General features: G+C 72.3%; 87 protein-coding genes, 3 pseudogenes and 1 riboswitch (1 of these 91 running past the window's edge). Of the genes and pseudogenes, 46 read left to right on the forward strand and 44 right to left on the reverse strand.

Annotated features, from left to right (window positions below; translation table 11 throughout):
* Positions 1–91 precede the first annotated feature (91 nt).
* The 4 genes and pseudogenes from ACIQVL_RS37090 to ACIQVL_RS37105 all read right to left on the reverse strand — a co-directional run bounded on the left by ACIQVL_RS37090 (position 92) and on the right by ACIQVL_RS37105 (position 4,918).
* Positions 92–2,376 (reverse strand): annotated as a pseudogene (locus ACIQVL_RS37090) (SpoIIE family protein phosphatase).
* Positions 2,377–2,418: 42 nt separating this feature from the next.
* A complete protein-coding gene (locus tag ACIQVL_RS37095) occupies positions 2,419–3,084 on the reverse strand; it encodes a nitroreductase (protein WP_403426252.1) in 666 nt (221 codons plus the stop codon).
* 134 nt (positions 3,085–3,218) lie between these two features.
* On the reverse strand, positions 3,219–3,620 hold the full coding sequence (locus ACIQVL_RS37100; protein WP_403477535.1) for a winged helix-turn-helix transcriptional regulator: 402 nt from the start codon (positions 3,618–3,620) through the stop codon (positions 3,219–3,221).
* Positions 3,621–3,691: 71 nt separating this feature from the next.
* A complete protein-coding gene (locus ACIQVL_RS37105) occupies positions 3,692–4,918 on the reverse strand; it encodes an ABC transporter permease (protein ID WP_403477536.1) in 1,227 nt (408 codons plus the stop codon).
* Between the two features lie 122 nt (positions 4,919–5,040).
* Here ACIQVL_RS37105 and ACIQVL_RS37110 point away from each other — a divergent pair, with 122 nt between their 5' ends.
* Both ACIQVL_RS37110 and ACIQVL_RS37115 read left to right on the forward strand, forming a co-directional pair.
* Positions 5,041–5,655: a TetR/AcrR family transcriptional regulator gene (locus ACIQVL_RS37110; RefSeq protein WP_403477537.1), complete on the forward strand. Its 615-nt coding sequence runs from the start codon at positions 5,041–5,043 to the stop codon at positions 5,653–5,655.
* A 166-nt stretch (positions 5,656–5,821) separates the two neighbouring features.
* Positions 5,822–6,550: an SDR family oxidoreductase gene (locus ACIQVL_RS37115; protein ID WP_403425641.1), complete on the forward strand. Its 729-nt coding sequence runs from the start codon at positions 5,822–5,824 to the stop codon at positions 6,548–6,550.
* A 126-nt stretch (positions 6,551–6,676) separates the two neighbouring features.
* Here the strand turns inward: ACIQVL_RS37115 and ACIQVL_RS37120 are convergent, their stop codons facing one another.
* Together ACIQVL_RS37120 and ACIQVL_RS37125 are read right to left on the reverse strand one after the other, a co-directional pair.
* Positions 6,677–7,087 carry a cupin domain-containing protein gene (locus ACIQVL_RS37120; RefSeq protein WP_403477538.1) on the reverse strand — a complete coding sequence of 137 codons (411 nt, stop codon included), beginning with the start codon at positions 7,085–7,087 and terminating at the stop codon, positions 6,677–6,679.
* Positions 7,088–7,231: 144 nt separating this feature from the next.
* Positions 7,232–7,705: a carboxymuconolactone decarboxylase family protein gene (locus tag ACIQVL_RS37125; protein WP_403477539.1), complete on the reverse strand. Its 474-nt coding sequence runs from the start codon at positions 7,703–7,705 to the stop codon at positions 7,232–7,234.
* A 192-nt stretch (positions 7,706–7,897) separates the two neighbouring features.
* Between ACIQVL_RS37125 and ACIQVL_RS37130 the strand changes: the two genes are divergently transcribed.
* Together ACIQVL_RS37130 and ACIQVL_RS37135 are read left to right on the forward strand one after the other, a co-directional pair.
* Entirely contained in the window at positions 7,898–8,386 is a 489-nt protein-coding gene (locus ACIQVL_RS37130) for a MarR family winged helix-turn-helix transcriptional regulator (RefSeq protein WP_403425635.1), read from the forward strand.
* A 218-nt stretch (positions 8,387–8,604) separates the two neighbouring features.
* Positions 8,605–9,486, forward strand: a complete 882-nt coding sequence (locus tag ACIQVL_RS37135) for an RNA polymerase subunit sigma (RefSeq protein ID WP_403477540.1) — start codon at positions 8,605–8,607, stop codon at positions 9,484–9,486.
* Here the strand turns inward: ACIQVL_RS37135 and ACIQVL_RS37140 are convergent.
* Positions 9,483–10,148, reverse strand: coding sequence for a nitroreductase (locus ACIQVL_RS37140; RefSeq protein ID WP_403425631.1), 666 nt, complete (start codon positions 10,146–10,148; stop codon positions 9,483–9,485). The genes ACIQVL_RS37135 and ACIQVL_RS37140 overlap by 4 nt on opposite strands.
* Before the next feature lie 234 nt (positions 10,149–10,382).
* Positions 10,383–10,637: pseudogene (locus ACIQVL_RS37145) on the reverse strand (FMN reductase (NADPH)); the annotation flags it as partial.
* On the opposite strand from ACIQVL_RS37145, the gene ACIQVL_RS37150 reads away from it, so the two are divergent.
* The gene (locus tag ACIQVL_RS37150; RefSeq protein ID WP_403425629.1) at positions 10,599–11,087 is read left to right on the forward strand and encodes a cupin domain-containing protein; all 489 of its coding nucleotides are present in this window, start codon (positions 10,599–10,601) and stop codon (positions 11,085–11,087) included. The pseudogene ACIQVL_RS37145 and the gene ACIQVL_RS37150 overlap by 39 nt on opposite strands.
* On the opposite strand, the gene ACIQVL_RS37155 is transcribed toward ACIQVL_RS37150, so the two are convergent.
* The 5 genes from ACIQVL_RS37155 to ACIQVL_RS37175 all read right to left on the reverse strand — a co-directional run bounded on the left by ACIQVL_RS37155 (position 11,044) and on the right by ACIQVL_RS37175 (position 16,664).
* The gene (locus tag ACIQVL_RS37155) at positions 11,044–12,735 is read right to left on the reverse strand and encodes a dipeptide ABC transporter ATP-binding protein (RefSeq protein ID WP_403477541.1); all 1,692 of its coding nucleotides are present in this window, start codon (positions 12,733–12,735) and stop codon (positions 11,044–11,046) included. The genes ACIQVL_RS37150 and ACIQVL_RS37155 overlap by 44 nt on opposite strands.
* An 83-nt stretch (positions 12,736–12,818) precedes the next feature.
* Positions 12,819–13,745: an ABC transporter permease gene (locus ACIQVL_RS37160; RefSeq protein WP_403477542.1), complete on the reverse strand. Its 927-nt coding sequence runs from the start codon at positions 13,743–13,745 to the stop codon at positions 12,819–12,821.
* Entirely contained in the window at positions 13,742–14,701 is a 960-nt protein-coding gene (locus ACIQVL_RS37165; RefSeq protein ID WP_403477543.1) for an ABC transporter permease, read from the reverse strand. The genes ACIQVL_RS37160 and ACIQVL_RS37165 overlap by 4 nt, the downstream gene beginning before the upstream one ends.
* 3 nt (positions 14,702–14,704) lie before the next feature.
* A complete protein-coding gene (locus ACIQVL_RS37170) occupies positions 14,705–16,324 on the reverse strand; it encodes an ABC transporter substrate-binding protein (protein ID WP_403477544.1) in 1,620 nt (539 codons plus the stop codon).
* Between the two features lie 223 nt (positions 16,325–16,547).
* Positions 16,548–16,664, reverse strand: a complete 117-nt coding sequence (locus tag ACIQVL_RS37175) for a putative leader peptide (protein ID WP_403477545.1) — start codon at positions 16,662–16,664, stop codon at positions 16,548–16,550.
* Between the two features lie 34 nt (positions 16,665–16,698).
* Positions 16,699–16,812, reverse strand: a riboswitch (SAM riboswitch).
* A 296-nt stretch (positions 16,813–17,108) separates the two neighbouring features.
* Between ACIQVL_RS37175 and ACIQVL_RS37180 the strand changes: the two genes are divergently transcribed.
* The 3 genes from ACIQVL_RS37180 to ACIQVL_RS37190 all read left to right on the forward strand — a co-directional run bounded on the left by ACIQVL_RS37180 (position 17,109) and on the right by ACIQVL_RS37190 (position 19,777).
* Complete coding sequence (locus ACIQVL_RS37180; RefSeq protein WP_403477546.1) at positions 17,109–17,924, forward strand: DUF427 domain-containing protein; 816 nt, start codon at positions 17,109–17,111, stop codon at positions 17,922–17,924.
* Between the two features lie 318 nt (positions 17,925–18,242).
* Entirely contained in the window at positions 18,243–19,523 is a 1,281-nt protein-coding gene (gene egtA, locus ACIQVL_RS37185; RefSeq protein ID WP_403477547.1) for an ergothioneine biosynthesis glutamate--cysteine ligase EgtA, read from the forward strand.
* Positions 19,520–19,777, forward strand: a complete 258-nt coding sequence (locus tag ACIQVL_RS37190) for a hypothetical protein (RefSeq protein ID WP_403477548.1) — start codon at positions 19,520–19,522, stop codon at positions 19,775–19,777. Before egtA ends, ACIQVL_RS37190 begins: the two co-directional genes overlap by 4 nt.
* A gap of 77 nt (positions 19,778–19,854) precedes the next feature.
* Here the strand turns inward: ACIQVL_RS37190 and ACIQVL_RS37195 are convergent.
* Positions 19,855–20,007: pseudogene (locus ACIQVL_RS37195) on the reverse strand (F420-dependent methylene-tetrahydromethanopterin reductase); the annotation flags it as partial.
* Between the two features lie 394 nt (positions 20,008–20,401).
* On the opposite strand from ACIQVL_RS37195, the gene ACIQVL_RS37200 reads away from it, so the two are divergent.
* The 4 genes from ACIQVL_RS37200 (at position 20,402) to ACIQVL_RS37215 (ending at position 30,424) form a co-directional block, all read left to right on the forward strand.
* On the forward strand, positions 20,402–23,647 hold the full coding sequence (locus ACIQVL_RS37200) for an alpha-L-rhamnosidase (protein ID WP_403477549.1): 3,246 nt from the start codon (positions 20,402–20,404) through the stop codon (positions 23,645–23,647).
* 273 nt (positions 23,648–23,920) lie between these two features.
* On the forward strand, positions 23,921–28,000 hold the full coding sequence (locus ACIQVL_RS37205; RefSeq protein ID WP_403477550.1) for a beta-galactosidase: 4,080 nt from the start codon (positions 23,921–23,923) through the stop codon (positions 27,998–28,000).
* Positions 28,001–28,413: 413 nt separating this feature from the next.
* A complete protein-coding gene (locus tag ACIQVL_RS37210) occupies positions 28,414–29,499 on the forward strand; it encodes an NlpC/P60 family protein (RefSeq protein ID WP_403477551.1) in 1,086 nt (361 codons plus the stop codon).
* 4 nt (positions 29,500–29,503) lie between these two features.
* The gene (locus ACIQVL_RS37215) at positions 29,504–30,424 is read left to right on the forward strand and encodes a hypothetical protein (RefSeq protein WP_403477552.1); all 921 of its coding nucleotides are present in this window, start codon (positions 29,504–29,506) and stop codon (positions 30,422–30,424) included.
* A 165-nt stretch (positions 30,425–30,589) separates the two neighbouring features.
* Here the strand turns inward: ACIQVL_RS37215 and ACIQVL_RS37220 are convergent, their stop codons facing one another.
* From ACIQVL_RS37220 to ACIQVL_RS37230, 3 genes are all read right to left on the reverse strand, one after another.
* On the reverse strand, positions 30,590–31,579 hold the full coding sequence (locus ACIQVL_RS37220) for a cytochrome d ubiquinol oxidase subunit II (protein WP_403425603.1): 990 nt from the start codon (positions 31,577–31,579) through the stop codon (positions 30,590–30,592).
* The gene (locus tag ACIQVL_RS37225) at positions 31,576–33,057 is read right to left on the reverse strand and encodes a cytochrome ubiquinol oxidase subunit I (protein ID WP_403477553.1); all 1,482 of its coding nucleotides are present in this window, start codon (positions 33,055–33,057) and stop codon (positions 31,576–31,578) included. Before ACIQVL_RS37225 ends, ACIQVL_RS37220 begins: the two co-directional genes overlap by 4 nt.
* Before the next feature lie 562 nt (positions 33,058–33,619).
* Complete coding sequence (locus ACIQVL_RS37230) at positions 33,620–34,282, reverse strand: transglycosylase SLT domain-containing protein (protein ID WP_403425599.1); 663 nt, start codon at positions 34,280–34,282, stop codon at positions 33,620–33,622.
* 178 nt (positions 34,283–34,460) lie between these two features.
* Here ACIQVL_RS37230 and ACIQVL_RS37235 point away from each other — a divergent pair, with 178 nt between their 5' ends.
* Positions 34,461–35,477: a BadF/BadG/BcrA/BcrD ATPase family protein gene (locus ACIQVL_RS37235; protein WP_403477554.1), complete on the forward strand. Its 1,017-nt coding sequence runs from the start codon at positions 34,461–34,463 to the stop codon at positions 35,475–35,477.
* Positions 35,478–35,535: 58 nt separating this feature from the next.
* Here the strand turns inward: ACIQVL_RS37235 and ACIQVL_RS37240 are convergent, their stop codons facing one another.
* Complete coding sequence (locus tag ACIQVL_RS37240) at positions 35,536–35,919, reverse strand: hypothetical protein (RefSeq protein ID WP_403477555.1); 384 nt, start codon at positions 35,917–35,919, stop codon at positions 35,536–35,538.
* 109 nt (positions 35,920–36,028) lie between these two features.
* Positions 36,029–36,913 (reverse strand): MurR/RpiR family transcriptional regulator, encoded by an 885-nt coding sequence (locus ACIQVL_RS37245; protein WP_403425593.1) that lies wholly within the window; start codon positions 36,911–36,913, stop codon positions 36,029–36,031.
* Between the two features lie 209 nt (positions 36,914–37,122).
* Here ACIQVL_RS37245 and ACIQVL_RS37250 point away from each other — a divergent pair, with 209 nt between their 5' ends.
* Complete coding sequence (locus ACIQVL_RS37250; RefSeq protein ID WP_403425591.1) at positions 37,123–37,911, forward strand: sugar isomerase domain-containing protein; 789 nt, start codon at positions 37,123–37,125, stop codon at positions 37,909–37,911.
* 206 nt (positions 37,912–38,117) lie between these two features.
* Here ACIQVL_RS37250 and ACIQVL_RS37255 read toward each other — a convergent pair whose 3' ends face one another.
* The 3 genes from ACIQVL_RS37255 to ACIQVL_RS37265 form a co-directional block, all read right to left on the reverse strand.
* Positions 38,118–40,481 carry an FUSC family protein gene (locus tag ACIQVL_RS37255; RefSeq protein WP_403477556.1) on the reverse strand — a complete coding sequence of 788 codons (2,364 nt, stop codon included), beginning with the start codon at positions 40,479–40,481 and terminating at the stop codon, positions 38,118–38,120.
* 143 nt (positions 40,482–40,624) lie between these two features.
* Positions 40,625–41,401, reverse strand: a complete 777-nt coding sequence (locus ACIQVL_RS37260; protein WP_403477557.1) for a polysaccharide deacetylase family protein — start codon at positions 41,399–41,401, stop codon at positions 40,625–40,627.
* Between the two features lie 324 nt (positions 41,402–41,725).
* Complete coding sequence (locus tag ACIQVL_RS37265) at positions 41,726–42,700, reverse strand: alpha/beta hydrolase (RefSeq protein WP_403477558.1); 975 nt, start codon at positions 42,698–42,700, stop codon at positions 41,726–41,728.
* Between the two features lie 327 nt (positions 42,701–43,027).
* Here ACIQVL_RS37265 and ACIQVL_RS37270 point away from each other — a divergent pair, with 327 nt between their 5' ends.
* Positions 43,028–45,796: an AAA family ATPase gene (locus ACIQVL_RS37270; protein WP_403477559.1), complete on the forward strand. Its 2,769-nt coding sequence runs from the start codon at positions 43,028–43,030 to the stop codon at positions 45,794–45,796.
* 146 nt (positions 45,797–45,942) lie between these two features.
* Complete coding sequence (locus ACIQVL_RS37275; RefSeq protein ID WP_403477560.1) at positions 45,943–46,230, forward strand: hypothetical protein; 288 nt, start codon at positions 45,943–45,945, stop codon at positions 46,228–46,230.
* 12 nt (positions 46,231–46,242) lie between these two features.
* Here ACIQVL_RS37275 and ACIQVL_RS37280 read toward each other — a convergent pair whose 3' ends face one another.
* The 3 genes from ACIQVL_RS37280 to ACIQVL_RS37290 all read right to left on the reverse strand — a co-directional run bounded on the left by ACIQVL_RS37280 (position 46,243) and on the right by ACIQVL_RS37290 (position 48,399).
* A complete protein-coding gene (locus ACIQVL_RS37280; protein ID WP_403425580.1) occupies positions 46,243–47,301 on the reverse strand; it encodes an LLM class flavin-dependent oxidoreductase in 1,059 nt (352 codons plus the stop codon).
* Positions 47,301–47,807, reverse strand: coding sequence for an SRPBCC family protein (locus ACIQVL_RS37285; protein WP_403477561.1), 507 nt, complete (start codon positions 47,805–47,807; stop codon positions 47,301–47,303). Before ACIQVL_RS37285 ends, ACIQVL_RS37280 begins: the two co-directional genes overlap by 1 nt.
* 91 nt (positions 47,808–47,898) lie before the next feature.
* On the reverse strand, positions 47,899–48,399 hold the full coding sequence (locus ACIQVL_RS37290; RefSeq protein ID WP_351962199.1) for a helix-turn-helix domain-containing protein: 501 nt from the start codon (positions 48,397–48,399) through the stop codon (positions 47,899–47,901).
* A gap of 143 nt (positions 48,400–48,542) precedes the next feature.
* Between ACIQVL_RS37290 and ACIQVL_RS37295 the strand changes: the two genes are divergently transcribed.
* From ACIQVL_RS37295 to ACIQVL_RS37315, 5 genes are all read left to right on the forward strand, one after another.
* The gene (locus ACIQVL_RS37295) at positions 48,543–49,241 is read left to right on the forward strand and encodes an SDR family oxidoreductase (protein ID WP_403477562.1); all 699 of its coding nucleotides are present in this window, start codon (positions 48,543–48,545) and stop codon (positions 49,239–49,241) included.
* Between the two features lie 66 nt (positions 49,242–49,307).
* Entirely contained in the window at positions 49,308–50,705 is a 1,398-nt protein-coding gene (gene lpdA, locus ACIQVL_RS37300; protein WP_403477563.1) for a dihydrolipoyl dehydrogenase, read from the forward strand.
* A 188-nt stretch (positions 50,706–50,893) separates the two neighbouring features.
* Positions 50,894–51,316: a 4-oxalocrotonate tautomerase family protein gene (locus tag ACIQVL_RS37305; protein ID WP_403477564.1), complete on the forward strand. Its 423-nt coding sequence runs from the start codon at positions 50,894–50,896 to the stop codon at positions 51,314–51,316.
* 90 nt (positions 51,317–51,406) lie between these two features.
* The gene (locus ACIQVL_RS37310) at positions 51,407–51,781 is read left to right on the forward strand and encodes an ArsR/SmtB family transcription factor (RefSeq protein ID WP_403425570.1); all 375 of its coding nucleotides are present in this window, start codon (positions 51,407–51,409) and stop codon (positions 51,779–51,781) included.
* 119 nt (positions 51,782–51,900) lie between these two features.
* Complete coding sequence (locus ACIQVL_RS37315) at positions 51,901–52,908, forward strand: zinc-dependent alcohol dehydrogenase family protein (protein ID WP_403425568.1); 1,008 nt, start codon at positions 51,901–51,903, stop codon at positions 52,906–52,908.
* Positions 52,909–52,975: 67 nt separating this feature from the next.
* On the opposite strand, the gene ACIQVL_RS37320 is transcribed toward ACIQVL_RS37315, so the two are convergent.
* Both ACIQVL_RS37320 and ACIQVL_RS37325 read right to left on the reverse strand, forming a co-directional pair.
* Complete coding sequence (locus tag ACIQVL_RS37320) at positions 52,976–53,608, reverse strand: TetR/AcrR family transcriptional regulator (RefSeq protein ID WP_403425567.1); 633 nt, start codon at positions 53,606–53,608, stop codon at positions 52,976–52,978.
* A gap of 101 nt (positions 53,609–53,709) precedes the next feature.
* Positions 53,710–54,273, reverse strand: coding sequence for a MarR family winged helix-turn-helix transcriptional regulator (locus ACIQVL_RS37325; protein WP_403477565.1), 564 nt, complete (start codon positions 54,271–54,273; stop codon positions 53,710–53,712).
* Positions 54,274–54,335: 62 nt separating this feature from the next.
* On the opposite strand from ACIQVL_RS37325, the gene ACIQVL_RS37330 reads away from it, so the two are divergent.
* The 3 genes from ACIQVL_RS37330 (at position 54,336) to ACIQVL_RS37340 (ending at position 57,213) form a co-directional block, all read left to right on the forward strand.
* Positions 54,336–55,613 (forward strand): multidrug effflux MFS transporter, encoded by a 1,278-nt coding sequence (locus tag ACIQVL_RS37330; RefSeq protein ID WP_403477566.1) that lies wholly within the window; start codon positions 54,336–54,338, stop codon positions 55,611–55,613.
* Between the two features lie 138 nt (positions 55,614–55,751).
* Positions 55,752–56,477, forward strand: a complete 726-nt coding sequence (locus tag ACIQVL_RS37335; RefSeq protein ID WP_403477634.1) for a hypothetical protein — start codon at positions 55,752–55,754, stop codon at positions 56,475–56,477.
* Positions 56,398–57,213, forward strand: coding sequence for a hypothetical protein (locus tag ACIQVL_RS37340; RefSeq protein ID WP_403477635.1), 816 nt, complete (start codon positions 56,398–56,400; stop codon positions 57,211–57,213). Before ACIQVL_RS37335 ends, ACIQVL_RS37340 begins: the two co-directional genes overlap by 80 nt.
* Positions 57,214–57,240: 27 nt before the next feature.
* Here the strand turns inward: ACIQVL_RS37340 and ACIQVL_RS37345 are convergent, their stop codons facing one another.
* The 3 genes from ACIQVL_RS37345 to ACIQVL_RS37355 are packed head-to-tail and all read right to left on the reverse strand — an operon-like array spanning position 57,241 to position 59,992.
* Entirely contained in the window at positions 57,241–58,617 is a 1,377-nt protein-coding gene (locus ACIQVL_RS37345; protein WP_403477567.1) for a sensor histidine kinase, read from the reverse strand.
* Positions 58,614–59,276 (reverse strand): response regulator transcription factor, encoded by a 663-nt coding sequence (locus ACIQVL_RS37350; protein ID WP_403425561.1) that lies wholly within the window; start codon positions 59,274–59,276, stop codon positions 58,614–58,616. Before ACIQVL_RS37350 ends, ACIQVL_RS37345 begins: the two co-directional genes overlap by 4 nt.
* A gap of 47 nt (positions 59,277–59,323) precedes the next feature.
* Positions 59,324–59,992 carry a DedA family protein gene (locus ACIQVL_RS37355; RefSeq protein ID WP_403477568.1) on the reverse strand — a complete coding sequence of 223 codons (669 nt, stop codon included), beginning with the start codon at positions 59,990–59,992 and terminating at the stop codon, positions 59,324–59,326.
* Positions 59,993–60,289: 297 nt separating this feature from the next.
* Here ACIQVL_RS37355 and ACIQVL_RS37360 point away from each other — a divergent pair, with 297 nt between their 5' ends.
* Together ACIQVL_RS37360 and ACIQVL_RS37365 are read left to right on the forward strand one after the other, a co-directional pair.
* The gene (locus ACIQVL_RS37360; RefSeq protein ID WP_403477569.1) at positions 60,290–61,081 is read left to right on the forward strand and encodes a hypothetical protein; all 792 of its coding nucleotides are present in this window, start codon (positions 60,290–60,292) and stop codon (positions 61,079–61,081) included.
* A gap of 253 nt (positions 61,082–61,334) precedes the next feature.
* A complete protein-coding gene (locus ACIQVL_RS37365) occupies positions 61,335–62,222 on the forward strand; it encodes a DUF2236 domain-containing protein (RefSeq protein ID WP_403425558.1) in 888 nt (295 codons plus the stop codon).
* Here ACIQVL_RS37365 and ACIQVL_RS37370 read toward each other — a convergent pair.
* The 3 genes from ACIQVL_RS37370 to ACIQVL_RS37380 form a co-directional block, all read right to left on the reverse strand.
* Positions 62,209–63,417, reverse strand: coding sequence for a glycoside hydrolase family 3 N-terminal domain-containing protein (locus ACIQVL_RS37370; RefSeq protein ID WP_403425557.1), 1,209 nt, complete (start codon positions 63,415–63,417; stop codon positions 62,209–62,211). The two genes, ACIQVL_RS37365 and ACIQVL_RS37370, sit on opposite strands and share 14 nt — an antisense overlap.
* 413 nt (positions 63,418–63,830) lie before the next feature.
* On the reverse strand, positions 63,831–66,101 hold the full coding sequence (locus ACIQVL_RS37375) for a M4 family metallopeptidase (protein ID WP_403477570.1): 2,271 nt from the start codon (positions 66,099–66,101) through the stop codon (positions 63,831–63,833).
* A gap of 290 nt (positions 66,102–66,391) precedes the next feature.
* The gene (locus ACIQVL_RS37380; protein WP_403425554.1) at positions 66,392–66,823 is read right to left on the reverse strand and encodes a winged helix-turn-helix transcriptional regulator; all 432 of its coding nucleotides are present in this window, start codon (positions 66,821–66,823) and stop codon (positions 66,392–66,394) included.
* A 125-nt stretch (positions 66,824–66,948) separates the two neighbouring features.
* On the opposite strand from ACIQVL_RS37380, the gene ACIQVL_RS37385 reads away from it, so the two are divergent.
* The 3 genes from ACIQVL_RS37385 to ACIQVL_RS37395 all read left to right on the forward strand — a co-directional run bounded on the left by ACIQVL_RS37385 (position 66,949) and on the right by ACIQVL_RS37395 (position 68,943).
* On the forward strand, positions 66,949–67,839 hold the full coding sequence (locus tag ACIQVL_RS37385) for an NADP-dependent oxidoreductase (protein ID WP_403425552.1): 891 nt from the start codon (positions 66,949–66,951) through the stop codon (positions 67,837–67,839).
* Positions 67,840–67,939: 100 nt separating this feature from the next.
* A complete protein-coding gene (locus ACIQVL_RS37390) occupies positions 67,940–68,377 on the forward strand; it encodes a glutaredoxin domain-containing protein (protein ID WP_403425550.1) in 438 nt (145 codons plus the stop codon).
* Positions 68,378–68,391: 14 nt separating this feature from the next.
* Positions 68,392–68,943, forward strand: a complete 552-nt coding sequence (locus ACIQVL_RS37395; protein ID WP_403425548.1) for a GNAT family N-acetyltransferase — start codon at positions 68,392–68,394, stop codon at positions 68,941–68,943.
* 84 nt (positions 68,944–69,027) lie between these two features.
* Here ACIQVL_RS37395 and ACIQVL_RS37400 read toward each other — a convergent pair whose 3' ends face one another.
* The gene (locus tag ACIQVL_RS37400; RefSeq protein WP_403477571.1) at positions 69,028–70,005 is read right to left on the reverse strand and encodes a GlxA family transcriptional regulator; all 978 of its coding nucleotides are present in this window, start codon (positions 70,003–70,005) and stop codon (positions 69,028–69,030) included.
* 101 nt (positions 70,006–70,106) lie between these two features.
* Between ACIQVL_RS37400 and ACIQVL_RS37405 the strand changes: the two genes are divergently transcribed.
* Positions 70,107–70,745, forward strand: a complete 639-nt coding sequence (locus tag ACIQVL_RS37405) for an HD domain-containing protein (protein ID WP_403477572.1) — start codon at positions 70,107–70,109, stop codon at positions 70,743–70,745.
* 18 nt (positions 70,746–70,763) lie between these two features.
* On the opposite strand, the gene ACIQVL_RS37410 is transcribed toward ACIQVL_RS37405, so the two are convergent.
* A complete protein-coding gene (locus tag ACIQVL_RS37410) occupies positions 70,764–71,378 on the reverse strand; it encodes a TetR/AcrR family transcriptional regulator (RefSeq protein WP_403477573.1) in 615 nt (204 codons plus the stop codon).
* A 160-nt stretch (positions 71,379–71,538) separates the two neighbouring features.
* Here ACIQVL_RS37410 and ACIQVL_RS37415 point away from each other — a divergent pair, with 160 nt between their 5' ends.
* The gene (locus ACIQVL_RS37415; protein WP_403425540.1) at positions 71,539–72,093 is read left to right on the forward strand and encodes a cysteine hydrolase family protein; all 555 of its coding nucleotides are present in this window, start codon (positions 71,539–71,541) and stop codon (positions 72,091–72,093) included.
* A 21-nt stretch (positions 72,094–72,114) separates the two neighbouring features.
* On the opposite strand, the gene ACIQVL_RS37420 is transcribed toward ACIQVL_RS37415, so the two are convergent.
* Positions 72,115–73,389, reverse strand: coding sequence for a cytochrome P450 (locus tag ACIQVL_RS37420; protein WP_403425538.1), 1,275 nt, complete (start codon positions 73,387–73,389; stop codon positions 72,115–72,117).
* A 20-nt stretch (positions 73,390–73,409) separates the two neighbouring features.
* Positions 73,410–74,786, reverse strand: a complete 1,377-nt coding sequence (locus ACIQVL_RS37425; protein ID WP_403477574.1) for a glutamine synthetase family protein — start codon at positions 74,784–74,786, stop codon at positions 73,410–73,412.
* A gap of 350 nt (positions 74,787–75,136) precedes the next feature.
* Here ACIQVL_RS37425 and ACIQVL_RS37430 point away from each other — a divergent pair, with 350 nt between their 5' ends.
* From ACIQVL_RS37430 to ACIQVL_RS37475, 10 genes are all read left to right on the forward strand, one after another.
* Entirely contained in the window at positions 75,137–75,325 is a 189-nt protein-coding gene (locus tag ACIQVL_RS37430; RefSeq protein ID WP_217553506.1) for a ferredoxin, read from the forward strand.
* A gap of 2 nt (positions 75,326–75,327) precedes the next feature.
* The gene (locus ACIQVL_RS37435; RefSeq protein WP_403477575.1) at positions 75,328–76,521 is read left to right on the forward strand and encodes an NAD(P)/FAD-dependent oxidoreductase; all 1,194 of its coding nucleotides are present in this window, start codon (positions 75,328–75,330) and stop codon (positions 76,519–76,521) included.
* Between the two features lie 10 nt (positions 76,522–76,531).
* Positions 76,532–77,344 carry an acetoacetate decarboxylase family protein gene (locus ACIQVL_RS37440; protein WP_403425531.1) on the forward strand — a complete coding sequence of 271 codons (813 nt, stop codon included), beginning with the start codon at positions 76,532–76,534 and terminating at the stop codon, positions 77,342–77,344.
* Positions 77,345–77,455: 111 nt separating this feature from the next.
* Entirely contained in the window at positions 77,456–78,916 is a 1,461-nt protein-coding gene (locus tag ACIQVL_RS37445) for an aldehyde dehydrogenase (RefSeq protein ID WP_403477576.1), read from the forward strand.
* Positions 78,909–79,835 (forward strand): 3,4-dihydroxyphenylacetate 2,3-dioxygenase, encoded by a 927-nt coding sequence (locus tag ACIQVL_RS37450; protein WP_403477577.1) that lies wholly within the window; start codon positions 78,909–78,911, stop codon positions 79,833–79,835. Before ACIQVL_RS37445 ends, ACIQVL_RS37450 begins: the two co-directional genes overlap by 8 nt.
* 8 nt (positions 79,836–79,843) lie before the next feature.
* The gene (locus ACIQVL_RS37455) at positions 79,844–80,689 is read left to right on the forward strand and encodes a fumarylacetoacetate hydrolase family protein (protein ID WP_403425527.1); all 846 of its coding nucleotides are present in this window, start codon (positions 79,844–79,846) and stop codon (positions 80,687–80,689) included.
* A 43-nt stretch (positions 80,690–80,732) separates the two neighbouring features.
* Positions 80,733–81,371, forward strand: coding sequence for a TetR/AcrR family transcriptional regulator (locus tag ACIQVL_RS37460; RefSeq protein WP_403477578.1), 639 nt, complete (start codon positions 80,733–80,735; stop codon positions 81,369–81,371).
* Between the two features lie 186 nt (positions 81,372–81,557).
* Positions 81,558–83,003: an APC family permease gene (locus tag ACIQVL_RS37465; protein WP_403425523.1), complete on the forward strand. Its 1,446-nt coding sequence runs from the start codon at positions 81,558–81,560 to the stop codon at positions 83,001–83,003.
* Positions 83,004–83,064: 61 nt separating this feature from the next.
* Complete coding sequence (locus tag ACIQVL_RS37470; protein ID WP_403477579.1) at positions 83,065–84,555, forward strand: aldehyde dehydrogenase; 1,491 nt, start codon at positions 83,065–83,067, stop codon at positions 84,553–84,555.
* On the forward strand, positions 84,552–85,262 hold the full coding sequence (locus ACIQVL_RS37475; RefSeq protein ID WP_403477580.1) for a gamma-glutamyl-gamma-aminobutyrate hydrolase family protein: 711 nt from the start codon (positions 84,552–84,554) through the stop codon (positions 85,260–85,262). Before ACIQVL_RS37470 ends, ACIQVL_RS37475 begins: the two co-directional genes overlap by 4 nt.
* On the opposite strand, the gene ACIQVL_RS37480 is transcribed toward ACIQVL_RS37475, so the two are convergent.
* From ACIQVL_RS37480 to ACIQVL_RS37490, 3 genes are read right to left on the reverse strand one after another with little or no spacing between them, the layout of a single operon-like run.
* Positions 85,263–85,835 (reverse strand): MarR family winged helix-turn-helix transcriptional regulator, encoded by a 573-nt coding sequence (locus tag ACIQVL_RS37480; RefSeq protein WP_403425519.1) that lies wholly within the window; start codon positions 85,833–85,835, stop codon positions 85,263–85,265.
* Between the two features lie 57 nt (positions 85,836–85,892).
* Positions 85,893–88,415: a right-handed parallel beta-helix repeat-containing protein gene (locus ACIQVL_RS37485; protein WP_403425518.1), complete on the reverse strand. Its 2,523-nt coding sequence runs from the start codon at positions 88,413–88,415 to the stop codon at positions 85,893–85,895.
* A gap of 37 nt (positions 88,416–88,452) precedes the next feature.
* A complete protein-coding gene (locus tag ACIQVL_RS37490; protein WP_403477581.1) occupies positions 88,453–102,114 on the reverse strand; it encodes a hypothetical protein in 13,662 nt (4,553 codons plus the stop codon).
* 172 nt (positions 102,115–102,286) lie between these two features.
* Here ACIQVL_RS37490 and ACIQVL_RS37495 point away from each other — a divergent pair, with 172 nt between their 5' ends.
* Entirely contained in the window at positions 102,287–103,144 is an 858-nt protein-coding gene (locus ACIQVL_RS37495; RefSeq protein WP_403477582.1) for a hypothetical protein, read from the forward strand.
* Between the two features lie 46 nt (positions 103,145–103,190).
* Positions 103,191–103,502: a hypothetical protein gene (locus ACIQVL_RS37500; RefSeq protein WP_046730425.1), complete on the forward strand. Its 312-nt coding sequence runs from the start codon at positions 103,191–103,193 to the stop codon at positions 103,500–103,502.
* A gap of 69 nt (positions 103,503–103,571) precedes the next feature.
* Here the strand turns inward: ACIQVL_RS37500 and ACIQVL_RS37505 are convergent, their stop codons facing one another.
* The 3 genes from ACIQVL_RS37505 to ACIQVL_RS37515 all read right to left on the reverse strand — a co-directional run bounded on the left by ACIQVL_RS37505 (position 103,572) and on the right by ACIQVL_RS37515 (position 109,953).
* Positions 103,572–108,113 carry an FtsK/SpoIIIE domain-containing protein gene (locus ACIQVL_RS37505; RefSeq protein WP_403477583.1) on the reverse strand — a complete coding sequence of 1,514 codons (4,542 nt, stop codon included), beginning with the start codon at positions 108,111–108,113 and terminating at the stop codon, positions 103,572–103,574.
* 89 nt (positions 108,114–108,202) lie between these two features.
* The gene (locus ACIQVL_RS37510; protein ID WP_403477584.1) at positions 108,203–109,381 is read right to left on the reverse strand and encodes a hypothetical protein; all 1,179 of its coding nucleotides are present in this window, start codon (positions 109,379–109,381) and stop codon (positions 108,203–108,205) included.
* Positions 109,378–109,953, reverse strand: a complete 576-nt coding sequence (locus ACIQVL_RS37515) for a sigma-70 family RNA polymerase sigma factor (RefSeq protein ID WP_403425511.1) — start codon at positions 109,951–109,953, stop codon at positions 109,378–109,380. Before ACIQVL_RS37515 ends, ACIQVL_RS37510 begins: the two co-directional genes overlap by 4 nt.
* Before the next feature lie 304 nt (positions 109,954–110,257).
* On the opposite strand from ACIQVL_RS37515, the gene ACIQVL_RS37520 reads away from it, so the two are divergent.
* On the forward strand, positions 110,258–111,208 hold the full coding sequence (locus ACIQVL_RS37520; RefSeq protein WP_403425509.1) for a ricin-type beta-trefoil lectin domain protein: 951 nt from the start codon (positions 110,258–110,260) through the stop codon (positions 111,206–111,208).
* 10 nt (positions 111,209–111,218) lie between these two features.
* On the opposite strand, the gene ACIQVL_RS37525 is transcribed toward ACIQVL_RS37520, so the two are convergent.
* On the reverse strand, positions 111,219–111,881 hold the full coding sequence (locus tag ACIQVL_RS37525) for a polysaccharide lyase family 7 protein (RefSeq protein ID WP_403477585.1): 663 nt from the start codon (positions 111,879–111,881) through the stop codon (positions 111,219–111,221).
* A gap of 241 nt (positions 111,882–112,122) precedes the next feature.
* On the opposite strand from ACIQVL_RS37525, the gene ACIQVL_RS37530 reads away from it, so the two are divergent.
* On the forward strand, positions 112,123–114,432 hold the full coding sequence (locus tag ACIQVL_RS37530) for a glycosyl hydrolase family 95 catalytic domain-containing protein (RefSeq protein ID WP_403477636.1): 2,310 nt from the start codon (positions 112,123–112,125) through the stop codon (positions 114,430–114,432).
* A gap of 25 nt (positions 114,433–114,457) precedes the next feature.
* Positions 114,458–115,343, forward strand: the 5' end (the start) of a protein-coding gene (locus ACIQVL_RS37535; protein ID WP_403477586.1) for a glycoside hydrolase family 97 catalytic domain-containing protein. It continues 1,016 nt past the right edge of the window; 886 of the gene's 1,902 nt are visible here — the first part of the coding sequence; it begins with the start codon at positions 114,458–114,460; the stop codon falls past the right edge of the window.

Below are 115,343 nucleotides of genomic sequence, written 5' to 3' on the forward strand. Positions count from 1 at the left end.
TCTCGCCGACCCACTCACCCATCGCCACAAGACGAGTCTGGTCCTGCCGCTCACGCGGCAGGACCAGAACCCCAAGATCTTCATCAGCCTTCTAGCCGGTGGTGGTGACCCCGATGAGCAGCAGGGTGATGTCGTCCGTCATGGGGGCGGTGTGCCGGGCATGGTCGATCAGGGCCGTGGCGAGCCCGTCCAACGGCCGGGACCGGGTCTGGGCGAGCTGGGTGGCGAGCCCGGACATGGCGTCGTCCAGGTCGGCTCCGGGAGTTTCGACGAGTCCGTCGGTGTACAGGGCGAGGACGGTGCCGGGCGTCAGCGGGATCTCGGTGGCGGGGTAGTCCGCGTCGGGGTCGATGCCGAGCAGCAGCCCGGGGGCAGGGAAAGGACCTCGGCGTGTCCGTCGGGGTGGCGCAGGACCGGCGGGGGATGCCCGGCGGTGGCCAGGACGGCCCGGTGGCGTGCGAGGTCGAGATGCGCGTACAGACAGCTGACGAAGCGGCCCGGGTCCAGGTCGACCAGTTGGCGGTTGGCCAGGGTGAGGGCTTGTGCCGGTGTCGTTCCGGTGGCGGCGTGGGAGCGGAGGGTGGGGCGGATCCGGCCCATGAGCGCGGCGGCGGTGACGTTGTGGCCCTGCACGTCGCCGATGAACGCGGCCGCGGAGGTGTCGTTCACCCGGACCAGATCGTAGAAGTCGCCGCCGATGTCCATGCCACGGGCGGCCGGAAGGTAGCGGGCGGCTGCGTCCAGGCCGGGGACGTCGGGCAGCGAGTCGGGGAGCAGGGCGGCTTGCAGGGTCTGCGCGAGCTCCTTGCTGGTGTCGTACAGGCGGGCCCGATCCAGTGCCTGCGCGATGAGCCCCGCGAGCGCGGTGAAGACCACCCGTTCCTGTTCGGAGAAGGTGTGGGGGCGGTCGAAGGCGAACACGCACGAGCCCACCGGGCGCCCGGACGTGATGAGCGGCAGAAACGCCCAGGCGTGCAGACCTTCCTGACGGACGGCGGGCGGGTAGGCGCGGGACAGTTCCTCGAACGTGGTGAAGAAGCTGGGCCGGCCCGTGGCGAGGACCCGGACCGGGGGCGCCGGGCAGGTCAGCGGCGCTCCGTCGAAGAGTTCCAGGAGCTCGGGGTCGTATCCGCGACGGCCGATGACATGCATTCTGCCCTCCTCCACCGCGAGCAGGGCCACGGTCCGGGCGCCGAAGGCCGGCAGTATCTCTCCGGTGATCAGATCGACCACGTCGGACACGCCCACGGCTTCGGAGAGGGCGGCGGCCAGGTGCAGCACCTGGTAGACCTCGCCGAGAGGGATCGCCTGGCCCAGGAAGGTGCCCGTTTTCGGTGCGAACGGGCCGGGGCCGGTCGGCGAGATGCGGAGGCTTGCACCGGATCCGTCGGGGTAGAGCTCGAAGGCGAGCCACTGGTCCGGCGGACGCAGGGCGGTGAAGTAGGCGGGCCTGCGACTGACCAGGGCGGCGCGGAAGCACTCCTCGATGGGCGAGTCGTCGCACCAGGGCAGGGACTGCCAGGGACGTCTGCCGGTCAGCTCGGGGACGCTGCCGCCCAGCAGCGTCGCGGCGGTGGCGCTGACGTAGGTGAACGTGCCCTTGAGGTCGAGCGAGCAGCTGCCCTCCGGCAGCCGTTCGACGAGGTCCGCCGCGGCCAGCGCCTCGGCCGGACCACGGCTGCGGGCCGGCGGCTGCGGCAGGGTGCGCGGTACCGGTCCCGGACGTACGGCGTGGCCGGTGTCGGCGGCGGCGCACAGGAACCGCTCCAGGCGGCGACAGGCCGCGGCAACCCGGTCGGGTCGCGGAGCGGTGGCCCCGGCGGCCCCCTCGGCGTCGGCCCCGGACCACAGGAGCAGCAGTGTGCCCCAGGCTGTGGTGCCGGTGACGATCGGCGCAGCGGCTGATGCGCAGTGGTAGGGGAGTGCGATCGCCGTACGCGGATAGCGCCGGGCGAACTCCTCGGGATCGCTCAGCCAGACCAGCCGTCGCAGGCGCAGCGCCTCCGCCACCGCGACAGGGCTCGACAGGGCCACCCGGGACCAGGGCGCCAGATACTCCTCCGACAGCCCCGCGGTCACCTCCAGTTGCAGCGTCTGCCCGTCGGGCGCCAGCAGGAAGACCGCACCAGCGGGCACCCCCGTGTCGTGCACGGCGGACTCCAGCAGCCGGTCCAGCTCGGCCCGGCACGTCGACACGGAGGCGGTTGAGGACGGACGGGGCTCGTAGGGCGGTACCGCGCCGTCTTCCCGCGTGGCACACATACCAGCACCGTACGTCCGTACCGGCCGGCCCCGCGCGGGAGAGAGCCGTCCGTGGTCGACACGGGAGGGGACAGCGGCCTTGAGGGCACATGTGGCCTGCGTGGCCTGCGGCATGCCCGCACTGCCATGCCCGAGTGGCACGCTGTCGGGCAGGACCTAGTCATCGACGAAGGTGACCGTCTGTTCGAGCGGTGCCCGGCCCGTGCGGGTGTGGGGAGCGTCGGTGTCCTCGAATCCGATCGACATGCCGCAGAAGAGGATGAGGTCGTCGGGGGGCGACAGGACCTCCGCGACGGTCTTGCGGTAGACCGACCACGCCATCTGCGGGCAGCTGTGCAGGCCTTCCGCGCGGAGCAGCAGCATCACGGTCTGCAGATACATGCCGACGTCGGACCACTGGGGGCGGCCCAGGCCCCGGTCGATGTAGCAGAACAGGGCGGCGGGCGCGCCGAAGCAGTCCCAGTTCGCGGAAGCGGCCCTCTGGCGCGCCTCCCAGTCCTCGCGGCCGATGCCGAGCGAGCTGTAGCGCTCGGCACCGAAGGCGGATCGGCGCTCGCGGTAGGGGGACTTCAGTGTCTGCGGGTACATCTCGTATTCCCGCTCGTCCCAGGGATCGCACGCGGCCACGCGCTCGCCGGCGAGCTCCTTGAGTTCGCCCAGCGGTCGGCCGGTCAGCACGTAGACGCGCCAGGGCTGCAGGTTCGATCCGGAGGGCGCCCAGGCCGCAGCGGACAGCACGCGCTCCAGCACCTCCCTCGGGACGGGCCGGTCGGTGAATCCACGTACGGCTCGTCGGCTGGTCACTGCCTCGTAGACGTCCAAGATCAACCAGGCTCCCTTGTCCGATGCGGTGCCAGTGCCGCCTTGCCAGCCGGAAGGCAGCGAAATGAAATGATATGGGCGAAATGCTGAGAGCGGTCGCTCTCCCTTGCTCGGGGGCCTCTCCTCGGCGGGGGTCAGGGGCCGGTCGTGGCCGGTCGGCCGGATGCCGGTGGGGTGCTCGCCGGCAGGTGGTCCTCCGCCCAGAGGAACAGAACGGCCAGGGGGATGAGGAAGGCGCTGCCGTGCGGAGAGAGGGCGTAGCGGGTTCGCGATGACGGCTCGGGCCGGACGTCCTGGGTGACCAGATCGATCGCGGTCAGTTCCCGGAGCCGCCCGGCGAGCGTGCGGCTGCTGATGCCTGGGATGCGCTCGCGAATCTCTGCGGAGTCGGCCGGCCCCTTGGCCAAGGCCATGAGGATCAGGCCGTTCCAGCCGTTGCTGAGCAGGGCGAAGGCCCGGCTGATGGCCGGAGAGGTGTCGGCGGACTGCGGATGCTCGGTCCGGTGTGCCGGGGGAGGGTCCTGTCGGGCAGGCATGATGTGTGTCCGTTCCGGTACGGCGCGAGCCGTCGCGCGTGCGACAGCTCGCGCACATGAAGCGCTCGGTGTCAGTCCTCGCCGTCATGGCGACGGGCGTGCGCGTGGCGCCCGACCGTCAAGGCGGAGCCGGACGCAGGCAGTGCCGGGAGCAGCTCGACGGATGCCGGTGCACCGGTCTTCGTGCCGCGGGATTCCCTGGCGACCCAGTGCCCGCACATGACTGCGGTGAGCCCGCAGACGGTCCACAGGGCGAGGACGGCGAGGGGGCCGGTGTCGCCGTTGCCGTCGAAGTACGTGGTGTCGCGCAGCAGGCTGGCTCCGGCGCCCGGGGGCAGCCACTGGCCGACGTGGTCCGCCCCCTCGGGAAGCAGCTCCGGAGCGGAGGTGGCGCCGGAGAAGGCGTTTCCGACGAAGACCATGAGCGCGGCGCTGAGTCCAAGGCCGGCCGGCCCCAGGAGCCGGATCACGCCTGCGGCGGTGGCGCTGACGGCAAGCAGGTCGAGGGTCAGGACCGCCCATGTGGCCACGTGGTTGTGGGGCAGCGCTCCGAGGAAACCCTGGGCCACGAGATGGACGCCGAGAGCCGCGACGGCGCATGCGACGAGAAGCGTCAGCACCCGGTGCCGCGGGCGGGCCAGGCCGCGAGCCATCGTGACGAACGCCCCGATCAGAATGCCGCAGATCGTGAGCGGGAAGACCGACGAGCTGAACACCGCACCCCGGGGGTCGTCCGTGGCGACGGGTACCACGTCGACCGACTTCGCGAGGACCTGCACCGGGGCATCGGCGCCCGCGGCCCCCTGACGGGCGGCGGCCTGCTGGTGGGCCTTCGGGGAATGCGTACTGCCGGCCTTCCGCTCGGCGGCCTTCTGCTGCGAGGCCTTCTGTTCGGCGGCCTTCTGCCGGGCCGCCATCTGCTGGGTGGCCTTGTCCGCCAACTGCTGTCCGACATCGGTCAGAAGCTGGGCCACGGAAGGGCTCGCCGCACTGGCCTTGAGCACGGTGACGCTGTCGCCGGAGACGGCGAAGGCGCCGTAGACGTCCCGGTTCCCGATCGCCGACCGTGCCGCCTGCTGGTCGGGATAGAGGCGGAAGTCGAAGGCGCCGGGCCGCTGCCGGGTCAGTGCCTCCACCGCGTGCTGACTGGCCGGACCCGTGCCCACGATGCCGACCGGGACGTCGCGCGGCGAGATCCGCCCCGCCGGCCAGGCGAACGCCATCACCGCCAGGGCGATCGCCATGGGCAGCACCACGACGGCGATGGCTGCTTCCCGCCACGCCCGGTGTCCTGACAAGGGGTTCCTCACGGCCTGCCCTCTCATAAAAAAGAATGATCGTTTTTCTTGAGGGTCCAGTCTGGCCCGCCGGGTCGGGCAACGTCAACACGAATGTTCGTTTTCTTTGGTATCCTGGCCTCATGCCCAAGGTCACCCAGCAGCACATGGACGCCCGGCGCAAGCAGATCCTGGACGCGGCGCGCCGCTGCTTCCTCCGCGGCGGGTTCCACTCCACGTCCATGCAGGACCTGTTCGCGGAGTCGGGGCTGTCCGCGGGTGCGGTGTATCGGCACTTCACCAGCAAGGACGAGATGATCCTCGCGATCGCCGAGGAGAACATGCGCGACGTCCTCGACATCACGGTCGCCGTCGCCGTGAACCGGCAGGGTCGGTCCATGGGGGAGGTCCTGGCGGAACTGCTCGACGTGATTCGGGCCAAGTCCGCCGAGGAGGACGTGGCCGGCCTCGCGGTTCTGGTCTGGGGAGAGGCCATGCGCAACCGCTCGCTGGCGGACAAGCTCGATCACCTCATGGGCGGCATACGCGCCAACCTGGTCACGCTGGTCCGTGAGAACCAGGAGCGGGGCGGTCTGCCGATGAGTGCGACGGCCGAGGGGATCGCTTCGGCGATGCTCTCCGTCCTCCCCGGCTACATTCTCCAGGTGGCCCTGCTCGATCCGGCTGTCGTGGCCGAGGTGCCCGACGCGGTGCGGGCGCTGTGGCCGGCGCCGGGCGCGCCGACCGGTGAACGCTGAGCGGCCTCTTCCCCGGCCGGACCGTGTGTTCGCCAGGGGCCTCTGTGTCGAGACGGGTGCAGGGCTCAGGGGGGGGCGGGCGGCATGTGCCCGAGTGGGACCTATGTGGCCCACATATAGTGGCTTATGTCTCACTTCGGGCTTACTACCGGCGAAGGGGCATGTCATGAAGTTCGCAGTCATCGGCGGTACGGGACTGATCGGGTCGCAGGTCGTCAAGGACCTGAACGCCGCCGGGCACGAGGCAGTGCCGCACTCGCAGTCCACGGGAGTCGACATCATCACCGGACAGGGGCTGGACGAGGCGCTCACGGGAGCCGACGTCGTCGTCAACCTGACGAACTCCCCGACCTTCGACGACGCCTCCCTCGCCTTCTTCCAGACCTCGATGGACAACCTGCTGGCGGCGGCGGAGAAGGCCGGTGTCGGCCACTTCGTGATCCTCTCGATCGTCGGCACGGACCAGGTGCCCGAGATGGACTACTACCGCGCAAAGGCGCTCCAGGAGAAGATCCTGGCGGACGGGTCGATCCCCTACTCGATCGTCCGGGCCACGCAGTTCATGGACTTCCTGGATGCGGTTCTGTCCTGGACGGCCGACGCGGACAGCGTCCGGCTTCCCGCCACGCCCCTCCAGCCCATCGCCTCCGGGGACGTGGCCGACGCGGTGGCGGAGGTCGCCGCAGGCCCCCCGCTGAACGGGATCCGCAACATCGCCGGCCCCGAGATCTTCCCCCTGGACGAACTGGGCCGGATCACGCTGTCCCACAAGGGCGACCCCCGTACCGTCGTCACCGACCCCACCGCCGGCATGTTCGCCGTGGTCAAGGGCGACGTCCTCACCGACAAGAACGCCCACCTCGCCCCCACCCGCTACGCCGACTGGCTGTCCTGACCGCCTCGCGCCCACCGGCGGGGCCGGGGCGACCGGCGCATCCCCTGGCGGACGACGGCACCGCCATGGCCGGGACCATGGCGGTGCGGTGCATCACCGGCAGCCGGCCTGCGTGCCGGTGACAGGTCAGCCGGTGGGGCGCGGGGCGCGCAGGTGGGCCCGCTTCGCCAGTTCCGCGTCGTCGACCAGGGTGAGCATCGGCCGGCCCGGGGCGCACATCATGAACACGATGTACTTGGCCGGCTCGTCCTGCGAGGCGTTGCCGTTCTGGTAGTGGATCACCTCGCCGCCCGGCTCCCAGAACGTCTCACCTGCGTTGATCACGCGCTCCGGCTCGCCTTCGAGCTCCCACCGGACCGCACCTTCGAGGACGTAGCCGAAACACGGCCCCGAGTGCCGGTGCGGAGGAGTGCCCGGGTCGCCTGGCGGCCACTCGACGAGAACGGTCATTCCCGAAGCTCCCTCGGGGATGAAAGGCGGCTTGACGTCCGCCAGCATCCTGGGTCCGAAGCCGTCATCCGAGTGCGTTTCGTGCATGGTGCTGAACCTCCGTGGACCGGCCCGGAACGGATGATCTCGCGTCAGCCGATTCCGGGCTCACGACAACTTGCCCTACCGCGAGCCGGCGCTCGCCCGTCACCCGTTCGGCTGCCGGCTGCGACACCTGGTGTGCGGATCGGCTCAGCCGAACATGCCGACCTTGTAGCCGCCGGCCGGCTGCCGGGTGATGATGTTGATGCGGTTGTAGGCGTTGATGACGGCGACGAGGGTCGTCAGCGCGGCGAGTTGCTCCTCGTCGAAGTGCTGGGCGGCGTTCGCCCAGGCCTCGTCGGTGACCCCACCGGCCGCGTCCGCGACACGGGTGCCCTGCTCGGCCAGCTCCAGCGCGGCGCGCTCGGCCTCGGTGAAGACCGTCGCCTCCCGCCAGGCCGCGATCAGGTTGAGCCGCACGTCGCTCTCCCCGGCATGGGCGGCCTCTGTGGTGTGCATGTCGGTGCAGAAGCCGCAGCCGTTGATCTGGCTGGCGCGGATCTCCACCAGATGCTGGACGGTGGCCGGCAACGTCGAGTCCGACAGCGCCTTGCTGGTCGACAGGAGATGCCTGAGCACCTTGCCCGCGAAGGGATTGCCGTAGTAGTCGAGACGTGCGTCCATGAGCACTCCTTGAAGAATTGCTGGTACGCACTACTGACCGGACAGAGCGGCAAGGTGTGACACCGGAGCGGGGTGTGCCGTGGGTCTCAGTGGCCATGTCGTCTCCGTGACGGTCACGAAACCGGTGTGAGTGGTCCCGTTTGTTTCACACGCAACCGTATCGAATGAGCGTATAACTGGTAATCTGGGACCGTGACTGCCGACACTCCTCACCCCTCGGTCGGCTCGCGTGCGACCGACCGCCCCGGAGACGTTTCTCCTTTTGCCCTCGGACTGTTGCTGCGGCGGGCGCACTGGCGGGTGGCGGGGGTGATGGCGGAGGCACTGCGGCCGCTGGGTATCGAGTTGCGGCATTTCGCGGTGCTGCTGGTTCTGGTGGACCGCGGCCCGACGGTGCAGCGGGATCTGGGGCCGGCGACGGGGTCGGACAAGGCGGGGGTCATGAGGGTCGTCGACGACCTGGAGCGGATGGGCCTCGCGGTGCGCAGGCCGGTTCCGGGGGACCGGCGGGTGCGGTCCGTGGAGATCACGCCGCGGGGCCTGGAGCTGTTCGACGCGGCGCATGTGGCGGCGGAACCGCCGGCCGAGCGCCTGGTCGCCGGCCTGGAAGCGGGCGAGCGGGAGCTGCTGACGGAGCTGCTGACCCGGTTCGCCCATCCCTCCGATGACGGCAGGGCGTGAGCGCGTAGGTCCGGGCCTGGCCGGACTGCGGGGCAACGGTGGGTTCATGCGGTTCAGTCGCCTTGAGCGAAGACCGGCCGCCCCGGAGTCGTGAGTCGTGTGCGTCACAAGCCTGCGGTCTGTCCGGTCAATGGGTTGAACCGATGCATCGAGGAGGTGCGGCACCCTCCGTGTCCGCGGCCGCGTGCCGTGCTGAGCCCTGTCAGGGGAGAAGCCCCATGGACCATGCTGACGCGGTGCCGGTAGCGGAGCTGCTCGACGAGCGGCGGCACCTGCTGGACGTCGCCTGCTGGATGCTGGGCGACTCCCGCGAGGCGGAGGCCGTGGTCGCTGAGGCCTACCGCCGGTGGTACGGGCTGCCCGACGCGAAGCGCGGGCAGATCGCGGTTCCCCGCTACTGGCTCGCGAAGACCGCCGGCGCGATCTGTCTGGGCCTGCTCGCCCGCCCCTCTCGCGGCGCGACGGAGAAGGGCGCGGAGAGGGACCGGACCAAGGCGACCCTGGAGGAGGAGGTCGGCCGGGTGCTGCTGGACGCGCTGGACTCGCTGTCACCGGCCGAGTGGGCGGCGTTCGTGCTCCATGACGTCTTCGGGACGACCTCCGACGCGGTGGCCGGCCTCGTGGGACGCCCGGAGCCCGAGTGCGCCGAACTCGCCGACCGTGCCGGCCGCAGTCTTCGCACCCGGCGTTCGCACTCCACTCCGCCGGAGGTGCACGATCTCGTCGCCCGCACCGTCCGCCAGGCGTGCGTGGACGGGGATGCCGAACTGCTCGGGTCGCTGCTGTGTCCCGACGCCACGGCGTTCTTCGACGGCGGCGGCAAGGTCCGTGCACTGAACAGACCGGTGCACGGCAGCCGCCAGGTCGCCCACAGTCTGCTGACACTCCTGGCCCGCCACCCCCGCACCGCCCTGGCCACCCACCCTGTCAACGGGTGCACCGGCCTCATCGCCCGTTACGGTCACCAGGTCGCCGCCGTCATCAGCTTCGACATCGCTGAACGCCGTGTCGCACAGGTCTGGGTCGTCCTCAACCCCGACAAGCTGCGCTCCTGGAACCAGAACCAGAACCAGCCCCCCGCCCCTGGCCCCTGGCCCTAGCCGTCCACGAAGGTGACCGTCTCCCCGAGCGGCGCCCGGCCGATACGGGACCGACCTGCCGTGACGTCCTCGTGCCCGATCGACATGCCGCAGAAGAGCAGGAGTTCATCCGGAGGCGACAGGACCTCCGCGACCGTCCTGTGATACTTGGCCCAGGCCATCTGCGTGCAACTGTGCAGCCCCTCGGCGCGGAGCAGCAGCATGACGGACTGCAGATACATGCCCAGGTCCGACCACTGGGGTCGGCCCATACGGCGGTCGATGTAGCAGAACAGGGCCGCGGGCGCCCCGAAGCAGTCCCAGTTCGCGGCGGCGGCCCGCTGCCGCGCCTCCAGGTCCGCACGCGCAATGCCGAGCGCGCCGTAGCGCTGCTCACCGAAGGCGGATCGGCGCTCCTGGTAGGGGCTTTCGAGTACCGGGGGGTACTGCTCGTACTCCGGTTCGTCCCAGGGATCGCCCGCCGCTATGCGTTCGCCGGCACGCTTCTTGAGCTCGGCCAGGGGCCGGCCGGTCAGCACGTAGGCGTGCCACGGTTGAAGGTTCGACGCGGACGGAGCCCAGGCCGCGGCGGACAGTACGCGCTCCAGCACCTCCCGCGGAACCTGCCGGTCGGAGAATTCCCGGACCGCCCGCCGACTCCTGACAGCCTCATAGACGTTCATGATCGCGGGCACCCCTCTCCATCCGGTACACCCGATATCTTCTCGCTTGAAATAGTATCAGTCAATACCATATTGGGCGGGTGGCATGGGATGCGGCCGGGAAGCGGTCCGCGCTCCAGGGCGAGGAGTCCGCGTCCGGCGCCTGCCGGATCGGTACCGGACCGTGCGGGGCGCCCGGTACCAGGTGTCGCCGCAACCCTCCTCGTCATGCGCGGCAGCGGTGACGGGCAGGGCTCAGCCTGCGGCCGCCAGGCGGGTCGGCCGGCCGTGCAGCGCGGCCGAGAAGCGGTCCGTGACCTCGGCCAGCGCCTCGGCCGACGCGGGGGCCACGGTCAGCCGGCCGTCGGCGTCCGTCGTGATGTGCTTGTCGAGCGTGAACCAGCCGGGCACGATGTGCGCCGCGCCCATGGAGCTGAGGACCGGGCGCAGGGCGTAGTCGATGGCCAGGACGTGCGCCGTGCTGCCGCCGGTCGCCGGTGGCAGCACGGTCAGGAGCGCCCGGCGACGCCGCTGCGCACCCGGCTGCACCACGTCCGCGCCGACGCCCTCGACGGCGACACCGCGCAGACCGGCGGCATGCGCCGGTTCGCCGCCGTCAGCGGACGGACCGTGGGCTCCGAGAAGCTCTGGATGGGCCAGACCCACGTGGCCCCCGCGACCGCCAGCTCGGACCACCACCACGGCGAGTCCGAGACCGCGATCTACATCGTGAGCGGGCACCCCGAGTTCGTCTTCCTCGACGACACGGGCGACCGGCCCGCGGAGGTACGGCTGCGCACCTCGCCGGGCGACTACATCTTCGTCCCCCCGTTCGTGCCGCACCGCGAGGAGAACCCCGACCCCGCCGAGGAGGCCGTGGTCGTCATCGCCCGCACCACCCAGGAGGCCGTCGTGGTCAACCTGCCGGGCCTGTACGCCCTTCCGGCGGACGGCGTGTGACGGCCCGGCCCGTGTCCGGGCCCCCTCCGGCCCGCCGCCCGCCCGGGATCGCCGCCAGCAGCTCGCGGGTGTACTCGTGGCGGGGCTCGGAGAACAGGTCCGCCGGCGGGCCCGTCTCGACGACCCGTCCGCCCCGCATGACGGCGACCTGGTGCGCGATCTGCCGTATGACGGCCAGGTCGTGCGAGATGAACAGGTACGCCACGCCGGTGTCCGCCTGCAACTCGGCCAGCAGGTCCAGGACCTGGGCCTGCACGGACACGTCGAGCGCGGAGACCGGTTCGTCGCACACCACCAGGTCGGGGGAGAGCGCCAGGGCACGCGCGATGGCCACCCGCTGGCGCTGTCCGCCGGACAGTTCCGCCGGGCGGCGCTCCAGCGTCGCGGCGGGCAGCGCGACCCGGTCGAGCAGTTCGCGGGCGCGGTCCAGCCGGGCGGCGCGGTCGCCGACCTTGAACGCCCGCAGCGGCTCGGTGACCACCTCCCCGACGGAGAAGCGCGGGTCCAGCGAGGCGTACGGGTTCTGGTAGACGAGCTGGGCTCGCCGGCGCAGTTCCCTGACCGCGGTACCCCTGGCCGTGGTGACGTCGGTGCCGTCGAACAGCACCTGTCCGGAGGTCGCCCCGGCCAGGCGCAGCACCAGCCGGGCGGTGGTGGACTTGCCCGAGCCCGACTCCCCGACCAGAGCCAGGGTCTGGCCGCGCCGCAGGGTGAGGCTGACGTCGTCGACCGCGCGCAGGATCCGGGCCTCGCCGCCGGCCCGCGGCAGCCTGAACTCCTTGACCAGGTTGCGTGCCTCCACCAGGGGAGGCGCCGTGCCGGCCGGGGCTGCGGGGACCGGGGTACGGGGGCGGGCCGTGGTCGGGCTCGGGGCGGCGGCCAGCAGCCGCCGGGTGTAGTCGTGTTGCGGGTCGGCGAGGACGGCATGGGTCTCGCCCGCCTCGACGAGCCTGCCCTGCTCCATGACCACCAGGCGCTGGGCCCGGTCGGCGGCCACCCCGAGGTCGTGGGTGACCAGCAGGATCGCGGTGCCCGACTCCTCCGTGAGGTGCTGGAGATGGTCGAGGATGACCCGCTGCACGGTGACGTCCAGCGCGCTGGTCGGCTCGTCGGCGATGATCAGCCGGGGCTTCGCCGCGATCGCGATCGCGATGAGGGCGCGTTGCCGCATGCCGCCGGACAGCTCGTGCGGGTACTGCCGGGCCCGGACGGCCGCGTCGGGCAGCCCGGCCCGGTCGAGGACGGCGACCGCCTCGGCCGCCGCCGCGCGCCGGGTCGCCAGGCCGTGGACGCGCAGCACCTCGGCGACCTGCTCGCCGATCCGCTTCACCGGGTTGAGCGAGACGGTCGGATCCTGCGGGACCAACCCGATCTGCGCGCCGCGCACGGTACGCAGCTCCGCCTCGGAGAGGGCGGCCAGGTCGTGCCGGCCGAAGCGGACGGTGCCCGCGTCGATGGTGCCGTTCGCCGCCAGCAGCCGGATGACGGCGTGTGCGGTGGTGCTCTTGCCGGAGCCGGACTCGCCGACCACGGCGGTCACCTGTCCGGGCCATACGTCCAGGTCCACGCCCCGTACGGCCGGTACCGCGCCGCCCCGGGTCCGGTACGACACGGACAGGCCGCGGATCTCCAGGAGTGGTGCGGTCACGTTCTCACCGTTCTCGCGTGCTTCACCGTTCACGTGTGCGCCGCGGTTCTTGTGTGCGTCACTGTTCTCATGCGTGTCGTGGGTCATCGCTGTCGTGCCCATTCGCCGTCCAGCGCCCGCGCGACGCGGTTCGCGGCCAGCACGGTCGCGGCGATCGCCAGACCGGGCAGCGCGGTCAGCCACCAGGCGTTGGCCAGGTAGTTGCGGCCGTCGGAGATCAACGTCCCCCATTCCGGGGCCGGTGGCGGCGCGCCGTAGCCGAGGAAGCTCAGCGCCGACACGGCCAGGATCGAGGAGCCGAAGTCCAGGGTGGCCAGCACGATCACCGGCCCGGCGGCGTTGGGCAGCACGTGCCGGCCCAGCACCGAGTACCAGCGGGCCCCGCAGGACCGGGACGCCTCCACGAACACCGCCTGCCGCACCCGCAGCACCTCGGCCCGCGCCACCCGGGCGAAGGAGGCGACGCCGGCAGTGCCGACCGCGACCGCCACCTTCACCGTGCCGTACCCGAGCGCGGTGACCAGCGCCAGCGAAAGGAACAGCGCGGGGATGGCGAGGAGGACGTCCACGAAGCGCATCAGCACGTCGTCCACCCAGCGGCCCACGAACCCGGCGACCACACCGAGCAGTCCGCCGACCACGAACGCGACCAGGACCGCGATCAGCGTGGCCTTCAGGGAGAGCTGGGCGCCGTGGACCACGCGGGAGAAGACGTCGCGGCCCAGTTCGTCGGTGCCGAACCAGTGACTGCCGCTCGGGCCGCGGAAGTTCTGGGACGGCACCCCCTTCAGCGGGTCCTGCGAGGTGAACAGGTCCGGCCAGAAGGCGGCCAGCACCACCAGCACGAGGACGACCACGGACACCAGCAGACCGGGACGCCGCAGCAGGAAGCGCAGCACCCGGCGGATGCCGGCGGGCCCGCCGGGCGGCTCCGAGGAGGATCCGTTCTCGACCGGCCGGGCGAAGCCGAGGGCGGCCCCGGCCTGGTCGTCGACGAGGCTCTGACTCATGCGAAGCCTGCCCTTCTGTCCGAGGCCACCACGATCCGCGGGTCCAGCAGCGGATAGACGAGGTCCACGAGCAGGTTCGTCGCCACGAAGATCAGCGCGCCGAACACCACCACCCCCTGGACCAGCGGGATGTCCTGGGTGGTGACCGCCCCGGCGGTCACCCGGCCCAGACCGTCCCGGGAGAACACCGTCTCGACCACCACCGAACCCGCGATCAGCTGTCCGACCAGCAGGCCGACGACCGTCAGCACCGGCAGCGACGCGTTGCGCAGCGCGTGCCGCAGATGCACCCGCCACCGGCCGGCCCCCTTGGCGCGCGCGGTCTCCACGTAGGCCTGGTCCAGCGCGGTCAGCAGGCTCTTCGCCAGCACCTGGGCGACCTGCGCGCCGGTCGGGATGGCCAGCGTGAGCGCAGGCAGCACCAGCCCCTTGAGCCCGTCGTTGCCGAACGCCGGAAACCAGTGCAGGTTGAACGAGAACGCCTCGACCAGCAACAGCCCCACCCAGAACGCCGGGACCGACACCCCCAGCGGGGGCAGCGACAGCAGCAACTGCCGCAGCCACCGCCGCGAGGTGTACGTCGCCACCACCGCGAGGCCGCCGCCGAGGACCACCGCCAGCAGCAGTGCGGCCCCGGTCAGCTGGAGCGTCTGCGGCAGCGCGTCGGCCAGGGTGGAGGTCACCGGGCGGCCGGTGGAGACCGCGTCGCCGAAGTCCCCGCGCACCGCCCGCCCCAGATACTCCGCGTACTGCACCGGCACCGGCTTGTCGAAGCCGTACTCGTGCCGCAGCCTGGCCAGTTGGGCCGGATCGACCTGCCCCGTGTCCATCCCGGCACCCGCCATCGCGGAGACCGGGTCACCGGGCAGGAGGTCCAGCACCAGGAACGACACCGTGTACGCCGCCCACAGCACCCCGACCGCCTGCGCCAGCCGTTTGATCACATAGCGGCGCATGCGCTAGCCGATCCAGGTGTCGTGCAGCTGGACGCGGCTGCCGGAGTCGAATGTCAGGTCGTGCACCTTGTTCGAGACGCCCAGCTGGGTCTGGAGCTCCACCACCGGCACGTCGTACGCGTTCCGCACGATCAACTGCTGTGCCTCACCGATCAGTTGCTCACGCTTCGCGGTGTCCGTGGTCGCGGCCTGCGCGGACAGCGCCGTGTCCAGCGAACTGGTCGGGAGGTGGTAGAAGTTGGCCAGCCGGGTGGAGAAGGAGCTGCGCAGGATGTCCGGGTCGGCGCGGGTCGTGTTCCCCCACACCACGTCGAAGTCACCCGACTGGAGCGTCGTGGCGAACTGCGTGACCGGCAGCTGCTTGAGCACCACGTCGATGCCGACCGCCTTGAGCTGCTGCTGGACCAGCTCCAGCGCGGGCTGGTTGGTGGCCGCGTTGGGGAACCAGCTGATGGTCAGGGCCAGCTTCTTGCCGTCCTTGGTGCGGACGCCGTCGCCGTCCGCCTTCCAACCGGCTTGCTCCAAAAGGGACTTGGCCTTGGCCGTGTCGAGGGCCAGGTCCGCCGAGAGATCGGTGTAGTCGGGCGTGGTGTGCGCCAGGATGCTGGTCGCGGGCCGGGTGCCGGTCGGGTAGACCGTGTCGGCGATCTGCTTCCGGTCGACGGCGGCCGAGATCGCCTGACGGACCTTCGCGTCCTTCAGCAGGGGCCGCGCGTTGTTGAGCCCCAGGCCGAACACCACACCGGGGTTGGCGCGGCTCCGGAGGGTGACCTGGCCGCCCTTGAGGGACGCCTCGTTGGCCTTGCCGACGCTGCTGATCGCGTCCACCTGCCCGGACTGGAGACTGCCGGCCCGTACGCCCGCCTCCGGCACGACCTTGAACACCAGCTTGTCCAGGTAGGCCGCGCCCTGCTTCGACCAGAGCGAGGAGCCCCAGTCGTAGCCGGTGCGCCTGTCCAGGGTGACCGACTGGTTCTGCACGTACTGCTTGAGCACGAAAGGCCCGGACCCGACCACCCCGTCGCTGCACTTCTGCTGCGGGCTCTTCCTGACGCTCGCCGAGGACTCGATCCCCAGCGAGTGGGTCGAAGTCGCCTGCAGGAACTGGGCGTTGGGCTGCTTGAAGGCGACCTTGACGGTGAGCGGGTCGACCACGGTGGTGCTCTTGGCGCCGCTCAGGTAGCCCTCGGCGAGGGTGCCCAGGGCGCCGAGGCCCGGCACCGCGTCGAAGTTGTCCTTGACCACCTGCGCGGTCAGCTCCGAGCCGTCGCTGAAGGTGACGCCCGGCCGCAGATGGAACGTGAACGTCGTCGCGTCGGAGCTGATCTCCCAGCTCCTGGCGAGCCACGGCACGATCTTGCCGGTCTTCGGGTCCTGGTCGGTCAGGGAGTCCACGATCTGGCGCACCGAGTAGATGGTGTCGTTGCCGGCGACCTGCTGCGGGTCCACGCAGCCGGCGTCGGAGCCCACCGCGAAGGTCAGGGTGCCGCCGGACCTCGCCCGGCCGCTTCCGCCGCCGGAGCCGTCGTCGCCCGAACCGCATGCGGTCAGCAGGACGCTGGTGGTCAGGAGCGCGGCCAGGGGCGCCCATCGGGAGGGTCTGAAATCCGGAAGTGCAGTCACGGAGGGCTTTCTCCTACTCGTGTCACCGGGGCACGACCGCGCACGGATGCGCGGAGGCATGACGGTGTGTGCGGCCCCGGCGGATCGGGACTCCGGCCGGGGATGCGCTGTGCAGACAGGGGATTTGGCATGCGGACGACGCCGGGAACCGGCGGCGAGGGAGGGAACGGCGCGAAGGGGCCGGGACCGGTGACGGAACGTCAGCCGGCGGCAGCCGGGCCGGTCAGGCCCGACAGAGGCAGCTGGTCGAGCGCTTCAGGTCGATGTGGCGCCGGCGCGCGAGCCGGGAGTACGCCGTGGCGTCGGCGGGGGAAGCAGCGGAGTCATCGCTGTGCCGCATGTCGAACCTCCCCGTCTCCGGCCCCGGTCACGGGGCCACGCGCTTGCGGGAGTCATCGGTGATCCCGCCGGGCTTTCACCTGGAGCACCCCACCGCGCGGGAGGGTTGCCGGTCAGCGAGCCAGGGCCTGACGCTGACACTCAATGCCGTTGGCGATGCTACGGATCGATCTTGGCGTACGTCAATGCCGTCACGTGACGCCCTGTCCGGGGAACGCGAACACCTGGACCCGCCTCCGGCACCGGGCGGTGGCACCCCTGCCGGCCTTCGCCGACCCGGACGGCTCCGGCTTCGAACCCGTCTCGGTGTGGGAGCGTGCCCGTGGCAGCGTCGGGGAGTACCTGTGGTTGGTTCTCCGGCCGCTCCGGCAGTTCGCCGCCTGGCGGGAGAAACGCCCCTACGTCGCCGAAGTCACCGCGTGTCAAGCCCGAAGGAGAGCCGGTCATGACCACATTCCCCACCGCGCGAGCCGTGCGGACCACCCCCGAGGGGCTCCTGTGGGAGCCGAGCGAGCGCTGGGTGCGCGGCCGCAAGGGTGACGTCACGGTCGTCGACAGCCGGCACCCCGTCCTTGTCTGGGAGCCGGGTGTTCCCGTGCCGCTGTACGCGTTCCCGCGCGCGGAGGTGCGCGAGGAACTCCTGCGTCCCGCGAAGAACCCGCCGACCGGTACCCACACCGGCTCGCGGATCTTCTACGACGTCGAGGTCGACGGCGAGTTGCTGGCCAACGCCGCCTGGACCTTCCCGGCGGCCGACCTGGCCGACCACATCGCCTTCGAGTGGTTCCGGCGCGTCGGCCGGGGCCTCGACCACTGGTACGAGGAGGAGGAAGAGATCTTCGTCCACCCCCGCGACCCGCACAAGCGGGTGGACGCCATCCCCAGCAGCCGGCACCTCGTGGTCGAGATCGACGGCACGGTCGTCGCGGACACCCGTCGGCCGGTCCTGCTCTTCGAGACCGGCCTGCCCACCCGCTACTACGTCCCGCGCGAGGACGTCCGCCTCGACCTGCTCGAAGCCACCGACCACCACACCGGCTGCCCGTACAAGGGCACCGCCGAGTACTGGTCGTGGCGCGGCGAGGGCGACGTCCCGCCGAACGTCGTCTGGAGCTACCCGGACCCGCTGCCCGCGGTCGGCGCCGTCCAGGGGCTCCTCGCGTTCTACAACGAGGCGGTCGACATCACCCTCGACGGCGAGCGGGTGGAACGCCCCGTCACCCACTTCACCAAGGCGCTCTCGGAGCAGAGGCGCACCTGACGAGCCACGACCGCGGCGTCCGTCCCGACGGGCCTCGCCGGACCACGGTCGGCCGCACCGCGGCGGGGCCTGACGTGTCACCCGTGTACCCCGGCCGAGAACCGGCGCCGGCGGAACCCCGCGACACCGGCCTGCCGCCCGCGTCCTGCCGAGTCGCCCGCTGCGGGGTGCCGAAGGTCCGGACGCCATGGCCGGTCGTCTGGAAAGTGCGCTCTTGTCGTGACAGGGCGGGACGGCGGACTCTGACAGCAGGCACAGCGGTACGCGTACCGGACGTCGGATCCCCGACGGCCCTGAGGCGGCTCAGGAGGCTCCCGGATGTCGGTTTCACCGGAGTGCGGCGGTGACGGCCCCGCCGTCACCGAACGACAGGCGGAGGCGCTGGTCGAGGGGGTCTGCTTCAAGACGGGCCCGCCGCGCAGCGTCGGCGTCGAGGTGGAATGGCTCGTCCACCGGGAGCGTGCACCGCACGACTCCGTCGGCCGGGAGGAGCTGGCCGCGGCTCACGCCGTACTGCGCACCCTGCCACTGGTGTCGGCGCTCAGCGTGGAGCCCGGCGGCCAGGTGGAACTGAGTTCCCGGCCGGCCCCGTCACTGGCCGCCTGCGTCGCGGAGGTCTCCGCCGATCTGGACGCGGTGCGTACCGCACTGCGCGGGCACGGCCTGACCCTGGCCGGGATGGGCGTCGACCCCTGGCAGCGGCCCCGCCGTTTCCTGCGGGAGCGGCGCTACGACGCGATGGAGGCCTGCCTCGACCGTACCGGCCCGGCAGGGCGCACCCTGATGTGCACGTCGGCCTCCGTCCAGGTGTGCCTCGACGCCGGACGGGAGGAACCCGGCGTCATGGGATTCGCCCGCCGCTGGTGGCTGGCACACCACCTGGGCGCGGTCCTGGTCGCGGCGTTCGCGAACTCGCCCATGGCCGAAGGCCGCGCCACGGGCTGGCTGTCCACCCGGCAGCTGAAGTGGGCGGAACTCGATCCGGGACGGGCCGGCGGGCCCTCCCCGGCCCACGACCCACGCCGCGCCTGGGTCCGGCGGGTCCTCGACGCGCCGGTGATGTGCGTACGCCAGGACGGCCCCTGGGAGGTGCCGGACCGGGTGAGCTTCCGCGAGTGGACCCGCTCGCGCTCCATGCGCCCGCCCACCCACGCGGACCTCGACTACCACATCAGCACGCTGTTTCCGCCGGTCAGGCCACGCGGACACCTCGAACTGCGCATGATCGACGCCCAGCCCGGCGACGACGGGTGGATCGTCCCGCTCGCGGTGGTCACCGCCCTGTTCGACGACCCGGACGCCGCCGCGATCGCGCACCGGGCGGTGCGGCCCCTGACCGAGCGGGCCGCCGGGACCCCGGCACCGCACAATCCGCTGTGGACCGCCGCGGCCCGCCACGGACTCGCCGACCCCGGACTGCGGCGCGCCGCGGTCACCTGCTTCGACGCCGCACTGGAGGCCCTGCCCCGACTGGGCGCGGACACCAGGGTCGTGGACACCGTCGCGGCCCACGCCGACCGCTACGTCCGACGCGGCCGCTGCCCCGCCGACGACGTACTCGACCGGGCGGTGTCCGCGCGGCTCCGAGCGGAGTGGTGAGGCGCGTCGCGCCGCTGATCGAGAGGTGCCCGGGGTCGCCGGGCCGGCTGCGCGAGGGCGGGACGGTCCTGATCCACGCGGCGGCCGGCGGAGTCGGCTCGGCCGCGGCCCGGATCGCCCGGACGCTCGGCGCCTCCCGGGATGGTTCGGTTCCGGCGGCGGACGTCGTCGAGGTCCACCGCCGCCAGGAGGCAGGGCGGACCCACGGGAAGACGGTGCTCGCGTTCGCCGGGCAGGGGCACGAAACCGGCTGAGCCGGGTGGGGCGTTCCCGCGCCGCACCGGCGAACGGGCACCTGGTGCCGGTGCGGCGGGCCGGGCCGCCGACGTGCTCAGCCCGCCCGGCGTCGCGCGGGTGCCGACCGGTGGGTGAGGGGAGCCCGCAGGCCGAGGTGCTCGCGCAGCGTGCTGCCCGTGTACCCGGTGCGGTAGACGCCGCGTTCCTGCAGTTCCGGCACGAGCAGGTCGACGATGTCGTCGAGGCCGCCGTTCGGACAGGGCCGGCAGGGTGAGACGGGAGAGGACGGGCAGATCCTCGTCGAGTACGAGCGGATGGAGCCGTACCCCGTCCACGTGACGGCTCAACTCGCCGAGCACAGCGACCAGTCCGTCCGCGGACCCCTGCCGGTGTCAAGGACAAGCGACGCGGCCCACTCCGGTGCCACCGTTGCCTCCGCGATTGAAACCGTTCAATCGATCCTGACTCGCCACCCCATGCATCGATCCTGCCCGCGATCGCCGCGGACCAACCGCGTCCCGAAATCGCCTGCACGGCGATTGACCCCCGCCCCGCCCGGCTTTACGTTACCCACGCCCCTCAGTGTTGAATCGATTCAAGCAGCAACGATTCATCCCATCCGTGTGAGTGAGGAGTCGCAGATGATCAGCAGGAGGAACATGCTCGCGGGCGCCGCCGCCACGGTCGCGGCGGCCGCCGTCGACGGTGTGTCGGTGCCGGCGGCGTCGGCTTCCGGACGGCCTCGGGCGCAGGCACCGACACAGGCACGGACACAGCCCGGCACGGCGGGGGACGGGCTGAGCGTCGTCGGGCCGACCGTCGAGTACGTCCGGCACCCCCTGGGCCTCGACGCCCAACGCCCGCGGCTGAGCTGGCCGTTGGTCTCCGACGGGGTGGACGTGCGGCAGAGCGCCTATCAGGTCCGGGTCGCCACCACGGCGGCGGGCCTTGCCCGCCCGGACGTCTGGGACAGCGGGAAGGTCGCCTCCGGCGAGTCCGTCCTCGTGCCGTACGCCGGCCCCGCGCTGGAGTCCCGGACGCGCTACCACTGGTCCGTGCGGGTGTGGGACGGCGCGGACAGGGCCTCCGGCTGGAGCGCCCCCTCGTGGTGGGAGACCGGGCTCATGGGCACCGGACAGTGGACCGCCGACTGGATCTCCGCACCGGCGAGCCTCACCGACGCACCCTCGTTCGAGGGTGGTTCGTGGATCTGGTTCCCCGAGGGCGACCCGACCAGCAGTGTGCCGGCGGCCACCCGCTGGTTCCGCCGCACCGCCGAACTGCCCGCGGGGATCACCGCGGCGACGCTCGCCATCACCGCGGACAACGTGTACGCCGTGTCCGTGAACGGCGTCGAGGTCGCGCACACCGACCTCGACACGGACAACGAGGACTGGCGCCGCCCGGCCGTGATCGACGTACTGGACCGCGTACAGGCCGGTGACAACGTTATCGCCGTGTCGGCGACCAACGCGACCGTGGGCCCGGCGGGACTCGTCGCCGTCCTCGTGGTGCGCACCGCCTCGGGTGAGCAGAAGGTGTTCACGGACGCCACCTGGAAGGCGACGGACACGGAACCGGGCGACGGCTGGCGGGAGTCGGGGTTCGACGACGGGAGCTGGCCGTCCGCCGGGGTGGCGGCGGCCTGGGGCGGCGGGCCGTGGGGGAGGGTCGTCCCGGTGTCGTACGCCGTCACCCAACTGCGGCACGAGTTCCGGCTGCCACGCAAGAAGGTGGCCCGCGCCCGCCTGTACGCGACGGCGCTCGGCCTGTACGAGGCCCACCTCAACGGCAGCCGCGTGGGCAACGACGAACTGGCGCCCGGCTGGACGGACTACCGCACGCGGGTCCAGTACCAGACGTACGACGTCACCGCGCTCCTGCGGCCGGGCGCCAACGCCATCGGGGCGTACCTGGCGCCCGGCTGGTACGCGGGCAACGTGGGCATGTTCGGCCCCGGCCAGTACGGACAACACCCGGCTCTGCGGGCCCAGTTGGAGGTGGAGTACGCCGACGGGACGAGCGGGCGCGTCACGTCGTCCACCGGCTGGCGGGCCGCAGCCGGGCCGATCGTCGCGGCCGACCTGCTCAACGGCGAGACGTACGACGCGCGCAAGGAGACCCCCGGCTGGACCGCACCCGGCTTCGACGACACGGACTGGCCCGGCGCGCGCGGTGAGGGTGACGTCGGCCCCGGGCTGATCGTCGCGCAGGTGGACGGACCGGTGCGGGTGGAGCGGGAGTTGACCCCGAAGGGGGTGACCCAGCCCAAGCCCGGGGTGTACGTGTTCGACCTGGGGCAGAACATGGTCGGCTCGGTACGGCTGCGGGTGTCGGGGGACGCGGGCACGACCGTACGGCTCAGACACGCCGAGGTGCTCAACCCCGACGGCACGGTCTACACCGCGAACCTGCGGAGCGCGGCGGCTACGGACACGTACACCCTCAAGGGCGGTGGGGCGGAGGTCTACGAGCCGCGATTCACCTTCCACGGGTTCCGCTACGTCGAGGTGACCGGATTCCCCGGTACCCCCACGGTGCGGGCCGTCACCGGGCGCGTCATGCACACGGACGCCCCCTTCACCCTGGACTTCGAGACCGACGTGCCGATGCTGAACCAGCTGCACCACAACATCACGTGGGGGCAGCGCGGCAACTTCCTCTCCGTGCCGACCGACACGCCCGCGCGCGACGAGCGGCTGGGCTGGACCGGCGACATCAACGTCTTCTCGCCCACCGCCGCCTACACCATGGAGTCGGCCCGCTTCCTGTCCAAGTGGCTCGTCGACCTGCGGGACTCGCGGACGACGGCGGGCGCGTTCACGGACGTGGCGCCGGTGGTCGGCACCCTCGGCAGCGGCACGGCGGGCTGGGGCGACGCGGGCGTCACCGTGCCCTGGGCCCTCTACCAGGCCTACGGCGACCGCCAGGTCATCGCGGACGCCCTGCCCTCCGTCCGGGACTGGCTGACGTACCTGGAGCAGCACAGCGACGGCCTGCTGCGCCCCGCCGAGGGATACGGCGACTGGCTGAACGTCGACGACGAGACCCCCAAGGACGTCATCGCCACCGCGTACTTCGCGCACAGCGCCGACCTCGCCGCCAGGATGGCGGCGGAACTCGGCGAGGACGCCGACGCGGCGACCTACCGCGACCTCTTCGGCCGGATACGGACGGCCTTCCAGAGCGCCTACGTCACCGCCGACGCCAAGGTGAAGGGCGACACGCAGACGGCGTACGTCCTGGCCCTGTCCATGGACCTGCTGCCGGACGCCGTGCGTCAGGCCGCGGCCGACCGCCTCGTCGCCCTGATCGAGGCCAGGGACGGGCACCTGTCCACCGGCTTCCTCGGCACGCCCCGGCTGCTGCCCGTGCTGACCGACACCGGGCACACCGACGTCGCCCACCGGCTGCTGCAGCAGCGCACCTTCCCCAGCTGGGGCTACCAGATCGAACGGGGCTCCACCACCATGTGGGAGCGCTGGGACTCCGTCCGTCCCGACGGCAGCTTCCAGGACCCGGGCATGAACTCCTTCAACCACTACGCCTACGGCTCGGTGGGGGAGTGGATGTACACGAACATCGCCGGTATCGCGGCGGGCCGGCCCGGTTACCGCGAGATCGTCGTCCGCCCCCGTCCGGGCGGTGCCGTCACCACCGTCGACGCCCGCTTCACCTCGGTCCACGGCCCCGTCGCCACCCGGTGGCGGCAGCGGTCCGGCCGCTTCACCCTGACCTGCGAGGTGCCGCCCAACACGACCGCCGAGGTCTGGATCCCGACGGACACGCCGAAGCAGGTGACCCACACGCACGGCACCTTCCTGCGCGAGGACGACGGCTGCGCGGTCTACCAAGTCGGCTCCGGTACCCACCACTTCACCGCCTGACGCCCGCCCCGCCGGCCGGGTGAGGCGGACACGCCCCCCGTGCGTCCGCCTCGCCCGCACACACCCCGGTTGTGCTCTCCCGACCCATTGTGTTGAGCCTGACACCCCCTTACTGTTCGACTTTGCCCGAGTCTGTTTGGTGTTGATTGCTCAGTCGGTCTGGAGGCCGCGGTGCGGAGTGATCGGATCGGTTCAGAGGCAGCGAGACCCGGCTGGCGCCGATGGTGGCGGCCCGTCCTCGCGGCAGCCGCGACCATCGCCCTGGCCGCGGGCATGACCGCGCCCGCGGCGGCCGCGCAGGACAGCGCCGGGCAGCAGCCACCCGCCGCCACGACCGCGGCGGCCCCGCAGGCACACACGGTGAGCCTGGACGGCTACTCGTTCCTCGTCGACGGCAAGCGCACCTACCTGTGGTCCGGCGAGTTCCACTACTTCCGGCTGCCGAGCCCGGACCTGTGGCGCGACATCTTCCAGAAGATGAAGGCCGCCGGCTTCAACTCCACCTCCCTGTACTTCGACTGGGGCTACCACTCGCCGAAGCCGGGCGTGTACGACTTCACCGGGGTCCGGGACGTCGACAAGCTCCTCGACATGGCCCAGGAGGCCGGGCTCTACGTCATCGCCCGCCCGGCACCGTACATCAACGCGGAGGTCGACAGCGGCGGCCTGCCCGGCTGGCTGACCACCAAGGCCGGGAACAACCGCAGCGACGACCCGCGGTTCCTCAAGTACGCGGACGAATGGCTGACGCAGATCGACCGGATCATCGCCCGCCACCAACTCACCAACGGCACCGGGTCGGTCATCGCCTACCAGGTCGAGAACGAGTACTACAACGGCTCGGCGGCCGGGCGCTCCTACATGCAGCACCTGGAGGACAAGGCCCGCGCCGACGGCATCACGGTCCCGCTGACCGGCAACAACAACGGCACCTTCAACTCCGGTACCGGCGCCCTGGACGTCGACGGCCCCGACTCCTACCCGCAGGGCTTCGACTGCTCGAATCCCTCGAAGTGGAACGGCGTCCCCGACATCAGCTACGACCACCCGGCCGGAAAGCCGCTGTACTCCCCGGAGTTCCAGGGTGGCGCCTTCGACCCCTGGGGCGGTCCGGGCTACGACAAGTGCGCCCAGCTGATCAACGACCAGTTCGCGAACGTGTTCTACAAGCAGAACATCGCCGTCGGCGCCACCGCCCAGAGCTTCTACATGACCTACGGCGGCACCAACTGGGGCTGGCTGGGCATGCCGGAGAACTACACGTCGTACGACTACGGGGCCGCGATCCGCGAGACCCGCCAGCTCGATCCGAAGTACTACGAGGACAAGCTGATCGGGTACTTCACCCAGTCGGTCGCCCCGCTGACCGAGACCGAGGCGATCAGGGCCACCCCGCCCGACGACTCCGCCGTCGTCGACACCGCCCGGATGAACCCCGACACGAAGACCCAGTTCCATGTCCTGCGGCACGGCAACTCCACGTCCACCGCGGTCGACACGACGCACATCTCACTGGACTTCAACGCCCAGCCGGCCGCGGACACCACCTACACCTGGGACGATCCCGACTCCGTGCTCCAGTACGCCGGTTCGTGGTCGCACGTGGCCGACACCAGCTACACCGGCGGCGACTACAAGCACACCGAGTCGTTCTCGAACAAGGCCGGTGACTCGCTCACCGTCCCCTTCGACGGCACCGCGATCCGCTGGATCGGCTCGAAGACCAACAACCACGGCTACGCCGACGTCTACCTCGACGGCACCAAGGCGGCGACGGTCGACGACTCCGGCAGCGAGAACCAGGCCGTGCTCTTCCAGAAGACCGGCCTCGCACCGGGTGCGCACACCCTGAGGATCGTCGTCGACGGGACCCACAGCTCGGGGTCGACCGACAACTACGTGGCCGTCGACGCCATCGACGTACCGACGGGCGACTCCGCCGCGGAACCCACCTACCCGGTCGTGCCCCAGCAGCCCGGCACCGCGATCACCCTCGACGGCCGCGACTCGCACGTGATCGTGGCGAACTACCGGCTCGGTGACGCGCAGTTGCAGTACTCGACGTCCGAGATCATGACCAGCGCGACGATCGGCGACCGGGACGTCTCCGTCCTCTACGGCGACGCGGGCAGCGACGGCGAGACCGTCCTGCGCTACGCCACCGAGCCCACCGTCACCGCCACCGGCGGCACGGTCACCACCACCTGGGACGCGGCCACCGGAGACCTGCGCCTCAACTACACCCACAAGGGCCTGATCCGCATCAGCATCAGCGCCGACGGCAAGCGTCCGCTCCTGCTGCTCGTCGGCGACAAGGCCACGGCCGAGACCTTCTGGCGCCAGGACACGGCGACCGGCCCGGTGCTCGTGCGCGGCAGCCACCTGCTGCGCACGGCGACCAGCCTGGACGACGGCCGCACCGTGGCCCTCACCGGCGACAACGCCGACGACAAGAACATCGAGGTGTTCACCTCCGCCGACCGGGTCACCTGGAACGGCAGGACAGTGCGCGGCGGAGTCACCGACACGGCGAGCCGAACCGGGACGATCCCGACGGCCGCCCCGGTCCACCTGCCGGAACTGACGAACTGGAAGCACGCCGAGGAATCGCCCGAAGCGGCCCCCGGCTTCGACGACTCCGGCTGGCAGGTGGCCGACAAGGCGACCACCAACAGCGTCTCCGGCAGCGACACACAACCCGTGCTCTACGCGGACGACTACGGCTTCCACACCGGCAACACCTGGTACCGCGGCCGCTTCCGCGCCACCGGCAAGGAGACCGGCGTCCACCTGGTCTCCGACTCCGGCGGCGGCGCGCAGGCCTTCTCCGCCTGGCTGAACGGCACCTTCCTGGGCAGCTCCACCACCGGCGGCGCCGACCTCACCTTCCCCGCCGGCTCGGTGAACGCCAAGGGCGACAACGTCCTCTCCGTCCTCACCGTGAACATGGGACACGAGGAGGACTACAACTCCACCAACGGCAACAAGACCGCCCGCGGCCTGACCAGCGCCTCCCTCACCGGAGCGCCGCTGACCTCCGTCACCTGGCGGGTGCAGGGCGTACGCGGCGGCGAGGACCTCCAGGACACCGTCCGCGGCCCGCTCTCCACGGGCGGCCTGTACGGCGAGCGGGCCGGCTGGTCCCTGCCCGGCTACCCGGACCGGAGCTGGGACCAGGTGTCCCTGCCGGCCACCGACACCCGTCCCGGCGTCTCCTGGTACCGCACCGACGCCGAACTGGACCTGCCGCACGGCCAGGACACCTCGATCGGGCTGACGTTCACCGACGACCCGTCCCGCAAGTACCGTGCCACGATCTTCGTGAACGGCTGGCAGGTCGGCAACTACGTCAACTACCTCGGCCCCCAGCACACCTTCCCCGTGCCCAACGGCATCCTCAACACCAACGGCCACAACAGCATCGCCATCGCCGTCTGGAACCTGGACGGCAGCACCGGCGGCCTCGGCAAGGTCTCCCTCACCGACTACGGCAGCTACGCCTCGTCCCTGCGCGTCGCGCAGAACGACAGCCCCCGCTACGACGCCGGGAAGTACGCGATGCCACAGCGCCCGGGTGCGGACGTCGCCCTGGACGTGCCGGACACCGCGCAGCCCGCCGGGGCCTTCACGGCCGAGACGACGGTACGGGTGCCGGAGGACCGGCCGTCCGCCTCGCACCTGACGGCCTCGCTCGCCGCCCCCGACGGCTGGAGCCTGACCGCCACCAGCCCGGGTGCGGTCGACCGGGTACGGCCGGGCGGAACGGCCACCTTCACCTGGACGGTCAAGCCGCCGGACGGGACCCTGCCGTCCGCCTCGGCGCTCACCGCCACGGTGGACTACGTGCAGAACGGGCGTCGGACCACCGGCAGTGACGAGCGCATCGTCCGCGGGATCCCGCCGGTCCCGCCGGCCGGTCAGAGCGCGGTGGGCGACCTGCCGTTCCTGTCGTCCACCAACGGCTGGGGACCGGTGGAACGCGACACCAGCGTGGGCGAACAGGCGGCCGGGGACGGCCGTCCGATCGCGATCGCCGGCGTCGGCTACGCCAGGGGCCTGGGCACCAACTCGGTCAGCGACGTCCAGCTCTATCTCGCCGGACAGTGCTCCCGGCTGACGGCTGAGGTCGGCGTCGACGACGAGACCGGCGGCGCGGGAACGGTGACGTTCTCCGTGATCGCCGACGGCAGGACCCTGGTGACCACGCCGACGATCCGCGGGAAACAGGCCGCGGTGCCGATCGACGTCGACGTCAGCGGCGCCCAGGTGCTCGACCTCAAGGTCGGCGACGCCGGCGACGGCAACGGCAACGACCACGGTGACTGGGGGATGCCGACGCTGACGTGCGGCTAGCCGGACGGCACAGCGCGCCCGGCCTCCAGGGCAACGGAGGCCGCAGCACGGGCACTTCACGGTGTCCGTTCTCCTGGCCGGGCAGACCGTTTCGGAACGGGATGGTCGGCCGGGAGGGCTGCGTGCCGTGCAGGGGTGACCTCGATCGGGTGACGGGGAGGAAGACAAGTGGCCGCCCCTTCCAGGGAGTTCTTCCTCGCCGGATCCGTACGGGGGCGCGCCCGCCGTGTCCGGCCGTGGTGCGGAAGGCGCTTGGGGGCAGGCTGACGCGCCCGGGGGTACAGGGGCGGGCGGTTCGCGGCGGGGTAATGTGTTCAGGAATCGAACAGTTCCCCGTGGGAACCGTGTGGGCGGCTGCGATGGGAGAGCAGACCGTCCGGGCCACCCGCATGTGACCTCTGAAGATGGAGCCGATGAACGTGTCGACCCGTGGCAGACGGCTGCGGAGCCGGGCCGCCACCGCAGCCGTCGTCTGCGCGATCGCCGTTTTACCCGGCCCGAGTTACGCAACCCCGGGCTCACCGGATCCGCGCAACGACAGGTCGATCGAGGACATCCAGGACGAGTTGAACGGCCTCTACCGTCAGGCGGAGGTGGCGACCGAGGCGTACGACGCAGCCGACGTCAAGGCGGCCGAGCAGGAGAAACGGCTGGCGTCGCTCCACAAGGACCTGGCCCGTACCGAGAACAGGCTCGCCGACCTGCACGACCTGGCGGGTGCGGCCGCCCGCACGCAGTACCGCGGGGGCAATCTGGACTCCACGGGCCTCCAACTGCTGCTCGGCGACCACCCCGAGCACGCCCTCGACGACGCGGCGCAGGCCCGTCAGGCCCTGCGCGACGTGGTGACCGTGTCCGAGAGCCAGGCGAACGCCCGCGCGGAGCTGAGCCGGCAGACGGACGCCGCCGCCGAGAAGCTGCGGGAACTGAAGAACACCCGCACGGACAAGGCCGAGGCGAAGCAGAAGATCGAGAAGAGGATCGCCGAGGCCGAGCGGATCGAGGCGGGGCTGAAGAAGGAACAGACCCTTAAACTCGCCCAGTTGGAGAAGGAGCAGGCGAAGGAGGCCGAGGCCAGGTGGACGGGACCCGGTTCCGGCGGCGGCACCTCGACCGGCACCGGTTCGACCGGCGGCCGGACCAAGGTGAGCGGGGCGGCCGGCAAGGCCGTCGACTTCGCCCTGGCACAGATAGGCAAACCGTACGTGTGGGGCGCCGTCGGCCCGTCGTCGTACGACTGCTCGGGGCTGACCTCCACCGCGTGGGCGGCGGCCGGGCACCCCATACCCCGCACCTCGCAGGCCCAGTGGCAGGGGCTGACCCGGGTCAGCCTGTCCTCCGTGCAGCCCGGCGACCTGATCATCTACTACGACGCCACCCACGTGGGCATGTACATAGGCGACGGACAGATCGTCCACGCCCCGCGGCCCGGACGCACGGTCACGACCGCCCCGGCCGCCTCCATGCCCATCCTCGGCGTCGTGCGACCCGGAGTCTGACCGGATGACCTCCTCACTGACCCCCCGCAACGAGGGAAACCTGCCCGCGCTGAGCGCACCGCCGCTGATCCGGCTCGACGCCTACGTGGCCGAGGACGGCTCGACGGTCGTCAACGGCCATCTGCTGGAGATGGGCGGCACACGGCCCCCCAACGAGGCGATCCTCGACGCGATCGCCATGTTCGCCCGCACCCTGGGCGCCCCGGTGGCGGCCACCGTCATCGACCGCAGCGTGCTGCAGGTGGCACGGCTGCGGGTCTACCCCGACGGCTCCAGCCGGACCATCGCCGACGAGGAGGACCTGCCGCCCGGACGCGAGCGCACCGCCGCGGAGGAGGAGGCGTTCCCGCCGCTCGCCCGCGTCGAGCGCATCATCCAGCACGCGCAGCGCGGCGAGCTGCACGCCGCGTCCGTCCTCGCCAGCGCCCTGCGGGAACACCTCACCCTGCGCCGGGGCGCCGAGGACGAACTCTCGCTGGAGGCACGGGCGATCGAGGCATACCTGGCGTACCAGCGCGGCGACTACATGCTCTCCACCGTCCTCGCGCTGACCGTCGCCCGCATCCGCTGCCGCACCGACCTGATCCGGGCGGCCCCCGAGGTGGCCCGCGCCACCGCGGCGTGGCAGCGGCTGACGGACGACGGCCAGGTCGCCACCCGAGGGCAGGAACTGCTGCACATGTGGGAGCACCTGGTCGCGGAGGGCATCCCGCTGGAACCGTCCCACCAGGCCATGGCCCGAGCCGTCCGGAGCCGGCTCGAACGGGGCCCCCGCTCACTGCCGGCCCCCGCCCCGGCCACGGCACCGGCAGTGACGGTGGGCCAGGGGCCGCTCGCCCCCGAGGACACCCCCCTCAGCCCCACCCGCCGCGGGCTCCGCCGGTTCACCCGACGCCCCGGCCGCTCCGCCGGGTCGCAGTCCTGACAGCCACCGGTCACCTGCCCCCGGGATCCGCCCGACGGAACGTCGGGCGGCAACGGCTCGCATTCCGAGGCTGATGGCGCTCACCAGCACCGCCGCGCTGGTGGGGCCGATGGCCCTGGCCACGGTCACGGAGGTGCTGTTCCGTGTGAGGGTCGTCCATGGCCGTCAGCCGAGTCTGCGCCGCAGTTGCAGGATGTAGAGCAGCAGCAGCGACGGTGCGACCAGGATCGCCGCCACGCAGGAGACCACGAACAACTGCGACAAGGTCGCCGACGGGGAGGCCGCCTGCTGGATGGTCAGGTGCGTACCCAGGAGGTAGGGGTACTGCGCGACTCCCCAGCCCGCCACGACCGCGGCGATCGCGACGGCCGCGAGAGTGCGTACGACGACCGGGCTGTCCCGGCGCAGCAGAAGCAGCGCGGCCAGACCGCACCCGGCGGAGACGACCAGCAGCGGCGCGCCGACCCGGCTCAGCTGGTGGAACAGCCGGGGAGCGTCCGCACGCAGGATGAACACGCCTGCCAGCGCCACTACTCCCGCGACGATGCCGGCACCGAGGGCGCGGTGGCGGAACGCCGTTTCCAGCGAGGACTGTGCCCGCTGCCTGGCCTGTCCGGTCAGGAACACGGCGGCGAGATACGCACAGACGGTGACGGCGAGTACGCCGCCGAGAACGGACGTCGGATTGAGCCAGCTGGACAGTGGGGCACCGTGCCCCGCCGCGGGGACACGGCCGGAGGCGATCGCACCGGCGACGGCGCCGAAGAAGAACGGCGTGAGCACCGACGAGGAGGCGAAGACGACACCGGTGACCGCCTCGCCGCGGCCGCCCGCCAGGGCGTGGCGGAAGGCGAAGCCGGCGCCCCGCGCCACGATGCCCAGCGCCGCCAGGCCCAGGGGGATGTAGAGCGTGGTGGTGATGGCCGTGTACGCCTGAGGGAATCCCGTCCAGATCATCACCAGGATGAAGACCAGCCAGGTGTGGTTGGCCTCCCATACCGGGCTGATGGAAAGGTTGATCAACTCCCGTACGGGGCGACCGCGACGACGGCCACCGGCTGTCAGATCCCAGAATCCCGCCCCGTAGTCGGCACCCCCGAAAAGGGCGTAGGCGATCACGCCGACGAACAGGACCACGGCGGTCAGCGTGCTCATACGTCATCAGCTCCGAACCCGCGCTCGCTCGGCGCTGACACGGACACCGGCTCGGGACCGTACGGAACTGCGACGGCCTCGGTACCCTCACGCACCCAGCGACGATGCATCGCCCGCAGCACAAGTACCGCGCCCGCCCCGACGCAGAGGTAGATCGCGAGGACCGTGGCGAACAGCGGCCACAGGTTGCCCACCGTGGTGACCGCGTCCCGCGTCAGCAGGAGCCCCACCACGGTCCACGGCTGCCGGCCGACCTCCGTGACCACCCACCCGCTCCACAACGACAGGAGCGCGAGCAGTCCGCACACCGACGCACCGCGCAGGAACCAGCGGTTCACCGGGACCTCGCGGCGCCGCCACCACAGCCAGCCGAACCACAGCGACATCAGCAACAGCAGCGAGGCGGTTCCGACCATGACGTCGAACGCGAGGTGCACGACGCTCACCACCTCGTCGTCGGGACGCACGGCCGGAGGGACGGCGCCGAGACCCTTGATCGTGGTGGACGGCCTGAAGCCCGCGAGGATCGAGGCCACGTCCGGAAGGGGGATGCCGTAACGGACCTTGCCGTCCACGAAGATGCCGCCGAGCGTCTCCGGGACGTGGTCACCGGTCTCGGGGACCATTTCGATGACGGCGAACTTGCCGGGCTCCCGGTCGAAGACCTGCCGGGCGATCGTGTCGCCGACCAGGAACTGCAAGGGCATGGCGATCGCCCCGACCGTGAACGGCACCAGGAAGCCGAGCTGGTGGTAGCGGTCCCGGCGGCCATTGAGCAGGCCCCACGCATACACCCCCGCAACCATGAACCCCGCGACGATGTACGCCGCCAGGAGCATGTGCACCATCTCCCACCAGAAGGCACCGTTGAAGAACACCTTGGACGGGAACACCTGGACGACACGCCCGTGACTGACGACGATGCCCGACGGCTGGTTCATCCAGCTGTTCGCCGCGATGACGGAAGCCGTTCCGCCGACACTCGCCAGAGTCACCGCCACGCCCGTGAAGAAGTGCGGCCACGGTGGCAGCCTCTTCCAGCCGTAGATGTAGATGGCCACGAACACGGCTTCCAGAAAGAAGAAAAGCCCCTCATAGGCGAACGGAAACCCGAACGCCGCCCCGTACCGGCCCATGAGCCCGGGCCACAGCAGGCCCAACTCGAAGGAAAGCACCGTACCCGACACCGCCCCCACCGCGAACAGTACGGCGGCCACCTTCGACCAGCGTTGTGCGAGAAGCCGCGCCTCGTGATCGCCGCGACGCAGCGCCCGGTAGTGGCAGACCAGCATCATGAACGTGAATGCAACACCGAACGGCACCAGGACGACATGGAAGCCCAGGGTGAACGCCATCTGCTCACGCGCAGGGAGAAGCTGTGGCGGGTCGGCGGCTGCCAGCAGCACGGACAACGGCATGGATTCTCTTTCCGGCTCGGACAGCGGCGAACAATTCAACGGGCACCGAAAAACCTTCACAGGCGCGGCATCGATGCACGATGTCCCGCGGAATGGGCGCGCCTGTATCCGTCGATACCGTCACGCCCCTTACTTCTCCAGGCGATTCCGCGTCACGCGAGGATGGATCTCGCGCATGCTAGTCAGCACCCGGAGCGTCGCTTGCCGGGACGGGTGGCGGCGGCCGTCTTTTCCCCCGTTGGTGCCATCTCGCGAGTGCCAAGTAGACGAAAGGGTCCAGGGGCAGGCACGTGTCCGTCGGCCCGTCGGCGGACACACCGTGCCCGGTGGGAGCGGTGGGCAGCGTGCCGCAGGGCGACAGGTGCTTGGGCGGCGGCAGCGAGCATCGACGACGTTCCAAGTCCCGGTGAACGATCTCGCATTGATGGAACGAGAAGAAAACCCCTGCCGGCTCGCGCCTCCGAGGTGATCCGGGAGCACCTCAACGTCGGCGACAACGTGATGAACTCGCTCCGCAGCGCGGAGCAGCCGATCTTCCGCGCCTGGGACACGGACCCGGCAGGTTCCTGTGCCTTGGGCACGGTCACGAGGTGACCGTCCGGCCCTGGGTCAGCAGGGCCTCTCAGTAGGCGTGGTGGACCTGCCAGAACGCCCAGGCCTGGCAGGGGCTGCCGTACGTGGTGTTCATGTAGTTGAGGCCCCACTTGATCTGGGTGGCCGGATTGGTCTGCCAGTCGGCGGCGACGGAGGCCATCTTGTTGCCCGGCAGGGCCTGGACGAGGCCGTAGGCGCCGGACGAGGGGTTCACCGCGAGGTAGTTCCAGGTGGACTCGTGATCCACGATGTTGCTGAAGCACTGGAACTGGCCGCTGCCCACGATCTCCGCGGCCATCGCCTTGATCTGCGCCACGGTGTAGGAACTCCGCACCGGGAAGCCGGCGGTGGGGTCGCCGGCCGCGGCCTTGGCCTCTGCCCGCTCCTCGGCCGCGGCCTTCTTGGCCTTGGCGGACTTGGCCGCCGCGGTCCGGGCGGCCTGCTCGGCGTCCTTGCGGGCGCTCGCGTCCGCCTGCACCGCCATGGCATCGGCCTGCTGGGTCAGCGACGTCGTCTGCACCCGGGCCTGCTGCCCCGCGGGCAGGTCCGCGAGGAGGGTGGCGTCGGCCGCCTTCGCCTCCGCGTCGTTGTTCTGCGCGCTGCTGCCCGAGGCGACACCGACGACACTTCCGACAGCGGTGACCGCGGTGGCCGACGCCACTGCGATCCCCCGGACCGATATGCGGCTCACGCGCTTCTCTTCCTCTTCGCCCTGGGCCACCGTGTGCGGCGGTCGACGGAAGTGTCTCGCTTGACGGGTGGGACAGTTGGAACACTCTTGCGTGCCGGCCCGGCCGGCGCAATGCCGGAGGGAGTGCGGATGCTCACACCTTCGCCGGAGCGGGGCCCAGGGGCCACCATGAGGCCCGATGAAAAGTGACGCGAGCCAGAGCGAGGGGTGGGTCGTCGGCATCGACGCCGGCGGCACCCGGACCCGTGCGGTCCTCGCGGACGCGCGTGACGGGCGGGTCCGCGAGGAGGGCGAGGCCGGGCCGGGCAACGCGCTGACCGTTCCGGGGCCGGAACTCGCCGCGCATCTGGCCGAGGCGGTCGCGGCGGCCGTACCGGAGGCGATACGGAGGCGGGTCCGTGCGGTGGCCGGCGGTTTCGCGGGCGCCGCACGGGCGCCCGCGGAGGAGCGGGGCCGGGTACGGGCGCTGGCCGCGCTCGGTGCGGCCCTGTCACGGCTGGGGATCGCCACCGAGGCCGTCGAGGTCCACAGCGACGTCGAGGCGGCCTTCGCCGGGGCGCCCGGACAGCCGGCCGACGGACTCGCCCTGGTGGCCGGCACCGGAGTGGTCGCCGCCCGGATCGAGGGGCGTGTGCTGGCCGCCACCTCGGGCGGGGACGGCTGGCTGCTCGGGGACGACGGCGGCGGGTTCTGGATCGGCCGTGAGGCGGCCCGGGTGGCGCTGCGGGCCGCGGACGGGCGGGGCGGGGCGACCGTGCTGACCGGAACCGTCGGCCGGGCCCTGGGGGTTCCGGCCGACACGCTGCCGCCTGCCGACGGCGGGTGCTGGGCGCCCGCCAGGCGGGCCGCCTACCGGGCGCGACTGCTGCCCGCCGTGCTGGACCGCCCGCCGGTGCGGCTGGCCGACCTCGCGCCACTGGTGCCGCAGGCGGCGGCGGACGACGACGCGGTCGCCCGGACGATCCTCCGCGAGGCGGTCGCCCATCTCGCCCGGACCGTCGCCGCGTTGCGGCCACGCCCGGGTGAACCCCTGGTCGTCACTGGCGGCCTGACCGCCCCGGACGGTCCGCTGCTCACCCCGCTCGCGCAGCGGCTCGTGGGCCTCACGATCGTCCCGGTGGCGGACGGCCGGGCCGGAGCCGTGGCGCTGGCACGGCTGCTCACCACGGGTCGGCGGCCCGCGGACGGCCCGTGACCCCCCGCACCGGCCGGTCCCGCCGCCCGCCACGCCCGCGCGCCGGAAGCCGGTGGCTTCACCGGACGCGGCGCTCTCCAAGGCCCGATGACGGGGGTGCGGCGGAAAGGGCCGCCCCGGAGCAGGGGCCGGCCGGGTCGGCCGCCGTGAACTCGGCGCAGTGGATCAGGAGTCGGCCCATGCCCGCGTCCTCCACCGTCACGCTGATGCGGCGCCGGTCGCCGGGCTCCAGCAGCTCCGCGGACACCGGGACCTCCGCCCGTACGGTCCCGTCCTCCGCGGCGGTGGCGCGGTTCTCGCCGACGCTGCGCACCCCCGGCCCCTCGACGGCGAGCAGTACCGGCCGGCCGGGGATGTGCTCGGCCTGAACGACGACGACCTGCAGCGGTTTCTCAGGGGGGCCGGTGAAGAACTCGGTCGACTCGACAGAGGTCACACGCATGGGGCTCCTACGAGTGCTGGTGGAGCCTCATCCTGACACCGCCGGGTGGCTCGATCAACCAACCACCTGGTCTGTCGGTGGTTCATTCATTCCGGTCGTCGTGGTCGGCTCAGTAGGACCGCCGGGCCTTCACCGCGTGCTGCCCGGCGATGTGGTCGGTCAACGCCAGTGCGGCGCTGGCCCGTTGGTAGGTCAGCTGGGCGACCCGGACGTACAGGCAGTCGATCAGGAGCAGTACCGAGTGGCGGGCGCCGATGATGCCGGTGGGGAAGCTGGTCTCCGGGGCGGACGAGATGAGCCGGATGCCGGCGGCGCGGGCGAGCGGGGAACGCGGGTCGGCGGTGAGGGCGATCGTGGTCGCGCCGCGCTCCCTGGCCGTCTCGAACGGCTCGGTCGTCTCGCGGGTCGACCCGGAGTGCGAGATGCCGAGCGCGACGTCGGCGGGGGTGAGGAGCGCGGCGGAGGTGACCGCGGCATGCACCTCGGTCCAGCCGCGCACCGAGCAGCCGATCCGGAACAGCCGGGTCTCGGTCTCCTGCGCCACCGCGCCGCTGCCGCCCACGCCGTAGACGTCGATCCTGCGGGCCCGGGCCATCGCCTGCGCGGCCCGCTCGACCGCGTCCAGGTCGATCCGGTCCAGGGTCTGCTGGACGGCCCGCAGGTCCGCGGTGCCGACCACCTTCACCACGCGCTCCAGGCTGTCGTCCGGGGAGATGTCCGGACCGATCTCGGCCGTGCCCCAGTCGGAGACCTCGCCGCGGCCCCGCTCCTGCGCGAGCGCGATCAGCAGGTGCTGGTACGAGTCGAGACCGACGGCCCGGCAGAAACGGGTGACGGTCGCCTGGGAGGTGCCGGTGCGGCGGCCCAGCTCCGCGGCCGAACAGTGCGCGACGGCGGCCGGATCCGCCAGGATCAGCTCGCCCACCTTCCGCAGGGAGCCGGCCAGGCGCGGCAGCTCGGTTCGGATCAGTGTGGTGACGTCGGTCGAGGGCATGGGGAGACGGTACCCGGCACCTTATGAGCCGTCAGTTGAATACCGGGCGCGGAACGGCACGCCATTGCACCGGCCGCCGAGTGCGTGAATCATTGATTCGTCGATCGGGGTGAACCCGAGGCGGTTCGATCCACCGTCGGTTCCGGGTTCCGGCGGTTGCGCCCTCCCCGTGACGCGCCTCGGTCGTTCCGGCAGTGGGGAGTGTGCGCGTGTCCGTCGAGTCCGCCAGCGGGTCCGGGACCGGACCGGTGAGCGCCGAACGCTTCGCCCGCGAGGGCCTCGCCGCCCTCCACCGACTCACCGAATCCGCCCGCGGCGACGTCGCCAGGGCCGCCGGACTGATCGCCGACTGCGTCCGCGCCGACGGAGTGGTCCAGGCCTTCGGCACCGGGCACTCCCAGGCGCTGGTCCTCGAAGTCGCCGGCCGCGCAGGCGGGTTGGTCCCCACCAACCGGATCAGCATCGCCGACCTCGTTCTCTACGGCGGCGAGCACCCGAGCATCCTCGACGACCCGCTCCTGGAACGCGCGCCCGGCGTGGCCGCCCGCCTCTACGCCCTCGCCGCCCCGCGCCCCCAGGACCTCTTCGTCGTCGTCTCCAACTCCGGGGTGAACAACGTGATCGTGGAGATGGCCCTGCACGCCGGGGAACGCGGACACCGCCTCCTCGCCCTCACCTCGCTCGCGCACACCCGGGCGGTCCCGGCCGGCCATCCCAGTGGCAGGAAGCTCGCCGACCTGGCCGACGTCGTCCTCGACAACGCGGCCCCGCGCGGTGACGCCCTTCTCGAACTCCCGGGCGGCGGCGCGGTCTCGGCCCTGTCCACGCTGACCGGCGTGATGCTGGTGCAGATGGCGGTGGCCGAGGCGGCCGGCCTCCTCCTCGCCTCCGGCGACCGCCCGCCGGTCTACGTCTCGGCCAACGTGCCCGGCGGGTTCGAGGGCAACCTGGAACTGGAGAAGCGGTACGCCGGACGGATCCGGCGCACCGCGAGCTGACAGCACGTCAGCCGACGGGCCGGCCGCCCGGTCGCCTCGTCGTGGTGGACGGGGAGGGAGAGCGCCGGCCGCCCGGTCACGTGGCACACCGAGGTACACGTCGATCCCGTCGAGCGGCACGTCGGTGAGCACGCCGATCCGCGGCGGCCGGCCGACGCCTCGGCCGCCGGCGTCGCGGCGGACGGCCCGCGCAGGGACGGCGACGGTCACCGGGCACTGTCCGGATCACCGCTCCGGCCGTGCGGCGACGACGCGGGGCCAGGCCCCGGCCCCGCCCCCGGTGCCGGGGTCAGGCCGGCGGGCGCCCTCCCCGCTCGGCGGTGCTGTGCCCGTGCCCGTGCCTGGGCCCTGGCGGCCTCGGACAGGGTCGGCTGGAGGCGGCGGGCGGCGTCGACGTGGTCGTCGGTCCAGATGATCCGGACCGCGACGGGGGTGGCCCGGCCCTGGCCGTCGCTGAGTTCGGTGCGGACGGACTCCACGAGCCGCGCCGCCCCCTCGGGCCGGAGCGGGACGGCGTCGGGCACGGCCGTGCGGCCCCCGAGGCTCGCGGCGAAGTGGTGGTACCAGTCGGTGACCAGCGCCGCCGAGCCGAGGACGGCCCGATGGGCGTCGGCTCGGACGGCCTGGACCCGCGCCAGGTCCTCGCCGTGCCACAGCGAGACGACAGCGTCGGCGGCCAGCCGGAGCCCGACGACCCCGGTGACGAGAGTGGTCGCGCAGGACAGCGACAGCGGCTTGGCACCGCGTTCGGCGAGGTAGTTGCGGAACGCGTCGTCGAGGCGGCGGGCGGCGGCCGCCGCCGCCCGGCCCTGCGGATCGGGGGCGCCGGGAGCGCGGTGACCGAGCGCGTGGTCCACGGCGTGCCCGAGGTAACGGGCGCTGTCGTCGTACGCCTCGGCGAGGGCCTTGTGGACGGCGGCCCGGGCGCCGCGCGGCCAGAAGAACACCGCCACCAGCACGCTGACCAGGCACCCGAGCACGATGTCCTGGACGCGCAGCAGGGCGATGTGCCAGTTGGGGTCGTGGCCGATGTTGAACAGCACCACGAGTGTGACGGTGAACGCGGCCTGCCCGGCGGCGAAGGAGATCGCTGCGGGCGCGATCCCGGCGCACAGGACGGCCACCGGGAGCACGAACCACAGCGCCGTGCCGTGGTGGCCGATCAGACGCAGCAGCACGGCGCCGATCACCGAACCGGCGACCGTGCCGAGGACGGCGCGGACGGCGTTCTGGCCGGTGCTGAGCGCGTTGGAGCGGAGCACGGACATTGTGCCCAGCAGTACCCAGAAGGAGTGCCCCACACCGGTCACCCCGGCCAGGAACACGGCGATGCCCAGGCCCACGGCGCCGCGCAGGCTGTTGTGCAGCCACACCGAGTCGGGCTGGAGATGGGCGACGGCGCGTTCCCGCGCCGACGAGAGGGGTGCGGTGAGCGCGCCCGGTTCGAGGCCGAGGAGCCGCTCGGGCCAGCTGCGCTGCCAGGCGGTGGCCGCCATGTCGACGTTCTGGGCGATCTGCAGCACGGCGAAACCGAGTTCCTGGGCGCGGAAGGACACGTCGAGCGTGGCGATGAACCCGTAGACCTCCGCCGTGCTGGTGCCGCCGGGGTGCTCGGCGGGCACCTGGACGGTGGAGCTGTGCTCCATCCCGGCCAGGGCCGCCCGCAGGTCGCTCTCGCGGGTCCGCAGCGGACCGGTGTCCCCGTCCAGGTCGGTGAGCAGATCGCAGGCCGCCTCCAGAACGTGGGCGGCCGCGCCGCGCACGGTGTGCGCGGCCGGATCGCAGGCCGGAGGGTCGTCGGTGTACTCGGACCGGTCGACGAGGACGCCGCACAGCCAGGTGAGCTGGTCCACCAGCCGGACCAGGGCACGCGAGGTCGCGGACAGACCGGTCGGCCGGCACGTCGTGGCATCGAAGACCCCGCGCAGCTGCGTGCCGCTCCGGGCGATGTGCTCGGCCCCCGCCCGGCACCGCTCGGCGTCGGCCTCCGGCCCGTCCGGCCCCGGCAGGGCCGCGCGGATCCGCAGGTACCCGGCGGCGGCCCGGCAGACGTCCGCCGCCGGGGCGCTGAGCAGGTCGGCGACGGGACGCGGCCACAGCAGGGCGACGGCCGGCAGTGCCACCGCCGCCGCCAGGCCCGCGCCGGCCAGGCGCGCGGGCAGCTGCGACAAGGGCACCGGGGCGCTCACCGGCAGCACGAAGGCCAGCAGCAGCGCCGTCGAGCTACCGGCCAGGACCGAGCTGACCACGCCGGCGAAGAGGACCGCGAACCCGACCACGACCGTGCCCGCCACGGCGAGCCAGAGCCACGGCGCGGCCAGCGTACCGAGGCAGATCAGCACCAGCCAGGCCACCGCGAGCGCCACCTGCGCCCGCAGCCGCTCCACCATCGGCCCGGAGTAGTCCACCAGCAACAGCATCGAGAACGAGCCGAACGCGGCGTAGCTCGCCATCGTCGGGGAGTGCAGCACCTCGCTGCACAGGGCGAACAGGGCAGGCATCACCAGCGCCGTACGCCCGGCCCGCCGGGTCGCCGCGAGGTCCGGATCCCTGCCGCGCAACCACGTCACCCACCGTGGCGCCCGCCCCGACATGTCCACCTCCCGCCGGCCCCTGGGCGGCGGCCCCGACGCCGCACCGCCCACACCACCCATATGCCGTCACCGCCGGACGGCCCGCAACATTTACCCGGGCCGCCGAGTGTGGCCCGTGCTCAGCGGACCGGGAAGCCGAACACGTACCCGTGCTGCTTCAGCCACGGCAGCACCTCGCGCAGGGCGTCAACCGTCTCGGAGCGGTCGCCGCCGGCGTCGTGGAAGAGGACGGTCGGCCCGTTCGGCAGCTCCTCCTTGACGGTGGCGACGATGGCGGCCGTGCCGGGACGCTCGAAGTCCTTCGAGTCGACGTTCCAGCCCAGCGGGCGCATCCCGTGGGAGGCGGCGACCTTGCGGCTGTACGGGGTGAAGGCGCCGCCGGGGGCTCGGTAGTAGAGCGGCCGCACACCCCCGGACGCCTCGGTGATCATGCTCTCGGCGTCGAGGATCTGCCGGGACTGGTAGGCCTCGGACTTGGTGTCCATGGTGACGTCGTGGGAGACCGTGTGGTCGCAGAGCCGGTGCCCGGCCGCCACCACCGCCCTGACCAGGTCCGGATGTGCCTTCGCCTGCGGCCCGATCATGCAGAACGTGGCCTTCACGCCGTACTCCTCGAGCACCTGGAGGACCTTGGGCGTCCAGACCGGGTCCGGTCCGTCGTCGATGGTGATGTTCACGCCCCTGGCGCCGCGGTCCGAGGCGTGCGCGATCTCCACGGACACCGCGGCCGGAGCCGCCTTCGGCGCGGGATGGTGCACCGCGCTCCCGGCTTCGGCGGGGCCGTTGACGGGACCTGCCTGCGCGGTCCACAGCGAGGCGGCCACGGTCACGGCCGTGACCCCGAGCGCCGCCGCAACCACCTGGCCGTACCATCCCCGTCCGCCGTGCCGCGCCATGTCCGCCCCGATCCTTGCCGTTGAGTCGATCTCGTGCACCCGTCAGGACGGAAGACGGCGGGCACCGGATCCCTCCGTTACCGATCACGGACAATTCCGCGAGAGTTTCGCGACAGGCGCTCTGCGAGACCTTTAACGCCGGGTGGCGCGATCGGTGTTGGCGGTCCGCGCGGAACGGCGCACGGGGGACTCGGCACGGGGGACCCCGCTCTCCGTGCACCACGTCCGTACGGTGCGGCAGCCGGGCTCGAACACACGGGCCCGCCGCGCCGAATGCCGTGGCGCGGCGGGCCGCTCGGTGCGGTCGTGCCGGGGCGGATCCCCTCAGGCGGAGTGCAGGGCCTCCCTGATGGAGTCGACGGCGAGGTGGCGGGCGACGTTCGTGGCCTTCGTGTCGCGCAGGCTGTCGAGCATCATGAAGTCGTGCACCATGCCCTGGACCCGCACGGCGGTGACCGGGACGTCGGCCGCGCGCAGATGCGCCGCGTAGGCCTCGCCCTCGTCGCGCAGCACGTCGGCCTCGTCCGTGATCACCAGGGCCGGCGGCAGCCCCCTGAGGTCGTCGACGGAAGCCCGGAGCGGGGCCGCGTACCGCTCCTGGCGCTGGGCGTCGTCGCTCGTGTACTGGTCCCAGAACCAGATCATGCCGTCCCGTGTGAGGTAGTAGCCGTCCGCGAACTGCAGGTAGGACGGCGTGTCGAAGTCGGCGTCCGTCACGGGGTAGAGCAGGATCTGCGCGGCGAGGTCGATGTCGCCGCGGTCCTTGGCCATCTGGGCGAGGACCGCAGACATGTTGCCGCCGACGGAGTCCCCGCACACGACCATCCGGGACGGATCCAGGCCGTACTCGCCGCCGTGTTCCACGATCCACCGGGCGACGGCGTGGTTCTGCTCGATCTGGGTCGGGTACCTGGCCTCGGGGGCCCGGTCGTAGACGGGGAACACGACCGCCGCCTGCGCCCCGGCGGCCAGCTCCCGCACCAGGCGGTCGTGGGTGTTCTCGTCACCGAACACCCAGCCGGCGCCGTGGATGTAGAAGATCACCGGCAACGGCCCGTTGAGGCCCTCGGGCTTGATGAGGTGGGCGCGCACGGTGCCCCACTCGCCGGCGTCGACGTCGATCCAGCTCTCGTCGGCGGCGGGTTTGGCCACCCCCTCACCCGTCTGCAGACCGGCGAGGATGTCACGCCCCTGCGGGGGCGGTACCTCGTAGATCCGCGGGTGCGGTGCGGTGGCGTCGGCCAGTTCACGGGCCGCGGGCTCCAGGTACGGGGTGGGCGGCGGGGGCAGATCCTTCATGACGAACCTCCGGAGAGTGCCGATGCCGCGGCGGTGGGGTTCGGCCGGCCGCTCGTCTCCGCAGGGCACCACGTGCCGAGGGCGGCACCGCGGATGCGCCGGCGGCGGGGCCGGCCGGGCGGCATCGCCTTCCAGCCTGACACCGGACCGCGCGGGCGGCATCACCTGGCCGGCCTCGTACGGCGTGCCGGGCGGCACGGGCTGTGACGGCGACTGGACAACGGCCCCGCGCGCTGGACAGTATGGGCCGCGCGGACCCGGTGACCTGGCCCGCGCGTGGCGCAGCGCAGCGGGAGCCGCCCCTGTCGAGCATCCCGGGGTTGACCATTGGACGAGCTGTTCGGGCGGGACGAGGAACGCGGCCGGCTGACGGCGGCGCTCGACGACGCCCGGCGCGGGATGAGCGGTGTCCTGGTCCTCAGGGGCGGGCCGGGGAGCGGCAAGAGCGCCCTGCTCGACCACCTCGGGGCCGACGCGGACGCCGACTTCGAGGTCACGCGCTTCGACGCCGTGGAGTCCGAGGCCGAGCTCGGCTTCGCCGCCCTGCACCAGCTGCTCCGCCCGCATCTGTCCCAGCTGCCCAAGCTGCCCGACCCGCAACGTGCCGCCCTCTGCCAGGTCTTCGGACTCCAGGAGCGGACCACCCCGCCCGACCGGTTCCTGGTCGCCCTCGCCGCCCTGGGGCTGGTGGCCGCCCGCGCCGACGACCGGCCCCTGCTCTGCCTCGTGGACGACGCCCACTGGATGGACGAGGAGTCCGCCGCCGTGCTCGCCTTCGTGGCCCGCCGGCTGCACGCCGACGCCGTCACCATGGTCTTCGCCACCCGCGACCACCTGGACCGGGTCGACCACCTGGCCGGACTCCCCGAACTCGCCGTGACCGGCCTCGCCCCGGACGCGGCCGGACGGCTGCTGGAGTCGGCGGTCCCCGGCGCCCTCGACCCCGGGGTCCGCGACCGGATCGTCGCCTCGACCGGCGGCAACCCCCTCGCCCTCGTCGAGGCGGCCCGGGAACTGGATGCCGACCAGCTCAGCGGCGAGACGCCGCTGCCCGAGCCGATCCCGCTCGGCCGCGACCTGGAGCGGGTCTACCTGCGCGAGGCGCGGGCGCTGCCGCCGCGGACCCGCACCCTCCTGCTCGCCGCGGCCGCCGACCCCACCGGCGACCCGAACGTGCTGTGGCGGGCCGGTCCGCGGCTCGGTTTCGACGCCGGCGCCGCCGCGGCGGCCGAGGAGCGCAACCTCGTCGCCGTCCGCGAGACCGTCAGATTCCGCCACCCGCTGATCCGTTCGGCCGTCTACCACGGCGCCCCGCTCGCCGAACGCGCCCGGGTGCACGCCGTCCTCGCCGAGGTCGCGGCCGATCTCGGCGAGGACGACCTGCGCGCCTGGCACCTCGCGGCGGCCGCCACCGATCCCGACGAAGCCGTCGCGGCCGAACTCGACCGGGCTGCCGCACGCACCCGTGACCGCGGCGACTGGACCGGCAGTTCGTCGCTGCTCGCCCGGTCCGCCGCCCTGACCCCCGCCCCGACGGCCCGCGCCCGGCGGCTGCTGGCGGCGGCCGAGGCGAGCGCCGTCGCCGGCTCCCCGGGCCGGGCCCAGGCGCTGCTCGACGAAGTGGCCGCCCACCGCGCCGACCGGCACGGCAACGGCCTGGTCCAGCGCGTCCAGGCCCGCGTCCACCGGCTCACCGGCGCGCCCGCCGCGGCGACCCACGCTCTGCTGACCGCGGCGCGGGAGCTGGGTCCCGTCGACGTCCGGCTCGCCCGCGACATCCTCGTCGAAGCGCTCGTCCAGGCCCAGATCAGCGGCTCCCTGGCACCGCCCGGGGCAACGCGTCGCGACGTCGCCGAGACGGTCCGCGCCCTGCCGCTGCCCGCCGGGACGCCGGCCACCACGGGCGACGTGGTACTGGAGGCCGACACCGCGGTCCACCTCGAAGGGCTCGCCGGAGCGGGCCCGCTGCTCCGGCAGGCCGTGGCGGCGGTACGGCAGGAGCAGCCCACCGCCCCCGAGCTGTTCCAGCTGCTGGCCGCGGCCTGCTCGCACGCCACCCTCCTCGGAGACGACATCACCCTGCACGAACTCGCCCGGCGGCTGCACGCCGAGGCCGGCCGGCAGGGCGCCGCCATCCCGATGGCCCTCGCCCTCAGCCACACCGCCCTCTCGGAGCTGATCGCCGGCCGCCTCGACGAGTCCGAGCGCCTCTTCGACCAGCGGGCGGCGCTGGAGGAGGCCCGCGGCTCCCGGCAGTACCTCGGCGCCCTGCTGATCGCCGCCTGGCGCGGCCGGTTCGAGCAGGCAGACAGACTGGTCGAGGCGGTGCGCGAGCACGCCGCCCGCACCGGCCAGGGATATCAGCTGGTCTTCCTCGACTACGCGCGATGCGTGGCCGAGCTCAGCCGGAGCCGGTACGAGGAGGCGTACCTGAGCCTGGCGGGACAGATCGGGGACACCTGCCAGGCGAAGTTCGCCCTCGTCGACATGGTGGAGGCCGCGACGCGCAGCGGCCGCGCCGACGAGGCGCTGGGCCTGCTGGAACTCCTGACCCGGCTCGCGGACCGCACCCCGGTCCCGGGCCTGCTGGGCGACCGCGCCCGCGCCCGCGCGCTGACCACCGCCGACCCGTCCTCGGCCGAGGAACTGTACGTCCAGGCCGTCCGGTACCACGAGGACGCCCGCGGCCCCCTGCGCCGGGCCCGCAGCCACCAGCTCTACGGCGAATGGCTGCGCCGCGAACGCCGCACCAGGGACGCCCGGCACCACCTGCGCACCGCGCACGGGCTCTTCGACGCCATGGGCGCCCGGGGCTTCGCCGCCAGGACGGCACAGGAACTCGCCGCCGCCGGCGACCCCCTCCCGGCCGGGGCCGCCACGGCGAGGGACGGCGACCGGCTCACCCCCCAGGAGGGCAGGGTGGCCCGGCTCGCCGCGGGCGGTGCCACCAACGGGGAGATCGCCGCCCAGCTCTTCCTCAGCGTGCACACCGTCGACTACCACCTGCGCAAGGTGTTCCGGAAACTCGGCGTCCACTCCCGCCGGGACCTGACCGCCCACCGCGACCGGCTCACCTCGGGCCAGAGCGGAGAATGAGCTTCCGTTCGCGACGGTCACATGGAGATGTGCCGAAGTCCTCGGGCGGGTCTCGCTCCGCGCCGAAAGCGCCCCGAAACTGTCAACTGTCAATCGGCGGCGGCCTGTTCGAGCAGCGTGTGCGCCCAGAATCCGAGGGAGCAGTCATGACATCGCGCCTCCAGTGGACCCACGGCCGCGGAGAGCGTGCCGTCGTCGCGCCCAAGAAGGCGTACGCGGCCGAGATCCTGGTCAAGTTCCTCGTCCTGGTCGGACTGGTGTACCTGCCGGTCCTGCTCTTCCACTGGGGGGAGTGGATCCCGTTCGCCGTGGCCGGCGGCTACCTGCTCTGGGAACTGAGCCGCGTCAGCAGCGCCCTCGGCGAGCTCGCCGACCTCTGGAACGAGCAGCACCGGCAGCGGCAGGAGCCGGTGCGCGGCGACGCCCTCGGCTGACCCGGGCCGGGCTCAGACCGTCGCGCCGGCCTCGCGGACCAGCTCGATCGCCCGCCCCAGCGTGGTGAGCCGGTCCTCCAGGGTCGCACCGGCCGGGTAGAGGCGGACGGTGTCGACGCCGGCGTCGCGCCAGACCGCGAGGCGCTCGCGCACCATGGCCTCCGTACCGATCAGCGTCGTACCGAGCACCATCTCGTCGGTCACCAGACCGGTCGCGCCGTCCCGGTCGCCGGCCTGCCAGCGCTCGCGCACCTCGGCGGCGACCTCGGCCCAGCCCTGGCGGCTGTAGGCGTTGTTGTAGAAGTTGGTGGACGCCGACCCCATCCCGCCGAGACTGAAGGCGAGTTCCTTCTTGCGTCCGGCGACCATGGCGCCGAGCGCCTCTTCGTCGGCCGCGAAGGCGACCTCGGCGCCCTGGCAGACGTCCAGGTCGGCACGGGTACGACCGCTGCGGGCCAGGCCCTCGTCGAGGTGGGCGAAGTAGGCGTCGGCGGCGCCCTCGGGCACGAAGCTGGTGCCGAGCCAGCCGTCGGCGACCTCGCCCGTCAGCCGCAGCATGGCGGGGGAGAGGGCGGCGAGGTAGACGGGGATGTCGTGTTCGGCGCGCATCGACAGCCGCATCGGGACCGCCTCGCCGCCGGGCAGGGGCACGGTGAACTCGGCGCCGGAGTACGAGAGCCGGCCACCGGCGACCACCTGCCGGACGATCTCCACGGTTTCGCGCATGCGGCGCAGCGGCCGGGCGAAGGGGATGCCGTGCAGCCCCTCGATCACCTGCGGGCCGGAGGCGCCGAGACCCAGCAGGAAGCGCCCGCCGGACAGGTTGGAGAGGGTGACGGCCGTCTGGGCCACGGCCGTCGGTGTCCGGGTGCCGAGTTGCATGATGCCGGAGCCGAGCAGCATCCGGTCGGTGAGCGCCGCGTAGTAGCCGAGCGCCGAGGGGGCGTCGGAGCCCCAGGCCTCGGCGACCCAGCAGACGTCCAGGCCGAGCTTCTCGGCCTCGACGACGAAGTCGCTCGTCCGGGACCAGTGTTCGCCGCCCGAGGCCTCGATCGTGGTGGCGGTCCGCATCACGCCTCCGCCCGCTTCTTGATCTCGGCGAGCGTGGCGGTGATGCCACGCTCGAACTCGCGCAGCCGCACGAACACGATCTTCTGCTCCTTGTCGGGTATCCGGTCGATGGCGAGGGACAGCCCGGAACGCCCCGGACCCAGCTGCATCCACTCCGACAGCTCCGTGCCGCCGTCCTTCGAGTGCAGCCGGAACCGCCAGACCGCGGAGGGATCGGACGGATCCTGCACCGCCCAGGCGAACACCGACTCCGGCTCGCACTCGATCACATGGGAGGTGGTCTCCCACTTTCCGAGCGCCTCGTGCTCACTGCGGCCGACGAACCTGGCCCCGACCGCCGGACCGGCGGCCCCGTCCAGCCAGCCGACGGACCGGAGCTCCTCGCTCAGGTCCGGCATCAGACCGATGTCGCTGACCAGGGCCCACACCGTGGCCGGTGGGGCGTCGATCCAGGTCCGCACCTCGACCGTGGGTCTGTCCGCGTAGCGTGCGCCCGTCCACTCCAAGACCGTCGGCCTCCTTGCCGTACAGGTGTCTGACCTCAAGGGTTGCTAGATGAGACTTAGCTTGTCAAGAGGGCGACGGGGGGTGTCGTGCTCAGCCGGTGCCGAACCGCCGGCGGATGTCCGGCCGCTCCCTGAGCCGCTCGGGATAGCCGGGACCCATCCGCATCGAGGTCTCCTCGGACCTGAGCGGTGTGCGGCACTGGGCGCAGACGACCTCGGGCGTGGTGTCGTGGTCGCACGCCTCGTGGTGGAAGACCACGGGCACGCCCCGCTCGCCGGCCAGCCACCGGTCGCCCCACGCGGACATCGCGGCCAGCACCGCGAACAGGTCCCGGCCCTTCTCGGTGAGGACGTAGTCGTAGCGCGGCGGCTCGGCCTCGTACAGCCGCTTCTCCAGGATCCGCTCGTCCACCAGGTGGCGCAGCCGGTCGGTCAACGTGTTGCGGGCGATGCCCAGTTCCTGCTGGAACTCGTCGAAGCGGCGGATCCCGTAGAAGGCCTCCCGCACCACCAGCGGCGTCCAGTGGTCACCCAGCAGGTCGACGGTCCGTGCGATGGAGCACGGCCACTTGGCGAACGACGTCCGTTTCATGGCTCCACGATAGCGAGTCTTGTGAAGAAACTCTGCTGACGGCTACGGTCTCGGATGTGAGCGGCCCGCCCAGGCCGCAGCATGAGGCGGGGGGCCGGGCCGTCCGCCGGGCGGCCGTGATCCGTGGATCGAGGTGTCCGACCATGAAGATCGAGGGATCGGTCGCGCTGGTGACCGGAGCCAACCGGGGGATCGGGTTGGCGTTCTGCAGGGCCCTGCTCGCCCGGGGCGCGGCCAAGGTGTACGCGGGTGTACGACGGCCGGAGAGCTTCACCGAGCCGGGGCCGGTGCCGCTCCGCCTCGACGTCACCGACCCCGGGCAGATCGAGGCCGCCGCCCGGACCGCGTGCGACGCGAGCATCGTGATCAACAACGCGGGCATCCAGGCAGGGCCGCCGCTGCTGGAGGGCTCCCTGGAAGGCGCGCGGCAGGAGCTGGAGGTGAACTACCTGGGCACCTGGGCCGTCTCCCGGGCCTTCGCGCCGGTGCTCGCGGCCAACGGCGGCGGCGCCCTCGTGAACATGCTGTCCGTGGCGTCGTGGCGCTCGACCTGGCGGTTCCCGAGCTATGCCGCGTCGAAGGCGGCACAGTGGTCGGTGACCAACGCGCTGCGGGTCGCCCTGCGGGAGCAGGGGACGCTGGTCGTCGGCGTGCACGTCGGCTGGGTGGACACCGACGCCACCGCGAACGTCGACGAGCCGAAGACGGATGCGGCCGAGGTGGCCGCGCAGACCATGGACGCGATCACCCGCGACGAGCCCGAGGTCCTGGTCGACGAGACCGCCCGCCGGGTCCGGGCCGCGCTGTCCGGGCCGCTCGATCTCCTCTACCCGACCGGCTGATCGCGCGAGCCGATCGTGCGACCGTGGAGTCAGCAGAGCGACTCGACACAACGGTGAGGTGGAGCCATGCAGAACGACTTCGACGTCGTCGTCCTGGGAGCCGGGCCGGGCGGTTACGTGGCCGCGATCCGCGCCGCCCAGCTGGGCCTGCGCACGGCCGTCGTGGAGGGCCGCTTCTGGGGAGGTGTCTGTCTGAACATCGGCTGCATCCCGGCGAAGGCGCTGCTGCGCAACGCCGAGGTCGCGCAGCTGATCCTGCACGACGCGGAGAACTTCGGCGTGAAGATCAGCGGAGAGGTGGCCCTGGACTACCGTGCCGCCTACGAGCGCAGCCGGGTGGTGGCCGACGGGCGCGTCAAGGGCGTCGGCTACCTCATGCGCAAGAACAAGATCGAGCAGTTCGACGGGCAGGGCACCTTCCTCGACCCGCACACCCTTCAGGTGCGGATGCGCGACGGCGAGACCACGCTCTCCTTCCGCTCCTGCATCATCGCGACCGGCTCGACCGTGAAGCTGCTCCCCGGTACGACCCTGGGCCGCCGCGTCGTCACCTACGAGGAGCAGATCCTCTCCGACACCCTCCCGTCGAGCATCGTCATCGCGGGTGCCGGGGCCATCGGCGTCGAGTTCGCCTATCTGCTGCGTTCCTACGGTGTCGACGTCACGCTGGTGGAGTTCCTGGACCGGATCGCCCCGCTGGAGGACGAGGAGGTCTCGGCCGAGCTGACCCGGCGCTTCAAGCGGCAGGGCATCAGGGTCCTGACCTCCACCGCCGTGCAGTCCATCGAGGAGACCGAGGACAACGTCCGCGTGACCGTCCGCTCCGGCGACTCGGAGCAGGTCCTGGAGGCGGAGAAGGTCCTCCAGGCCACCGGCTTCCAGCCGCGGACGGCGGGCTACGGCCTGAACAGCACCGGGGTACGGCTCACTGAGCGCGGTGCCATCGACATCGACGGGTACTGCCGGACCAGCCAGTCGCACATCTACGCCATCGGCGACGTCACGGCGAAGCTCATGCTCGCGCACACCGCGGAGGCGATGGGCATCGTCGCCGCGGAGAGCATCGCCGGTGCGGAGACCATGGAGCTGGACTACCGGATGATCCCGCGCGCGACGTTCTGCCAGCCGCAGATCGCCAGCTTCGGCTGGACGGAGGCCGAGGCCCGCGCCCAGGGATTCGACGTGCGGGTGGCGAAGTTCCCCTTCACGGCCAACGCCAAGGCGCACGGCCTCGGCGACACGGTCGGGTTCGTGAAACTCGTCAGCGACGCCCGGTACGGCGAACTGATCGGCGGCCACCTGATCGGACCGGACGTGACGGAGCTCCTGCCCGAGCTGACCCTCGCCCAGAAGTGGGACCTCACCGTGCATGAACTCGCCCGGAACGTGCACGCCCATCCGACGCTGAGCGAGGCGGTCCAGGACGCCCTGCACGGGCTCGCCGGACACATGATCAACCTCTGATCGATTCCTGATCGGCCTCCGGCCGGCCTCCGCAGGGCCGTACCGGCTCCCCGTCCCGACGCCCCTACGCATCCCACGTGCACGGACTACGTACGGCACGGGATCTCCCGCGGTCCCGTGCCGGACACGATCGGCATGACGAGTCCGACGTGAAGAGTCCGACGCGAGACGGAGCGAGGATCCACCGCATGCCCATGATCGACGTGTACGCCGCCAAGGGGACCATCAAGGACCGCAAGGCTCTCGCCCAGGACCTCGCGCAGGCGATCATGCGCTGGGAGAAGGTCCCGGTCATCCCGTTCTTCTCGGACAACACCGCGGCGTTCGTGCACGAGCTGGACGCCGACGCCTTCGCCACCGCGGGCGGCGGCAACGACCACGTGCGCGTCACCGTCACCACCAACGCCGGTGCCCTCGACCGGGAGCAGCAGCTCGGCCTGGTCAGGGAGGTCTCGGAACTGGTGGCCGCCGCCGCGGGCGACCCCTCCCTCGCCGAGCGCACCTGGGTCGCCCTGACCGAGGCGGTGCCCGGCGGGTGGGGAATCGGGGGGCACGCCTACACCAACGAGGAGATCGTCCGGCACGTACGCCAGTTGCTGGGCAAGGCCTGAGGCTCCGCCGGACTGTCTCGGGGCCGGGGGCGGTTGTGAAGGCGGCCGTACCATGACCTGACCGCCCAGCAGCCGCCCCGAGGAGTCACCGTGGCCCGCCCCCGCACCACCGCCCGCACCGTGGAGCACCCCGAGCTGTCCGAGGTCTCGCTCCAGCAGGTGCTGGAGGCGCTGGTGGACCCGGTGCGGCGCATGGTGGTGTCCCAGCTGGCCCACGCGGGCGAGGACCTGAGCTGCGGGACGTTCGTCGCCCCCGTCTCGCTGTCGACGCTGACGCACCACTTCTCCGTGCTGCGCGAGGCCGGCGTGATCCGGCAGTACTACGTCGGCACGACGAAGATGAACACGCTGCGCGCCGACGAGATGGAACTGCGCTTCCCCGGTCTGCTCTCCGCGGTGCTGGCCGCCGCGGCGGCAGAGGCAGCGGCAGAGGCGGAAGTGGGTGCGGCCCGGAACGGCCGGTGACCTTATTTCGATCGCAGTCAAAATTTGACGGTCATCGAACCTTGGGGGAGGGTGGGTGGAGACGCCGGGCCGATCCGGCGCGTCCCCTTCCCGATCCCTGCCCCTAGGACGGATGCACCATGGCAAGACTCGTTCAGTTCGACCGGATTGGCGGACCCGAGGTCCTCACCCTCCGCGAGGTCGAGGTCGGTGCGCCCGGCGCGGGCGAGGTCCGGATCCGCGTCGACGCGATCGGCCTGAACCGCGCCGAGATCATGTACCGCGAGGGTGCCTACTTCTACGCCCCGGTCTTCCCCTCGCTTCTCGGCTACGAGGCCGCCGGTGTGGTCGAGGCGGTCGGTGAGGGCGTGGCCGGTCTCGCCGAGGGCGACCCGGTGGCGGTCGTACCGCAGTTCCTGCAGACCGACTACGGCACCTACGGCGACCACGTCATCGTCCCGGCCTCGGCGGTCGTGCCCCGCCCGGCCGGCGTCGACCCGGTCCGGGCCGCGGCCGTGTGGATGGCGTACATCACCGCCTACGGTCCCCTCGCCGAGAGCGGCCGGGTGCGCCCCGGCGACCACGTCCTGATCACGGCGGCCTCCAGCAGCGTCGGACTCGCCGCCATCCAGATCGCCCGCCATCTCGGCGCGGTCCCGGTCGCCACCACGCGCGGCACCGGCAAGCGGCAGCGCCTGCTGGAGGCCGGCGCGGCCCATGTGATCGTCACCGACGAGGAGGACCTGCCCGCCCGGATCGAGGAGATCACCGGCGGCGCGGGCGTCCGCCTGGCCTTCGACCCCGTCGCCGGACCCGGCGTGGAGACCCTCGCGCAGGGGATCGCCCCGGGCGGCTTCCTGGTGGTCTACGGTGCCCTCGACCCGCGTCCCACCCCGCTGCCCAACGCCCGGTCCTTCCCGGCGCTGACCAGCAGCACGTACACCCTCTTCGAGATCACCACGGACCCCGAGCGGCTGCGCCGCGCCGTCGCGTTCGTCAACGCGGGCCTCGCCTCCGGCTCCTTCGACCCCGTCGTCGACCGCACCTTCGACCTCGCGGACATCGCCGAGGCACACCGCTACATGGCGGCGAACGAGCAGGTCGGCAAGATCGTCGTCACCGTCGGTCACGAGGAAGCGGCCTCCTGAGCCGCCTGCCGCCGCGGCCCGGCCGACCGACGGCGGACGCGGGTCCGCGGCGCGGGCGGGAGGGCCGTCAGCGTCCCGCCCGCGCCGCCATCCGGGCGGCCGCGTCGTGGATGAGCCGGGCGTGCAGCTCGAACAGGGCCACCAGGTCGACGGAGTCGCCCTGGACCTCCCGGTGCACGAACAGGCCGTCGGCGCCGGCCACCGCGTAGGTGGTGAGGGTGTGCACCTCGTCCTCGGTCAGGGCCGGGAAGAGGGCGGTGACGATCTCGGCGATGCGCCGGTGGGAGACGGCGCGGACCTGGAGGAAGACCGCACGGCCGCGAGGTTCGGTGGGGCGGCGCTCCAGCGCGAGCATCAGTCCGAGGCGCAGGAAGTCCGGGGCGGCGAGGAGGGACCTGGCCACGTTCGCGGCCATCAGCACGACCCGTTCCAGCGGGGTGCCGGCGTCGTCACCGGGCAGTTCGACGGCCTTGAGCCAGGTCTCGAAGCTGCGCTCGATGACGGCCGCGATCAGGTCGTCCTTGTCCTTGAAGTGCCAGTAGATGGAGCTGGCGGGCAGCCCGCACTTGGCACTGACGGCCGCGATGGAGGTGCCGTCGTAGCCGCGCTCGCCGGCGATCTCGACGGTGGCGTCCAGGATGCGCTGGCGCGACTCCACCCCGTTCGCACGCTTCCTGCGTGTCGTCTGCGGCCCGGTCATCTCTGCGCCTCTCGGGGATCCCGGCGGCCGGATGGCGGGCCGCCTCTGCGTTGACCACTCTAATTGGAACATCCCCTACAGCAGGCACCGGCCGACTGGTGTCAGCCCCGGTCCGCGCGGGCCTCCATCGCCGCCACCAGCCGGCGCAGCGCCTCGGTCACCCACTCGCGGTCCTCGCCCAGACCGTGCAGCAGCCCGGTCTCGACGGAGAGCTGCCGGGGGAAGAGTTCGTCGACCGCCTTCGCGCCGGCCTCCGTGATGGTGACCAGGGCGGCACGCCGGTCGGCGGGGTTGGGGGTGCGGGCGATGAACCCCCGCTGCTCCAGCCTGCCGAGGGTCTTGCTGACCCCCGCCCTGGACAGCCCCAGCCGTTCGGCGAGACTGCGGGCGATGAAGGGCTCGGTCGCGTGCCGCAGGGGGATCAGCATGTCGAGCTCCGGCGCGGTGAGCGGCGCGCCCGCGTAGAGGGGCTCCACGGAGCGGTTGAGCAGACCGGTCGCGTGCTTGAGCAGCCCGATCAGCTCCATGGGGGAGGTGTCCAGGCCGGGATGGTGGGCGGCCCACTGGGTGCCGACGTCCGCGGCGGACGGGTTGGCGGAGGCGGAGAGGGGGGCGGAGGCGGGGGAGTCGGGCGCGTCGGGAGAGTTCGGGGCGGGGGAGGGCATGTGGCTCGTCTTCTCGCAGTTCATATTTGTTAGCTAGTGAACTATCGGCTACCTTTATTTCCATGTCAGCTCCGTCATCCTCGCGCAACCGCGCCGACGCTGTCCCCGACACCCCCGGACCTGCGCCTTCGGGTCGCACGGTCACCGCCCTCATCGCCGTGCTCGGCGCCCTCACCGCCGTCGCCCCGCTCGCGACCGACATGTACGTCCCCGGATTCCCCGCTCTGGGGAAGACGCTCGGCGCGAGCGGCTCGGCCGTGCAGCTGACCATGACCGCGTTCCTGGCCGGACTCGTCGTCGGCCAGCTCCTCATCGGCCCGCTCAGCGACGGCCTCGGCAGGCGCCGGCTGCTCATAGCGGGGTCGGCCGGATTCGTCCTGTGCTCCGTGGGCTGCGCCGCGGCCCCGGACATCGCCGCCCTCACCGGGGCCCGCTTCCTGCAGGGCGTGGCGGGCGCGGCCGGCATGGTGCTCGCCAGGGCCGTCCTCACCGACCGCTTCCACGGCGCCGAACTGCCGCGCTACTTCGCGGTGTTGTCACAGGTGATCGGCGTGGCACCGGTCGCCGCGCCGGTGCTCGGCGGGGCCGTTCTCGCCGTCTCCACCTGGCGGGCGGTCTTCGCCGTACTGGCCGTGCTCGGCGTGCTGCTGCTGCTCGCCGTGGTGCGGGCGGTGCCCGAGTCGCTGCCGCCGGAGCGGCGCCGGTCCGGTGGACTCGCCGGGACCTTCCGGGCCATGGGCACGCTGCTCGCGGGCCGTACGTTCATGGGATACGTCCTGGTGGTGGCTCTCGTGTCGGCCGCCCTGTTCGCCTACATCAGCGGCTCCAGCTTCGTCTTCGAGAACCTGCACGGCGTCTCCGCGACCACGTACTCCCTCATCTTCGCCACCAACGCCGTCGCCATGCTGGCCGCCGGAGCCTGTTTCGCCCGCCTGGCCGGGCGCGGCACCCGCCTGAACACGCTGCTCTCGGCCGGGGTCGGTATCGCCCTGCTGGGCGCGCTGGCACAGGTCCTGCTGCTGGTGACCGTGGGTGAGACCCTCGCGGGCACCTGGACCGCCCTGTTCGTGACCGCCGGCGGCATCGGCCTGGTCTTCCCGAGCGCCATGAGCATCGGCCAGGCGGTGGGCCGCGCGGCCCCGGGCGCCGCCTCCGCGCTGCTGGGCGGCTTCCAGTTCCTCTTCGGTGCGCTGGCCGCTCCGCTGGTGGGCGTGTTCGGGGAGGGCAGCTCCCGGCCGATGGCGCTCGTCATGCTCGGCGCGCTGGTGGCGGCCGGGGTGGCGCTGGTGGTGCTGGCCCGTCCCGGGGAAGGGCACGGCGAGCCGGTGCCCGCGGTGTAGCGGGCGAAGTTCCTTCGGGCCCTGCTGTGCGGCCGGGGCGCGTTCTCCGTCGTCCCGACCGTCCAGTTCCGCACCACCGCCCACCGGGCGGGCGCGTGCTGGCCGGCCGTCGCCCTGATCAGCGTCGTCGCCACCCTGATCAGCGACAATCCCACCGCCGGCTTGGGCGTCCCGCCGGCGACCGGCACCACCGTCCTCGCGATAGTCCTAGCGGTCGTGTTCGTGATCCGGTACCGACGTGAGCGGACCCTGTCCGTCCATCACATCGACACGACCGCCCGCGAGTCCCTCCACTGGCCCACTGGCTCGCCCCCGTCCTGTTCGGCCTGGCCACCGCCGTCACCCTCGCGCCCTCGCGCTGAACGCGGTGTGGAGCTTCTGGCTCGCCCCCGTCCTCCCCGCCCGCTCGGCGCCTCCGTCTGCGACCACCTCGCCCACCGGGCGGAGACGGCGGCTTGGGCCTGGGCGCCGTCGTCACCGGCACCCTCTCTCCGGCCCTCATCCTTCGGCTCGTCGTCTTCCTCTCGGTCACCCGGAAGGACGCGACACGCGCGCGGCAGCCCAGGGGGCACACGGCCTGACCGGAACGCGGGTGGGATGTTCAGGATCCGTTCAGGCCGATGCTGCCAAAGTCGGTCAAAGCGGCCGCCCTGTGCGGCCGCTCATGCCAGGGCGCGCGTCTCCTCGTCCACTCGTGGAGCGTGCGCCCTGCGCCACCACCGAACAGGAGCCCCCCACCTTGGAGCAGTCCCAAGCTCTCACCGGCCCCGCGGCGCAGGGCAGGATCACGTCGGCGACGAAGAAACTCCCGGAGGTGACGCTGGCGTTCTGGATCATGAAGATCGCCGCGACCACCCTCGGTGAGACGGCCGGCGACCTCTTCGCGCAGACGCTGAAACTCGGTTACTTCCTCACCACGATCGCGCTGTTCCTGCTGTTCGTGGTGACGCTGGCCGCCCAGCTCCGGTCCCGCCGCTACCACCCGTTCTTCTACTGGACGGTCATCCTGTCCACCAGCATGGCCGGCACCACCATGTCCGACTTCATGAACCGCGACGCGAGCGCCAGGTACCTCTCGGGCGGCGCCACCTCACTCGGCTGGGGACCCCAGGGCCTCGGCCTCGGCTATCCGGTCGGCGCGGCGATCCTGATCTCGATGCTCCTCGCCATCTTCGCGATCTGGAAGGCGACCGGCATGACGTTCCAGATCCGGCAGATCGTCACCCTCCGCGGCGAGGCCCTGTTCTGGTCGGCGATCCTCGTCTCCAACACCCTAGGCACCTCAATGGGCGACTTCCTCTCCGACAGCTCCGGCCTCGGCTATGCCGGCGGCGCGCTGCTGGTGAGCGGGGCGCTCGCCGTCCTGGCCGCACTGACGAGGGTGCCCGCGGTGTCCAACGTCCTGCTGTTCTGGTTCGCGTTCGTCCTCACCCGCCCGCTGGGCGCGACCGCGGGCGACTTCCTGACCAAACCGGCCGCCAAGGGCGGTCTCGACCTCGGTACGGCCGGCTCCTCGGCCGTCCTGCTGGCCGTCCTGCTCGGCTTCATGGCCTACGCGCAGGTCCGGGAGCGCAGGATTTCCTCCCAGGCGGCGAACTAGGGCACGGGAAAGGGGTTCCGGGGCGGCTCACCCGGCGGGCAGGTCGGCCAGGAAGCGGGCGCCGGTGGTGTGCGCGGGGTCGTGGCTCACCTCGCCGCCGACGGACCGGGCCAGGCGCCGCGCGAGCGGCAGTCCGAGGCCCGCGCCGTCGTGCCCGTCCCCGGGATCGGCCCGGTGACCGGGCTGGAAGAGGTCGCCGAGGAACGCCTCCGGCACGCCGGGGCCGTCGTCGGTGACGCTGATCCGGACCCCGCCGGGCACCGGACACGCGGACACGGTCACCGTGGAGTGCGCGTACCGGACCGCGTTCGCCAGCAAGGGGCTGACGATGCGTTCGATGAGTGCGGGCCGGACGCCCGCCGCGGGCTCCGGACCGGCCGTGTCGACGACGGCCGTCACCCGCTGCGGCGTCCCGAGGCGGTCGACCAGCCGGTGCAGGACCGGTACGACGGCCGTGGCGCCGGGGGCGGTGCCGGCGGTGCGCGCCTCCTCGCGGGCGTCGTCCAGCAGGGTGTCGCAGATGGTGCGCATGGCCTGGGCCGCCTCGGCGATCACCTCGTGCGTCGCCCGGGTCTCGGCATCGGAGCGCGGCCGGGCCCGCCACCAGTCCAGCTCGATGATGATCCGGGTGAGCGGCGTGCGCAGCTCGTGGGACAGCTCCCCGGTCAGCTGCCGCTCGTGCCGCAGCACGGTCCGGATGCGGTCCAGCAGCGCGTCCAGCGAGGCGCCCAGGCGGGCGAGCTCGGCCGGCTGGCCGGCGGCGCCGAAGCGCTCGTCGGAGCCCGCCGCGCTCCACTCGGTGGCCTGGTCCGTCATGGTGCGCACCGGGCGCAGCGCCCGCCCGACGGCGAGGCGGGTCAGTGCGTAGGTGCACGCGAGCATGACGGAGTCCAGGACCAGGGACCCCAGCAGCACGGCGTCGGCCGAGTTGCGGTACGGGGCGAGATCGAGGGCGGTGACGACCGTCGCCGTGCTGCGAGGCCCGGCCACGGAGTGGGCGCACAGCCGCACGGACCGGGGGTCCCGGGCCGTCACGGTCGTACAGACGCCGTCTCCGTCCGCGGCGAGCCGGGCGGCGGCCTCGGTCAGGGTGCCGCCGGCGGTGGTGGACGGGGGCTTCTCCAGCAGCCGCGCCCCGCTGTAGATCCAGACGTTGGCGTCGAGAAGCCGGTCGTTGACGGTCTCCAGTACCCGTACCCGCGAGCCGCTGGTGTCCACGGTGGTGGCGACGGCGGCCGCGCGGCTGCCCAGTTCGGCGTCCGCCTGGTGCTGCAGGTGCCGGTCCATGACGGTGTTGAACGCCACGGTCAGGACGGTCATCAGGAGGGCCGCCGTGGTCACCGCCACGAGCGAGAGCCTGCCGCGCAGCGTGCGCGGGGCCAGGTGCCGTACGAGGCCGTTCATGACAGCCGGTGGCCGATCCCGCGCGCCGTCCCGAGGCTCAGGCCGCTGCCCGCCTCGCGCAGCTTGCGGCGCAGCCGGCTCAGGTACTGGTCCAGAGTGTTGTCGCTGACCTGGGCCCCGTCCGGCCACGCGGTCCGCACCAGGTCCCGGCGGCTCACGATGCCCCCGCCCGCGGCCACCAGCGCGGCCAGCAGCCGGAACTCCGTCGGGGACAGCTCGACCCGGGCCTCGCCGACGCGCGCGCTGTGCCGGGTCGCGTCCAGGACCAGGTCACCGGCCGCGGACACGGCCGCCGGGGCGGACCGCTTGAGCGCGGCCCGCAGCCGGGCGACGAGTTCGGCGAGGTGGAAAGGCTTGGGAAGGTAGTCGTCGCCCCCCGCCGAGAATCCGGACAGCCGGTCGGTGAGGTGGTGGCGGGCCGTGAGGAAGATGATCGGGGCCGCGAAACCGTTGGCGCGCATCGCCTGGCACACGTCCCGGCCGTCCGCGTCCGGCAGCCCGACGTCCAGGACGACCGCGCCGATGCCGTCGCCGGTCAGCCGCAGGGCGGTGGCGCCGTCGGCGGCGGGCACGGGCTCGAAACCCTCGTCGGCCAGCCCGCGGCGCAGCACGTCCCGCAGGGCGTGGTCGTCCTCCACGACCAGGATCTTGTGAGGCATGGTCCTCCGTCGGAGCTACAGCCGTACCGCGGCGCGGGCCGGCGTGGTCACCCGCGTCCCTCCTCGGCCCTGGCGGCCCGGCGCCCCCGGTACACCTCGGAGACCACCGGAATCAGGGACACGACCACGATCAGCGCCACCAGCGGCAGCAGGTAGCGGTCGACGTCCGGGATCGACGAGCCCAGCGCGTATCCCGCGAGGGTGAGGCCGACACTCCACGCGAGTCCGCCGACGACCTGCCACTGGGTGAACGTCCGCACCGGGACTTCCAGCGCACCCGCCATCGGGTTGAGCACCGTGCGCACCACCGGCACGAAGCGCGCCAGGACGATGGCCTTGGCGTGGCCGTACCGGCCGAGGAAGTCCTCGGCGCGTTGCACGCCCTCGTGCAGGCGCCTGGAGCGGCTGCGTGCCAGCAGGGTGCCGCCCGCCTTCCGGCCGAGCAGGTACCCGAACTGCGCCCCGGCCAGCGCGCCCACGGCCGCCGCCACCAGGAGCGGCCCCAGGGACAGGTGGAGGCTGCCCTGCGCCGACCCGGTGCACAGCAGGCCGGCGGTGAACAGCAGGGAGTCGCCCGGCAGGAAGAACCCGACCAGCAGCCCCGTCTCGGCGAACATCACCACCCCGACGCCCAGCACGCCGAAGGCCGACAGCAGCGAGTGGGCGTCGAGCACGTTCACGGCCAGCTGTGACGCCGCGAGGATCGGTGTGGTCATGAACGGGGCCCTTTCGGCGGACGGTCTCACCTGAACACCTGAACGACTACACCTTTGTAGACGTCGTACGGAACTCTAGACGATCGCAGGCGGCCGACGGGGCGCCCACCGTCGTGGCACCCGGGTCCGAACAGACCTGCCTAGCACCTTCCCGACCACCGTGACCAGGGAGTTCGCCGTGGCGTTCAGGTTGCGTTCAGGCCCGGCGCGCGGACCTGAAACTCATGCACCAGAGGCGCCAAAACATTGGCAAAGACATCTGTGGCACCGAGTGCACGGCGTGCCATCGTGCCGCCCATGACCACAGAGCACCTCCTCGACGACCGCTCCCGCGTTCCCCTCCGCACCATGGCGAACAAGGTGCCGGAAGTCACCGTCTACTTCTGGATCATCAAGGTGCTCACCACCGGGATGGGCGAGACCGCGTCGGACCTGCTGGCCCGGGTCCTCGGCCCGATACCGGCCGTCGGCCTCGGCGGTCTCGCCCTCGTGGTCTCCCTGTCCGTGCAGTTCGCGGTCCGCCGGTACATCGCCTGGGTGTACTGGACCGCGGTCGTCATGGTCAGCGTCTTCGGCACGATGGCCGCCGACGTCCTGCACGTCGGGCTGGGCGTGCCCTACACGCTGTCCACCCCGTTCTTCGTCGTCGTGCTGGCCGCGGTCTTCGCCCTCTGGTACGCCGTCGAGCGGACGCTGTCCATCCACGGCATCCGCACCCGCCGCCGTGAGACCTTCTACTGGGCGACCGTCCTCGCCACCTTCGCCCTCGGCACCGCCGCAGGCGACCTGACCGCCACCGCCGGCCTCGGCTACTTCGGCTCCGCGGTCCTCTTCGCCGTCGCGATCTGCCTGCCCGCACTCGCCCACCGCGGCGGCGCCCTGAACGCCGTGGCCGCCTTCTGGACGGCCTACGTCATCACCCGCCCCCTCGGCGCCTCCCTCGCCGACTGGATGGCGGTCGGCCACGGCCGCGGCGGGCTCGGCCTGGGACTGGCACCGGTGACCCTCGCCTGGACGGCCGCCATCGCCTGCTTCGTCGGCTACCTCGCCGTCTCCCACCGGGACGCGACGCGTCCCGATCCGGCCTGAGCGATCGCGTTCCGCGCGTGCGCCGCGCAGGCCGGGAATTCGCTGTTCCGACTCGGTGGTGCGGCGCTCGGGCGACTCGATGCCGGCCGGGTGCCGGGTCCGGCGGCTTTCCGGGTCGCCTGCCCAGGGCCTCGGAGAGCCGCCGTTCGAGCCGGGGGAGGTGCGAGAGAACGTCGGAACGTCCGACGCAGCCATGAGCGCGTTTTCTGCGTCCTGTCCTCCGGGGAACGGGTTCGACTTGGGGGGACGGACGTTGCGCCGTGGGTACAAGTGGGTGGACCGGGAGCTCGCCGGGCTGGATCCGGAGGCCGACTGGGAGCGGATGATCTCGCTCTATGTCGCGTACGGAATCCCGGAGTTCGCCCTGGCGGCGACGCTCTACCCGGGCACCATGCGCATGATGCAGCCCGGCGCCACGGCCGCGACGCTGGCGCACACCGCGAAGCTGACGACGAGACCCGAGCGGCGGTACCAGGACGCCAACCGGTTCCTGATGGCGTGGATGGTGGACGGCCTGTCCAGCGAAGCGGGGCGCGCGGCCGCCGACCGGCTCAACCGCATCCACCTGGCGATCGCGGCGGCCACCCCGCACCTGCCCGGCAACTTCGACGACACCGACGACTTCGTCTACCCTCTCGTCCTGCTCGCCACCTACGGCGACCGCCTGCAGACCTCGCTGGGACTGCCCGGCACGAGTGACGCCATGAAGACCGCGTGGCACCGCTGGGCGCAGACCCTGTTCCGCCTCCTGGAACGCGAGTCGGGGCCTCTCGCCGACGAGTGCTTCCCCGAGAGCTGGGAGGCGATGACCGAGTTCGCCCTGGAGTTCGACGGGCGGCCCTACGAACCGACGGAAGCCGGACATGCCGTGGCGACCGCGATGATGGACTACTTCGCCGAACGATGGTTCCCGGCGCCCTTACGGGCGTTCGGCAGGGACCTGACCCGCTGTCTGGCCGGCGAGCGGGTCTGCCGGCTCCACCGGATCGGACGGCTCGGCCCCGGCCGCGAACGTGTCGTCCGTCTTTTCCTGAAGTCCGCGTTTCGTGCCCTGCGCCTGCTGCCCGACTACCGGACCCCGCTGCCCGAACGCGTCCGGCGCCGCGAGCGCACCCGGGCAACCGGTCTCAGCTGCAGGTGAGGCGGCCCGCGTTCGCCTTGGCGGTGAGGATGCGGTGCACGGAGGCGGCGACCTTGGTGCGGAACGACGCGTCCTTCGCCATCTGGGCCTGCACCCCCTGGACCATCGCCGGTACGGTCGACGCCTTGACCGTGAGGACCATGTCGCCGCCGGCGCCTATGAACTGCACCGCCCGCTGGGCCGGGGTGTAGGCGCGGACCGCGACCGCCTGGCCGAGGTCGTCGGAGATCACGACTCCCTTGAAGCCGAACCTGGTGCGCAGCAGCGAGTTGATGACGGTCGGGGAGAACGCGGCGATGTGCTTCGAGTCGATCTTCGTGTACTTCGCCGACGAGATCATCACGAACGGCGCCCCTGCCTTGATCCCGCTCTGGAACGGCTGCAGGCTCGAACTGGACGCGGTGGTCACCGAGTCGACGACGTTCGCGGTGGTGTCGGTGTTGCCGATCACCTGGCCCAGTCCGGGGAAGTGCTTGAAGGTGGTCATCACCTTGGCCGTGCGGAAGCCCGCCGCGAAGGCGCCGGTGTGCGAGGTCACCACGGCGGGGGTGTGGCCGTACTCGCGGTAGAAGTGGCCGATGGGGGCGTTGCGGGTGCCGAGACTCGCGGGCACCACGTCGGCGACCGGGGCGAGGTTCAGGTCCAGGCCCGCCGCCTTGAGCTGACCCGCCCAGGTCGCGGCGCGGCTGCGCAGAGTCGCGGTGCTCCACGTGCCCTGGGTCAGGGCGTTGGGGATGACCGAGAAACCGGGTCCGCTGAGCACCTGGACCTGGCCGCCCTCCTGGTCGGTGGAGACCAGCAGCCCGACCCGGTGCCCGCCGACCGTGTCGGCCTGCGTGCGGAACGCGTCGACCACCTTCCGCGTCGCGGCTGTCCCGGCGGTGCTGCGGCCGGTGAGCATGACGGACCCGACGTGGTAGGTGCGCAGCGTCTTCAGGTCCGTCGCACTCGGGCGGGTGGCGTTGACCCCGCCCATGAACAGCTGGCCCACGCGCTGGGCCTGGGTCATCTTCGCGTAGACCGTGTCGGCGCAGCTGGCGGCGGAGACGGCGGATGCGGCGGACACGGGCCGGCCGGCCGCGTCCGCGGCCGGCACGGTGCACACACCGGCGGCGAGCGCGGCGGTGACGAGTCCAACAGTGGTGCGCCGGGCGGCCGGACCGCCACGCGCGCGTCGACGAACAGGTGTCCCCACGATGCGCTCCTGACTGATGCGGGTGCACGTCACGGAGACCAACGGGCCGACGGACGACATCGGACCGCATGGTCCGCGACCGGTTCATTCCCACCACACGTTACGCCGAACGGGTGCTGTCAGCACCCGGGCGGACCCGTTGTGGGGGGGGGGGGGGGGGGGGGCCCCCCCCCCCGGGGCGGGGCCCCCCCCGGGGGCCCCCCCCGGGGGGGGGGCCGGGGGGGGCCCCCCCCCGCCGCGGGCGGCCCCCGGCCCCCCCGGCCCCCGCGGGGCCCCCCCCGGGTCAACCCCCCCCCCCCGCCCCCCCCCCGGGGGGGGCCCCCCCCGGGGGGGCCCCGGGGGGGGGGGGCGGGGGGGGGCCCCCCCCCACAACGGGTCCGTGCAACCGGCCGGGTCACCGGCCGGGGTAGGGCTCAGGGGATGAGCCGCCACTGCTCGATGTAGCCGACGTCGATCGCGGCATGGTCCTGGACCCGGAGCTTCCAGGTGCCGGTCAGGGGCTGCGCGGAGGCGTCGACGGTGAACGTCTGGTCGACGTTGTCGGCGGAGCCGCCGCTGCGGTTGAGCAGCGGGTAGACCGTTCCGGTGGGGCCGACCAGGTCGACCGTCAGGTCACCCCGGTAGGTGTGGATGATCTTCACGTAGACCTGGGTGGTCGCCGAGGCGTTCCCGGTGCGGTCGGTGACGGTGATCGGGGACTCCACCGCCGTGCTGTTGTCGGGGATGTCGACGCGGGTGGCGCTGGCGTAGACGTACGCCACCTCCCAGGAGAAGCTCACGGTGCTGCTCGCCCCGGTGGCGTCGGTGACCGTGACGGTGACGTCGCTGGTGCCGAGGGTGGTCGGGGTGCCCGAGATCAGGCCCGTGTCACTCATCGTCAGGCCGTCCGGCAGACCGGTGGCCGTGTAGGTCAGCCCCGCCCCGGAGTTGGTGGTGTACGCGTCGGTCTGCAGGGACACCGCCTGCCCGATGCCGCTGATCTGGTCCGCGACCGGCGCGATGTTGACGCCCAGCGCGATGCGATGGCCCACGTTGATCGCCGCCCACGCGTCCGCCACGGCGAGGTAGGAGGGGCTGTAGGCGCCGAACAGGTCGGCCGCGGCCTGGAGGGTGGCCGTGCGGGCGCCCGCGTAGTTCGTGCTGGACGTCATGTAGGTGGAGAGCGCCCGGTACCAGACGCGCTGGGCGTTGTCGATGCCGATGCCGGTCACCGGCACGCCGTCGTAGGTGGGGCTGTCGTAGGCGACCCCGTTCACGGTCTTCGCCCCGCTGCCCTCGGAGAGCAGGTAGAAGAAGTGGTTGGCCGGACCCGAGGAGTAGTGGACGTCGAGGCCGCCCAGGGAGGAGCTCCAGTAGTCGCTGGACGCCCCGTCCTTGCTCGGCTTGTCCATGTAACGCAGCGGGGTGCCGTCGCCGTTGATGTCGATCTTCTCGCCGACCAGGTAGTCCGGGACGTCGGCCGGCAGGTTCTCGTAGAACTCGACGGCGGCGGCGAAGATGTCGGAGGTCGCCTCGTTGAGACCGCCCGACTCGCCGGAGTAGGTGAGGCCGGCGGTGGCCGCGGTGACACCGTGGCTCATCTCGTGGGCGGCCACGTCGAGCGCGGTGAGCGGGTGGGTGTTGCCCGAACCGTCGCCGTACGTCATGCAGAAGCAGCTGTCCTGCCAGAAGGCGTTGACGTAGTTGTTGCCGTAGTGGGCGCGGCTGTAGGCGGCGACGCCGTCGTTGCGTATGCCGTTGCGGCCGAAGACGTTCTTGTAGTAGTCCCAGGTGGCCGCCGCGCCGAAGGCCACGTCCACGCCCGCGGTCTGCCGGTTGGCCGGGGTGCCGTCGCCCCAGACATCGTTGTCGTCGGTGAAGAGCGTGCCGGTGCCGGAGGTGCCCTGGTTCAGGTCGTAGGTGCGGTGTCCGGCTCGGTCGCCGTCCACGAGCTGGTACGTCGAACCGGAGAGCGTGGTGCTGAGCGGCACGGTCCCGTTGAACTGGCCGGTGCCGGTGCCGGTTTCGACGCCCTGGTAGCGGAAGAGCTGCTTTCCGGTGTCCGCGTCGGTGATCACGTGGAGTTCGTTGGGGGTGCCGTCGTCCTGGAAGCCGCCGACCACGGACTCCCAGGCCAGGGCGGGGTGGCCGGAGGCGGCCCAGACCACGAGACGCGGGGCGCCGTTGAGCGCGGGACGCTCGGCGCCTGCCTGCGCGGCGGTGCTGAGCGCCTGGGCCTTCGCCGTGGCCGAGGAGGTCTTCGCCTTGGTGGACGGGAGTGCGAGGGCCGCCTTCGTGGCCCGCGACACCGTGAGGCGGCCGGCGCCGTCGTGGACGATCAGGTCGCCGCCGAGAACGGGCAGGCCCGCGTAGGTGCGTTCGTAGCGGGTGTGTGTCGTGCCGTCGGCGTCCTGTGTCACGTCCTTGACGAGCAGTTTCTCGGCGCTGCCGAGGCCCAGGGTCCTCGCGGTGTCCGGGGCGCCGGCCGTGGCGGCCTTGAGCAGCGCGGCGTGCTTCGCCGGCGAGAGCGCGGCGGGGGCCGCGCCGGCGTCGGGGGTGGCCAGGATCTTGGCGGGTGCGTGGCCGTCGGGTGCGGCCACGGCGGTGCCGTGCTGGATTCCGGTCACGAGCAGGGCACTTGCGGCGGCGAGTGCCAGGGCCGCGCTGTGTCTGGCGCGGCGGTGGTGACGGTCCTGCCGGAGCATGCGTTCTCCTTCTGTGGGGTGGTCGGGCCCTGGTGGGGCCCGGGAGAGCGGGTCGGCCTGGTGAGGCCGTCCGGCGGCGCGCGGGTGGGTGGCACGGCTCGGAGGCGGGTCGGGTCCTCGCTGCCGTGCGGGGTGAAGTCAGTGATTGGGCAAGGGAGTTGTGTGAGACACCTGTGAGCAGGCGGTGAACTTTCGGAGAGCAGATTGACATCCGCGAGACGCGAATGTCATGACCGCATCAGAACAACGGCTTGAACTGGCGGTTGCGAGCGGCCAGTTCGAGCGTCTGATCAGTGCTTTTCGGCCGGGCGGTCGGACTGCTCCTCGGCCCCCGCGTCATAGCGCCCGCGTGCCTCGTGGACCTCTTCGATGTGGGTCTCCGCCCAGTCCTTCACGCCCGCCAGCAGCAGGGAGAGGCTGCGGCCGAGCGGGGTGAGCTCGTAGTCCACGCGGACGGGGACGGACGGGGTCACCGTCCGGGCGAGAATGCCGTCGCGTTCCAGGGAGCGCAGGGTCTGGGTCAGCATCTTGGGGCTGACGCCGGCGATCTTGCGGGCGAGTTCGCTGTACCGCATGGAGCCGGGGGCCAGCGCGCAGACGACCAGGCTGACCCATTTGTCGCTGATCCGGTCGAGCAGCTGGTTGGTGGGGCAGGCCCGGAGGAACGCGTCGTACTCCACGCGCGCCTGCTCGCGCCGCTGGGCCGCCGTCGTCGTCGGCATCGCTCACCCCTGGGGGACCTAGGCACCTTCAGGTAACTACTTTCCCGTGGATAGTAGCTCTTCCTAGGGTTGCAGACAGCTGAGGAGAGACCGCAGCGGGAAAGACGTAGAGGGAGCCAGGCGTCATGCGCGCAGCAGTGGTGAACACGTTCGGCGGACCGGAGGCCGTGGAGGTCGTGGCGACGGAGCGGCCCGAGCCGGGCCCGAGCCAGGTACGGATCAAGGTCGCGGCGGCCGCGCTGAACCCCGTGGACGCGGGTGTGCGGGCCGGTTTCTTCGGTGGCGCGGGCAAGCGGATCGGGCTCGGCTGGGACGTCGCCGGAACCGTGGACGCGGCCGGCTTCGCGACCGCCTGGGGCGTCGGCGACCAGGTGGTGGCGCTGGACCCCGGCATCGTGCGGCCGCTCGGCTCGCACGCCGAGTACGTCGTCGTCGAGGCGGACGCGGCGGCCACGGCACCGGCCACGGTGGACGCCGTGCACGCGGCGACGCTGCCGCTGAACGGGCTGACCGCCGCACAGGCCCTGGATCTGCTGGAGCCGGCCGAAGGGCAGTCCCTCCTGGTGACCGGTGCGGCGGGCGCGGTCGGCGGCTTCGCCGTCCAGCTCGCCGCCCACCGGGGGATCTCGGTCACCGCGCTGGCCCGCGCGACCGACGAGGAGCTCGTACGGTCGCTGGGGGCCGCGCACTTCACGGCGGGCGCCGTCGAGGCCAGGAGCTTCGACGCGGTGCTGGACGCGGCGGTGCTGGGCGAGCCGGCCCTGGAGTGGGTGCGGGACGGGGGCGGCTACGTCGGTGTCCGGCCCGGCGGTGAGCCCGCCCCGGTGCGCGGGGTGCGGACGGCCGCCGTCGGCGTGACCGCGGACGGGGCACGCCTCGCGGAGCTGGCGGGGCTCGTGGACGAGGGCGTGCTGACGCTCCGGGTGGCCGAGACGTTCTCCCTGGACGACGCCGCCAAGGCCCACGCCCGGCTGGCGGCGGGCGGGGTCCGCGGGCGGCTGGTGCTCGTCCCCTAGCCGGTCCGGGGCGGCCGGCAGGATGCCTGCGGAGTCGGATCAACGCACCGCCGATGCCCGGAAGTTCACCTGCGCGGCCGATCCACTAGCCTGCGTCACCATGATGCGTGTCTGGACCCTGCCGGTGGTGTTCGTGCTCTGCGGCTCGGCCTTCGCGACCGGGCTGCTCGTCAAGGGGAGCCCCGGTACGGCGGCCGCGCTCCTCCTGGCGTTCCTGGCGCTCGCCGGCGTGAACTCGCCGCTGGTCTTCCCCAGGTCGATCGGTGCGGGGGAGGCGCAGCGCCGCAGCGCGGCGGACGGCCGGCCGGTCGTCTTCTGGCGGCCGGGCTGCACGTACTGCATGCGACTGCGCATCCGGCTGGGGCGCAGCGCCCGGCAGTTGTACTGGGTCGACATCTGGCGTGATCCGGCGGGAGCGGCGGCGGTGCGGGCGGCCAACGACGGCAACGAGACCGTGCCGACCGTCGTCGTGGCGGGGCAGCCGCACACCAACCCGGACCCCGCGTGGGTGCGCGCGCAGGTGGCTCCGCCCGTGTGATCCAGAATGGCCGGATGGTCACACTCGAGACTCCCCGTCTGGTCCTGCGCCGCTGGCGCGAGGAAGACATCGCGCCCATGGCCGCCGTCAACGCCGACCCCGAGGTCATGCGGTGGATCCGCGACGGCAGCGTCCGTGACGAACAGCAGACGCGCGACGGGGTCCGGGCATGGGAGAGCGAGTGGGAGTCACGGGGGTTCGGCCTGTTCGCCGTGGAGATCCGGGCCACGGGCGAACTGGCCGGGTTCACCGGCCTTTCGGTGCCCGAATTCCTGCCGGAGGTACTGCCGGCGGTGGAGGTCGGCTGGCGGCTGGGCCGTGCCCACTGGGGGCAGGGCCTGGCCACCGAGGCCGCTGCGGCGGCCGTACGGTTCGGGTTCGGGGAGCGGGGGCTGGAGCGGATCGTCAGCATCGTCCAGGTGGGCAACGACGCCTCCGAACGGATCGTGACCAAGCTGGGGATGCGTCCGGTCCGTGAGACCGTGAATCCCACCTCCGGTCGGCACGTTCGGGTGTTCGGGCTGTCGTCGGAGCAGTACGCCGCAACCGGGCGGCGCCCGGGGTGAGTCAGGGGCGCGACACGTCGAGCGGCGGATCCCGGTGGAAGTCGGCCACCGCGGCCGGCGGGATGTGTGTCCCCGTGCCGACGATCATGGCAGGCGCCCCGGCCGTTCCGGGGGACCGGTGGTGGCGAAGCGTCTGCGGTAGTGGGTCGGGGTGGTGCCCAGGTGGCGGGCGAAGGCGCGGCGGAGGGTCTCGTCGGTGCCGAGGCCGCTGTGCCGGGCGGCCGCGGTGACGCTGTGGCCGGCCAGGAGTAGCTGCTGGGCACGGTCCAGGCGGACGCGCTCGACCCAGCGCGCGGGTGTGGTGCCCAGTTCGGCGGTGAACAGCCGGGTGAGGTGCCGGGGGCTGACTGCGGCGGACGCGGCCATGGCGGGCAGCGTGTGGTCGGCGGTCGGATCGGCGAGTACGGCCGCGACCAGGGTGCGGAGCAGGTCGCTGCGGGCGGGCGGGGTGGCGATGGCCGTGGAGAACTGCGACTGGCCGCCGGGGCGTTGCAGGAAGACGACCAGTTCGCGGGCGACGTCCCGCGCCACGTCCGCGCCGTGGTCGTCCTCCACCAGGGCGAGGGCGAGGTCGATGCCCGCGCTGATGCCGGCCGAGGTGACGTACCGCCCGTCGCGGATGTGGATGGCGTCCGGCTCGACCCGCACCCCCGGGTAGAGGCGCGCGAAGGTGGCCGCGTGCCGCCAGTGCGTCGTCGCGCGCCGGCCGTCCAGCAGGCCCAGCTCGCCCAGCACGAACGCGCCCGTGCACACCGAGGCGACCCGGTGCGCCCCCTCGCTCAGGGCCCGAGCCGTGGCGAGCAGCGGCTCCTCGACCGGCCGCTCGGCGAGCCGGTCACCGCCGGCCACCAGGACCGTGTCCACCGGGCCGGCGTCGGCCGCCCGGACCGTGCCGCTCAGCGCGAGACCGGCGGACGTGGTCACCGTGCCGCCCTCCGGGGAGACCAGCACCAGCTCGTAGGGGTCGGCGAGCCGGCCCGCCTGGTGCAGCACCTCCGAAGGACCGCTGACGTCGAGCATGGTCACCCCCTCGAAGACCACAAAGCCCACCCGATGCGTCATGTCCGAATCCGTGGTTTTCCTGGCAGCAGGGACATGGTCCAGCCTACGTCCCCGGCGGATCCTGGACGTACATCACCTATCCGGCACGGAGGCTGAGAACGATGAGCGAAGAGATCGCAGGCGTGCGCATCCCGGACACCGCCCTGGTCCGGGATGCCACCGAGATGGTCCGTGACGTCGCCACCCCGGTGGTGTTCGACCACTCCCGGCGGGTCTTCCTGTGGGGCTCGCTGCGCGGCCGGGCCCTGGGGCTGGGCTTCGACCCGGAGCTGTTGTACGTCGGCGCGATGTTCCACGACCTGGGGCTCACCAAGAGCCTGCGCCGCACCGACCAGCGCTTCGAGATCGACGGCGCCGACGAGGCCCGTGCCTTCCTCCGGGCCCGCGGCATCACCGGCGAACCCGCCGACCGGGTCTGGACGGCCATCGCCCTGCACACCACCCCGGAGATCCCGCTGCACATGGCACCCGAGATCGCCCTGGTCACCCGCGGGGTCGAGCTGGACGTGCTGGGCCTCGGCTACCACGACGTCACCGACGAGCAGCGTGCGGCGGTCGTCGCGGCGCACCCCCGCCCCGACTTCAAGAACCAGATCCTCGCCGCCTTCACCGAGGGCATCCAGGACCGCCCCGACACCACCTTCGGCAACGTCAAGGCGGACGTGCTCGCCCACTTCGTCCCCGGCTTCCGGCGCGGCGACTTCGTCGAGGTCATCAGGAACTCCGCCTGGCCGGAGTGAATCCCGCGAGCGGGGTGTTCAGCGCGGCGGCGGTCCGAGCAGACCCTCCACGACGTCGTGGAGGGGGCCCAGGAGGTCCTCGGGTGTCGCGTCGGCCAGGGGACGCAGGCCCACGGCGGAGCGCAGGACGGCGACCCCGACACCGAGGGCGACCAGGAGCTCCGCCCGCAGCTGGGCGTCGGGTGCCGACGAGGCGCCCGACGCTTCGAGCACCTGGCGGCCGAACTCCTCCAGAGCACGCCGACGCACCCCGGCCACCTGCTCGTCCCCGGAGTCCCGCAGCAGCATCAGCACCGGATGCTCGCCGAACTCCGCCCACGCCCCGGCCGCCAGCTGCCGGCTCAGTGCCTCGGCCAGCGCCGCCCGGTCGCGCGGGACCTCCCCGTCACCGCCCAGGAACCGGGGCGTCGACGCCAGCGCCGCCTTGAACAGGCCCTCCTTGGAGCCGAAGTACCGCTTGATGAGCGCAAGGTTGACCCCGGCGTCCGCGGCGACCCCCCGCAGCGTCGTACGGTCGTAGCCGAGCTGCGTGAACCGGGCACGGGCGGCCAGCAGCAGGGCCCGCCGGGTCGCCGCGGCGTCCCGGCGACGGGTCCCGCCGGCGGCCTGGCCGGTCACGTCGTCCGACGACACAGCGGCTCCTCTCCTCGACGCCACCCTGGGCCCTTCGACGGACCGGGACCCCGTGAATCCGCCACGAGGTAATCATGCGTTGACATGATCCCGCAGCGCGGTCTACGTTGCCAAGTAATCGCTTGATGACCAACGGGGCCGCGTGGAAGGAACAGAGACAGTGCCTCAGCAAGCCCTGCTCGTCATGGACGTCCAGCAGGTCGTCGTCGACCGCTTTCCAGACGCCGACTACCTGCCCCGCCTGGCCAAGGCGGTCGACGCCGCCCGGACCGCCGGCGTCCCGGTGATCTACGTGGTCGTCGGCTTCCGCCCGGGGTACCCGGAGGTCAGCGCCCGCAACAAGACCTTCCGCGGCCTCGTGGGCGCCGCGCAGCGGCCGGCCGGCGACGACCAGGCCACGCAGGTCCACCCGGACGTGGCCCCCGCGCCCGGCGAGCCGGTGGTCACCAAGCGGCGGGTCAGCGCCTTCGCCGGCAGCGACCTCGACATGGTGCTGCGGGCCGGCGGGATCGATCACCTCGTCCTCACCGGCATCGCCACCAGCGGTGTCGTGCTGTCCACCCTGCGTCAGGCCGCGGACCTCGACTTCGAGCTCACGGTCCTGTCCGACGGCTGCCTCGACTCCGACCCGGAGGTGCACCGGGTGCTCACGGAGAAGGTGTTCCCGAAGCAGGCCGAGGTCACCACGATCGACACCTGGGCCGCAGCGCTCTGAGCGGGTGACTCCGTCCGGCCGTCAGGCGAGGGTCACCTCCACCGGCAGCCGCTTGATGCCGTTGACGAAGTTCGAGCGCACCCGCGGCACTTCGCCGACCAGCCGGATGCCGGCCAGCCGCGGGATCAGCTCCTCGAACATGATCCGGATCTCGGTACGCGCGAGCAGGTTGCCCAGGCACAGGTGCGGGCTGCCCTTGCCGAAGCTGACGTGGTCGTTGTTCTGCCGCGCCACGTCGAAGTCGTAGGGGTTGCCGAAGACCTCCTCGTCGCGGTTGCCCGAGGCGTACCACATGACGACCTTGTCGCCCTCCCTGACCAGCCTGCCGCCGAGTTCGACGTCGCGGGTCGCGGTGCGGCGGAAGTGGTAGACCGGGGACGCCCAGCGCAGGAACTCCTCCACCGCCGTCGGGATCAGCGACGGGTCGTCCCTGAGCCGTGCCAGCTGCCCCGGGTGCTGGAGGAGGGCCAGCATCGAGTGGGTGATGGTGTGCCGGGTGGTCTCGTTGCCGGCCACCACCAGGAGCAGGAAGTAGTTGTCGAAGTCCCGCGCGGAGAGCGGGACCCCGTCGCGCGGGGTGGTGTTGACCAGTGTGGAGACCAGGTCCGTGCCCGCGCCGCCGCGCCGCTGCCGGGCCAGCTCCCGCCCGTACTCGAAGACTTCGAGCGAGGCGGGGGAGCGGAACGGCAGGTCGCGGTACTTCTCGCTCTCCGCGCTGTGCAGCAGGACGTCCGCGTAGTCGGGGTCGGTGTTGCCGATGATGCGGTTTCCCCACTCGATGAGCTGCTGGTTGTCCTCCGGCGGCACGTCGAGGAGCCGGGCCAGGACGTTGATGGGGAAGTCCGCGGAGACCTCCTTCACGAAGTCGAAGGTCCCCTTGGCCAGCGCCGCGTCCAGGGTCTTCGCCGTCAGCCCGCGCAGGAAGTCCGTGTAGCTGTTGATGACCCCGGCTCCGAACTGCCGCTGGATCACGCTGCGCAGGGCGCGATGGCGCACTCCGTCCAGCTCCAGGATCGAGGCGCGTCTGCGGATCTGGTCCTCGTCGAGCTCCTCCAGGTTCACGAACCGGGTGGAGGTGAAGGTCTCGGCGTCGCGGTCCACCCGCGCGATGTCGGCGTGCCGGGTGACCGCCCAGAAACCGGAGTTGGGCGCCTCCTCCGGCTGCCAGTGCACCGGATCCTCGTGCCGCAGGGTGTGGAACATCCGCCAGGGCGTGACCCCGTCGGTGAAGTTGTCGGGGTTCGCGAGGTCGACATCGGCGAGACGCATGGGCTCGACGTCGGTGGCAGTGGTCATCGTCGATCCTTCGGAGGTGGTCACAGGTGGTAGGCGTACTCGGTGAACTCCCAGTCGGTGACGTACCGTTGGAAGCGTTCGACCTCGTTGCGCTTGTAGGAGAGGTAGGAGTCGGTGAAGTCCTTGCCGAGGAGTTCGGCGAGTGCGGTGTCCGACTCCAGCGCGTCCAGCGCGGCGGACAGGTCCGTCGGCAGCAGGGCCGCCTTCGTGGTGTCGTAGCCGTAGCCCTCCAGCGGGGCGGGCGGCTCCTCGGCGGCCATGACGCCGAGCAGCGCGGCTGCCGTGGCCGCGGCGATCGCCAGGTACGGGTTGGCGCTCGCATCGCCCAGGCGCAGTTCGAGCCGGGCGCCGGCGCCGCGCTCGGGCGGCACCCGGACCATCGCGCTGCGGTTGTCCAGACCCCAGTCGATCAGCCAGGGGGCCAGGGTGTCCGGGCCGAAGCGCTTGTACGAGTTGACCGTCGGGTTCAGCAGCGCGGCCAGCGCGGGCGCGTGTGCGAGGACGCCGGCGATCGCGTGCCGGGCGGTGGCCGACAGGCCGTACGCGCCGGACGGGTCGTCGAAGGAGTTGCGGCCCTCGGCGTCGGTGCCGTCGGTGCCGTCGGTGCCTTCGGTGCAGGAGAGGTGCAGGTGGAAGCCGGACCCGCCCGTGTCGTTGAAGGGCTTCGCCATGAAGGTGGCCAGCCGTCCCTCGCGCCGGGCCAGTTCCTTCACCGAGGCCTTGAAGCGGAACGCCCGGTCGGCCGCGGACAGCGCCTCCGAGTGCAGCAGGTTGATCTCGAACTGCCCGCCGTCGAACTCGTGGTTCCCGCTCAGCACCCCGATGCGCAGGTCGCGTGCGTGCCGCAGGGTGCGCAGCAGGTGGTTGTCGGGATCGGCCCGCAGTCCGGCGGTGTATACGACACCGGGGACGCTGCCGTAGCGCCGCCAGCCGCCGGCCGGGTCCGGCTCGCACAGGAAGTACTCCAGCTCGGGTCCGACGACCGGGCTCAGCCCGTGCTCCCGGCACCGCTCCAGGACCGACCGCAGCAGGTCCCGCGGTGACTCGGCGGCGGGCGCCCCGGTGGCCGGATCGGTGACGTCGGCGAGGCAGGCCGCCACGCCCGGCTCCCAGGGCAGCGCGACCAGGGTGCTGAGGTCCGGCCGTACGCAGACGTCGGGCAGTCCGGCGTCCAGACCGCCGCTGACCGGCACCACGTCCCCCTGTGGACTCGTGTGGTACACCGCCCGGCAGAAGGCCAGCCCGTGCTCCAGGGCCCGGGGCAGCTCCTCCACCAGCACGTCACGCGCCCGGTCCGTGCCGATGAGGTCGGGATACGTCACCCGGACGACGTCGATGCCGTCGGCCGCGAGCCGGTCCAGGTGCCGGCGGACTGCTGCGGGGTCTTGATCGCTCACCGTTGTCTCCTTGGGCGGACGGACGTCGGGACACCACGTGGAACCAGGTGGTGTGTGAGGTGGGAGCGGGCGGCCGGGGTGCGGCGGCAGAGGGCCTCGACGCCACCCCGGTCTGCTGTTTGAAGCCAAACGGTAGGCAGGGCGGCACCTTGCCGCAAGAGGGCGGTGCAAAGAATTTATCCATCCGGATAGGTATTGACCGGGGAGTGCCCGCTGCCTACCTTGTTTGAAGCCAAACGAGTCCGGGATGCGGTCCGCCGCAACCCGTTGGCGGGGCCCGGTCGGTACGGCCGGCCGGGCCCACTTCCCCTCCCTCTCCCTTCGCTTCCGCTCCCTCAGGAGGACCGGCCATGAAGGTCGTCGTCGACATGAACAAGTGCCAGGACCACGGCCAGTGCGTCTTCGCGGCCCCCGACGTCTTCTCCCTGGACGACGCCGGCCACCTCGTGCACGTCTCCGACCCGGACGACGCGCTGCGCGACGAGGTCGAGGAAGCGGCCGACGTCTGCCCGCTCCAGGCCATCCGGATCGAGGCCTGACGGTGCACCCGCGCATCGTGGTGGCCGGCGCCTCCATGGCGGGCCTGCGCGCCGCCGAGCAACTGCGCGCGGCGGGCTGGACCGGCGCCGTCACCCTCGTCGGAGACGAACCGCACATGCCCTACAACCGGCCGCCCCTGTCCAAGGAGGTCCTGGCCGGAAAGGCCTCCTTCGAGTCCCTCGCCTTCCGGCCGCGCCCCGCCGTGGCCGACGTCGAGTGGCGGCTGGGCCGGAAGGCGGTGGCCGCGGACCTGGACGGGCGCACGGTACGGCTCGACGACGGCACCGAGCTGTCGTACGACGGCCTGGTCGTCGCCACCGGGATGCGCCCCCGGCGCCTGGGCTGCCCGGGGCCGTCGACCGGTCGTCACACGGTCCGTACCCTCGACGACGCCCGGGGGCTGCGCGAGGCGCTGACCCGGTCCGGCGCGCGGGTCGTCGTGGTCGGTGCCGGTTTCATCGGCTGCGAGGTCGCCGCGACCGCGGTGGGTCTCGGCGTTGCCGAGGTCACGGTCGTCGACCCGCTGCCGCTGCCCATGGCCGGGCCGCTCGGAGAGCTGCTGGGCCGGGCGCTGCTGAAGCGGCACCAGGAGCGCGGGGTGCGCTTCGCACTGGGCACCGGGGTTACCGGGTTCGCGGGTGAGGACCGGGTGACCGGGGTGGAGCTGAGCGACGGTTCCGTGCTGCCGGCCGACGTGGTGGTCGAGTCGGTCGGCTCGGTCGCCAACACCGAGTGGCTCGACGGCAACGGGCTCGACCTGACCGACGGGGTGCGCACCGACGCCTGCCTGCGGGCGGGCGGGCGACCGGACGTGGTGGCGGTCGGAGACGTGGCCCGGTTCCCCAACGCCCGCTACGACGGTGTGCCGCGCCGGGTCGAGCACTGGTCCATCCCGACCGACACGGCCAAGCACGCGGCGAGGACGCTGGTCGCCGATGCCGATCCGGCGCCCTTCGCGCCGCTGCCCACCTTCTGGAGCGACCAGCACGACTTCCGGCTCCAGTCCTTCGGGGCGCCGGTGCTCGGCAAGGAGGACGTCCGCGTCCTCGACGGCGACCCGGAGGGGGACGTGCTCGTCGGCTACCACCACGGCGGCCGCCTCGTCGGTGTCGTCGCGCTCGGCGGCCAGGCCGTGGCCGCGTCCGCCGCCCGTTACCGCGCCGAGCTGCTGAAGCAGCCCGCCCTCACTGTTTAGGGAGCCCCAAGTGGCCAGTCCCCGTGGTTACTTCCATCCGAAGACGGCGAGCGGTGCCTCGTCGCTGATTCCCTCGCCGCCGTGGCGGTACTCCGGTGACCTGCTGACCGTCGAGTACCGGACGGATCCCGCGCGAGTGCGTGAACTGCTGCCCGAGCCACTGGAGTTGGCCGACGAGGATCCCGGCGCGGTTGCCCTGATCTGGGCGGACTGGCAGTCCTGCGCGGCGGACGGGGTGGAACTCCTCGATCCGGTGCGTGCGCAGTACAAGGAGGCCTTCGCGGTCGTGCGCTGCAGGTACCGGGGACAGACGTACTCGCGGTGCGTCTACATCTGGGTCGACAAGGACTTCGCGATCGCGCGCGGGCTGCACCAGGGGTATCCGAAGAAGCTCGGGTCGATCCATCAGACGCGGCCGCATCCGTACGGGCCCGCTCCGCGGATCGAGGCGGGGGCGCGGTTCGGGGCGACGCTGGCGGCGGCCGACCGGCGGCTGGCCCACGTGGTGGTGACGCTGCGGGAGCCGTCCGGGACGAACGGGTTCGTCAACGGGCATCCGATGGCCCATCACCGGTGGCTGCCGTCGATCGAGAAGGGGAAGGGGCTGGCGCTGGACGAGCTGGTCGAGTCGGGGGCGGCGGAGTTCGAAGGGGGGCAACCGTGGGTCGGGGAGGCCGAGTTGGAGCTGTTCGAGGCGCCTACGGAGGAGCTGGCCCGGCTGGAGGTGCGGGAGCCGATCGCCGCGTACTACCGGCAGGTGGGGGTGGTGTGGGACGGCGGGCGGCTTCTTGAGTCCGGAACATCGGGAGTGGTGGCCGAGTGAGGTGCGTGCGTGGGGGTTGGTCGCGCCCACGCGGCGGTAGCCGCAGATCCAACACAGGCCCGCGCCCCTAGGCAAGCGGCAGTAACCTCAGTCGAGATTGGACCCTTGCTCATGTCTCACAAGATCATTGTCGCCGGAGTCCCCGTCGACACCCGGCACTGGATCGGCGGTCAACGCGTCGCCTCTGCCGGGACCTTCACCGACAACTCGCCCATCGACGGGCAGCCGATCGGCGAGATCGCCCGTGGCGGTCCCGCCGAAGCCGCTGCCGCCGTCGCCGCGGCCCGGGACGCCTTCCCCGCCTGGGCCGCCACCCCCCGCGCCGAGCGCGCACGCCTTCTCCACGCCGTCGCCGACGGGGTCGAGAAGCGGATCGAAGAGCTCGCGATCGTCGAGACCACGGACAACGGCGCGCTGCTGCGGTCCCACCGCCGTGGGGTCATGCCCCGCGTCGCCCACAACTTCCGGTTCTTCGCGGACTGGCTGCTGACGCTGGAGCACGACGACTTCGAGACCCGCGGGCACACCAACCACGTCAGCTGGGACCCCGCCGGCCCCTGCGTGCTGATCACCCCCTGGAACGCCCCGCTCATGCTGGCCACCTGGAAGGTCGCCCCGGCCCTCGCCGCCGGGAACACCGTGATCCTCAAACCCGCCGAGTGGTCCCCGCTCACCGCCTCCCTCCTCGCCGACATCGCGGCCGAGGCCGGGCTGCCGGCCGGGGTGTTCAACGTCGTGCAGGGGTACGGCGCCGAGATCGGCGACGCGCTCACGTCCCATCCGGACGTGCGCCGGATCAGCTTCACCGGCTCCGTGCCGACGGCCAGGCGCATCGCCGCCTCCGCCGCCGCCAACCTGACGCCTCTGAGCCTCGAACTCGGCGGCAAGTCACCCCTGTTGGTGTTCGCCGACGCCGATCTCGACCTGGCCGTCGACCTCGCCGTGGAGCAGTACGACAACGCCGGGCAGGTCTGCCTGGCCGGCACCCGCCTGCTCGTCGAGGAGTCGGTCGTCGAGGAGTTCACGCGGCGGTTCGTGGCGAAGGCCACCGTGCTGCGGCAGGGCGACCCGCGTGACGAGGCCACCGACATCGGGCCCAACATCCACGCCCGCCAGCTGGAGAAGATCGACGGGTTCGTGCGGCGGGCGATCGGCGCGGGGGCGCGGGCCGTGATCGGCGGCCGGCGCCTGGACGGGCAGTTCTATGCGCCGACGCTCCTCACCGACGTCGCGCAGGACAGCGAGGTCGTGCAGGAGGAGGTCTTCGGGCCCGTGCTCACCCTGCAGGCCTTCGCCGACGAGGAGGAGGCGGTCCGGCTGGCGAACGACACCCGGTTCGGGCTCGCGGCCACCCTCGCCACCGGCGACCCCGAGCGCGCCGAGCGGGTCACCGCGCGGCTGGTCGCCGGGACCGTGTGGGTCAACTGCTTCTTCGTACGGGACCTCCAGGCGCCGTTCGGCGGCTCCCGGCTCTCCGGGGTCGGTCGCGAGGGAGGCACCTGGAGCTTCGACTTCTACTGCGACCTGAAGAACACCGTCACCGCACCGAAGGGCTGGAAGGACCATGGGTGAGATCGTCGGGGCGGGGCTCCTCGCCCATGTCCCCACCATCGTGCTGCCGGAGGCCGACCGGCTGGAACTCAACGAGGGCAAGGAGATCACCCTCGTCACCGGCCTCCGGCAGCTCCGTGCGGACGTCTTCGAGCGGGACGACTACGACACCGTGGTCGTGCTTGATTCACACTGGGCGACGACCGTCGAGTTCGTCGTCACGGCACAGCAGCGCAGGGCGGGCCTGTTCACCTCCGAGGAACTGCCGCGCGGGATGTGCCGGATGCCGTACGACTTCCCCGGCGACCCCGAACTCGCCCGCAACGTGGCGAAGTCCGCCGACAGGCACGGCACCTGGATCACCGCGATCGACGACGACTACCTGCCGATCTACTACGCGACCATCAACCTCTGGAAGTTCCTCGGCGAGGGCCTGCCCGACAAGCGGTGGGTGAGCATCGGGGTGTGCCAGACCGGGGACATGGAGGACCATCTGCGGCTCGGGCGGGCGCTCGCCGACGGTATCGCCGCGACGCCGGGGCGCCGGGTGCTGCTCATCGCCTCCGGCGCCCTCTCGCACACCTTCTGGCCACTGCGCGAACTGCGCGACCACGAGGCCAGCGACCCGGCGCACATCCGCACTCCGCAGGCCCGGGAGGCCGACCACGAGCGCATCGCCTGGTTCAAGGAGGGCCGTCACGACAAGGTCCTCGACACCATGGACGCGTTCTGGAAGGTCAGGCCCGAGGCGAGGTTCGCCCACTACCTGATGCTGGCCGGCGCCCTCGGCGAGCAGGCCTGTGCCGCACCCGCCCGGCAGTACGGCGAGTACGAGAACTCCGTCGGCACCGGCCAGGTCCACCTCTGGTTCGACCGGCCGGCCGACGGCTGGACCGGCACCGGCACACCCGCCCCGCGCACCCCGCACAGCCGCCACTAGGAGCCCCCATGCCCGAGTACCGCCGCATCCTCCTGGACGGCGCCGCCGTCCAGGTCACCGTCGACGGGGGCGAACTCGTCGCCGGGGACGGGCGCCGCGTCAAGACCGAGGAGGCGCGGCATCTGCCGCCGGTCGTCCCTTCCAAGGTGATCGCCGTCCATCTCAACCACCGCAGCCGGGTGGAGGAGTTCCGGATCGGGCTGCCCGACACCCCGACCTACTTCCACAAGCCGACCTCCGCCCTCAACTCCCACCGGGGCGCGGTCGTCCGGCCCGAGGGCTGCAAGTGGCTCAACTACGAGGGCGAGGTCGCCATCGTCATCGGGAGGACCGCGCGGAACGTCCCGCCCGCGGAGGCGGGGGAGTACATCGCCGGGTACACGGTCGCCAACGACTACGGGCTGCACGACTTCCGGGACACCGACGCCGGCTCCATGCTGCGGGTGAAGGGGTCGGACACGCTGTGCCCGCTCGGGCCCGGCCTGGTCACCGACTGGGACTTCCACGGCAAGCGGCTGCGCACGTACGTCAACGGCGAGGTCGTCCAGGACGGGTCCACCGACGAGATGAAGTGGGACATGCACTATCTCGTCGCCGACATCGCCCGCACCATCACCCTGTACCCGGGCGACGTACTGCTGTCCGGCACCCCGGCCAACTCACGTCCCGTGCGGCCCGGCGACGTCGTCGAGGTCGAGGTGGAGGGCCTCGGACGGCTCACGAACCACATCGTCACCGGGCCCACCCCGATCCGCACCGACGTCGGCGCCCAGCCCACCGAGTCCGAGGAAGTGCTGTCCACCGCGCTCGGCGGGGACTGGGAGTTCCGTGGCATCCGCGCACCCCGCAGGTAGCCGTCCCGGCAGGCGCCGCCAACCGGCGGGTAGGGTCGCGACCATGACCGAATCCGCCGAGACCCCGCACCGGCCCGACGACCGGCCGCAGGACCGGTCGCGCAGGCGGCTCGGCTACGGCGAGGGGCGCGAGGCGCTGCTCAAGGCCGCCGTCCGGGTCGTCGGCGCGCGGGGGCTGCGGCACCTCACCTACCGTGCCGTGGCCGAGGAGGCCGGGGTCACCCACGGCCTGGTCGTGCACCACTTCGGCTCCCGGGACGCGCTGGTCGAGGAGTCCCTCGCCTACGCTGTGCGCCTCAGCCTCAGCAGCAGCCTGCTGGAGCCCGGCACCGGGAAGCCGGAGGACTTCGTGGCCGGTCTGACGGACATGGTCGAGGACGACGCGGACGGCCAGGCGTACCAGTACGAACTGCTCCTGGAGGCCCGCCGCCGCCCCGAACTGCTCCCGCAGGTCCGCGCGCTGTACGACGAGTACTTCGGCGCCTCCCGGCGCGAGCTGGCCCGCATCCTGCCCGGCGGCGCGAGCCCGGCCCTCAACCGGCTGGTCTTCGCCGCGCTGGACGGCCTGGTACTGCACCAGCTCACCGGCATCGGCGACCGCGCGGACACCGAGGGGGCCCTGACCGAGCTGCGCTCCCTGCTGCGCACGCTGGGCGAGCGGCCGCCGGAGGGCCGCGACTGAGCGTGCCCGGCCCAGGACCCCCCGTCGCCGACGCGCCGGGGGGTTCGCCATGCCCTGGGCACGGCGGTTTCCCCGGCGTAAATTCCCTTCCCCACCCCCTTGTCAGATGGATAGTTCCGGCCCACCATGAGGCAACTCGTTTGGCTCAAAACGAAAACTCTCCCTTCCCCTCAGCAGGTGATCCGAGTGGACAGTCAGACGGTCGACGCCTCTCCACAGGCCGGAACGGGCGCCCAGCCCGCCACCACCCTCAAACGCAACGCCCTGGGTGTCCTGGGCATCCTCTTCTTCGTCCTGTCCGCCCAGGCACCGCTCACCGGCATCGCGGGCGCCGTGCCGATCGCGGTCGCCGTGGGCAACGGCGCCGGCGCCCCGGCCGCCTACGCCCTCGCCGGAGCGGTGATCCTGCTGTTCTCGGTGGGCTTCGTGGCCATGGGCCGGCACGTCGTCAACGCCGGCGCCTTCTACACGTACATCGGCAAGGGACTCGGCCGGACGACCGGCAGCGGCAGCGCCGCCGTCGCGCTGTTCGCCTACTGCACGGTCCAGGCCGCGATGTACGGCCTGTACGGCGCCACCGTCGGCGGGCTCGTCGAGCACTACTCCGGCGCCCACATCGCCTGGTGGGTGTGGACCCTGGTGACCATGGCCGTGGTCCAGGTGCTGGGCGCCGCCGGGATCGAACTGGGCGCCAAGGTCCTCGCCGTGTTCGTGCTGGCCGAGTTCAGCATCCTGCTCGCCTTCGCCGTGGTCACCTTCGTCAAGGGCGGCGGACCCGAAGGACTCGACTTCGGCGGTACGTTCGCGCCGCACGCGGTGCTCCAGGGCGCGCCCGGCGTGGCCCTGATGTTCGCCGTCGCCTCGATGTTCGGCTTCGAGGCCACCGCCATCTACGGCGAGGAGGCCCGCGAACCCCGCAGGACCGTCCCTCGCGCCACCTACCTCTCGGTCGCCGTGGTCACCGGCTTCTTCGCCTTCGTCTCCTGGATGCTGGTCTCCTCGTACGGCCCCTCGAAGGTCACCGCCGCCGCGGGCAAGGCCCTCGCGGGCGGCGACTCCACCGTCTTCGTCTTCGCGCCGATCGCCGACCAGTTCGGCGGCTGGGTGAACGACGTCCTGCCGATCCTGCTCGCCACCTCCCTCTTCGCCGGCATCCTCGCCTTCCACAACTCCGCCAACCGCTACCTGTTCTCCCTCAGCCGCGAGGGCCTGCTGCCGGGCCGCCTGCGCACCCTCAACCACCGGCACTCGCCGTGGGCCGCGGGCCTGGTGCAGACGGCGATCGCGGTGCTCCTGGTGACGCCCTTCGCCCTCGCCGGCAAGGACCCCGTCCTCACCCTCTTCTCCTGGTTCAGCGGCGTCGGCGTCCTCGCCTGCATGCTGCTGTACTTCCTGACCTCGGTCTCGGTGATCGTCTTCTTCCGCCGCGAACGCCTCGACACCCGGCTCTGGAACACACGGATCGCCCCGGCCCTCGGCGCCCTCGGCATCGCCGCCATGATCTGGGTGATCCTGGCCAACTTCACCACCCTCATCGGCGGCGCCACCTCCACGGCCGTCTGGCTCGTCCTCGCCGTCCCCGCCGTCCTGCTCCTCGGGGCGGGCACCGCACGGCTCGTCCACCGCCGCTGACCCACCCCGCCGGGCCCGGCCGCCGCGCACGGCCGGGCCCCGACCCTCGATTGGGAACCCCATGCTCGACCTCACCCCCGACGAGCTGATCGGCCGGGCCAAGGCCCTCGACCTGCCCGCACACCACCACATCGACGGCACCGACGAACCCGGCGGGGGAGCGGTCTTCGCCGTCGTCTCGCCCCGGGACGGACAGCTCCTCGCCCAGGTCGCCGACGCAGGACAGGCCGAGGTCGACCACGCCGTGGCCGCCGCCCGCCGCGCCTTCGACGCCGGGCCCTGGCCGCGCCTGGCACCCGCCGAGCGCGGCCGGATCCTGCTGCGCCTGGCCGAACTCCTCGAAGAGCGGCGGGAGGAACTCGCCCTCACCATCACCCTGGAGATGGGCAAGCCGATCACCGAGGCGTACGCCGTCGAACTGCGCGCCGCGATCACCACCTTCCGCTGGTACGGCCAGCTGGCCGACAAGCTCACCGACGAGTCCCCGCACACCGCCGCCGACGCCCTCGCCCTGGTCACCCGCGAACCGACCGGTGTCGTCGGCGCGGTGGTCCCCTGGAACTTCCCCCTCACCCTGGCGAGCTGGAAGGTGGCCCCGGCGCTCGCGGCCGGCTGCACGGTCGTCCTGAAGCCGTCCGAGTCCTCCCCGCTCTCCGCCCTGCTCCTCGGCCGCATCGGCACCGAGGCCGGACTGCCGCCCGGCGTCCTCAACGTCGTCACCGGCGACGGTCCGACGACCGGGCGGGCGATCGGCCTCCACCCCGACGTCGACGTCCTCGCCTTCACCGGCTCCACCGCCGTCGGCCGCCACTTCCTGCGCTACTCCGCCGACTCCAACCTCAAGCGGGTCTGGCTGGAGCTGGGCGGCAAGTCGCCCAACATCGTCCTCCCCGACGCCCCCGACCTGGACCGGGCCGCCGCCACCGCCGCCTGGGGCATCTTCTTCAACCAGGGCGAGATGTGCACCGCGCCCTCCCGGCTCCTGGTCCACTCCTCGATCGCCGAACGCGTCACGGACGACGTCGTCCGCCGGGCCGAGGAACTCCGCATCGGCGACCCGCTCGACCCGGCGACCGAGATGGGCGCACTGGTCGGGGAGGCACATCTGGAGCGCGTGCAGGGGCAGGTGGCGGCCGGGCGCGCGCAGGGGGCCCGGCTGCGCACGGGCGGCGAACGCACCCTGGCGGAGAGCGGCGGCAGCTATCTGCAACCGACGGTCTTCGACCGCGTCGACCCGGACATGCGCCTTGCCCGCGAGGAGATCTTCGGCCCCGTCCTGTCCGTCCTCGCCTTCGACGACCTCGACCAGGCGGTCCGGCTCGCCAACGCCACCGAGTACGGGCTCGCGGCCGGCCTGTGGACCTCCGACCTGTCCACCGCGCACCGGGTCTCCCGCGCCCTGAAGGCCGGCACGGTCTGGGTGAACTGCTACGAGGAGGGCGACCTGACCGTGCCCTTCGGCGGGATGAAGCAGTCCGGCAACGGGCGGGACAAGTCCGCGCACGCCATCGACAAGTACACCGAACTCAAGACGACCTGGATCCAGCTGTGACCCGCCCGAACCGTCGGCTGCGCCCGCTCATCGCCGTGCCCGCCCGGTTCTCCGCCACCACCTCCGCGCTGCGCTTCGCCGCCGAGGTCAACGCCCGGGCCCTGATCGAGGCCGTCTGGCGGGCCGGCGGTGAACCCGCGAGCATCCACCCCGCCGACACCGACGTGCCCGGCCGGCTCGCCCGCTTCGACGGCGTGCTGCTGCCCGGCGGCGGCGACCTCGCCCCGCACCGCTACGGAGCGGCGGACACCCACGACACCGTCTACGACGTCGACGACCGCCAGGACGCCTTCGACCTCCAGGTCGCCCGCCACGCACTGGAGTCGGGGCTGCCGCTGCTGGCGGTCTGCAGGGGACTGCAGGCCGTGAACGTGGCGCTGGGCGGCACGCTGGAACAGGACATGGGCGGCCCCGACCGCACCCACCGGCACCGGCGTCATCCGGTGACCGTCCGCCCCGGGTCGCTCGTCGAACAGGCGCTGGGAGCGGAGAAGGCGGACGCCTCCTGCTACCACCACCAGCGCGTGGACCGCCTCGGCACCGGCCTCACGGTCACCGCCACGGCCGAGGACGGCACGGTCGAGGGACTCGAACTGGCCGATGGACCGGGCTGGTTCACCGCTGTCCAGTGGCATCCCGAGGACACCGCGCACGAGGACCCCGTCCAGCAGCGCCTGTTCGACGCACTGGTACGGGCGGCCGCCTGATCAGGCCTTGGGACGCCGTCCGCTGCGGCGCGGCGCGGGCTCGGCGCCGCCGAGCAGCTCCCGGCGCCGCTCCTCGCCGTGGTCCTCGACCTGGAGGACGACCCGCCGCAGCAGCTCCGCGAGGGTCCGGCACTCGGCGTCGCTGAGCCCGGAGGTCACGAAGGCCTCCTCCGCGTTGAACTGCGGGAACACCCGCTGCATCAGCTCCTCGCCCTCCTCGGTGAGGCTGAGCAGCACCAGACGGCCGTCGTCCGGGTGCCCGGTACGGCCGAGCAGGCCGCGCGACTCCAGGGTGCGCGCCACACCGGTGAGCGTGCCCTTGGAGATCCCGGCCTCCTCCGCCACGTGCCGGGTCTCCGACTCGCCCCACACCCAGACCACCCACAGCACCACGAACGCGGTCCAGGTGAGGTCCGAGCCGCGCAGCACGGAGTTCTCCAGGTGCTGGCGCACCGCGGAGGCGGCCCGGTGGATGTTGGCCACGGCCGCCATCTGGTCCCGGCGGACCGGGATCCCGCCGAGCTTCGCCGAGGCGAGCTTCTCCGCTTCGGTGATGGACCGATGACCGGGCACGGGTGACTCCTTCTCGACTTTCGTTCGGCCTCAAATTGTACGGAACGGGGTGTGCCGTCAGCGCGCGGCCGGGTGGGGCAGGTCGTGGGCCTCCAGGCTGATCAGCTGCTCCGCCGTCGGGGCGGTGAGCTCGGCGACGCGCTGGGCCTGCCGCTCGGTCATCTCCTGGAAGATCTGGCGGGCCGAACGGCCGTTGCCGAACCCCTCGCCGCGGGGCATGGCCGCGAAGAGCGAGAGCAGTTCGGTACGGGCCGTGGGGGTCAGTTCGTAGCGGTGCTGCCCCGCCTGGAACTCGACGATCGACACCAGCTCGTCCGGCTCGTAGTCCTCGAAGAGCAGGGTGCGGCCGAACCGGGAGGCGAGGCCGGGGTTGGAGCCGATGAAGCGGTGCATGTCACCGGGGTAGCCGGCGGCGATGACCACCACGTCGTCGCGGTGGTCCTCCATCAGCTTCACCAGGGTCGCCACGGCCTCGGTGCCGAAGTCGTTGCCCGCGAAGGCCGGGGCCAGCGAGTAGGCCTCGTCGATGAAGAGCACACCGCCGAGCGCCCGGTTGAAGGCGGCGGTGGTCTTCGGGCCGGTGTGGCCGACGTACTCGCCGACGAGCGCGGTCCGGTCGACCTCGATCAGATGGCCCCGGCGCAGCAGGCCGAGCGCCTTGAGGAGGCGGCCGTAGAGGCGGGCGACCGTCGTCTTGCCGGTGCCGGGGTTGCCGGCGAACACCAGGTGGCGGCTGAGCGGCGGGGCCGGAAGACCGGCCTCCTCGCGGCGGCGGACCGTCTGCATCAGCTTGACCAGGGAGCCGACGTCCTGCTTCACGCGGTCCAGGCCGACCAGTTCGTGGAGTTCGCCGAGCAGGTCCTGCAGGTTCTCCTCCTCCGGCTCGTCGGAGTCGTCGGCCGTCCTCGCGGCGGAAGGGCCGGAGGGGGCCGCACCGGGCCTGCCGTTCGCGGCGGCCGCGGCCGGGGTGCCGAAGGTCAGCGGGGTGCCGTCGGCCGTGCAGTCCTCCAGGACCGGCCTGGCCCCGTCGTCGGTGCCCAGCGCCTCCGCGCAGTCCCGGATCCGGCAGTGCCGGAAGACCGGGTCGGCACCCTTGGCGACATGCAGGGCGGGGAAGCCCGCACGGGTGACCTCGACCGCGGTGAACGTGCCGCCCGCGCCCTCGGCCAGGAACACCCCGTTCTTCCCCGGCCGGTCGATGTGCAGCCCGGTCACCTCCGGCCTGGCGCCGGTCCACACGACGGCGCCGGAGCCCGCGCAGTCCTCGACCCGGCCGCCCGCCACCGTCGCCTCGGCGCCTTCGTCGACCACCAGACCGGCCGCCCCCGCACCGCTGATCCGGATCCCGGCGAGGGAGACGGCGGCGCCCTTGGCGACCTGCACGCCGATCTCCTTCGTCCCGGTCACCGTGGTGTCCGCGACCGTGCTGCCGGCGGACGAGCCGATGCCGATCCCGGCGGCGGTCCCGGCGACCCGGCAGCCGGTGAGCGTGGCCGCCGCCCGCTCCAGCACGCTGACACCGGTCATGGCGACGTCGGTGATCCCGCAGTCGGTCAGCTCGATCCGGGCCTCGCCGGTGACGTGGACCCCGTGCTCGGAGCCGCCCCGCACCCGGCAGTCGGCGAGCCGCCCGACGGCCGTACCGGCCAGGTGGACCGCGCTGAAGGTGCTCCGGTCGATCCGGCAGTCGGCCAGCTGGGCCTCGGCCGAACCCGTGACCAGGAGCCCGTTGGCGCCCGCGTCGGCCACGGAACACCCCGAGGCGCTGAGCCGCGCGGTCTCCTGGACGACCAGGCCGCTGGCGGCGGCGCCCCGGATCCGGCAGTCGGTCAGTTCGGCCCGCGCCGAACCGGTCAGATGCACTCCCGCCGCCCCGGGCGTCTCGATCCGCGACTCCCCGGCCGTGGCCTCGGTCGAGTCCTCCAGGAGCAGCCCCGCCCGGCCGCTGCCCGCCAGCACCGAGTCGGTCAGCCGCAGCCGGGACCGGCCGCGCAGCCGCATCCCGGACCCGGTCGTACGCTCCAGCCGCAGCCGTACGGCGTCCAGGCTCGCCGTGCCGGACAGCACCACACCCGTGCCGTCGACGCCGGTCACCGCCGTGTCCTCCAGGCGGGCCCGGACACCGCCCGCCAGGTGCAGGCCGGCCAGCCTGGCCCCCTCCAGACGGCAGCGGCGCAGCACGACGGCCGTCGTGCCGCCCTCCTCGTCCTCCGGGCCCTTCACCTGGACCCGGCCGCATTCCACCGAGCACTCCTCCAGGACCAGCCCGGCGCCCGGCGACACGCTCACCGCGGGCAGGCCCGCGTCCGCGCCCCACACCGTGATGTTGTGCAGGGCGCAGTCCGGCCCGTCCACGGTCACCGCGGGCGCCTCACCGGGCGGCGCCGCGATCACCACACTGCCCCGGCCGTGTTCCGCCGTGAGCACGACCGCGCGGTCCAGGACCAGGTTCTCGGTCCAGGTGCCGGGGGCGATCACCACCAGATCGCCGGGCGAGGCGGCGCGTATCGCCTCGCCGATGGTCCGGTAGGCGCCCCGGCCGCCCTGCCCCTTGGGCGCCACGGTGTGACGGGTGGTCATCTGTGTTCCTCAGTCCTCGGTGCGCGCCGCTGCCCGGTCACGGTGCCTGGTAGTACGTCGGGTTGATGCTCGCACGATACGTACTGGTCAGGTACAGCGACTGGATCGTCTTCTCGAAGATCTTGAAGGGTAGCTGGATCCAGAAGTCGGCGAAGCCCTGGCGGTGGAATAGCCGGCCGCCCGCGCTCATCACGAACACGTTCTTGACCAGGCCGGTGGTGGCGGCCGTGGTGACCGAGGCGGCGGCGTTGATCCCGCCCTCCCAGACCGCGTCCCCGCCGTGCAGCTTCACGGTCTGCCCGTCGGCGTTGGTCACGCCCCACACGGCCGCGTTCATGCTGCCGTTGACCCAGCCGGACAGCGCACTGCTCAGGACACCGAACGAGAAGTCGTACATGCCGCCCCGCCAGCGGGTCGGCGTCTCGTTGCCCGCCCACTCGTTGACCCACGTCTTGTCGTGGTTGAGCGGACGGCGGGTCCACGGCTTGCCGCCGTCGATGTTGGCGATGCCCGTCTTGAACTGGCCGAGCTTCTCGAACCCGAGAGCCCGGTTCTCGTGCACCGCCGTGCTCAGACCGGTCTTGATGCTCGCGCCGACCGCCGCGTTGGCGAACGACTTCAGCGCGTCCTTGCCGGTGAACGGCTTGTTCTGGACGGCGGCGACGATCCCGTTGACGGCGAGGTTCGCACCGAACTCCAGGATGAACTCCTGACCGAACTCCAGCGCCGCCTTCTTGGCCACGGTCTGCCAGTACGGCTCGTAACGCGCTTCGCGCAGCGCCGCGTTGCCGTCCGGCACGACTGTGCCGGACCACGGCATGCGCTGGGCCTCACGGGTGGTGCGGCCCCAGCCGCGGATCTCGGTGAGCGCGCCGCGGAAGTCGTACTCGTTGCCGACCAGCCGCCACGTGTTGAACGTGTCCCGCTCGAACACCAGGCCGCTGTCGGTGCGCTGACCGATCAGCTCGCCGTTCCTGCTGTAGCGGTTCCACTGGCCGCGCCAGGCGTCCGTCTCCAGGAACCCGCCGCCGTCGGCCTTGCGCTCCCGCACCACACTGCCGTGGTCGAACTCCTTCCAGACCGAGCCGGCCGGGGTGTTCTGCGTGACGGTCGTGCTGTACGCCCGTACCCGCAGCGGTCCGCCGTTGTGCAGCGGGGTCTCGCGCAGCACGGTCGGCGCGGCCTGGCCTGGCACGCGCAGTTCGTCACGGAAGTGGCGGGCGCCGTCCGTCCACCGGTCCTGCCAGGCACGGCCGTCCCACCAGCGGCGGACCTGCTCGCCGTTGCCCACGGCGACGGGCGTGCCGTTGCGCTCGTGGGCACTGACGCGCCAGTCGCCCTGGTTGTCCCGCCAGGCGTCGACGTACCGGCCGGAGTCCAGCATCCGGCGCTCGCGGACCAGGTTCCCGTTGCCGTCGTAGTCCCGGTAGGAGTCGTCCCAGGGCAGCCGCGAGTCGTTCGAGCCACGGAAGAACTCCCGTCGGCCGCTGCCGAGTTCGGCACCCTGCGCATCCAGCTCACGCCAGGTCCAACGGCCCGAGTCGGCCCGGCCGGAGCCCTCGACCACCCGTCCGGCGGCGCCGTCCGGGTTGGCGTGGCTCTGCCCGACCAGGTTGCCGTGCGGGTCCCGGTCAACCCAGGTGCGGTCACCCGTGAACTCCCGCACGACCCCGTGCGGACGGCCCTCGCGGGCGGTCCGGGTGACACCGCCGGCGTCCTGGTACACGTCCTGCCAGAGCCTGCCCTCCGGGTCGTTCGCGAGCGGTTGCCGGTACCCCCTGAGATCGCCTGCCTGCCAGGGGTGGTCGGCCGCGTCGGCCGGCGGGTGGCCGGGGCGCGCCGCGTGGTCGCCGACCTTCAGGGACGTGCCGTCGTGCAGCTTGCCGCTGAACCGCGCGAACGTGCCGTCGGCCGCCAGGTCCAGAGCGCTGCCGTCCATCCCGACGTACCGCACCCCGGAGGTGGTGGCGCCGTCGCCCGCCTCCTTCGTCCAGGTGAACAGCTGGTAGGTGTCGTCGCCCCGGACATGCGCGTACGGCGGCCGGGTGTGCTCGGCGCCGGCCAGCCAGCGGGTGCGGATCAGAGTGGGCGGGCGCTGCTCGCGCCAGCGGTCGGTGGTCAGGAAGCCGTCGCCGAAGGCCTCGTGCTTGCCGACCTCCTTGCCGTGCGGGGAGTGCCGCTCCCAGGTGGTCCGGAGGGAGCCGTCGGCCGGGTTCACGGCGTGTTCCTGGTACTGGCCGGCCCGCTCGGGCCACTCGGCCATGCCCCACTGCTGCTGGGCGATCCGGCCGTCCCCGGTGCGGTCGGTCCAGCCGCTGCCGACGCGCTCCCGGGTCCGGGGGCCCGAGGCGATCACCTTGCCGTCGCCGTCGTAACGGTGCCAGGTCCAGGCCCCGTTGCCGTCGTCGACGCCCAGGGTGTGGCCGGTCCGGCCGTTGAACTTCTGCAGCCCGTCGCGGTACTCGCGGACCGTGCGGCCCCAGCCGTCGGTGTCGCGCCAGCCGGTGCCCGCCGTGTCGTAGTGCCGGCCGCCCGTGCCGACCGGAGTGCCGCTGTCGTCCCAGCGCACCCAGTGGGTACGGGGGTTGGTGCGGGCGAAGTCGATCGTGTCGGTCCGCCGGAAGGAGTCGACCACGCCTGCGGAGGCACCGGGCAGCACCCGGCGCTCGAAGACCGGAACCTGCTTCTTGGTCGAGCTGAGCAGCTTGATGTGGCCGCCCGCCGCGCCGGACAGGTCGGCGGTGCCGTGCTGGAAGGACCCGGCCGCCACCGGCGCACCGGACCTGGTGGTCCGCTCCCAGGTGCCCGTGGCGTGGTCGACGACGTACCGGTACTGCGTCCGCCGCCCGTTGTCCAGCACGTTGAAGCCCTGCCGGGCCACGCTGCCGTCGGCGGCCAGGTGCACGAACTCGCCGTGCCGCGGGCTGGTCCGGTCGTCGAACACGATCCGCGTGGTGCCGTCGGGCCGCCGGACGGCGTCCCAGTGCGCGAGCCTGTCGCCCGCCGCGTTCTCCAGCCAGGCGCCTGGGTGCTCCGCGGTCGGCGGGTCGACGACGAGGTGGCGTCCGCCGTGTCCCACGGGCAGCGGGGTACCGGTGGCCGTGACGGCGCCCTGGTGGTCGTAGCGGGTGAACGTCCCGTCGGCCAGGGTGGTCCGGTGACCGCCGCCGGGCAGCGGGACCGTCTCCTGGATGAACCGTCCGGTGTTCTGGTCGAAGATCTGGTTACCGCCGCCGGGGCGGGCGATCTCGATGCGGCCGGCCGGGTCGAGGGTGACCGCCCGCGCCGGGTCCGGCGCGAAGGTGTCGTCCAGCCAGTGCGGAGCCCTTCCGAGCGGCCGGTCGAGATGCCCGGCCGGTACGCCGTCCCGTCCGGTCAGCCGCAGCCCGTCGCCCGCGAGGTCGCCGTTGGGCGCGAAGGTGTGGTGACCGGTGTCGTGGACGGCGCGGAAACCGCCGTTGCCCGGGAGCGCGGTGACGGTGTCGGGAAGCCGGGTGCCGTCGGCGTCGGTGAGACGGAGGCCGCCGGCGCCGTCGGGCTCGGCGAACCGGGCGCCGCGTGGCCCGCCGGCCGGGTCGGCCAGCGCGGTCGAGGTGCTCACCGGGCGGCCCTGGGTGTCGTACAGCACGGACTCGCCGGTGACGTCGTCGATCGTGCGCGGCCGGTTGCCGCCGACCGCGACGACCCGCTCGGGCAGTGGCTGCCCCGCTGCGTCGGTGAGACGGTGACCGCCCGTGCCGTCCGGTACGACGATCCGGCCGCCGCGCGCGTTCGCCGCCGGGTCGAACAGCGCGAGGCCGGTGTCCCGGTAGCCGCCGTCGGCCGTGAACCTGCTGGTCGCACCGCTCGTCTCGTCGGTCACCCGGAAGCCGGAGCCGTCGGGCAGTGCGGTGACCGTCTGGGGCTGCCGGGCACCGGACGCGTCGGTCAGGGTGAAGCGGCCCGTGCCGTCGTCGGCCAGGAACCGCTCCCCGCGCGTGCCCCGCGGGTCGGTCAGCGCGACACCGGTCTCCTGGAGGCGGCCCTGGCCGTCGTGGCGTACGGACACCCCGGTCGTGTCGTCGGTGACCCTGACGCCGTTCCCGTCACCCAGGTCCTGCACCCGCAGGTCCAGACGGTCGCCCGCGAGATCGGTGACATGGACGCCGCCGCCGTCGGTGACCCGTACCCGGTCGGTCGCGGTGGGGACGCCGTCCCGGCCGGTGAGCTGGACGCCCTCGTCGAGATGGAGGCCCCGGGCGTCCACGCGCCGGGTGAGGCCGGTGTCGAGACGGGTGATCCGGGTGGCGTCGCCGGGCAGCGGGAACGCGGTCAAACGGTCCGCTCCGGGGCCGTTCACGGTCAGGGTCCCGCGCGTACCGTGGCCGTTGATGTCCGTGTGCAGGCGCAGCCCGGTCGGCCGGCCGTCCGCCCCGTGCAGCGACAGCTCGTAGCCGGTCCGGTCGCCGTTCGCGGTGTAGGTCTCGACGGTGTCCGACTGCGTGTTCCGGACGTCGAAACCGCCGCCCTGCCGGGCGACGACCGTGTACGCCGGGTCCGGGTGCAACTGCTGGTCGACCATCCGCAGCGTCACCGCGTTGTCCTGGCCCACGCTCCGCTCGATGGTCAGGCCGTTCGGCCCGCTCACGCCCGAGTTGTTCAGAGCGATGTGGTCGACCGCGGGCGGGGCGGTGTCGGGCAGCGTGTCGTGCTTGCCCGCGCCGAGCGTTGCGCCCCGGCGGGTGGCGTCCGTCTCGATCTCGCGGATCCGGGCCTCGATCTCGGTCGGACGGACACCGAGGTCCTCGAGATTCGTGTAGGCGGTGCGGAACCGCTCCTGAGCGGAGACCAGCTCGTGGTTGAGCTGGACGCCGTACTCGCTGACGCCCCGTGAGGTGCCGGCTCCGCCCGGCGCGGCGCGCAGGTCCTCGACCCGGTTCAGTTCGACCCGGGCGGACGACAGCTCGACCCAGGCCTCACGGAACGGCCGGCCGTCACCGCCCAGCAGTTCGTCGAACCGCGCCGAATCCTCCGCCCACGGCGTCTCCCCGGGCTGCCGGGCCGGTGCGGTGAGGGTGGTGTCACCGGTGTTCCGGAGCGGCGGGGTGCCGTCCAGCAGGCTCAGGGCGTCGTTCTGCCGCTGGGCCTGCGCGGACCGGTCCATGCCGTCGAGCATCGTCTGGAGCCTGGTCTGTGTGTGCGGGGTCGTGCCACCGGTGGCGAGCGCGGTACGGATGCGACCGGCCAAGCCGTCCCCGTCGCCGCCGAGCCGCCGGAAGTCGTCGAGCAGCCGGTAGGCGTGCGCCTCGGCCCGCACCTGGCTCAGCAGCTGTTCCACTCCGGCCCGGCGGACCGAGACCGGGCGGTCCCGCAGGAAGCGCTGGGCGGCTTCGGCCAGGTTGTCCAGGGCCTCGGCCCGTCCTGCCAACTGGTCGGCGGGGACGCGGTGGAAGGCGTCCAGAGCACGGTCGACGTACCGGATCTGCGAGCGGGCGCGGATGCCGTTCTCCCGGTACGTGCTACGGCGGAAGGCGGCCCGGTCGAGGAGGTCGGGCGCCGCCGGGTGAGCGGTGGCGGGCGCCGGTGTCGCGGTGGTGTCGCCGGTCCGCCGGGGCGGCCTCAGCATGTCGTCGAGGACGGAGTCACCGAGCCGGGTGCCGTCCCTCGGGGGCACGGGGGCGAAGTCGCCCGCGTCGCCGTGGTGGGGCGCGGCCGGGTGGACGTCGTCGAGATGCGCTGCCAGCGCATTGGGTTCGGTGGGGTGGGGTGTGCGCGTCTCGGTGTCGGCGAGGTGCGGTGTGGTCGTGTCGGCGTCGAGCGGGTGCGGCTGGAAGGTCTCCGTCTCGGTCTCGGCGGGACGGTGCGCCGGGGTCGTGTCGGCAAGGTGCGGCGGCGCGGGCTCCACGTCGAGAGGGTGCGTGGCGACGTCGTGGTTCGTGGTGTGCGAGACGGTGGTGTCGCCCTCATTGATCAGCGGCGGGGCCGTCTCGGAGTCGAGGTGGTGCGGGGCCGGAGACTGGGTGCCGGTGTCGCGCGGTGCCGGGGACTTGGTGTCGAGGTCGCGCGGTGCCGGGGACACGGTGTCCGTGTCGGAGTGGTGCGGCGCCGGCGACTGGGAGCCGGTGTCGTGCGGTGCCGGGGACTTGGTGTCGAGGTCGTGAGGTGCCGGGGACACGGTGTCCGTGTCGGAGTGGTGCGGCGCCGGCGAGCCGGTGCCGAGGTCGTGCGGCGCCGGAGCGGCGGTGTCCAGGCTGTGGGGCGGGAGGCCGTCGCCGGTGAGCGCGGGGGCCTTGGTGTCGGGGCTCGACCGGGTGTGGGGGAGCTGGGGTTCGGAGTGGGACGGGGCCGTGTGGAGGTCGGTCGCACCGGACACCGACGGTGCCGCCGCCTTGGAGTCGGAGCCCGGCGGCAGGAACAGCCGGCGGCCCTCCTCCGTGAAGCGGAGGCCCGCGGCGTCACCCTCGACCAGTCCCGCCTTGGACAGATGCCTGTACGCCTTGTCGAAGTTCGTCCTGCCCAGGTCGACGGCCGCCGTGGTCTGCGCGCCGACCCTGGAGTCCGGCAGGGACCGGAAGCCGTCCGAATTGCCCAGCGCCCGGATCATCTTCTTCATGTGGTCGGTGATGCCCGCTACGCCCTTGAGCGCGTCCTCGGCCGCCTGCGGAAGTTCGCGGAGGTCGGGGCCGTTCGCCACGGCGGTCGACGAGGAGGCCCCGGCGCCCTGGTTCTTGCCCGGCCTGGGCTGCGCCTTGGCGCCCTCGGGCCTGTTCTGCGGCTTCAGCGCGTCGAGGCGGGTGTTGATGTCCTTGAGGAGCTGCTCGCGCTGGTCGAGCAGGGTCTTCGCCATGTCCTTGCGTTCGCCGACGGCGGCCCCGTGGAACTCCCGGGTCAGCTTGACCGACTGCTCGGCGTGCGGCTGCGCCTTGTTCAGGTTGTAGCGCAGCGCCTTGTTGTTCCCGCTCTTGACGGCGTTGTCCGCCTGCCGCACCTTGTCCGACGCCTCGTCGAAGGCCTTGCCTGCGGCCCGTGCGGCCGGGTCGACCGTGCCGTCGGCGAGATAGCGTCCGTCGCCGTCCGCGTCATGGACATCAAGCGGCGACGGCCATTCGCTGGTGACACGGCTCCCGCGCGGGTTGATGGGCAGCCCCGAGCCGAACTTCGCCTCGGGTCGGTACAGCTTGGAGATCACCGAGCCCAGCTCCTCCGGGTGGGCGGTGTCGGCGAGCAGCCTGAAGACGTCGTCCTTGAAGGCACCCCCGATGAAGTGGACCTCGCGCACCACCGACAGGGCGAGCGCCTCCCGCACGTGCTCGCCGTGGAAGACCTCCTGCTCGAAGGAGACCTGCCGAGGCGGGTGGTCGGGGTACTCGTACGTCCAGCGGCCCCGCTTGCCCACCTCGTCGAAGCCCTGGTCGTACTTCGCGCTGCGGACGACGTCGTCGCCGAACTTCAGCTGGTTCATCGTGTCCCGGTCCAGCGGGTGCAGCTGGTCGTGGAGCGAGACCCAGCCGCCCTTCTCCTCCAGGACCTTGGCGTCGAAGACGAGCGTGGTCGGCCCGTACCGGGTCGCCATCGGCTTGTCGCCGACCTCCATGCGGAAGAACACGAAGTCGTCGTTGCCCAGGTTGGAGATGTTCTTCGCCGAACTCTTGCCGGACGCGAGGAACCTGACACCCCGGCGGGCCAGGTCGCCCTGGGAGGACATCACACCGCTGTTCGCGATGGCGTGGTAGGCGGGAGTGGCGTGCTTGATCCGGTACGGCAGGTCCTGAAGCCTGTCCCGCAGCTCCTGGAACTTCAGACGGTCCGCCTCCGGCATCTCCTTCAGCAGCCTGTCCACGTCGGTGCGCAGGTCCGCGATGTTCCGCTCGGACAGCGTGCGCACGAAATCGTGCTGCTGGGACCTGGACAGCTTGTCGAAGCCGTCGAAGTCGTCGAACACCCGCCGCCACTGGTCCTCGGTCCCGGGCAGTACGGCCTTCCACTGCTCCCCGGTGTGCACCTCGCCGAACGCCTGGTTCTCGCGATAGCGCCGCAGGAGGTCCGGCAGGCCGCGCTGGATCCGTTCCACGGAGGCGTCGGTGCCGAGGAAGCCCTTGAGTACGAGGTTGTCGCCCGGCTTCGCCGCCTTGACGGCGTCGTCGACCAGCTCGGAGAGATGGTGGGCCACGGCGGCGACGGGCGTGTGCTGGTTGCGCAGGGTGTACGTGCCCCCGAAGCGGGCGGCGTCCGTGACATGGCCCTGGAGGGCCGCGTCCAGGTCCTTGGCGGCCTGTTCCAGGCCCTCGGCGAGGCCCTTCAGCTCGCTGTGGGGAGCCGTGCCCGCCCGCACCAGGGACTCGAGTTCGTTGGCGAGCCGCCGGACGGTGACCGACTGCGACTCGATCTCCTCGCCGGTGCGGATGAACTGGTCCGCGCGGACGGGGCCGTCGCCCGCGCCGCGGGAGCCGGCGTCCAGATCCCGTGCGTGGTTCTGCAGCTTCCGGGCCCGGTCGATGTCGCCTGCGCCCGCGAACTGGTCGACGAGCTGGTTCAGTTCACGCTGCGAGAGCACGCGGTTGTCGAGTTCGTGCTGGAGTGCCTCGTCGAGTTCGCGGGTGATGCCCTGGAACTTCGTGTCCGCCTCGGTCACGTTCGCCCGGGCTTCCGCGATCTTGTCGGTGTCCTTGCCGGCCTGCGTCTGCTTGATCTCCGCCTGCTGCAGGTCCTGATGCGCCTTGGTCTGGTCGGCGAGGATGTCGTTCAGCCGCCTGGGCGGCGTCACGGAGGCCGCGGCGCTCTCGCCGTGGGCGGCGGGGACGGCGGCCGCGGGCGGGGGAAGCGCGTCGTTCGCCGTGGTGACCGTGCCGCCGAGCAGCCGGGGCCGTTCCTTCAGACTGAGCTGACGCAGCGCGTTGAGATCGGCTTCCATCCGTACCGGGTCGATGCCGAGTTCGGTCAGACGGTGGTGCGTGGCGTCGTACCGCTGCTGGGCGATGTCGACGTTCTCGCGGGCGCGGATCTCGTCGGGCGTGGGGCCGCGGGAGCTGCCCGCGTGCCCGTTGTGCGGCACCAGATCCTCGGCCCGGCCCAGGTCGTACCGTGCCTGGACGTGGTTCCGCCAGGCCTCGCGGCGGGCCCAGCGCGACGGGTCGTCCACGTGGCCGAAGAGCGCGTCGACGCGTTCGCCGTCCCGGAACCATGCCTGCTCGATCTCGGCAGGGGTGAGCCGGGGCCCGCGCCCGGGCAGCTCCTGGCCGCCGGGGTGCGAGGTGTCCGGGCGTGCCGTCGGCGTCGTGTCGGGCATGCCCCGGGACGGGCTCGGGACGGGTGTCTCCGTGTGTGCCGCGGTGGGGTGGGCCGGGCTCGGCAGCTCCTTGCCCCAGGACGTCGGCGTCGGCAGGGAGCTGAGCAGTTCGTTGTTGTGCAGGACGTGTCCGCGCAGGTCGGCGGCGAGGTCGTTGAAGCCGGTGCCGCTCCACTCCCTGGTGAAGGTGCGGTCGCCGCCGGTGATCGTGACGGAGACCGCGTTGTCGTCCACCTTATGGGTGACGGTGATGGTCATCTCGTCCGCGTAGCCGGGCCGGCCGACGGTGAACGTCCGCACGTCGGGGCCGTCGCCGCCCTCCCGTACGACCGCGTCGCCGAGCCCCTCCCAGCGGCGTACCGCGTCCTGCCCGAAGGCGCGGCCGAAGTCCTCGAACGCCTCGCCCGAGGGCAGCCCGGACCACTTCTCGTTGATGAGCTTGTCGAGCTGACCGTCCGGGATCTGCTCGGCGCGGATCGGGATGACGGTGATGCCGTCCTCGACCCGGGCCGGTCCGGTGCGTTCGAGCCGGGTCGGCGAGAGGGTGATCTCCCACTGGTCCTGGTTGAGCGCCAGGGCGTCGTCGGCGGCCTTCCCGTATCCCGGCGGGTACGCCATGGCGAGCTTGCCGTGGTCGGCGGGGACGTCGATCTCGAAGACGACGCGGTTGCTGTTGACGCCGTTCTTCGCCCACTCCGCCTGGAAGGCGCGGTTGTTGGAGGTCGAGGCGGGCAGCCGCTCCACGAACACGTCGGCCTGGGCGGCCCGCGGGTCCATGGAGACGCCCCGCCACACCGTCATGCGCTGGTTGGGACCCTCGAACATCAGGTCGTCGGCGACCTTGTTGAACTGCTTGACCTTGCCGACCAGGCCCGGATTGGCCTCCAGAGCGCTGGGGTTGACGAAGCCGCCGTACCCCTTCTTCGAGGTGTAGGCGCCGCCGATGACGCCCTGCATGAAGAGCTTGGTGTCGTTGTCGGCGGCGGCCTTGCCCATGTGGCCGCGGGCCGCGTGGGCGGCGGCGTCCCAGCTGTCCGCGGCCGGACCGGTGAACTCCGCCGGGCGCGGGGGCAGGGCGACGTCCGGGCCGGCCGAGCGCAGCAGGTCGCCGGTGGACCGGCTGTAGACGTGGCTGCCGGAGGCGGAGGCGACGACGATCTCGTCCTCGCCGCCCAGCTTCGCCGGCCAGGTACCGGCGCCGTCCTTCACGGAGTCCACGGACTTGCCCGCGACCTTGACGCTCACCCCGCTGAAGGGTCCGTCGCCGAACCGCACGGTCTCCTCGGCGAGGCGGATCCCGCCCAGCCGCTTGAACGTCCAGCTGTGCACCACGGTGCCGCCGACGGCGTCCAGCTGCCGTACGACGAAGCCCGTGCCCTGCTTCTCCACGGTGTACAGGCCCGACCCGACCGCGCCGCCGTGGAGTTCGGGCGTGCCGTTGCGCGGCGCCTTGACCGCCAGCTGGTGGTCGCCGGGCACCCGGACGACGTTGGGGTCCTTCAGGAGCTCGTCGAAGCCGTCGGAGTGGGCGGCGGCCGGCGCGGCGTCGAAGGCGTCGCCACCGTGACCGGCGGAGCCTGACGGCATGTCGATCCTGAAGCCCTGCTTCTCGACCGTGTCCACGAAGTCGATGGTCGCCCCGCTCAGGTAAGGGGCGCTCATCCTGTCGACGACGACCTTGACCCCGTCGAAGTCGTTCCCGGCATGGCCGAGGGCGGACTCGTCGACCTGCAGCTTGTACTTGTCGGCCGAGGACGAGGCGGAGGCCGTGGCCGAGGTTCCGGCGCCCTGCTCCGGCAGGTGCTCCGGGGTGTGCCCGGACGTGCCGGTGGCCGAGCCGGCCAGGCCCTTGTCGGTGTCGGTGTGGGCGGGGGTGCCGGCGAAGGCGGGGCTGTCGGTGGTGCGGGCGCTGCGGCCGGTGTCGACGAGGTCGAGGGCCGAGCGGCTGTGGTCGCCGCCCGGGCCGGGGTGTCCGGAGCCGCCGACGGGCGCGGGAGCCGGCTCGTGGGGGCCGGTGTTGACGGTGAGCCGGTCGGAGGTGACGGGGTTCGCCGGGCTCGTCGTCGGACGGTCCGGGGAGACCGGGGTGATCGTGAGCCGGTCCGGCGTCCCGGGCGCCGGGGACGGCGAGCCGTGCGGGAGCCGCTCCGCCGGGGTGCCGGGGCGCGGGGACCCCGGCTGGTGGACGAGTTCGTCGAGGTGGAGGCGGGTCTGGTTGGCGTGGAGGGCGCTGGTGGTGCGGTCGGCGAGGGCGTCGCCGGTGCCGGGCGACACCGGGGAGTGCGGGGTGTTGTGACGGGTGCCGGCGAGCAGGTCGAAGGCCGAGACCCCGGTGTCGACATGGCCCGGCCCGCCGTGCCCGAGGCCGGTCGGGGAGGGGTGGGCGACGGTCGTGGGCCCGGTGAGCAGGCTGTGCGGCGCCGTCACGTCGTGCGGGGCGCCGGGCGCCGGGGCCGAGTCGAGCGCGGTGTGGGCGATGTTCGTGCCCGGGGTGCCGGTCAGCGCGGTGTGGGCGGCGCCGATGCCGGGAGTGCCGGGTGCGTGGACCGCGCCCACGCCCGGGGTGCCGGTGAACGCGGAGTGCAGGGTGCCCGCCGTCGGGTTGGCGGTCGACAGGTCGCCGAGCGTGGCCGCGACCGGCGGCGGCGCGGAGTGGGTGCCGGTGAGGACGGTGCTGCCCGGCACGTGGGTGGCGTTGTGCGCGCCGCCCGGCAGCAGCACGTCCGCGTGGGAGGTGAGGTTCCCCGGCGCCGGGGGCAGCCCGGTGAGCGTGGTGTGGGCGCCCCCGGAGACCGCGGTGACCGGCGTGTTGGTGATGCCGTGGGTGGCGCCCGGGACACCGGCCGAGGCGGGCACGTGCAGGCCGGACGCGGTGGTGACGGTCGGCGTGGCGCCGGCGCTCACCCCGAGTTCCGAATGCCCGCCCAGCGCCCCGAAGTTCTCCACGCGCACGTTGCCCAGCTGTACGTGCGGCATGTCGACGAGCGCGTCCACCGTGCGCGCCGCGTGGACGCCGAAGTTGCCGCGGTGGGCGATCGCGCCGACGTCACCGAGGTTCAGGGACGGCGGCCGCAGCGTCGAGGTGACGTCCAGGTGCGTGCTCGGGATGTTGAGGTCGAGGTTGCGGATGCTGCTCTGCCCCGAACCCGCCCCGAACCGCACCTCGTTCAGCTGGATGCGGGGCATGTCGACCAGGGCGTCGACGGTGCGCGGGTCGACCGGGACCGAGCTGATCGTACGGCCGATGCCGCTGGTGATCGGGGCGCCGAAGACGTGCTGGCCGAGCACACCGCGGTCGAAGAGGCTGATCCGCAGGGCGCGCGCGAAGCCGTACTCGCCGATCTCCGCCGCGTCCACCGGCAGGAAGATCCGCAGCCACTTGGTGCCGCCGAACTCCTGGCCCACCCACTCCTTGGTGGTCTGCCAGCCCCGGGAGAGCGTCTCGGGCAGCCCGCGCACGAACCCGGGGATCGCCTTGAAGCCCTGTACGACCGTCAGGCTGAGGGAGTTGACGCCGTGGCTGATGATGTTGGGCAGGTTGTGGATGCCGTCCAGCACCCACAGGCCGCCCTTGTAGACCCAGGTGCTGCCGAGCCGCACCAGGTCCTTGAGGCCGAGCAGCAGGGTGGTGGGGCGGAAGCCGTTGGTGAACAGGTTGCGCAGCGCCTGGAAGGTGCCACGAGCGATGTTGGCGAAGCCCTTCGCGAAGGCCGTCGTACCGACGCTCTTGATGATCTGAAAGATCGGCAGCGCCTTGGTGGTGGGCGCCAGGATGCCCAGTCCGGCGAGGAAGAGGTCGAGGAAGCTCGCGTTGCCGTTGGCGAAGTCGACGATCGTCTTGATGAAGAGGGTCAGGTTGACGCCGAGGGCGAGCAGCGCGATCGGGCCGCCGAAGATCAGGGCCGGAATGATCAGGATGATCGCCAGCCACTGGAACGCCTCCCAGAAGATCTGGCACTCCGAGATCGGCAGCTGGATGTTGGAGACACCCGAGATGCTGCCCGCCGCGGCGGAGGCACCCTCGCCGTGCTCGGTGCCGGCCTGCCGGGCCGTGGAGGCGTAGGTCTCCCGGTCCGGGTCGTCCTCGGAAAGACCGCGGCCCGAGTTGAGCGCGCCGTCGGCACGGGACTGGAGGTCGACCAGCTTGTCCGCCCAGGTGGTCAGCGCGGTCGCCGCACTCTCGAAGGACTGCGCCACGTCCTCGATGTGCCCGCGCAGCCGGTCGTTGACCTTGCCGCGCAGGGCGTCGGCGGCCTCGCCGACGAAGACACTGTCACCGGCGGTGTTCATCACCGCGTCGATCGCCGTGCTGATGCGGCGCGCCTCGGAACCCAGGTGGTTCAGCTCGGTGGACAGCGTCCGGATCTGGTCGGGCTCGCCCGGCGTGGGGTCGCTGTCCAGCCCGATCGCGTTCCAGTCGGTCGGGCGTGGCATACGGGTTCCTCCCGGAAGCATGCGGGGCTCGGGGCGGTCACTCCCCAACTGACCACGCCACAGCGGCCGCTGCGGTTCACGTGATCTGGGTTACAGCCGCCGTTCCGGGTGAACCGGCGGGACGTGTGCGGCGTGGTCCAACTGACCGGAGTCACGACTGGGAGGCCCACGCATGGCCGATGGCCTGAAAATCGAATACAACGTGCTCAACGACGCCAAACGGGACCTGGAGAACCTGGCCGGCGACATCGGTCCGCTCCTCGACAACAGCACGTTCTCCCGGCTGGGCCAGACGGACTACGACGGATACACCTCCAGCGAGGCCCTGACGGTCCTCGGCGACCAGACCCTGGCCGACGCGCTCTCGGGCTTCTACTCCAACGCGAGCAGCACCATGTCCCACGCGGACAAGGGCCTCAAGGAGCTGGCGGGCGCCTTCGGTTCGGTGGGCGAGGCGTTCCTGTCGTTCGACTCCGAACTCGCCCAGGGCATGGGCATCACGGGCAGCAACCTGGGCCTGCAGAACTACTTCCGGGACAAGGACCTGTGGGACTACAAGCAGTCCCACCTCGATCAGTGCGTGCCGGGACCGGACGGCAAGATGCCGGACTTCTGCTCCGCCACCGACCCCGGGGCCCCGCCGCTGGACCAGACGATCACCACCGACCGCGGCAGCGTCCACACGCACCTCACGCTCGACGACCAGCGCCACGTGATCAAGGAGGAGTCCACCGTCACCTACGACGGCAAGACGTACACCTCGGTCACCAACTACTCCAGCGACGGCAACCACTACACCACGGACACCTCGTACCCGGACGGCAGCACCGTCCACTCGGAGACCAACCTCAACTCCGACGGCAGCGGCACGATGGTGACCACCGGCAGTGACGGCGACACCACCCAGTACACCCGCGGCCCCAAGGACGCCAACGGCAACCAGCCGGACTGGCAGCAGGTGGGCGGCAACACCGATGACGACGACGGCGGCGGGAACGACGACTACAACTCCACGCCCGCCGCCTGGTGACCACCCCACAACCGCATCGCGACCGACAGGAACGGACAGGAACCCCATGGCCAGCTACAACGGCATCAACCTCGACTACCACAAGATCGAGGAGGTCGTGAGCCTGCTGCACGACGCCCACGAGAACCTGCTGCCGGTGCTCAGCAACCTGCGCAACCGGGTCAACACCCTCGTCGACGACGGCATGGTCTTCCAGCAGTCCAGCGAGGTCATCCGCACGACCTACAACAACTTCGACACCAGCCTGCTGGCCGCCGTGAAGGGCATCAACGACTTCTCCGAGATGTTCAACGGCATCAAGGAGAACGCGATCCAGTTCGACCAGGGCATCAGCAGCAGCCTGCAGAACAACTCGTAGTACCCGTACGCGAGAAGGGGCCTTCCCGGGAAGTCCGGGAAGGCCCCTTGTCGTGCCGTGGGGCGGGGGTCAGGCCCGCAGCGGGGTGAGCGGCACCTGGAGGGCGAGCAGGGCGCCGCTCGGGCCGGCCGTCCACGCCCGGCCCGGGTGCGTCGTCGCCCGGACCACGCTCGGCATCAGCCGTACGCCGACCAGGTCGCCCTCGGTGAGGTTCTTCGGCGCGAGCAGCAGACCGCGCCGAGCCCGGCGGGCCGCGAGCGTCCAGCCGCTCATCCCGCTCTGGAACCCCTCCGCCGAAGCCGCGTAGACCAGCCCCAGACCCCGGTCGCGGCCCGAGACGGCGATCTCCTTGAGGAGCTTGTCCGCCGCCGAGCCGGTGAGCAGGTCGGCGTCGTCGATCACCACCACCTTCGGCCCCGGCAGCGCGTCGAGCGCCGCCTGCACGGTGTCCGCCGACGGGTCGTTCTCGGTGAGCACGGTCGCCGTGGCGTGCCGCTCCAGGACGCGCAGCGGCGACTCGCGCGGCGTGAGGACGACCAGCGAGGTACCGCCGGCCAGCAGGGACACCGCGACCGAGGCGAGGGTGTTGCTGCGCCCTGACCCGGCCGGGCCGAACACACCGAACGCCGAGGCGGAACCCGCCAGGTCCGTGCCGACCGGGCCGCCCTCGTCGCCGCCGACGCCGAGCAGACCCCACATCGGCCGCCGGTCGGTCTGCGCGACCTTCTCGTAGGCCTCGGCGAACTCCACGGAGCGCGGCAGCACCGCGACCTGGAACGGCCGCCGGGCGTCCGGCACCTTCGCGTCCCGCTTGCGGGCGGCCTCGCCGATCGCGCGCAGCGCCTCGGCCTGCTCGGTGCCGCCGCCGGCCGTCAGCTGCGCCACCTGGGTCTCGGTGCCGCTGAGGACGTGCCAGCCCCGGCCCGGCGGGATGTCGGCCGGGATCTTGTTCGGCATCATGCCGACCGCCTGGTAGTCGCTGCGGTCACCCTGCCGCAGCAGCAGCTTGTGATCGTTGTGCGCGGCCATCCGCCCGCCCAGCAGGGAGCGTTCGGAGGTCGCGACGACATGGATGCCGGCGGCGGCACCCTCGCGGATGAGCCGGGTGACCTCCTGCACCAGCTGGCCGTGGTCGTGCTCGTCGAGGATGACCGAGAGCGAGTCCCAGCCGTCGATGAACAGCATGATGTGCGCGGGCCGCTCGGCCTTCGGCAGCAGCTTGCGCAGCTCGGCGATGCCGGTCGCACTGTGCGTCTGCGCCAGGTCCTGCCGCTCGGTCAGTTCCCGGTTCAGGCGGTGCAGCATCCGGCCCAGCCGCTCCAGGTCGTGCCGGGAGACCACGCCACCGCAGTGCGGCAGCGCACCGAGCGCGGTGAGTCCGCCGCCGCCCGCGTCGATGCCGTAGATGTGCACGTCGGCGGTGCTCGCCGCGCGGGCCGCCGACCCGGCGATGGTCCGCAGCACCTGGGTACGGCCCGAGCGCGGGGCCCCGATCACGTACAGGTGCCCGAAGGTGGCCAGGTCGGCCACGGCGACCCGGCGCTGCTGGAGCTGCGGCACGTCCTCCAGGGCGTACGGGATCACCAGCCGGCCCTCGCGGGTGGCGCCGAGCTCGTCGAGGTCCTCCAGGGTCAGCTCGCGCTGGAGCGGGGGCAGCCAGGGGCTGGGCTGCGGGGTGAAGTCGTCCAGCAGGTCGGCCGCGGTGCGGATCTCCTCGACGAGCGCCTGGAGGTCGGTCGGGGCCGGGCCCTGCGCGGACGTGGTGGTCACCGTCCGCGTCTCGGCGGGCAGTTCGGCGGGGCGGCCGAGCGCGTCCCAGCCCACGTCCACCGCGCGCACCGGCTTGCGCGGACCCGCCTCCGGCTCGGCCGCGGCGGCCGGGGTCTCCCGGGGCCGTTCCGCGCCCACCCACGCGGTCTGGAACGGGTCCGCTTGCTTCGGCCCGCGCCGGACCAGGGCCCGCCCGGGGGTTCCGGAGGAGATGTCGACGGCGTCCTTGACGTCGATGATGTCCTGGCTCTCGGTCATGTCGGTGACGCGCAGCGCGATCCGCAGGTTGGTGTTGGCGCGGATGTCACCGGTGACCACACCGGCCGGGCGCTGGGTGGCCAGGATCAGGTGGATGCCGAGCGAACGTCCGCGCTGCGCGATGCTGATCAACCCGGGCACGAAGTCCGGGACTTCACGCACCAGGGTGGCGAACTCGTCGATCACCAGCAGCAGCCGGGGCAGCGGGGCCAGCGACGGATCGGCGGCCCGCTTCGCCCGGTACTCCGGGTGGTCCTTGGCGTCGGCCGCGGCCAGCACCTGCTCACGGCGGCGCAGTTCGGCGCCGAGCGACTCCAGGGCCCGCTCCACGAGGTGGGCGTCGAGGTCGGTGACCATGCCGAGGGTGTGCGGCAGGCCGGCGCACTCCTTGAACGCGCTGCCGCCCTTGTAGTCGACCAGCACGAAGGTGAGTTCGTCGGGCCGGTTGGCGGCGGCCAGCGAGGCCACGAACGTCTGCAGCAGCTCCGACTTGCCGGAACCCGTCGTACCGGCGACCAGGCCGTGCGGTCCCTCCTGCACCAGGTCGAGGGAGAGCGGACCGTCGAAGCCGGTGCCGATGAGGAAGGACGTGGAGGCGGGGTCGGCCTGCCAGCGGTCCAGCAGGGCCTGCGCGTTGGGCGGCTCCTGGTCGAGAAGGTCCAGGAGCCGCACCCGCTGCGGCAGTCCGGCGTCGTGCTCGGGGCTGACGTCCCGGATCGGGGCCAGCGCGCGGGCCAGCTGCTCGCACCACTCGGGGGAGACCCGGTCGGCGCGCACCGCCGGCAGGTCGGGCGCGCCGGGCCGCCGTACGGTCAGCCGACCGTCGGCGGCCAGCACGACACCCGTGCTCTCCTCGGGCAGCAACCGCTCCTGCTCGTCCAGGCAGACGCTGAAGATCCGCACCCGCGGCCCTTCCTTCAGCACCTGCACCATGCCGGGCACGTCCCGCAACCGCCGCGCCCCGTCCGCGATCACCAGCACGTCGGGGTCGGTGAAGACCACGTCACGCTCGTTGCCGGCCTGCCGGCGGCGCGACTGCACCTGGGAGACCAGTTCGCTGATCCGGGCGGCGGTGGACTCCGGGTCGTTGCCGATCAGGACCACGGGACCGCCGGCCGTGCCGGGCCGCAGATGCGGCAGCCAGCGCGTCCACGCCCAGTCCGCGACCCGGTCCGGCTCGGTCAGGACGACGATCCTCAGGTCGCGCGGGCTGTGCAGCACACCGGCCTGCGCGACCAGCCAGCGGGCCAGCGGCTGCACCTCGGCGGCCGGGCCCGCGACGCCCACCACGCCGTGCGCGGTGATGTCGACGCCGATCGGCGTGTCGGGGATGTTCCAGCGGATCGAGCGGTGGTTCTCGTCCCGCGCCGGATCCTCCAGCTCCCGCACCGACGGCTGGTCCACCGTGCCCAGGCGCAGCACCAGATGGTCCGGGTCGCGGCGCCGCCGCTCCCAGAGCCGGCCGCCGGGACCGGTCGCGATCAGGGCCACCGACGCCGGGTCCGGGCCGGTCTTGTCCCGCACCCGCCGCTCGCCCACCACCGCGTCCCGGACCTGCTCCTCCAGGACGTCACGGCGCCGTTCGTAGGCCGCCTCCGACTCCAGGAACTGCTTGCGGGCCGCACGCCGGCCGGTCGCCCAGTTCGACAGCATCATCATCGGGCTGAGGAACAGGAACACCAGGAAGTAGTACGACTTGAAGATGCTGACCATGAACAGGCCGAGGACGATCGGGGAGATCATCATCACGGTCGGGAACGGCCGCTTCTGCGGCGGCGACGGCGGCTGCGGCAGCCGGACCCGCTCGGCGTCCAGGTGCGGGGCGATCCGCGGCGGCCGGTTGTAGTCCACGCCGTAGCCGTCGGCGGACGGCGTGACGGCGGCGTCCGCCTCCACCGGCCCGGTCATCCGCAGGAGCACCGGCCCCACCGTCAGGTCCTCACCGGCCGGCCACGGCACCGGGCCGGGTCCCGCCGGGCGTTCGCGGGGCGGCTGCGGGCGGGGGCGGCGCAGCTGGGTGATGGCGTCGTCGGGCGGCGGCGAGGCGAGCCGGGCCCGCACGGCGGCCTCGGGGTCGCTGTCGATGCGCTGCCAGACCGCGGTGCCGTCCGCGCCGACGGTCACCCACAGCCCGTGCTCCGGCACGCCGTCGGCCGCGTCCAGCCGCAGCGCGCACAGCGGGTCGGTGCCGATCTCGTGGCTGCCGGGGCCGAGCCGCCAGGTGCGCCCGGCGCCCGGCCCGGAGACGAGGTGCACCTCGGCGAGCACCCCGTCCAGGTCGGCTTCGTCCTCGACCCGGACCAGGTCTGCCGGGCGGGCCGGGCCGCCGAGCCCGACAAGACCGCCGTCCCGGATCCCGCTGCCGGACACCGGCGTGCCGGGATCGAGCCGGTGGCCACCGGCGTAGAGGTTCCGGGCCCGCGGCGCACCGGCCGCCGCCCAGTCGGCACCGCCGGTCGCGGCGGCCTCGTCCTGGGTCAGGGCGGCGGCGAGATCGCCGACGGTCGCGTTCGAGGGCAGCCGGACCTGGTGGTCGCGGCGCTGTCCGTCCGTGGCGTCCACGGTGGTGATGGTGAGGTTCACGGCTCCCAGCCGGGCATTCGTTCGTACGGGAAGGGGACGGGTACGGCGGTCGAGGGACACGACCGCCGACGGGTACGGCGGTTACGGCGTCACGGCGCCTGCGGTGAGGTCGCGGAGACCCCGGCCGCCTCGGAGGTGCTCGGTTCCGCGAAGTCGTCGTCGCTGTCGGGGGCCGCGGCCCGAGCGGGCACCGGCACGGCGGCCGACTCGGGCGCAGGGGCCGGCCGGGTGGCGGAGACCCCGGTCGGCCCGGCGACGGGGGCCGCGCCGGCGTCGAGGTCCGGCTCGTCCGGCAGCAGGTCGGGGTCAGCCGCGGACACGGCGTCCGCCGGACTCACGGCTTCGTCGTGCGGGAGTTCCGGGCACGGCGGCAGCGTGGCCAGCGTCCGGGCCACGGCCCGCGACAGCGGCAGCACGTCGACCCGGGCCGCGGCGGGCGCGCCGTGCACCGTGAGCACCGCGTCCGGGGCGATCTCCAGCAGCCGGGTCCGGCCCCTGGCCACGCCCAGGCTCAGCAGCCGGACACCGGACGGCAGCGGGCGTTCCAAGGGGTCGGCGCAGACCGTGACCTCGATGCCGGGCTGCCCGACGGCCGCCGCGGCCGGCATCCCCGGGTGCCGCGGGTGCACTCCGGCAGCGATGGCGACCCGGCCCTCCGGCAGCCGGGCGTCCAGCTGCGCGGCCAGTGCCTGGAGCACGGCGCGGGCCGAACGGGCGGCGCGCGCGGGGCCGTACACGGACAGCGCGGGCGGACCGGAACGCACGTCGAGCAGCACGGCATGACCCATGTCGTGCCCCACGCACACCAGCAGCGGCACGGCGGACTCCACGCCGTCGTCCGTCAGGTCGGCACGGTCGATCCACCACAGCCTCGGGTCGCTCTCGTCCGCCGCCCAGGGCTCCGGCGGCTCGCGCAGCGCGTCGCCGTCTGCCGCGACCAGCACGGCCATCCACTCCGGTCCCGCCAGCACGCCGTAGGGCCGGACCCCGGGCCGGACGGCCGCGGCCAGCGCCGTGGCCCGCTCGGCGTCGGCCCAGACGGCCGGGTCGCGCAGCAGCCGCACCAGCAGGCGCAGACCCCGCCGGTAACGCAGCTCCGTGCGGACCGGACCGGTGAACGCCTTCACGGTCAGGCGGATCTCACGGCCGAGCCGGCGCCACAGGGCCTTCCAGCCGCCGCCGCGCCGGACCAGCCAGTGCGTGACGGCGAGGACCAGCACCAGGACGCCGACGAGGCCGAGCAGGGTGGTGATGGTGTCGGAGGTCATGAGGTCGTCTCTCCCCGGAGATGCTCGGTCCCGGCCGGGCGGCAGCCGTGTGAGTCGAGGGTGGCGCGCAGCGCGCGGATGCCGTGATGGGTGCGGGACTTGACCGTGCCCGGGGGCAGCCCGAGCTGGCGGGCCACGTCGGCACCGGGCTGGCCCAGCAGATGGACGCGGGCGACGGCCTCCCGGTGCGCGGGAGCGAGGGTGCGCAGGGCGGAGACCAGCACCCGCCGGTCACCGACCCGTTCGGCGTGGTCGGGCACGGGCGCGGGGGCGGCACCGCCGAAGTCCGCCGCAGTGATCCCCACCGGGATGCTCCGGTCCCGGCGCCGGCCGTCGACCACGAGGTTGCGGGCCACCCGGAACAGCCACATCCGGATGGGCCGGTCCCGCCAGTCCAGCCGGCCGGCCGACTGCCAGGCCCGCAACAGGGTCTCCTGGACGACGTCCTCCGCGCCGTGGGGATCGCGCCCCATCATGCCGGTCACGAAGCGGCGCAGGCTGTCGCGCTCCGCGAGAAGGAGGCCGAGCGTCCGGTCCGCGCCGTCGGCGCGGTCATGGTCGATGAGGCTCACGGCCTCCGCCTTCCGGTGTCGGTGCTGCTGTTGTGCCGTTCTGCTGTCTTGCCGTGTTGCTCTGTGTCACTGTGAATCGTGTCAGGCACGAACGCTAGCGCGAATAACGCCAGTTCCCGAAGCCGCGCCCGCCCCGGACTTCAACAGATCTGTCACAGGCAACTCCGCATAGGTGGACGGAAGGTGACGTTCGGCGGGATCTTCGTGGGCGGGCGGGCGGATCGGTGCCGTGCCTTGGTTACTGTTCCTGTGCCCCAGGTGTTCCGGGCGTTCCGAGACCTTCACGAGACCTTCAGGAGACGACGTGCCGCCCCTTCGCAAACCCCGGCCCTCGGCGGAACGGCCCGGCACCCCGGCGGGACGTTTCAGCGACACCTTCGCGCGCCGTCCCGCCATGCCCCGCCGTGGGCTGGTGCCGGGGGCGCGGGTGTGGGCGACCGTCGGCGCGGCGGCCGGACTCACCGTCGTCGTCGCCCTTGCCGTACCGCTGCTGAGCCGGGTGGACCTCTTTCCCGACCCGGACACCACACCGGCCGCCGTGGTGGCGGCCGGGGAACCGACGACGCTGTCCAGCACCACCGAATCCGCGTCCTCGTCGCCGTCCTCGTCCCCGACGCCGTCGCACACCGCCTCCCACAAGCCAGGGAAGACCACCTCCGGCGGTTCCGGGTCGGCCGGCGGCACGGGCACCGGTTCGACCGGGCAGCAGTCGGGAGGCGGCTCCGTCGGCTCCGGTTCGAACTCGAACTCGGACACGAACTCCGGCTCCACGTCCTCCGGTTCGAAGTCGGGCGGCTCCAAGTCCTCCTCGTCGGGCACGTCCTCGTCCGGCGGAACCTCGTCGGGAAGCAGCGGTACGAAGACACCCACCGTCCCCGGTGTGAAGCTCGTCGGCACCGGATCCGGCCGGTGCATCGACGTCACCGGCGCGGGCGGGGACGGCACCCGGCTGGAGATCCTGGACTGCTCGGGCGCCGCCAAGCAGAAGTGGGTCTTCCAGTCGGACGGCTCCATCCGCTCGCTCGGCCTGTGCATGGACCTGGCCTGGGGCGACACCGCCAACGGCACCGCGATCCAGGTCGCCAAGTGCAGCGGCAACCGCGCCCAGCTGTTCTACCTCAGCGCGCAGGGCGACCTGGTCAGCGCCCTGGCCGACAAGTGCGTCGACGTCACCGACAACGGCACGGCCAACGGCACCAAGCTCCAGCTGTGGACCTGCTCGGGCACGCCCAACCAGAAGTGGCACAAGAGCTGACCTCGGCCGGTCATCTGGTCCAGTAGCGGAGGTTGCGGAAACGGGCCTCCGCCCGGCCGGAACCGTGGTTGTAGACGCCGTTCTTGAAGTAGCGGGTGGCCGGGCCCCGGTCGTCGACGGTCAGGGCGAGGGAGTCGTCCAGGTAGACCTTGACGGTCCCGGTCCCGGTGCTCGCCTGATGGGCGACCTTGACGTTGAACCAGGTGTCGTACGCGTCCGTCCTGAGCACCGTGCCGTCGTAGCGCCGCACGGTGCCGCCGCCGGTGTCGTAGACGTCGAGCATGATGTCCGTGGCCGGGGTGCCCGAGGGACGGACGCTCCGCAGGATCTGCACGAAGGTCGCGCCGTCGGTGCCGGACGGCAGGTAGACGTCGGCGTCCCACATGTGGTCGCCCGTGCCGTAGTCGACCTTCCAGCGCATCTCCGTGCGCGGGTCGGTGTCGCTGCCCTCCTCGAACGGCTCGTCGGTGGCGTACACCCACATCCGCTCGATGCCACCGCTGGAGCTGTGCCGGTCGCTCAGATCGAGGTTCCAGGGCTTCTGCCAGCTGTAGGTGAACGACGTCTGCGTCCACCCGTCGGTCGGGGCGGCGGCCGTGGCGGCCACGGCATCGGTCAGGGGCAGGGCGACCAGGGCTCCGGTGCCGGCCCGTAAGAAGGATCTCCGGTTCATCGACTGTCCTTTCCTGCGGAGGGGTCGGGAGAGATTGACGCGACCGCAGGCAACTCCAATACATCGGAGGAGTCAAGGACTTGGGTCAGGGTTATTGATGTGAACGCTCAGCTCAAGCCTGCTTGATGACCCAAGTCGGCGTGATCTTAGCCATGTTGAAGTTGTTGACAGGTGCAAGCCGGGTCCCTAGGTTCCCGATACACCCGATGTATCGATGATCCGTCAGGTCTGGAGGACGATGATGACCTCGCACCCGGAGCAACGTCGGCCGGTACCCCGCAGGGCCGTGCTCGGCACCGCCCTCGGCGGGGCGGCGGCCGTGACCCTGCCCGGAACCGCCCACGCGGCGTCGACGGAACCGGCCGCCCAGGGAGCCCGGCACCCCTGGAAACTCCGCAACACCATGACCACCGACGGCGCGTGGGACCGATTCCTGCGCGGCCAGGACCTGCTGTGGACCAGGCTGCCGACCCTCTGGTACGAGGGGCCGTTCCTCGGTGACGGGCTGCTCGGCAGCATGATCTACCAGGAGCCGGGCGCCAACCGGATCCGCCTCACCGTGCAGCACGGCCGGGTCCAGGACCACCGCCCGGAGTTCGGCAGCGGCTGGGGCACCGCCCGGCTGCCGGTCGGACACCTCACCCTCGAACCGGCCGGCACCATCACGGCCGTCGACTGGCGCCTGAGCCTGTGGAACGCCGAACTCACCGGCACCGTCACCACCACCGCCGGCACCCTCACCCTGGCCGCCCTCATCCACGACGAGGTCCTCGCCGTCCGCGCCACGGCCACCGGCGGCGAGCGCGTCACCTGGACCTTCCACCCCGAGGAGGCCATCAGCCCCCGCAAGATCCAGGAGGCACCGCCCGCCGGGTACACCGCCAACCCGCCCTGGACCACCCGGACCGCGGCCGACGGCACCGAGCAGGTCCTCCAACCTCTCACCGGCGGCGGCCAGACGGCCACCTCCTACCGCCGTACCGGCGACGAACTGCTGCTGAGCGTCGGGCACAGCTTCCCCTCCGACAGCGCCGCCGAGGCGGACTCCCGGCGGCACCTGCGGAGTGCTATGTCATACAGCACACTCCGACGACGCCACACCCGCTGGTGGCACGCCTTCTACCGGAAGAGCTTCGTCTCGTTCCCCGACCAGCGCCTCCAGAGCTTCCACTGGATCCAGCTCTACAAGGTCGCCTCCGCCAGCCGCGCCGACGGCCCGGTCATGGCCACCTCCGGGCCCTGGCTGGAACCCACCCCCTGGCCCGCCGTCTGGTGGAACCTCAACGTCCAGTTGGAGTACTGGCTGATCCACGCCTTCAACCACCCGGAACTGGACTCCCTCGCCACCACTCTGCGCCAGAGCCAGGAACAGCTCACCGCCAACGTGCCCGCCGCCTACCGCCCGGACAGCTCCGGCATCGGCCGCAGTTCCGACATGTTCGCCACCCGGGAGATGGGGCAACCGGGAACCGGCGCCGAGACCGGCGACCTCACCTGGGCGCTGCACAACGTCTGGCTGTCGTACCGCCACTCCATGGACAAGTCCCTCCTGCGCGACACGATCTACCCGCTGCTGCGCCGCACGATCAACTACTACTGGCACTTCCTCACCCCGGGCAGCGACGGCAGGCTGCACCTGCCCAGCACGCTCTCGCCCGAGTACCCGGTCGTCCCGCCGCAGGACACCAACTACGACCTCGCCCTGATCCGCTGGGGCTGCCAGACCCTCCTCGACTCCGCCGAACTGCTCGGCGTCGACGACGAGTTGAAGCCCCGCTGGCAGGAGATACTGGCCCGCCTCACCCCGTACCCGGTCGACGCCAACGGCTTCATGATCGGCGCCGACACCCCGTACGACCAGTCCCACCGCCACTACTCGCACCTGCTGATGGTGTACCCGCTGTACCTCGTCAACTGGGACCAGCCGGAGAACCGCGACCTGATCACCAAGTCCGTCGTGCGGTGGCACGCGCTGACCGGCGCCCACCGCGGCTACAGCTACACCGGCGCCGCCTCGATGTACGCCATGACCGGCGACGGCGACACCGCCATCGGCTACCTGCGGAAGTTCTTCGACCCCACGACCCGCTACCCCTGCCGGGCCAACACCCACTACACCGAGGCCGGTCCGGTCATCGAGACCCCGCTGTCCGCCTCGCAGTCCCTGCACGACATGTTCTGCCAGAGCTGGGGCGGGATCATCCGCGTCTTCCCGGCCGTCCCGACCGCCTGGGCCGACCTCACCCTGCACGACTTCCGCACCCAGGGCGCCTTCCTGGTCAGCGCGGTACGGAAGGCCGGCAGCACCCGCTTCATCCGGATCCGCAGCCTGGCCGGCGAGCCGCTCAGGCTCCGGCACGGCCTGACCGGCCGGCTCACCGTCCTGCTCGACGACGGCACCCCCGCCCGCACCCACGACCTCGGCGACGGGACCCTCGCCATCGACCTCCCCCGCGGCCGCGAGGTCCTCGTGTACTCCGGCTCCCGCCCAGACCTCGTCATCGCCCCCGTCGCCGTCAGTGAACCGGGCGCGGCGTGGGGACTGCCGTAACCACCGACCGGAAGGCAGGGTTCTCATGGCCGTTCCCCGCACCAGAACCATGGCCGCCGCGCTCTGTACCGGGCTGGCGGCCACCCTTCTCGCGACCGCGACCGGGCCCGCACGGGCCGAGCAGCCGAAGCCGCACACCTGGACCGTGACCGAGGCGGCGCACGCGCCCCGTGCCCGGATAGCCCTCGACGACACCACCGGCACCCTCAGCCTCTCGGTCTCCCGCGCCGGCCGTACGGTCATCGAGCCGTCGCCCGTCGGCATCGTCACCCAACAGGCCGACCTCTCCCAGGGGTTGCGCTTCCTGTACCGCAAGGACCGTACGGTCGAGGAGCACTACCAGGCCAGGTCCGGCAAGCGCCTGGACCGCCGGGTGCGCATGAACGAGACCCGGCTGTCCTTCGCCACCGCCGCCGGTGCCCGCCTCGACCTCGTCGTCCGCGCCGCGGCCGACGGCATCGCCTACCGCTACGTCGTGCCCGCCGGGTACGGCGACGTCCTCGGCGAGACCTCCGCGTTCAACCTGCCGGCGGACGCGGGCGCCTGGCTGAGCACCTACCGGGTCGACAACGAGGGCCAGTTCAACCAGTACACCGCCGCGACCGCGCCGACCGGCGAGTACTCGGACCAGGCCCTGTTCGCCACCGACGGCGGCTACACCCTGCTCGCCGAGTCCGACCTCACCGGCACCTACTCCGGCGCCCGGCTCGCCCACACCCGGGGCACCGGCACCTACCGCGTCAGGCTCGCCGACAGCCAGGTGCACACCGACGGGTCCCTGACCACCCCCTGGCGGGCCATGATCACCGGTGACCTCGCCACCGTCACCCGGTCCACCTTCACCGACGACCTCGCCCCCGCCTCGAAGGTCGCCGACACCTCCTGGATCCGCCCCGGCACCGTCCTGTGGA

It is taken from the genome of Streptomyces sp. NPDC090499 (assembly GCF_044769305.1).
In the GTDB taxonomy this organism is placed as follows: domain Bacteria; phylum Actinomycetota; class Actinomycetes; order Streptomycetales; family Streptomycetaceae; genus Streptomyces.

What these genes read in the sequence shown, in the direction of transcription:
- ACIQVL_RS37240 (WP_403477555.1), bottom strand. Translation starts at nt 35,919, where the DNA reads ATGCGTGTGACCTCTGTCGAGTCGACCGAGTTCTTCACCGGCCCCCCT.
- ACIQVL_RS37165 (WP_403477543.1), bottom strand. Translation starts at nt 14,701, where the DNA reads ATGCGCCGCTATGTGATCAAACGGCTGGCGCAGGCGGTCGGGGTGCTG.
- egtA (WP_403477547.1), top strand. Translation starts at nt 18,243, where the DNA reads ATGTCGGTTTCACCGGAGTGCGGCGGTGACGGCCCCGCCGTCACCGAA.
- ACIQVL_RS37420 (WP_403425538.1), bottom strand. Translation starts at nt 73,389, where the DNA reads ATGACCACTGCCACCGACGTCGAGCCCATGCGTCTCGCCGATGTCGAC.
- ACIQVL_RS37470 (WP_403477579.1), top strand. Translation starts at nt 83,065, where the DNA reads ATGCTCGACCTCACCCCCGACGAGCTGATCGGCCGGGCCAAGGCCCTC.
- ACIQVL_RS37390 (WP_403425550.1), top strand. Translation starts at nt 67,940, where the DNA reads ATGATGCGTGTCTGGACCCTGCCGGTGGTGTTCGTGCTCTGCGGCTCG.
- ACIQVL_RS37120 (WP_403477538.1), bottom strand. Translation starts at nt 7,087, where the DNA reads ATGCACGAAACGCACTCGGATGACGGCTTCGGACCCAGGATGCTGGCG.
- ACIQVL_RS37360 (WP_403477569.1), top strand. Translation starts at nt 60,290, where the DNA reads ATGACCACAGAGCACCTCCTCGACGACCGCTCCCGCGTTCCCCTCCGC.
- ACIQVL_RS37205 (WP_403477550.1), top strand. Translation starts at nt 23,921, where the DNA reads ATGACCGCGCCCGCGGCGGCCGCGCAGGACAGCGCCGGGCAGCAGCCA.
- ACIQVL_RS37455 (WP_403425527.1), top strand. Translation starts at nt 79,844, where the DNA reads ATGCCCGAGTACCGCCGCATCCTCCTGGACGGCGCCGCCGTCCAGGTC.
- ACIQVL_RS37400 (WP_403477571.1), bottom strand. Translation starts at nt 70,005, where the DNA reads ATGACGCATCGGGTGGGCTTTGTGGTCTTCGAGGGGGTGACCATGCTC.
- ACIQVL_RS37405 (WP_403477572.1), top strand. Translation starts at nt 70,107, where the DNA reads ATGAGCGAAGAGATCGCAGGCGTGCGCATCCCGGACACCGCCCTGGTC.
- ACIQVL_RS37290 (WP_351962199.1), bottom strand. Translation starts at nt 48,399, where the DNA reads ATGAAACGGACGTCGTTCGCCAAGTGGCCGTGCTCCATCGCACGGACC.
- ACIQVL_RS37295 (WP_403477562.1), top strand. Translation starts at nt 48,543, where the DNA reads ATGAAGATCGAGGGATCGGTCGCGCTGGTGACCGGAGCCAACCGGGGG.
- ACIQVL_RS37495 (WP_403477582.1), top strand. Translation starts at nt 102,287, where the DNA reads ATGGCCGATGGCCTGAAAATCGAATACAACGTGCTCAACGACGCCAAA.
- ACIQVL_RS37210 (WP_403477551.1), top strand. Translation starts at nt 28,414, where the DNA reads ATGAACGTGTCGACCCGTGGCAGACGGCTGCGGAGCCGGGCCGCCACC.
- ACIQVL_RS37245 (WP_403425593.1), bottom strand. Translation starts at nt 36,913, where the DNA reads ATGCCCTCGACCGACGTCACCACACTGATCCGAACCGAGCTGCCGCGC.
- ACIQVL_RS37200 (WP_403477549.1), top strand. Translation starts at nt 20,402, where the DNA reads ATGATCAGCAGGAGGAACATGCTCGCGGGCGCCGCCGCCACGGTCGCG.
- ACIQVL_RS37320 (WP_403425567.1), bottom strand. Translation starts at nt 53,608, where the DNA reads ATGACCGGGCCGCAGACGACACGCAGGAAGCGTGCGAACGGGGTGGAG.
- ACIQVL_RS37450 (WP_403477577.1), top strand. Translation starts at nt 78,909, where the DNA reads ATGGGTGAGATCGTCGGGGCGGGGCTCCTCGCCCATGTCCCCACCATC.
- ACIQVL_RS37275 (WP_403477560.1), top strand. Translation starts at nt 45,943, where the DNA reads ATGACATCGCGCCTCCAGTGGACCCACGGCCGCGGAGAGCGTGCCGTC.
- ACIQVL_RS37355 (WP_403477568.1), bottom strand. Translation starts at nt 59,992, where the DNA reads ATGACCACACCGATCCTCGCGGCGTCACAGCTGGCCGTGAACGTGCTC.
- ACIQVL_RS37430 (WP_217553506.1), top strand. Translation starts at nt 75,137, where the DNA reads ATGAAGGTCGTCGTCGACATGAACAAGTGCCAGGACCACGGCCAGTGC.
- ACIQVL_RS37350 (WP_403425561.1), bottom strand. Translation starts at nt 59,276, where the DNA reads ATGCCTCACAAGATCCTGGTCGTGGAGGACGACCACGCCCTGCGGGAC.
- ACIQVL_RS37375 (WP_403477570.1), bottom strand. Translation starts at nt 66,101, where the DNA reads ATGCTCCGGCAGGACCGTCACCACCGCCGCGCCAGACACAGCGCGGCC.
- ACIQVL_RS37330 (WP_403477566.1), top strand. Translation starts at nt 54,336, where the DNA reads ATGTCAGCTCCGTCATCCTCGCGCAACCGCGCCGACGCTGTCCCCGAC.
- ACIQVL_RS37215 (WP_403477552.1), top strand. Translation starts at nt 29,504, where the DNA reads ATGACCTCCTCACTGACCCCCCGCAACGAGGGAAACCTGCCCGCGCTG.
- ACIQVL_RS37175 (WP_403477545.1), bottom strand. Translation starts at nt 16,664, where the DNA reads ATGCGGCACAGCGATGACTCCGCTGCTTCCCCCGCCGACGCCACGGCG.
- ACIQVL_RS37525 (WP_403477585.1), bottom strand. Translation starts at nt 111,881, where the DNA reads ATGAACCGGAGATCCTTCTTACGGGCCGGCACCGGAGCCCTGGTCGCC.
- ACIQVL_RS37500 (WP_046730425.1), top strand. Translation starts at nt 103,191, where the DNA reads ATGGCCAGCTACAACGGCATCAACCTCGACTACCACAAGATCGAGGAG.
- ACIQVL_RS37235 (WP_403477554.1), top strand. Translation starts at nt 34,461, where the DNA reads ATGAAAAGTGACGCGAGCCAGAGCGAGGGGTGGGTCGTCGGCATCGAC.
- ACIQVL_RS37385 (WP_403425552.1), top strand. Translation starts at nt 66,949, where the DNA reads ATGCGCGCAGCAGTGGTGAACACGTTCGGCGGACCGGAGGCCGTGGAG.
- ACIQVL_RS37115 (WP_403425641.1), top strand. Translation starts at nt 5,822, where the DNA reads ATGAAGTTCGCAGTCATCGGCGGTACGGGACTGATCGGGTCGCAGGTC.
- ACIQVL_RS37530 (WP_403477636.1), top strand. Translation starts at nt 112,123, where the DNA reads ATGACCTCGCACCCGGAGCAACGTCGGCCGGTACCCCGCAGGGCCGTG.
- ACIQVL_RS37135 (WP_403477540.1), top strand. Translation starts at nt 8,605, where the DNA reads ATGGACCATGCTGACGCGGTGCCGGTAGCGGAGCTGCTCGACGAGCGG.
- ACIQVL_RS37485 (WP_403425518.1), bottom strand. Translation starts at nt 88,415, where the DNA reads ATGACCACCCGTCACACCGTGGCGCCCAAGGGGCAGGGCGGCCGGGGC.
- ACIQVL_RS37100 (WP_403477535.1), bottom strand. Translation starts at nt 3,620, where the DNA reads ATGCCTGCCCGACAGGACCCTCCCCCGGCACACCGGACCGAGCATCCG.
- ACIQVL_RS37490 (WP_403477581.1), bottom strand. Translation starts at nt 102,114, where the DNA reads ATGCCACGCCCGACCGACTGGAACGCGATCGGGCTGGACAGCGACCCC.
- lpdA (WP_403477563.1), top strand. Translation starts at nt 49,308, where the DNA reads ATGCAGAACGACTTCGACGTCGTCGTCCTGGGAGCCGGGCCGGGCGGT.
- ACIQVL_RS37220 (WP_403425603.1), bottom strand. Translation starts at nt 31,579, where the DNA reads ATGAGCACGCTGACCGCCGTGGTCCTGTTCGTCGGCGTGATCGCCTAC.
- ACIQVL_RS37160 (WP_403477542.1), bottom strand. Translation starts at nt 13,745, where the DNA reads ATGAGTCAGAGCCTCGTCGACGACCAGGCCGGGGCCGCCCTCGGCTTC.
- ACIQVL_RS37305 (WP_403477564.1), top strand. Translation starts at nt 50,894, where the DNA reads ATGCCCATGATCGACGTGTACGCCGCCAAGGGGACCATCAAGGACCGC.
- ACIQVL_RS37395 (WP_403425548.1), top strand. Translation starts at nt 68,392, where the DNA reads ATGGTCACACTCGAGACTCCCCGTCTGGTCCTGCGCCGCTGGCGCGAG.
- ACIQVL_RS37380 (WP_403425554.1), bottom strand. Translation starts at nt 66,823, where the DNA reads ATGCCGACGACGACGGCGGCCCAGCGGCGCGAGCAGGCGCGCGTGGAG.
- ACIQVL_RS37325 (WP_403477565.1), bottom strand. Translation starts at nt 54,273, where the DNA reads ATGCCCTCCCCCGCCCCGAACTCTCCCGACGCGCCCGACTCCCCCGCC.
- ACIQVL_RS37460 (WP_403477578.1), top strand. Translation starts at nt 80,733, where the DNA reads ATGACCGAATCCGCCGAGACCCCGCACCGGCCCGACGACCGGCCGCAG.
- ACIQVL_RS37260 (WP_403477557.1), bottom strand. Translation starts at nt 41,401, where the DNA reads ATGGCGCGGCACGGCGGACGGGGATGGTACGGCCAGGTGGTTGCGGCG.
- ACIQVL_RS37345 (WP_403477567.1), bottom strand. Translation starts at nt 58,617, where the DNA reads ATGAACGGCCTCGTACGGCACCTGGCCCCGCGCACGCTGCGCGGCAGG.
- ACIQVL_RS37315 (WP_403425568.1), top strand. Translation starts at nt 51,901, where the DNA reads ATGGCAAGACTCGTTCAGTTCGACCGGATTGGCGGACCCGAGGTCCTC.
- ACIQVL_RS37140 (WP_403425631.1), bottom strand. Translation starts at nt 10,148, where the DNA reads ATGAACGTCTATGAGGCTGTCAGGAGTCGGCGGGCGGTCCGGGAATTC.
- ACIQVL_RS37445 (WP_403477576.1), top strand. Translation starts at nt 77,456, where the DNA reads ATGTCTCACAAGATCATTGTCGCCGGAGTCCCCGTCGACACCCGGCAC.
- ACIQVL_RS37265 (WP_403477558.1), bottom strand. Translation starts at nt 42,700, where the DNA reads ATGAAGGATCTGCCCCCGCCGCCCACCCCGTACCTGGAGCCCGCGGCC.
- ACIQVL_RS37180 (WP_403477546.1), top strand. Translation starts at nt 17,109, where the DNA reads ATGACCACATTCCCCACCGCGCGAGCCGTGCGGACCACCCCCGAGGGG.
- ACIQVL_RS37125 (WP_403477539.1), bottom strand. Translation starts at nt 7,705, where the DNA reads ATGGACGCACGTCTCGACTACTACGGCAATCCCTTCGCGGGCAAGGTG.
- ACIQVL_RS37110 (WP_403477537.1), top strand. Translation starts at nt 5,041, where the DNA reads ATGCCCAAGGTCACCCAGCAGCACATGGACGCCCGGCGCAAGCAGATC.
- ACIQVL_RS37510 (WP_403477584.1), bottom strand. Translation starts at nt 109,381, where the DNA reads ATGACCTCCGACACCATCACCACCCTGCTCGGCCTCGTCGGCGTCCTG.
- ACIQVL_RS37280 (WP_403425580.1), bottom strand. Translation starts at nt 47,301, where the DNA reads ATGCGGACCGCCACCACGATCGAGGCCTCGGGCGGCGAACACTGGTCC.